Annotated in this window: 100 protein-coding genes and 1 tRNA gene (2 of these 101 only partly in view); 59 read left to right on the forward strand and 42 right to left on the reverse strand. The window is 64.9% G+C overall.

Annotated elements, in window-relative coordinates:
* From CAER_RS0114950 to CAER_RS0114975, 6 genes are all read left to right on the forward strand, one after another.
* Positions 1 to 2,469: the 3' portion of an error-prone DNA polymerase gene (locus CAER_RS0114950; RefSeq protein WP_027236125.1), read on the forward strand. Its footprint begins 459 nt before the window's first position; the window shows 2,469 of its 2,928 coding nt (coding positions 460–2,928); its start codon lies beyond the left edge, outside the window; the stop codon is at positions 2,467 to 2,469.
* Between the two features lie 149 nt (positions 2,470 to 2,618).
* Positions 2,619 to 4,136, forward strand: a complete 1,518-nt coding sequence (gene gpmI, locus CAER_RS0114955; RefSeq protein ID WP_027236126.1) for a 2,3-bisphosphoglycerate-independent phosphoglycerate mutase — start codon at positions 2,619 to 2,621, stop codon at positions 4,134 to 4,136.
* Positions 4,133 to 5,266, forward strand: a complete 1,134-nt coding sequence (locus CAER_RS0114960; protein ID WP_027236127.1) for a murein hydrolase activator EnvC family protein — start codon at positions 4,133 to 4,135, stop codon at positions 5,264 to 5,266. The genes gpmI and CAER_RS0114960 overlap by 4 nt, the downstream gene beginning before the upstream one ends.
* A 7-nt stretch (positions 5,267 to 5,273) precedes the next feature.
* Positions 5,274 to 6,605 carry a S41 family peptidase gene (locus tag CAER_RS0114965; protein WP_027236128.1) on the forward strand — a complete coding sequence of 444 codons (1,332 nt, stop codon included), beginning with the start codon at positions 5,274 to 5,276 and terminating at the stop codon, positions 6,603 to 6,605.
* A gap of 532 nt (positions 6,606 to 7,137) precedes the next feature.
* Entirely contained in the window at positions 7,138 to 8,202 is a 1,065-nt protein-coding gene (locus CAER_RS0114970; protein WP_027236129.1) for a bifunctional transcriptional activator/DNA repair enzyme AdaA, read from the forward strand.
* A complete protein-coding gene (locus tag CAER_RS0114975; RefSeq protein ID WP_027236130.1) occupies positions 8,199 to 8,942 on the forward strand; it encodes an isocitrate lyase/PEP mutase family protein in 744 nt (247 codons plus the stop codon). Before CAER_RS0114970 ends, CAER_RS0114975 begins: the two co-directional genes overlap by 4 nt.
* Before the next feature lie 141 nt (positions 8,943 to 9,083).
* On the opposite strand, the gene CAER_RS0114980 is transcribed toward CAER_RS0114975, so the two are convergent.
* The 3 genes from CAER_RS0114980 to CAER_RS0114990 form a co-directional block, all read right to left on the reverse strand.
* Positions 9,084 to 9,461, reverse strand: a complete 378-nt coding sequence (locus CAER_RS0114980; RefSeq protein WP_027236131.1) for a hypothetical protein — start codon at positions 9,459 to 9,461, stop codon at positions 9,084 to 9,086.
* Between the two features lie 27 nt (positions 9,462 to 9,488).
* Positions 9,489 to 10,250 (reverse strand): DUF6478 family protein, encoded by a 762-nt coding sequence (locus tag CAER_RS0114985; RefSeq protein WP_027236132.1) that lies wholly within the window; start codon positions 10,248 to 10,250, stop codon positions 9,489 to 9,491.
* Positions 10,251 to 10,338: 88 nt separating this feature from the next.
* The gene (locus CAER_RS0114990) at positions 10,339 to 11,085 is read right to left on the reverse strand and encodes a hypothetical protein (protein ID WP_245597369.1); all 747 of its coding nucleotides are present in this window, start codon (positions 11,083 to 11,085) and stop codon (positions 10,339 to 10,341) included.
* A gap of 227 nt (positions 11,086 to 11,312) precedes the next feature.
* Here CAER_RS0114990 and CAER_RS0114995 point away from each other — a divergent pair, with 227 nt between their 5' ends.
* The 3 genes from CAER_RS0114995 to CAER_RS0115005 all read left to right on the forward strand — a co-directional run bounded on the left by CAER_RS0114995 (position 11,313) and on the right by CAER_RS0115005 (position 14,598).
* Positions 11,313 to 12,203, forward strand: coding sequence for a CPBP family intramembrane glutamic endopeptidase (locus tag CAER_RS0114995; protein WP_027236134.1), 891 nt, complete (start codon positions 11,313 to 11,315; stop codon positions 12,201 to 12,203).
* Positions 12,204 to 12,266: 63 nt separating this feature from the next.
* Positions 12,267 to 13,217 (forward strand): acetyl-CoA carboxylase, carboxyltransferase subunit beta, encoded by a 951-nt coding sequence (accD, locus tag CAER_RS0115000; RefSeq protein WP_027236135.1) that lies wholly within the window; start codon positions 12,267 to 12,269, stop codon positions 13,215 to 13,217.
* A 112-nt stretch (positions 13,218 to 13,329) separates the two neighbouring features.
* Positions 13,330 to 14,598 carry a bifunctional folylpolyglutamate synthase/dihydrofolate synthase gene (locus tag CAER_RS0115005; protein ID WP_027236136.1) on the forward strand — a complete coding sequence of 423 codons (1,269 nt, stop codon included), beginning with the start codon at positions 13,330 to 13,332 and terminating at the stop codon, positions 14,596 to 14,598.
* A 170-nt stretch (positions 14,599 to 14,768) separates the two neighbouring features.
* Here the strand turns inward: CAER_RS0115005 and CAER_RS0115010 are convergent, their stop codons facing one another.
* Together CAER_RS0115010 and zapE are read right to left on the reverse strand one after the other, a co-directional pair.
* Positions 14,769 to 15,674, reverse strand: a complete 906-nt coding sequence (locus CAER_RS0115010) for a bestrophin family protein (protein ID WP_027236137.1) — start codon at positions 15,672 to 15,674, stop codon at positions 14,769 to 14,771.
* Positions 15,671 to 16,744 carry a cell division protein ZapE gene (gene zapE, locus CAER_RS0115015; protein WP_027236138.1) on the reverse strand — a complete coding sequence of 358 codons (1,074 nt, stop codon included), beginning with the start codon at positions 16,742 to 16,744 and terminating at the stop codon, positions 15,671 to 15,673. The genes CAER_RS0115010 and zapE overlap by 4 nt, the downstream gene beginning before the upstream one ends.
* Before the next feature lie 182 nt (positions 16,745 to 16,926).
* Between zapE and CAER_RS0115020 the strand changes: the two genes are divergently transcribed.
* The gene (locus tag CAER_RS0115020) at positions 16,927 to 18,177 is read left to right on the forward strand and encodes an MFS transporter (RefSeq protein ID WP_027236139.1); all 1,251 of its coding nucleotides are present in this window, start codon (positions 16,927 to 16,929) and stop codon (positions 18,175 to 18,177) included.
* Between the two features lie 137 nt (positions 18,178 to 18,314).
* Here the strand turns inward: CAER_RS0115020 and CAER_RS0115025 are convergent, their stop codons facing one another.
* From CAER_RS0115025 to mbfA, 9 genes are all read right to left on the reverse strand, one after another.
* A complete protein-coding gene (locus CAER_RS0115025; protein ID WP_027236140.1) occupies positions 18,315 to 19,250 on the reverse strand; it encodes an alpha/beta fold hydrolase in 936 nt (311 codons plus the stop codon).
* Positions 19,247 to 20,164 (reverse strand): ornithine cyclodeaminase family protein, encoded by a 918-nt coding sequence (locus tag CAER_RS0115030; RefSeq protein WP_027236141.1) that lies wholly within the window; start codon positions 20,162 to 20,164, stop codon positions 19,247 to 19,249. The genes CAER_RS0115025 and CAER_RS0115030 overlap by 4 nt, the downstream gene beginning before the upstream one ends.
* A gap of 30 nt (positions 20,165 to 20,194) precedes the next feature.
* Entirely contained in the window at positions 20,195 to 20,815 is a 621-nt protein-coding gene (locus CAER_RS0115035; RefSeq protein WP_027236142.1) for an HAD-IA family hydrolase, read from the reverse strand.
* Between the two features lie 5 nt (positions 20,816 to 20,820).
* Positions 20,821 to 21,783 carry a DMT family transporter gene (locus CAER_RS0115040; RefSeq protein WP_027236143.1) on the reverse strand — a complete coding sequence of 321 codons (963 nt, stop codon included), beginning with the start codon at positions 21,781 to 21,783 and terminating at the stop codon, positions 20,821 to 20,823.
* A 288-nt stretch (positions 21,784 to 22,071) separates the two neighbouring features.
* Entirely contained in the window at positions 22,072 to 22,527 is a 456-nt protein-coding gene (locus tag CAER_RS0115045; protein WP_027236144.1) for a YaiI/YqxD family protein, read from the reverse strand.
* Positions 22,524 to 24,014 (reverse strand): Si-specific NAD(P)(+) transhydrogenase, encoded by a 1,491-nt coding sequence (gene sthA / locus CAER_RS0115050; protein ID WP_027236145.1) that lies wholly within the window; start codon positions 24,012 to 24,014, stop codon positions 22,524 to 22,526. The genes CAER_RS0115045 and sthA overlap by 4 nt, the downstream gene beginning before the upstream one ends.
* 18 nt (positions 24,015 to 24,032) lie before the next feature.
* On the reverse strand, positions 24,033 to 24,866 hold the full coding sequence (gene fghA / locus CAER_RS0115055) for an S-formylglutathione hydrolase (protein WP_027236146.1): 834 nt from the start codon (positions 24,864 to 24,866) through the stop codon (positions 24,033 to 24,035).
* A gap of 308 nt (positions 24,867 to 25,174) precedes the next feature.
* Positions 25,175 to 26,098 (reverse strand): AEC family transporter, encoded by a 924-nt coding sequence (locus tag CAER_RS0115060; protein WP_027236147.1) that lies wholly within the window; start codon positions 26,096 to 26,098, stop codon positions 25,175 to 25,177.
* Positions 26,099 to 26,468: 370 nt separating this feature from the next.
* Positions 26,469 to 27,443 carry an iron exporter MbfA gene (mbfA, locus tag CAER_RS0115065; protein WP_027236148.1) on the reverse strand — a complete coding sequence of 325 codons (975 nt, stop codon included), beginning with the start codon at positions 27,441 to 27,443 and terminating at the stop codon, positions 26,469 to 26,471.
* A gap of 146 nt (positions 27,444 to 27,589) precedes the next feature.
* Between mbfA and CAER_RS0115070 the strand changes: the two genes are divergently transcribed.
* Positions 27,590 to 28,207 carry a TetR/AcrR family transcriptional regulator gene (locus CAER_RS0115070; protein ID WP_027236149.1) on the forward strand — a complete coding sequence of 206 codons (618 nt, stop codon included), beginning with the start codon at positions 27,590 to 27,592 and terminating at the stop codon, positions 28,205 to 28,207.
* Positions 28,208 to 28,236: 29 nt separating this feature from the next.
* Here the strand turns inward: CAER_RS0115070 and CAER_RS0115075 are convergent, their stop codons facing one another.
* Positions 28,237 to 28,719 (reverse strand): c-type cytochrome, encoded by a 483-nt coding sequence (locus CAER_RS0115075; protein WP_027236150.1) that lies wholly within the window; start codon positions 28,717 to 28,719, stop codon positions 28,237 to 28,239.
* A gap of 146 nt (positions 28,720 to 28,865) precedes the next feature.
* Between CAER_RS0115075 and CAER_RS0115080 the strand changes: the two genes are divergently transcribed.
* The 3 genes from CAER_RS0115080 (at position 28,866) to CAER_RS0115090 (ending at position 31,775) form a co-directional block, all read left to right on the forward strand.
* Positions 28,866 to 30,548 (forward strand): Y-family DNA polymerase, encoded by a 1,683-nt coding sequence (locus tag CAER_RS0115080; RefSeq protein ID WP_027236151.1) that lies wholly within the window; start codon positions 28,866 to 28,868, stop codon positions 30,546 to 30,548.
* Positions 30,549 to 30,625: 77 nt separating this feature from the next.
* Positions 30,626 to 31,315, forward strand: a complete 690-nt coding sequence (locus CAER_RS0115085; RefSeq protein ID WP_027236152.1) for an ArsR/SmtB family transcription factor — start codon at positions 30,626 to 30,628, stop codon at positions 31,313 to 31,315.
* A gap of 115 nt (positions 31,316 to 31,430) precedes the next feature.
* Positions 31,431 to 31,775, forward strand: a complete 345-nt coding sequence (locus CAER_RS0115090; protein ID WP_051357782.1) for a DUF2794 domain-containing protein — start codon at positions 31,431 to 31,433, stop codon at positions 31,773 to 31,775.
* Between the two features lie 95 nt (positions 31,776 to 31,870).
* Here the strand turns inward: CAER_RS0115090 and CAER_RS0115095 are convergent, their stop codons facing one another.
* The 3 genes from CAER_RS0115095 to CAER_RS0115105 form a co-directional block, all read right to left on the reverse strand.
* On the reverse strand, positions 31,871 to 32,695 hold the full coding sequence (locus CAER_RS0115095) for a C40 family peptidase (RefSeq protein WP_027236154.1): 825 nt from the start codon (positions 32,693 to 32,695) through the stop codon (positions 31,871 to 31,873).
* Between the two features lie 5 nt (positions 32,696 to 32,700).
* Positions 32,701 to 34,083 carry a leucyl aminopeptidase family protein gene (locus CAER_RS0115100; protein WP_027236155.1) on the reverse strand — a complete coding sequence of 461 codons (1,383 nt, stop codon included), beginning with the start codon at positions 34,081 to 34,083 and terminating at the stop codon, positions 32,701 to 32,703.
* Positions 34,084 to 34,167: 84 nt separating this feature from the next.
* Entirely contained in the window at positions 34,168 to 34,527 is a 360-nt protein-coding gene (locus CAER_RS0115105; protein WP_051357783.1) for a hypothetical protein, read from the reverse strand.
* Between the two features lie 177 nt (positions 34,528 to 34,704).
* Here CAER_RS0115105 and CAER_RS0115110 point away from each other — a divergent pair, with 177 nt between their 5' ends.
* On the forward strand, positions 34,705 to 35,355 hold the full coding sequence (locus CAER_RS0115110) for a carbonic anhydrase (protein WP_027236157.1): 651 nt from the start codon (positions 34,705 to 34,707) through the stop codon (positions 35,353 to 35,355).
* 2 nt (positions 35,356 to 35,357) lie between these two features.
* Here the strand turns inward: CAER_RS0115110 and CAER_RS0115115 are convergent, their stop codons facing one another.
* Complete coding sequence (locus CAER_RS0115115) at positions 35,358 to 36,521, reverse strand: DUF3095 domain-containing protein (protein ID WP_027236158.1); 1,164 nt, start codon at positions 36,519 to 36,521, stop codon at positions 35,358 to 35,360.
* Positions 36,522 to 36,660: 139 nt separating this feature from the next.
* On the opposite strand from CAER_RS0115115, the gene CAER_RS0115120 reads away from it, so the two are divergent.
* The 4 genes from CAER_RS0115120 to CAER_RS0115135 all read left to right on the forward strand — a co-directional run bounded on the left by CAER_RS0115120 (position 36,661) and on the right by CAER_RS0115135 (position 41,217).
* On the forward strand, positions 36,661 to 37,833 hold the full coding sequence (locus tag CAER_RS0115120) for an MFS transporter (protein WP_027236159.1): 1,173 nt from the start codon (positions 36,661 to 36,663) through the stop codon (positions 37,831 to 37,833).
* A gap of 82 nt (positions 37,834 to 37,915) precedes the next feature.
* Positions 37,916 to 38,938: an aspartate-semialdehyde dehydrogenase gene (locus CAER_RS0115125; protein WP_027236160.1), complete on the forward strand. Its 1,023-nt coding sequence runs from the start codon at positions 37,916 to 37,918 to the stop codon at positions 38,936 to 38,938.
* Positions 38,939 to 39,073: 135 nt separating this feature from the next.
* Complete coding sequence (locus tag CAER_RS0115130) at positions 39,074 to 39,457, forward strand: hypothetical protein (RefSeq protein ID WP_027236161.1); 384 nt, start codon at positions 39,074 to 39,076, stop codon at positions 39,455 to 39,457.
* Between the two features lie 89 nt (positions 39,458 to 39,546).
* Positions 39,547 to 41,217 carry a DUF4139 domain-containing protein gene (locus CAER_RS0115135; RefSeq protein ID WP_036797329.1) on the forward strand — a complete coding sequence of 557 codons (1,671 nt, stop codon included), beginning with the start codon at positions 39,547 to 39,549 and terminating at the stop codon, positions 41,215 to 41,217.
* Between the two features lie 191 nt (positions 41,218 to 41,408).
* Here the strand turns inward: CAER_RS0115135 and CAER_RS0115140 are convergent, their stop codons facing one another.
* The 7 genes from CAER_RS0115140 to CAER_RS0115170 all read right to left on the reverse strand — a co-directional run bounded on the left by CAER_RS0115140 (position 41,409) and on the right by CAER_RS0115170 (position 48,378).
* Positions 41,409 to 42,179, reverse strand: a complete 771-nt coding sequence (locus CAER_RS0115140) for an aldolase/citrate lyase family protein (protein ID WP_027236163.1) — start codon at positions 42,177 to 42,179, stop codon at positions 41,409 to 41,411.
* A gap of 15 nt (positions 42,180 to 42,194) precedes the next feature.
* Positions 42,195 to 42,995: a 2-oxo-hept-4-ene-1,7-dioate hydratase gene (gene hpaH / locus CAER_RS0115145; protein WP_027236164.1), complete on the reverse strand. Its 801-nt coding sequence runs from the start codon at positions 42,993 to 42,995 to the stop codon at positions 42,195 to 42,197.
* Positions 42,992 to 43,843 carry a fumarylacetoacetate hydrolase family protein gene (locus tag CAER_RS0115150; protein WP_027236165.1) on the reverse strand — a complete coding sequence of 284 codons (852 nt, stop codon included), beginning with the start codon at positions 43,841 to 43,843 and terminating at the stop codon, positions 42,992 to 42,994. The genes hpaH and CAER_RS0115150 overlap by 4 nt, the downstream gene beginning before the upstream one ends.
* Positions 43,843 to 45,255 carry a pyridoxal phosphate-dependent decarboxylase family protein gene (locus CAER_RS0115155; RefSeq protein WP_027236166.1) on the reverse strand — a complete coding sequence of 471 codons (1,413 nt, stop codon included), beginning with the start codon at positions 45,253 to 45,255 and terminating at the stop codon, positions 43,843 to 43,845. Before CAER_RS0115155 ends, CAER_RS0115150 begins: the two co-directional genes overlap by 1 nt.
* 149 nt (positions 45,256 to 45,404) lie before the next feature.
* Positions 45,405 to 46,385, reverse strand: a complete 981-nt coding sequence (hpaD, locus tag CAER_RS0115160; protein ID WP_027236167.1) for a 3,4-dihydroxyphenylacetate 2,3-dioxygenase — start codon at positions 46,383 to 46,385, stop codon at positions 45,405 to 45,407.
* Positions 46,386 to 46,474: 89 nt separating this feature from the next.
* Positions 46,475 to 47,986, reverse strand: a complete 1,512-nt coding sequence (gene hpaE / locus CAER_RS0115165; protein WP_027236168.1) for a 5-carboxymethyl-2-hydroxymuconate semialdehyde dehydrogenase — start codon at positions 47,984 to 47,986, stop codon at positions 46,475 to 46,477.
* Positions 47,983 to 48,378, reverse strand: coding sequence for a 5-carboxymethyl-2-hydroxymuconate Delta-isomerase (locus CAER_RS0115170; RefSeq protein ID WP_027236169.1), 396 nt, complete (start codon positions 48,376 to 48,378; stop codon positions 47,983 to 47,985). The genes hpaE and CAER_RS0115170 overlap by 4 nt, the downstream gene beginning before the upstream one ends.
* Before the next feature lie 113 nt (positions 48,379 to 48,491).
* On the opposite strand from CAER_RS0115170, the gene hpaR reads away from it, so the two are divergent.
* The 5 genes from hpaR to CAER_RS0115195 all read left to right on the forward strand — a co-directional run bounded on the left by hpaR (position 48,492) and on the right by CAER_RS0115195 (position 54,356).
* Positions 48,492 to 48,932 carry a homoprotocatechuate degradation operon regulator HpaR gene (gene hpaR / locus CAER_RS0115175; protein WP_027236170.1) on the forward strand — a complete coding sequence of 147 codons (441 nt, stop codon included), beginning with the start codon at positions 48,492 to 48,494 and terminating at the stop codon, positions 48,930 to 48,932.
* A 273-nt stretch (positions 48,933 to 49,205) separates the two neighbouring features.
* Complete coding sequence (locus CAER_RS0115180; protein WP_027236171.1) at positions 49,206 to 50,456, forward strand: sarcosine oxidase subunit beta family protein; 1,251 nt, start codon at positions 49,206 to 49,208, stop codon at positions 50,454 to 50,456.
* A gap of 15 nt (positions 50,457 to 50,471) precedes the next feature.
* Positions 50,472 to 50,759, forward strand: coding sequence for a sarcosine oxidase subunit delta (locus CAER_RS0115185; RefSeq protein ID WP_027236172.1), 288 nt, complete (start codon positions 50,472 to 50,474; stop codon positions 50,757 to 50,759).
* 26 nt (positions 50,760 to 50,785) lie between these two features.
* Entirely contained in the window at positions 50,786 to 53,782 is a 2,997-nt protein-coding gene (locus CAER_RS0115190; protein ID WP_051357861.1) for a sarcosine oxidase subunit alpha family protein, read from the forward strand.
* Positions 53,775 to 54,356 carry a sarcosine oxidase subunit gamma gene (locus CAER_RS0115195; RefSeq protein WP_027236174.1) on the forward strand — a complete coding sequence of 194 codons (582 nt, stop codon included), beginning with the start codon at positions 53,775 to 53,777 and terminating at the stop codon, positions 54,354 to 54,356. Before CAER_RS0115190 ends, CAER_RS0115195 begins: the two co-directional genes overlap by 8 nt.
* A 47-nt stretch (positions 54,357 to 54,403) precedes the next feature.
* Here CAER_RS0115195 and CAER_RS0115200 read toward each other — a convergent pair whose 3' ends face one another.
* The 3 genes from CAER_RS0115200 to CAER_RS0115210 all read right to left on the reverse strand — a co-directional run bounded on the left by CAER_RS0115200 (position 54,404) and on the right by CAER_RS0115210 (position 57,475).
* Positions 54,404 to 54,934 carry a carboxymuconolactone decarboxylase family protein gene (locus CAER_RS0115200; protein WP_027236175.1) on the reverse strand — a complete coding sequence of 177 codons (531 nt, stop codon included), beginning with the start codon at positions 54,932 to 54,934 and terminating at the stop codon, positions 54,404 to 54,406.
* A gap of 98 nt (positions 54,935 to 55,032) precedes the next feature.
* Positions 55,033 to 56,037: a GlxA family transcriptional regulator gene (locus CAER_RS0115205; RefSeq protein WP_027236176.1), complete on the reverse strand. Its 1,005-nt coding sequence runs from the start codon at positions 56,035 to 56,037 to the stop codon at positions 55,033 to 55,035.
* Positions 56,038 to 56,128: 91 nt separating this feature from the next.
* Entirely contained in the window at positions 56,129 to 57,475 is a 1,347-nt protein-coding gene (locus CAER_RS0115210; protein WP_027236177.1) for an NAD(P)-binding domain-containing protein, read from the reverse strand.
* A gap of 163 nt (positions 57,476 to 57,638) precedes the next feature.
* Here CAER_RS0115210 and CAER_RS0115215 point away from each other — a divergent pair, with 163 nt between their 5' ends.
* A complete protein-coding gene (locus tag CAER_RS0115215; RefSeq protein ID WP_027236178.1) occupies positions 57,639 to 58,940 on the forward strand; it encodes an ABC transporter substrate-binding protein in 1,302 nt (433 codons plus the stop codon).
* A 49-nt stretch (positions 58,941 to 58,989) separates the two neighbouring features.
* On the opposite strand, the gene CAER_RS0115220 is transcribed toward CAER_RS0115215, so the two are convergent.
* Positions 58,990 to 59,715: a FadR/GntR family transcriptional regulator gene (locus CAER_RS0115220; RefSeq protein ID WP_027236179.1), complete on the reverse strand. Its 726-nt coding sequence runs from the start codon at positions 59,713 to 59,715 to the stop codon at positions 58,990 to 58,992.
* 470 nt (positions 59,716 to 60,185) lie between these two features.
* Here CAER_RS0115220 and CAER_RS0115225 point away from each other — a divergent pair, with 470 nt between their 5' ends.
* From CAER_RS0115225 to CAER_RS0115255, 7 genes are all read left to right on the forward strand, one after another.
* On the forward strand, positions 60,186 to 61,475 hold the full coding sequence (locus CAER_RS0115225) for an ABC transporter substrate-binding protein (RefSeq protein ID WP_027236180.1): 1,290 nt from the start codon (positions 60,186 to 60,188) through the stop codon (positions 61,473 to 61,475).
* A 75-nt stretch (positions 61,476 to 61,550) separates the two neighbouring features.
* Entirely contained in the window at positions 61,551 to 62,420 is an 870-nt protein-coding gene (locus tag CAER_RS0115230; RefSeq protein WP_027236181.1) for a branched-chain amino acid ABC transporter permease, read from the forward strand.
* Entirely contained in the window at positions 62,413 to 63,393 is a 981-nt protein-coding gene (locus CAER_RS0115235) for a branched-chain amino acid ABC transporter permease (protein ID WP_154667779.1), read from the forward strand. The genes CAER_RS0115230 and CAER_RS0115235 overlap by 8 nt, the downstream gene beginning before the upstream one ends.
* Positions 63,390 to 64,157: an ABC transporter ATP-binding protein gene (locus CAER_RS0115240; protein WP_027236183.1), complete on the forward strand. Its 768-nt coding sequence runs from the start codon at positions 63,390 to 63,392 to the stop codon at positions 64,155 to 64,157. Before CAER_RS0115235 ends, CAER_RS0115240 begins: the two co-directional genes overlap by 4 nt.
* A complete protein-coding gene (locus CAER_RS0115245; RefSeq protein WP_027236184.1) occupies positions 64,147 to 64,854 on the forward strand; it encodes an ABC transporter ATP-binding protein in 708 nt (235 codons plus the stop codon). The genes CAER_RS0115240 and CAER_RS0115245 overlap by 11 nt, the downstream gene beginning before the upstream one ends.
* The gene (locus CAER_RS0115250; protein ID WP_036797332.1) at positions 64,805 to 65,413 is read left to right on the forward strand and encodes a hypothetical protein; all 609 of its coding nucleotides are present in this window, start codon (positions 64,805 to 64,807) and stop codon (positions 65,411 to 65,413) included. Before CAER_RS0115245 ends, CAER_RS0115250 begins: the two co-directional genes overlap by 50 nt.
* A gap of 241 nt (positions 65,414 to 65,654) precedes the next feature.
* The gene (locus CAER_RS0115255; protein WP_051357862.1) at positions 65,655 to 66,311 is read left to right on the forward strand and encodes a helix-turn-helix domain-containing protein; all 657 of its coding nucleotides are present in this window, start codon (positions 65,655 to 65,657) and stop codon (positions 66,309 to 66,311) included.
* A 317-nt stretch (positions 66,312 to 66,628) separates the two neighbouring features.
* Here the strand turns inward: CAER_RS0115255 and CAER_RS0115260 are convergent, their stop codons facing one another.
* The 4 genes from CAER_RS0115260 to CAER_RS0115275 form a co-directional block, all read right to left on the reverse strand.
* Complete coding sequence (locus CAER_RS0115260) at positions 66,629 to 67,675, reverse strand: heme-dependent oxidative N-demethylase family protein (RefSeq protein WP_027236187.1); 1,047 nt, start codon at positions 67,673 to 67,675, stop codon at positions 66,629 to 66,631.
* Positions 67,676 to 67,684: 9 nt separating this feature from the next.
* Complete coding sequence (locus CAER_RS0115265) at positions 67,685 to 68,650, reverse strand: PDR/VanB family oxidoreductase (protein ID WP_027236188.1); 966 nt, start codon at positions 68,648 to 68,650, stop codon at positions 67,685 to 67,687.
* The gene (locus CAER_RS0115270) at positions 68,647 to 69,270 is read right to left on the reverse strand and encodes a dimethylamine monooxygenase subunit DmmA family protein (RefSeq protein WP_027236189.1); all 624 of its coding nucleotides are present in this window, start codon (positions 69,268 to 69,270) and stop codon (positions 68,647 to 68,649) included. The genes CAER_RS0115265 and CAER_RS0115270 overlap by 4 nt, the downstream gene beginning before the upstream one ends.
* A 72-nt stretch (positions 69,271 to 69,342) precedes the next feature.
* A complete protein-coding gene (locus tag CAER_RS0115275; protein ID WP_027236190.1) occupies positions 69,343 to 70,488 on the reverse strand; it encodes an aminomethyltransferase family protein in 1,146 nt (381 codons plus the stop codon).
* A gap of 553 nt (positions 70,489 to 71,041) precedes the next feature.
* Between CAER_RS0115275 and CAER_RS0115280 the strand changes: the two genes are divergently transcribed.
* The 8 genes from CAER_RS0115280 (at position 71,042) to folD (ending at position 80,087) form a co-directional block, all read left to right on the forward strand.
* Positions 71,042 to 72,415 (forward strand): ammonium transporter, encoded by a 1,374-nt coding sequence (locus CAER_RS0115280; RefSeq protein WP_027236191.1) that lies wholly within the window; start codon positions 71,042 to 71,044, stop codon positions 72,413 to 72,415.
* Positions 72,416 to 72,426: 11 nt separating this feature from the next.
* Positions 72,427 to 72,642 (forward strand): hypothetical protein, encoded by a 216-nt coding sequence (locus tag CAER_RS0115285; protein WP_027236192.1) that lies wholly within the window; start codon positions 72,427 to 72,429, stop codon positions 72,640 to 72,642.
* Between the two features lie 132 nt (positions 72,643 to 72,774).
* A complete protein-coding gene (locus CAER_RS0115290; RefSeq protein ID WP_027236193.1) occupies positions 72,775 to 73,671 on the forward strand; it encodes a class II glutamine amidotransferase in 897 nt (298 codons plus the stop codon).
* A 1-nt stretch (position 73,672) separates the two neighbouring features.
* The gene (locus CAER_RS0115295; RefSeq protein WP_027236194.1) at positions 73,673 to 74,356 is read left to right on the forward strand and encodes a GltB/FmdC/FwdC-like GXGXG domain-containing protein; all 684 of its coding nucleotides are present in this window, start codon (positions 73,673 to 73,675) and stop codon (positions 74,354 to 74,356) included.
* Between the two features lie 18 nt (positions 74,357 to 74,374).
* A complete protein-coding gene (locus CAER_RS0115300; RefSeq protein ID WP_027236195.1) occupies positions 74,375 to 75,706 on the forward strand; it encodes an FMN-binding glutamate synthase family protein in 1,332 nt (443 codons plus the stop codon).
* Positions 75,707 to 75,782: 76 nt separating this feature from the next.
* Positions 75,783 to 77,114, forward strand: coding sequence for a type III glutamate--ammonia ligase (gene glnT / locus CAER_RS0115305; protein WP_027236196.1), 1,332 nt, complete (start codon positions 75,783 to 75,785; stop codon positions 77,112 to 77,114).
* 287 nt (positions 77,115 to 77,401) lie between these two features.
* Positions 77,402 to 79,078 (forward strand): formate--tetrahydrofolate ligase, encoded by a 1,677-nt coding sequence (locus tag CAER_RS0115310; RefSeq protein ID WP_027236197.1) that lies wholly within the window; start codon positions 77,402 to 77,404, stop codon positions 79,076 to 79,078.
* Positions 79,079 to 79,184: 106 nt separating this feature from the next.
* Positions 79,185 to 80,087, forward strand: a complete 903-nt coding sequence (folD, locus tag CAER_RS0115315) for a bifunctional methylenetetrahydrofolate dehydrogenase/methenyltetrahydrofolate cyclohydrolase FolD (protein WP_027236198.1) — start codon at positions 79,185 to 79,187, stop codon at positions 80,085 to 80,087.
* An 84-nt stretch (positions 80,088 to 80,171) separates the two neighbouring features.
* Here folD and CAER_RS0115320 read toward each other — a convergent pair whose 3' ends face one another.
* Positions 80,172 to 81,014, reverse strand: a complete 843-nt coding sequence (locus CAER_RS0115320; protein ID WP_027236199.1) for a DMT family transporter — start codon at positions 81,012 to 81,014, stop codon at positions 80,172 to 80,174.
* Between the two features lie 181 nt (positions 81,015 to 81,195).
* Between CAER_RS0115320 and tdm the strand changes: the two genes are divergently transcribed.
* Both tdm and CAER_RS0115330 read left to right on the forward strand, forming a co-directional pair.
* Positions 81,196 to 83,565: a trimethylamine-oxide aldolase Tdm gene (gene tdm, locus CAER_RS0115325; protein WP_027236200.1), complete on the forward strand. Its 2,370-nt coding sequence runs from the start codon at positions 81,196 to 81,198 to the stop codon at positions 83,563 to 83,565.
* A 29-nt stretch (positions 83,566 to 83,594) separates the two neighbouring features.
* Entirely contained in the window at positions 83,595 to 84,011 is a 417-nt protein-coding gene (locus CAER_RS0115330; protein WP_027236201.1) for a group II truncated hemoglobin, read from the forward strand.
* Between the two features lie 77 nt (positions 84,012 to 84,088).
* Here CAER_RS0115330 and CAER_RS0115335 read toward each other — a convergent pair whose 3' ends face one another.
* From CAER_RS0115335 to CAER_RS0115345, 3 genes are all read right to left on the reverse strand, one after another.
* A complete protein-coding gene (locus tag CAER_RS0115335) occupies positions 84,089 to 85,351 on the reverse strand; it encodes a glycerate kinase type-2 family protein (RefSeq protein ID WP_027236202.1) in 1,263 nt (420 codons plus the stop codon).
* 80 nt (positions 85,352 to 85,431) lie between these two features.
* The gene (locus tag CAER_RS0115340) at positions 85,432 to 86,409 is read right to left on the reverse strand and encodes an HpcH/HpaI aldolase/citrate lyase family protein (protein ID WP_027236203.1); all 978 of its coding nucleotides are present in this window, start codon (positions 86,407 to 86,409) and stop codon (positions 85,432 to 85,434) included.
* 187 nt (positions 86,410 to 86,596) lie between these two features.
* Positions 86,597 to 87,211: a response regulator transcription factor gene (locus CAER_RS0115345; protein WP_036797335.1), complete on the reverse strand. Its 615-nt coding sequence runs from the start codon at positions 87,209 to 87,211 to the stop codon at positions 86,597 to 86,599.
* Between the two features lie 296 nt (positions 87,212 to 87,507).
* Here CAER_RS0115345 and CAER_RS0115350 point away from each other — a divergent pair, with 296 nt between their 5' ends.
* The 9 genes from CAER_RS0115350 (at position 87,508) to CAER_RS0115390 (ending at position 99,705) form a co-directional block, all read left to right on the forward strand.
* The gene (locus tag CAER_RS0115350; protein WP_027236205.1) at positions 87,508 to 88,758 is read left to right on the forward strand and encodes an aminotransferase class V-fold PLP-dependent enzyme; all 1,251 of its coding nucleotides are present in this window, start codon (positions 87,508 to 87,510) and stop codon (positions 88,756 to 88,758) included.
* A 32-nt stretch (positions 88,759 to 88,790) separates the two neighbouring features.
* Complete coding sequence (locus CAER_RS0115355; RefSeq protein ID WP_027236206.1) at positions 88,791 to 89,990, forward strand: malate--CoA ligase subunit beta; 1,200 nt, start codon at positions 88,791 to 88,793, stop codon at positions 89,988 to 89,990.
* A complete protein-coding gene (sucD, locus tag CAER_RS0115360) occupies positions 89,987 to 90,880 on the forward strand; it encodes a succinate--CoA ligase subunit alpha (protein WP_027236207.1) in 894 nt (297 codons plus the stop codon). Before CAER_RS0115355 ends, sucD begins: the two co-directional genes overlap by 4 nt.
* Before the next feature lie 99 nt (positions 90,881 to 90,979).
* Positions 90,980 to 91,951, forward strand: a complete 972-nt coding sequence (locus tag CAER_RS0115365) for a 2-hydroxyacid dehydrogenase (protein WP_027236208.1) — start codon at positions 90,980 to 90,982, stop codon at positions 91,949 to 91,951.
* Complete coding sequence (locus CAER_RS0115370) at positions 91,951 to 94,611, forward strand: phosphoenolpyruvate carboxylase (RefSeq protein ID WP_027236209.1); 2,661 nt, start codon at positions 91,951 to 91,953, stop codon at positions 94,609 to 94,611. The genes CAER_RS0115365 and CAER_RS0115370 overlap by 1 nt, the downstream gene beginning before the upstream one ends.
* 13 nt (positions 94,612 to 94,624) lie before the next feature.
* Complete coding sequence (gene glyA / locus CAER_RS0115375) at positions 94,625 to 95,908, forward strand: serine hydroxymethyltransferase (RefSeq protein ID WP_027236210.1); 1,284 nt, start codon at positions 94,625 to 94,627, stop codon at positions 95,906 to 95,908.
* A gap of 332 nt (positions 95,909 to 96,240) precedes the next feature.
* The gene (locus CAER_RS0115380; RefSeq protein ID WP_036797337.1) at positions 96,241 to 96,996 is read left to right on the forward strand and encodes a DeoR/GlpR family DNA-binding transcription regulator; all 756 of its coding nucleotides are present in this window, start codon (positions 96,241 to 96,243) and stop codon (positions 96,994 to 96,996) included.
* A 153-nt stretch (positions 96,997 to 97,149) separates the two neighbouring features.
* On the forward strand, positions 97,150 to 98,826 hold the full coding sequence (locus CAER_RS0115385) for a Na/Pi cotransporter family protein (RefSeq protein WP_027236212.1): 1,677 nt from the start codon (positions 97,150 to 97,152) through the stop codon (positions 98,824 to 98,826).
* A gap of 39 nt (positions 98,827 to 98,865) precedes the next feature.
* The gene (locus tag CAER_RS0115390; protein WP_027236213.1) at positions 98,866 to 99,705 is read left to right on the forward strand and encodes a DMT family transporter; all 840 of its coding nucleotides are present in this window, start codon (positions 98,866 to 98,868) and stop codon (positions 99,703 to 99,705) included.
* A 52-nt stretch (positions 99,706 to 99,757) separates the two neighbouring features.
* Here the strand turns inward: CAER_RS0115390 and CAER_RS0115395 are convergent, their stop codons facing one another.
* The 3 genes from CAER_RS0115395 to CAER_RS0115410 form a co-directional block, all read right to left on the reverse strand.
* The gene (locus CAER_RS0115395; RefSeq protein WP_027236214.1) at positions 99,758 to 102,715 is read right to left on the reverse strand and encodes a PAS domain S-box protein; all 2,958 of its coding nucleotides are present in this window, start codon (positions 102,713 to 102,715) and stop codon (positions 99,758 to 99,760) included.
* Between the two features lie 226 nt (positions 102,716 to 102,941).
* Positions 102,942 to 105,290 carry a methyl-accepting chemotaxis protein gene (locus tag CAER_RS0115400; protein WP_027236215.1) on the reverse strand — a complete coding sequence of 783 codons (2,349 nt, stop codon included), beginning with the start codon at positions 105,288 to 105,290 and terminating at the stop codon, positions 102,942 to 102,944.
* A gap of 472 nt (positions 105,291 to 105,762) precedes the next feature.
* Positions 105,763 to 105,837: transfer RNA gene (locus CAER_RS0115410), tRNA-Thr, on the reverse strand.
* A gap of 85 nt (positions 105,838 to 105,922) precedes the next feature.
* On the opposite strand from CAER_RS0115410, the gene CAER_RS30185 reads away from it, so the two are divergent.
* From CAER_RS30185 to hisD, 5 genes are all read left to right on the forward strand, one after another.
* Positions 105,923 to 106,078 carry a hypothetical protein gene (locus CAER_RS30185; RefSeq protein ID WP_167332323.1) on the forward strand — a complete coding sequence of 52 codons (156 nt, stop codon included), beginning with the start codon at positions 105,923 to 105,925 and terminating at the stop codon, positions 106,076 to 106,078.
* A gap of 6 nt (positions 106,079 to 106,084) precedes the next feature.
* A complete protein-coding gene (murA, locus tag CAER_RS0115420; RefSeq protein WP_027236216.1) occupies positions 106,085 to 107,353 on the forward strand; it encodes a UDP-N-acetylglucosamine 1-carboxyvinyltransferase in 1,269 nt (422 codons plus the stop codon).
* The gene (locus CAER_RS0115425) at positions 107,353 to 107,829 is read left to right on the forward strand and encodes a DUF2948 family protein (RefSeq protein WP_027236217.1); all 477 of its coding nucleotides are present in this window, start codon (positions 107,353 to 107,355) and stop codon (positions 107,827 to 107,829) included. Before murA ends, CAER_RS0115425 begins: the two co-directional genes overlap by 1 nt.
* Before the next feature lie 3 nt (positions 107,830 to 107,832).
* On the forward strand, positions 107,833 to 108,345 hold the full coding sequence (locus tag CAER_RS0115430; protein ID WP_027236218.1) for a GNAT family N-acetyltransferase: 513 nt from the start codon (positions 107,833 to 107,835) through the stop codon (positions 108,343 to 108,345).
* Positions 108,346 to 108,500: 155 nt separating this feature from the next.
* Positions 108,501 to 109,802 (forward strand): histidinol dehydrogenase, encoded by a 1,302-nt coding sequence (gene hisD, locus CAER_RS0115435; RefSeq protein ID WP_027236219.1) that lies wholly within the window; start codon positions 108,501 to 108,503, stop codon positions 109,800 to 109,802.
* A 245-nt stretch (positions 109,803 to 110,047) separates the two neighbouring features.
* Here the strand turns inward: hisD and CAER_RS0115440 are convergent, their stop codons facing one another.
* The gene (locus CAER_RS0115440) at positions 110,048 to 110,806 is read right to left on the reverse strand and encodes an SDR family oxidoreductase (protein WP_036797725.1); all 759 of its coding nucleotides are present in this window, start codon (positions 110,804 to 110,806) and stop codon (positions 110,048 to 110,050) included.
* A 159-nt stretch (positions 110,807 to 110,965) separates the two neighbouring features.
* Here CAER_RS0115440 and CAER_RS0115445 point away from each other — a divergent pair, with 159 nt between their 5' ends.
* The 3 genes in view from CAER_RS0115445 to CAER_RS0115455 are tightly spaced (at most 3 nt apart) and all read left to right on the forward strand, a layout consistent with a single transcriptional unit that may run on beyond the window.
* Positions 110,966 to 111,445 (forward strand): UPF0262 family protein, encoded by a 480-nt coding sequence (locus CAER_RS0115445; protein WP_027236221.1) that lies wholly within the window; start codon positions 110,966 to 110,968, stop codon positions 111,443 to 111,445.
* A gap of 3 nt (positions 111,446 to 111,448) precedes the next feature.
* Positions 111,449 to 111,907 carry an arsenate-mycothiol transferase ArsC gene (locus tag CAER_RS0115450; protein WP_027236222.1) on the forward strand — a complete coding sequence of 153 codons (459 nt, stop codon included), beginning with the start codon at positions 111,449 to 111,451 and terminating at the stop codon, positions 111,905 to 111,907.
* On the forward strand, positions 111,904 to 112,155 hold the 5' portion of the coding sequence (locus tag CAER_RS0115455; protein ID WP_027236223.1) for a ketosteroid isomerase-related protein. Its footprint extends 147 nt past the window's final position; the window shows 252 of its 399 coding nt (coding positions 1–252); its start codon is at positions 111,904 to 111,906; the stop codon falls past the right edge of the window. The genes CAER_RS0115450 and CAER_RS0115455 overlap by 4 nt, the downstream gene beginning before the upstream one ends.

Genomic DNA, 112,155 nt, shown 5'->3' on the forward strand with positions numbered 1-112,155 from the left:
CTGCTCTTGCTGCCGCAGGCGCAACATCTGCCCGGCGGCGCGGGCGGATGGGGGCCGCATATGGACGCGCTGACGCGCCGCTTTGAGGGCCGCATGCACCTGCTGATGGCGCCGGCCTATGACGGCGGCGACCGGGCGCGGTTTGCCGCGCTGGCGGAGCTGGCGGAACATCTCAACCTGCCGCCGCTCGCCAGCGCCGCGCCCAGGATGCACCACGGCCGCCGCCGCCGCCTGGGCGATGTGCTGAGTGCCATCCGCCTGCGCTGCAAGGTGGAGGAGCTGGGCCGCGCCGCCATGGCCAACGCGGAACAGCGCCTGCGCTCTGAGGCGGAGATGCGCCGCCTGTTCCGGGGGTATGAGACGGCGGTGGACAACGCCGCCCGGCTGGCGGACCGGCTCAGCTTTTCGCTGGATGAGCTGCGCTATGACTATCCGGATGAGGGCAGCGAACAGGAAACCCCGCCGCAAAGGCTGAGACGGCTGGCGGAAGAGGGGCTGCGCTGGCGCTACCCGGGCGGCGCGCCGGACAAGGTGCGCCGCCTGCTGGAGCATGAGCTGGCGCTGATCGCCAAGCTGAAATACGACCCCTATTTCCTGACCGTGCGCGACATCGTCGCTTTCGCCCGCTCCCGCGGGATCCTGTGCCAGGGCCGCGGCTCGGCGGCGAACTCGGTGGTCTGCTACTGCCTGGGCGTCACCTCGGTCAGCCCGGAACTGGGCACCATGGTGTTCGAGCGTTTCGTTTCCGAGGCCCGCGACGAGCCGCCCGACATTGATGTGGATTTTGAGCACGAGCGGCGCGAGGAGGTGATCCAGTGGATCTACGAACGCTACGGCCGCCACCGCGCAGGGCTTTGCGCCACGGTGATCCATTACCGCGGCAAGCGCGCCATCCGCGAGGTGGGCCGCGCCATGGGCCTGACCGAAGATACGATCTCCGCCATGTCCTCGCAGCTGTGGGGGTTTTTCAGCACCAAGGGCGTAGAGGCCGAGCGGATGCGCGAGATCGGGCTGGACCCGAACAGCCGCCGCCTGCAGCTGACGATGGAGCTGGTGGAGCAGATCATCGGCTTCCCGCGGCACCTGTCCCAGCATGTGGGCGGCTTTGTCATCACCCAGGGGCGGCTGGACGAATTGGTGCCCATTGAAAATGCCACAATGGAGGGCCGCACTGTCATCTGCTGGGACAAGGACGACATCGACACGCTGGGCATCCTCAAGGTCGATGTGCTGTCGCTCGGCATGCTCACCTGCATCCGCAAGGCGTTTGACCTGATGCAGCAGCACCACCAGCTGGACTACAGCCTCGCCACCCTGCCGCCGGAGGATCCGGCAGTCTACAACATGCTGTGCCGCGCTGACAGCATCGGCGTCTTTCAGGTCGAAAGCCGGGCGCAGATGAACTTCCTGCCGCGGATGCGGCCGCGCAATTTCTATGATCTGGTGATTGAGGTCGCCATCGTCCGTCCCGGCCCGATCCAGGGCGATATGGTGCACCCCTATATCCGCCGCAGGAACGGCGAGGAGCCGGTGCATTTCCCCTCCGACGCGCTGGGCGAGGTGCTGGGCAAGACCCTCGGCGTGCCGCTGTTTCAGGAGCAGGCGATGCAGATCGCCATCGTCGGCGCCGGTTTCACGCCGGAGCAGGCCGACCGGCTGCGGCGGTCCTTGGCGACCTTCAAGAAGCACGGCAACGTCAGCGAATTCCGCTCCCTGTTCCTGCGCGGCATGGCGAAGAACGGCTATGACGCCGAATTCTCCGAACGCTGTTTTTCCCAGATCGAGGGGTTCGGCTCCTACGGCTTTCCCGAAAGCCATGCGGCGAGTTTTGCGCTCTTGGTCTATGCCTCGGCCTGGATCAAATGCCATCACCCGGGGATCTTTGCCTGCGCGCTGCTGAACGCCCAGCCGATGGGGTTTTATGCGCCCGCCCAGATCGTGCGGGATGCCCGCGCGCACCGGGTGGAGGTGCGGCCGGTCTGCATCAACAACTCCTATTGGGACAACGTGATGGAGCCCGACGGCCACGGCGGCCTGGCGCTGCGGCTGGGGTTCCGGCAGGTGAAGGGCCTGCGGGATGAGGATGCCGCCTGGCTGACGGCCGCGCGCGGCAACGGTTACCACGAGGTCGAGGACGTCTGGCGCAAGGCAGGGCTGGCGCCGCCGGTGATCGAGCGGCTGGCAGAAGCGGATGCCTTTGCCGCGCTGGGGATGAACCGGCGGGAAGCCTTATGGGCGGCCAAGGCGATCTCCGCCCGCAAGCCGCTGCCGCTGTTTGCCCGCGAGCTGGACGGCGAGGCGATCCATGAGCCGGAGGCAAACCTGCCGCAGATGGGGCTGGGCGAGGAGGTGGTGGAGGATTACGTCGCCATGCGGCTGAGCTTGCGGGCGCATCCGGTGGCGCTGATCCGGCATCTGCTGACGCCGCAGAACCCGGGCGGCGGTGCGGAGGGCGGACCGGGGATTTGAGTATTTGGGGAAAGATGAAAGGCGCAGGGCGGGGCATTGCCGCCGCCACGCGGCCTGATAACGCCAACTGCGGCAGGAATGGCGGTTCACCCCGGCGCGGCGAGGCGTTAGAAGGCTTGCGAACCTTTCCTTGCCCCGGAGCCTGACCCATGACCGCACCCAAACCCGTTGTCCTGTGCATTCTCGATGGCTGGGGCAGTGCGGAGCCGGGCAAGGCGAACGCGCCTTATCTGGCGAAAACCCCAACATTTGACGCCATCATGGCCAAGGGGCCGAGCGCGAAGCTGATCACCCACGGGCCGGATGTGGGCTTGCCGACCGGGCAGATGGGCAACTCCGAGGTGGGCCACACCAACATCGGCGCGGGCCGGGTGGTGGCGATGGACCTGGGCCAGATCGACCTGGCGATCGAGGATGGCAGCTTCTTTGAAAACGAAGCGCTGCAGGCGTTTATTGCCAAGCTGAAGGATACCGGCGGAGCCGCGCATCTGATGGGGCTGGTCTCGGACGGCGGCGTGCACGGGCATATCAGCCACATCCTGGCAGCGGTGAAGGCGATCACAGATGCCGGCGTGCCGGTCTGGCTGCATGCCATCACCGACGGCCGCGACGTGGCGCCGAAATCGGCGTTCGGCTATTTCCGCGAGCTGGAGGAGAAGCTGCCCGAAGGCGCGCGGATCGCCACCGTCACCGGGCGCTATTTCGCGATGGACCGCGACAACCGCTGGGGCCGGGTCAGCGAAGCCTATGACGCGATGATCCATGCCAAGGGGCGGCCGGGGCTGAATGCTCATGGCGCGGTGGACCATGCCTACAACCAGTCGGAAACCGATGAATTCATCGCGGCCACCGTGCTGGCGGGCTATGAGGGCATGAAGGACGGCGACGGGTTTTTCTGCCTGAACTTCCGCGCCGACCGCGCCCGCGAAATCCTGCGCGCCATCGGCGAGCCGGGCTTTGCCGAGTTCGGCACCGGCACGCGGCCGAAGCTGGCGGGCCTGCTGGGGATGGTGGAATACTCCGATGGCCACAATGATTACATGACCACCTGCTATCCCAAGGCGGCCATCGTCAACACGCTGGGCGAATGGGTCGCCAAGCAGGGCAAACGCCAGTTCCGCCTGGCCGAGACCGAGAAATACCCGCATGTGACCTTCTTCCTGAACGGCGGCAAGGAAGAGCCGGAGGAGGGCGAGGACCGCTATATGCCGAAGTCGCCGAATGTGGCGACCTATGACCTGCAGCCGGAGATGAGTGCGCCGGAGGTGACGGAGAAATTCGTCGAGGCGATTGAGGCGGGGTATGATTTGATTGTCACCAACTATGCCAACCCCGACATGGTGGGCCACACCGGTGACCTGAAGGCGGCCATGCTGGCCTGCGAGGCGGTGGACCGCGGGCTGGCGCAGGTGGTTGAAGCGCTGGAGAAGGCGGGCGGCGCGATGATCGTCACCGCCGATCACGGCAACTGCGAGGTGATGGTGGATCCGGAAACCGGCGGCGCCCATACCGCCCATACGCTGAACCTGGTGCCGGTGGCGCTGGTGGGCGGGCCGGAAGGCGCACGCTTGCGCGACGGGCGGCTGGCCGATCTGGCGCCGACCATCCTGGAGCTGATGGGGCTGGAGAAGCCGGCGGAAATGACCGGGGAGAGCCTGCTGTCATGATCCGGCGGGCGGGCCTGTTGCTGCTGGCGCTGCTGGCGGCGCCGCTGCCGGCGGCGGCAAATCCGGCGTCCGCTGCGCGCGGCGCGGCGGAGCAGCTGGAGGCCGCCTCGGTGCAATTGCAGGAGGCCGCCAGTTCCCGCGACCGGGTGAAGGCGCTGACCTCGACCGTGCAGGCCTATGAGGCCGGGCTGGCGGCGATGCGCGACGGGTTGCGCCGGGTGGCGCGGCGCGAAGCGCAGCTGAGCGCCCAGCTGGCGGCGCGGCAGGAGGAGGTCTCGGGCCTCTTGGGGATTATCCAGACCATTGAAACCTCGCCACCGCCGGTGCTGATGGTGCATCCCTCGGGCCCCCTGGGCGCGGCGCGGTCCGCCATGATGCTGGCCGAGGTGACCCCGGCGCTGCACGCCAAGGCGCAGTCGCTGAAGACGGATCTGGACGAGGTGCAATCGCTGCGCCTGCTGCAGCAGCGCGCGGCCAGGACGCTGGAGGAGGGGCTGGCGGGCGTGCAGTCCGCGCGGGTGCAGCTGTCGACCGCGATTGCCGACCGCACCACCCTGCCCAAGCGGTTCACCGCCGACCCGGTGCGCACCGCGATCCTGATCTCCTCGACCGAGACGCTGTCGGGGTTTGCCGACGGGCTGGCCGAAATCGCCGATGGCGAAATCGCCGACTCCAGCGCCGACATCAGCGATCTGCGCGGCACCCTGCCGCTGCCGGTCGAAGGGCTGGTGCTGCGCGGATACGGCGAGCGCGATGCGGCAGGCATTGCCCGCCCGGGCCTGCTGGTTGCGGCCCGCCCCCGGGCGCTGGTGACCGCGCCTGCTGCCGCCACCATCCGCTACCGCGGGCCGCTGCTGGATCTGGGCAACGTGGTGATTCTGGAGCCGCAGCCGGAGACCCTGTTTGTGCTGTCCGGCCTGGCCGAAGTGTTCGGCGAGGCGGGGCAGGTGATCCCCGAAGGCACCCCTGTCGGCCTGATGAGCGGCGAAAACCCCGGGCCGGACGCAATTCTGTCAACAAGCGGTGAAGGGGGTGGAACTGACCGGACAGAAACGCTCTATATAGAAGTGAGAATGGACAACAGCCCGGTGGACCCGGAAACATGGTTCCGCACTGGAAAAGGTGGATGAAGGCTTGATGAAAAAATTTGCGATGGCTGCCGTTGGCGGCACGCTGGCAGGGATTGTCGCCACGACATATGTTGCAGGCCCCTTGCTGGCGCAGGAAGGCACGCGCGAGGCCAATGTCTATGAGCAGCTGGACCTGTTCGGCGACATCTTCGAGCGCATCCGCGCGCAATATGTCGAGGAGGTCGACGAGAAGGAGCTGATCGAGGCGGCGATCGGCGGCATGCTGACCTCGCTGGACCCGCATTCCAGCTATCTGTCGCCCGATGATGCGAGCCGGATGCGGGTGCAGACCCGCGGCGAGTTCGGCGGCCTGGGGATCGAAGTCACCCAGGAAGAGGGCTTTGTCAAAGTTGTCTCCCCCATCGACGGCACCCCGGCGGATGAGGCCGGCATGGAAGCCGGCGATTTCATCACCCATGTGGACGGCGAAAGCGTGCTGGGCCTGTCGCTGGATGAAGCGGTCAACCTGATGCGCGGGCCGGTCGGCTCGGAGATCGTGATCACCGTGGTGCGCGAAGGCGAGGCGGAGCCGTTCGACGTGTCGATCATCCGCGACACCATCAAGCTGACCGCGGTGCGCAGCCGTGTCGAAGGCAATACCGTGGTGATGCGGATCACCACCTTTAACGACCAGACCACGCCGAACCTGGAATCGGGCCTGAAGAAGCGGATCGAGGAAGCCGGCGGCCTGGACCAGGTGAACGGCATCGTTCTGGACCTGCGCAACAACCCGGGCGGCCTGCTGAACCAGGCGATCCAGGTGGCCGACAGCTTCCTGGAATCCGGTGAGATCGTCTCCACCCGCGGCCGCGACCCGGAGGACGGCGAGCGCTTTAATGCGACCCCGGGCGATCTGGCCGACGGCAAGCCGATTGTGGTGCTGATCAACGGCGGTTCGGCCTCGGCCTCGGAAATTGTGGCCGGTGCGCTGCAGGACCACCGCCGGGCGATTGTTGTGGGCACAAAATCCTTTGGCAAGGGGTCTGTGCAGACGGTGATGCCGCTGAAGGGCGACGGCGCCATGCGCCTGACCACCGCGCGCTATTACACCCCGTCGGGACGGTCGATCCAGGCGCTGGGCGTGTCGCCCGATATCGTTGTGGAACAGCCCCGCCGCACCGCCGAGGCAGAGGAGGAGGACAGCCCCGCCCGCCGCTCGCGTTCGGAAGCCGACCTGCGCGGCAGCCTGAACAATGATTCCCTGAGCGAGGATGAGATCCGCCAGATCGAGGAAGAGCGCGAGAAGGCCGAGAAAGCCGCCGAGCTGCGTGAGGAGGATTACCAGCTGGCCTATGCCATCGACATCCTCAAGGGGCTGGTGGCGCTGGGGCCGAAGTAAACCCACCGCAAAACCGCAGCACAAAGGGGCCGTCCGGATGGGCGGCCTTTTTTCTGTGCTGCTGTTGCCGCCGGGGGGACGGGGTCTGGCTGGTTTATTTGCCGTCTCGGGGGGCCGGTAGATAAAGAGTGGCGGCGCCGCCGGGTGGAGTTGGACAGACCCCGCGGGGCCTGCTCGGACAGGATTTCCTGAGCGACCCCCTTTTTATCAGGGCCGGTCTCCGGGTGTTACGCAGGCAGCCACACAGATGCCTGCGCCTTGTATCATGGCCCTTGCGCGGGGCCATGGCGGGTGATCTCGATCATCCGGCAGTCTGGCATGGGGGAATGAGGATCACGTGAAGGGGGCGTGCGGCGGGGGCGCAACACCTTGCCCGGGTGAAGGTGCGCAGCCCTCTGCGGAAAACGGGAAACCGGAAACAAGGGGGCTGTGTTTTCTTTTGAGGCGGCCTCGCCCGCGCCCTTGCGTCATTGCGAAAATAAACGCCCGATATCCGGCGTACTGGCCGGGCAGGCTGGGCTATGCTCCGGCCATGATGTTTGACCTGCCTGATTCCAAAACCCTGTATCAAGCCTTGCTGGACCGCGATGCCGCATATGAGGGGCGCGCCTATGTCGGGGTGACCTCCACCGGCATCTTCTGCCGGCTGACCTGCCCGGCGCGCAAGCCCAAGTTCGAGAACTGCCAATTCCACGCCACCCCCGGCGCCTGCATCGAGGCGGGCTTCCGCGCCTGCAAGCGCTGCAAGCCGCTGGCCGCGGCGGCGGCTGGTGATCCGATAGTGCAGGACCTGCTGGCGCGGCTGGAGGCGCGGCCCGCCTACCGCTGGGGCGAGGGCGATCTGGTGCGGCTGGGGCTGGATGCATCGACCGTGCGGCGCGCCTTCAAGCGGCATTTCGGCATGACCTTTCTGGAGATGGCGCGCCAGCGCCGTCTGCGCGAGGGGTTCACCGCGCTGAAGGCCGGCGAGCCGGTGATTGCGGCGCAGATTGATGCGGGGTTTGAAAGCGCCAGCGCCTTCCGCGCGGCTTTTGCGAAACTGGTGGGGATTGCGCCGGGGGCGTTCCGCAAGGATGCGCTTTTGCTGGCGGACTGGATCGACACGCCCTTGGGGGCGATGATTGCGATCAGCTGCGCCCATCAGCTGCACCTGCTGGAATTTGCCGACCGCAAGGCGCTGCCGCGGGAGGTGGCCAGGCTGCAAAAGGCGCAGCCCGGGGGCCTGGGCTTTGGCCGCCCCGCACCGACGGAGCAGATCGCAGAGGAGCTGCGCCGGTTTTTTGCCGGTGAGCGCGCGCATTTCCAAACCCCGCTGGCGCTGCATGGCACCGCGTTTGAACGCGAGGTCTGGCGCTGTCTGCTGACCATCCCGGCGGGGGAGACCCGCAGCTATTCGCAGATCGCGCGGGAGCTGGGCCGGCCGTCGGCCACGCGCGCAGTGGCGCGGGCCAATGGCGCAAATCAGCTGGTGCTGGTGGTGCCCTGCCATAGGGTGATTGCTGCCGACGGCGCGCTGACCGGCTATGGCGGCGGCTTGTGGCGCAAGCAGCGGCTGATAGAAATTGAGACAGGCTACAGACAGAGGATTTCAGCATGACATATTCCGACCGCGCGGGCGCCTTTGCGGCGCTGCACCAGCCGGGCAATCCGGTGGTGCTTTACAACATCTGGGACACCGGCAGCGCCAAGGCGGTTGCCGGGGCAGGGGCCAAGGCGCTGGCGACCGGCAGCTACCCGGTGGCGGCGGCTCAGGGGTTTCCGGATGGCGAACAGATCCCGCTGGAGTTTGTGCTGGGCAATGCAGAGCGTATCGTCGCGGCCACCGATCTGCCGGTGACGATTGATTTCGAGGGCGGCTATGCCAGCGAGCCGGAGCAGCTGACCGTCAATGTGACGCGGCTGGCGGGCACCGGCGCGGTGGGGCTGAATTTCGAGGACCAGGTGGTTGGCACGGATGATCTGTATGGGATCATCGAGCAGGCCCGCCGGGTGACCGCGGTGCGGGCGGCCCATGCGGATATGTTCGTCAATGCCCGCACCGACCTGTTTTTGAAGGAAAAGGATGCCTCCAAACACGGAGCGCTGCTGTCGGAGGCGCTGGAGCGCGGGGCGGCCTATGCCGAAGCGGGCGCCAATGGGTTCTTTGTTCCGGGGCTGAGCGATCCCGATCTGATTGCCCGGGTCTGCGAGGCGAGTGCGCTGCCGGTCAACACGATGATGCGCGGCATCACGCTGGAGACGGCGCGGCAGGCCGGTGTTGCGCGCTGCAGCTATGGCCCGATCCCGCACGCGAAACTGATGCAGGTGCTGGCGGAGCAGTTCCAGGCGCTGGAGTGAGCTGGCTGGAAGGCGAGGCGGCGGCTCTATCGCGGTGAGCGTCTGCCCGGGCGGGTGCGGAACGCGCCCGCCGTGGGGCGGGCGGACGCGTGCCCGCCGCTGCCGCGACGGGCGATCTGGCTTTGTCTGCGCGGGCTGCGCTCAGGACGTCTCCAGGCAGTGGCGGCGGAAGGCGCGCTTGAGCATGTCCAGCTCGGCGCGCAGCAGTTCCACCTCGGCGCGCAGATCGTCCGCCACGGCCTCGCCTGCGATCAGGGTGAAATCGCCCAGCCGGGTGCTGCTGGCGGCATCGAAGATCACAAAGGTCTGCACCCCGTCGGCCACGGCCTCAGCCGGGACCGGCACGGACACGGTCCATTCGCCGCCGGTCTCACCCTCGCTCAGCCGGACGTCCTGCACCGGCTGATCCTGGAACATCACGGTGATGTCAGGCCTGGCGCCGCTGGCCGGCGCATTGCCGATCCGGCCTTCCCAGACGCCGTTGCGGAAGCGGATTTTGGTCAGTGTCAGGTCGCTCATGTCAGGTCCCTCATGGGGCAGGGTTCCTCAGATCGCCGCGCGGCGGTGGCGCGAGAAGGTCAGGTCGCGCAGGATCACCTGGTTCAGATCCGGCGCCTCGAAGATCAGGTCGAGCCAGATTTTCCCGATCCGCCTTTCGTTCAGCCGGGAATAGGCCAGGTCGAATTCCACCACGATGTTTTTCTCCCCCATCGGCAGTTCGCGCACGATCTGTTCTGTGTTGGGGCCGTTCTGGATGTTGAGCCGGGCGAAGATCTCGATCGGTTTTTCGGATTCGATGATGCTGTCCACCCGCAACAGGTGCTGGCGGGTCAGGCCGGCGGCGGCTTCGGGCGGAAGGTCTATGACCAGCGACAGAAAGGAGCCGTCGAATTTGAACACGTCCATGCGCAGGCCGAAGGGGGCGAGGTCCTCCTCGCGGGTGTTGCGGAGCTGGCGCAGGGTCAGTTCTGAGAAGGCGCAGTCGTGAAACAGCTGCACTTCACCGCCCAGCCGGGCCTTGGGCGGCGCCGAGGCCAGGCCGCGTTCGGGCAGGGGGCCGCGCCACAGTTCCGGGCGCCAGGACCAGTCGGTGCCATGCGGGCGCGGAAAGAAGGAAGAGCCGATTTGCGGCAGCGCCAGGCGGCCGTCGGCGGTGTGGATCAGCCGGTCCAGATGGGTGCGCAGCTGGCGGGCCTGGTTGCGCTGGCGGCGCAGCTCGGCCAGCGGCGCGCGCGCCGATTCCTCTGCCGCTGCGCGCCAGCGGCGCAGGCTGCGCAGGTGCATCAGCCGGTCCATGATCCTGCCCATCGCGCTTCCTCTTGCCTTATGTGCCGTGTTGCTGCCCGTGCCGCGCGCGCCCGGCAGCGGGAACTGGCGGCAGTGTAACCGGGCGGGGCTATTGAAATAAACCGGCAATCCGCCGGCCCAGCCCGCGTATTTTGCGGGGGCCGGCAGATTGGGCGGCGGTTTCCGGCGCTGCAGGCCGGGGCCGGGGCCGCAGGGCTGGCGCGGCTGCGGCGGGCGGAGCCGCCTGCGCCTGTTCCAGGGGCGGCAGGGTGGAGGCCTCCAGCGTGCGGTGGGTCACCTCGTTCAGCAGGGCGGCGCCGTGGCTGCCCAGGGCGCGGCTGCCCTCTGGCGCATAAAGCGCCAGCGCGATCAGGTGGCGGTCGAGCACAAAGGCACCGCGCCAGTGCACCGGGCTGGCGCCCTTGGCCACGGCCTGGGGGAACTCCAGCCGCACCAGCGGCAGCAGCTGGTCCTCGCGGCTTTCCAGCAGCCTGGCACCGGGGAACATGGCGGCGATGTCGCTGGCCCGCGGCGCCAGGGCATTCTGGCTGGCGGGACCGATGGAGGCGGTCAGCACCGCTGCCTTGCGGGCGCCGAACCAGCCGCGGCCCTCCAGGCGGCTGCAATGGGCGATCAGGGCAAAGCCGCCGCCGTCCTCCGGTGCGCTGCTGCGGCGGTCGAAGCAATAGCTCTCCGGCGCGGCCAGCAGCACGCCGCCGTTGGCAAAGGACATCACCTGGCCGTCCTGCCGGGGAATAAGGCCCGCGTCCCGGGCGGCAAAGGAGAGGCCTTGGGGCGCGGGGCTGCAAGCCGTCAGCACCGCGGCGGCCAGCGCCGCCGCAATTGACCCGGCCAATCGCCCAAAGCGCGGCGCCTTTCCGCCGGCGGGCGGGAAAGCACCGGGATTTCCGCTGGTTGTTCTGTTCACTGCTGCCCCTGCCGGTCTTGTTTTTTACAAAATCCATAGCGGGCAGGCGCGCAGCCGGGCAAGAGTGAACGGCCCGCCTGGCACGATGCCTTGCCTTGGCGTTGCAGCAATGCATAACGTTGGCGCAATTTGCCGCCACCCGGCCCGGAGGACACATGCAGCACAGGCACGGCTACAGGGCGCATGAGGCCATGGTGCGGTTTGCGCGGGCGCAGCCGCAGCTGTGGCGGCTGCTGCTGGGGCTGATGCTGGTGGCGGCGGTTAGCTTTGCGATGACAGCGGCGCTGCAGGTGACGGTGGCGGGGCTGTTCCCGGGAGCCTGGCTGCAGGGGCTGGCCGATGGCAGCAATCCCGGCGCCATGCTGGTGCTGCTGGGCAGCTTTGCCTTTCTGTCGCTGGGGGTTGCGATGGCGGCCCGGCTGTTCCACCAGCGCAGCTTCGCCACCGTGACCGGGCATCTGCGGCCGCTGGTCTGGCAGTTCGGCCGCGTGAGCCTGTATCTGCTGGGGCTCAGCCTGTTGCTGATGGCGCTGCCGCCCTACAGCATGGGGCCGCCGATGACCCCGAACCTGCCGTTCTGGACCTGGCTGGGCATCCTGCCTCTGTCGGCGGCCGCGGTGCTGGTGCAGACCGGGTCGGAGGAGATCCTGTTCCGCGGCTATATCCAGCAGGCGCTGGCGGCGCGGTTCCGCAGCCCCGCGGTCTGGCTGCTGGTGCCCTCGGCGCTGTTTGCGCTGGGTCACTACCTGCCTGTTGATGCGGGGGAAAACGCGCTGCTGATCACCGCCTGGGCCGGGCTGTTCGGGCTGCTGATGGCGGACCTGACCGCACGGGCCGGCACCCTGGGCCCGGCGATGGCGGTGCATTTCTTCAACAACGCCGCGGCGCTGTTGCTGTTTGCCTCGCCCACCAGCCTCAATGGGCTGGCGCTGTACCTGATCCCCTTTGATATGGCCGACACCGGCAACCTGCGCCCGTGGATGGCTGTCGACTTTGCGCTGATGCTGGTCAGCTGGCTGACAGCGCGGCTTGCCATACGCCGCTGATTGCAATTGCGGCCAAGGCGCCTTATCTGGGGGGCAAACCGCGCCCCCGGAGAGGCAAGCAATATGAACTGGATCACCAACTACGTCCGGCCCAAGATCAACTCGATCTTTTCGCGCCGGGAAGTGCCCGAGAACCTGTGGCAGAAATGCGATGAATGCGGCACCATGCTGTTTCACCGCGAGCTGAGCGACAATCAGAACGTCTGCACCAGCTGCGGCCACCACATGAACATCACCCCGCGCGACCGTTTCACCGCGCTGTTCGACGGCGGTGTCTTCACCGAGGTCGCGGTGCCGGAGCCGCTGACCGACCCCTTGAAGTTCAAGGATCAGAAGAAATACCCCGAGCGTATCAAGGCGGCGCAGAAGAAGACCGGCGAAAAAGACGCGATGCTGGTGGCCGCGGGCGAGATCGGCCGCACGCCGATTATCGCTGCTGCGCAGGACTTCTCCTATATGGGCGGTTCGATGGGCATGTATGTGGGCAACGCCATCATTGCCGCCGCTGAGGAAGCGGTGAAGCTGGGCCGCCCGCTGGTGCTGTTTTCCGCTGCCGGCGGCGCGCGGATGCAGGAGGGGATCCTGTCGCTGATGCAGATGCCGCGCACCACTGTTGCGGTGGAGATGCTGAAAGAGGCGGGGCTGCCCTATATCGTGGTGCTGACCCATCCGACCACCGGCGGGGTGACGGCCTCGTATGCGATGCTGGGTGATGTGCATATCGCGGAGCCGAACGCACTCATTTGCTTTGCAGGTCCCCGGGTGATCGAGCAGACCATCCGCGAGAAGCTGCCCGAGGGCTTCCAGCGGGCCGAGTACCTGCTGGACCACGGCATGCTGGACCGGGTGACCCCGCGCACCGAGATACGCGAAGAGCTGATCACCATCACCCGGATGCTGATGGGGCTGCCGCCGCAGGTGGCGGGCGATCTGCCCGCACCGGCGGAGGAAGAGGCGCCCAAGGCCGCAAACGCGCCGGCGGATGGCGCAGTCAGCGAAGAAGCTGCCGAGTGATCCGGTTTAAATAGATACGCCTGGCCGAGAAGGCCGGTCAGCGCCCGTCCCTCCCAGGGCGGGCGCTGTTCTTTGCCACACACGACTTTCCGACCTGACAGGACCCAGGCTGATGACCCAGACCTCCGACGCGATCCTCGCCCGCATGATGGCGCTGCACCCCAAGATCATCGACCTGACGCTGGACCGGGTCTGGCGGCTGCTGGCGGCGCTGGACAACCCGCAGGACAAGCTGCCGCCGGTGATCCACCTGGCCGGCACCAACGGCAAGGGCTCGACCCAGGCGATGATCCGGGCGGGCCTTGAGGGGATGGGCAAGAGCGTTCACGCCTACACCTCGCCGCATCTGGCGCGCTTCCATGAGCGGATCCGGCTGGCGGGTGAGCTGATCTCGGAGGCACATCTGACGGAGGTGCTGGACGAGTGCTATGCCAAGAACGGCGGCGAGAACATCACCTATTTCGAGATCACCACGGTGGCGGGCCTCTTGGCGTTTTCCCGGACGCCCGCGGATTACACGCTGCTGGAGGTTGGGCTGGGCGGGCGCCTGGACGCCACCAATGTGATCACGCCGGAGGTCTCGGTGATCACCCCGATCTCCATCGACCATGAGCAGTTCCTGGGCAACACGCTGGCCAAGATTGCCTCGGAGAAGGCAGGCATTATCAAGCGCGGTGTGCCGGTTGTGGTCGGCCCGCAGCCTGACGAGGCGATGGAAGTGATCGAGGCCACCGCCGCCCGCCTCGGCGCGCCGCTGATTGCCTATGGCCAGCACTGGCACGTCTTTGAGGAGCGCGGGCGGCTGGTGTTCCAGGATGAAAACGGCCTGCTGGACCTGCCGCTGCCCGCCCTGCTGGGGGCGCATCAGATCCAGAACGCCGGTGCCGCACTGGCAGCGCTGCGCCATCTGGGCGCGGATGAGGCGGCTTGCGAGGCCGCCATGCTGAACGCCGAATGGCCTGCGCGGATGCAGAAGCTGAAAACCGGCCCGCTGATCGAGGCGGCGCCGGAGGCCGAGCTGTGGCTGGACGGCGGCCATAACGCAGCGGCTGGCGCGGCGCTGGCGGATGTGCTGGCGAAACTGCCGCACCGTCCCACGCATCTGATCTGCGGCATGCTCAACACCAAGGACGTGAGCGGCTATATGGCGCCGCTGGCGCCGCATGCGGCGAGCCTGACGGCGATTTCGATCCCCGACGAGATCAACACGCTGAGCGCCGAAGACACTGAGGCGGCGGCCAAATCGGTCGGCATCAAGGCGGGTACGGCGCAGAGCACCATGGCGGCTTTGAAAGCGATCACCGCCGAGGACCCGCAGGCGCGGGTGCTGATCTGCGGCTCGCTGTATCTGGCGGGCCACATCCTGCGCGAAAACGGCTGAGGCTTGCGGTTGCGGCGGGGGAGGCTCTCCCGCCCGGCTTCGACCTGCCGGTCTCATCCCGTTGGGCCGGGCGCCGCTGGCGCGGCGCCTCCCCTGTTCATCTGGCCGTAAATATCCCGGGGGTGAGGCCTAGGGCCGAGGGGGCAGCGCCCCCTTCCTGCTGTCTGGCCCTAGTCGAGGACGTGGTTTACCGGCTCCAGCCGGGGCGGCGCGTCGCGGCCCAGGGCGTTGCAGACCGAGATTTCCATCACCCGGCACATGGCGCTGAGCGGCACCGAATTGGCCTGCTTGCGGAACGGGTGCTCCAGCTCATGCGTGACCTCGGCCAGGCCGAAGAACACATAGGCCACGACCGCGGCCACCAGCGGCTCGAACCAGCCGGCGCTGTCCAAGAGGGCGAAGGGCAGCAGCAGGCAGTAAAGATACGTGGTGCGCCAGACCAGCAGCGAATAGACGAAGGGCAGCGGCGTGGTCAGCAGCCGCTCGTTCCCGGCCTGGGCGGCGGGGAAGGCGGCGAGGCGTTCGGCCAGGGCGCGCTGGCCGAAACCGTCGATGCGGCCGTCCTCTGCCATCTGCCGCAGGCGGGTGGCGATGTCCTGCAGCGCCGCGTTCGGGGCGTTGGCGTTCTGCATCAGCGCCTCCGCGTCCTCCGGCCCGACCCAATGGCGGACGGTCTCTGCCACCTCGTCGCCGCGCAGCTGGGCGCGGTGCAGATGGTGGAAGGCGAGGATGCGGGTCAGGATGAACTCCTCGTCCGGGCCCTTGCCTGCAAAGATCCGCAGCTCCTGCGCCAGGCTGCGCACGTCGGAGACCATGCGGCCCCAGATCTGCCGCGCCTCCCACCAGCGGTCGTATGCGGCGTTGTTGCGGAAGCTGAGGAACAGCGACAGCGACAGGCCGAAGACCCCCATCGCGGCGATGGAAATCTGCGGCATCGCAACCACATAGCGGTCCAGCACCAGAACCAGCAGCGCCCAGAGCGCGGCGCCGGTGATGTTGGGCAGGATGCGCGGCACCACCGATCCGTTCAGGATCAGGAAGATCTCCCAGCGGCTGGGCGTGTCGCGGACGATCATGGCGCCGCCGTGCCCCAGTCCTTGTCCTGCATCTCGCGCAGGCGGGAGGCGGTGCGTTCGAATTCAAAGGTGCCCTCGCCCTCGACATAGAGCATTTCGGGCTGCGCCGCGGCTGAGCAGATCAGCCGCACCCTGGCCTCATACAGCGCGTCGATCAGGGTCACAAACCGCTTGGCTTCATTGAAGTTGTTGCGCGACAGGCGGGGGATGTCCTCCATCACCAGCACCTTTACCTCTTCGGCAATGGCGAGGTAGTCGCCCGGTCCCAGCATCTTGCCGCAGAGGTCATAGAAAGTGGCCCGCGCCACGCCGTTGCGGAAGGCGGGCAGGGTGACTTCGCGGCCTTTCACCTCCAGCGTCAGCGGCTGCGCCGGGCCGCCCGACAGATCCTCCCAGATCGCGCGGATCTGGGCGCGGGCCTCTGCGTCGGCCGGCGCGAAATAGACTTGCGCGCCGGTCAGCCGGTCCTGGCGGTAATCGGTGGCGCTGGCCATCTCGTGCACCTCCATCTGCGCCTTGATCAGGTCGATGAAGGGCAGGAACAGCTGCCGGTTCAGGCCGTTCTTATAAAGGTCGTCCGGCACCCGGTTGGAGGTGGTGATCACGGTGACGCCGGCGCTGAACAGCGCCTCGAACAGGCGGCCGACGATCATCGCGTCGGTGATGTCGGTGATCTGCATCTCGTCAAAGGCCAGGAGCCGCACCGACTCCGCGACCTCGGCCGCCACCGGGGCCAGCGCGTCCTCCACCCCGTTCCGGCGGGCCTCATGCATCTTGGCGTGGATTTCCTGCATGAAGGCGTGGAAATGCACCCGGCGCGACGGGATGCCGTCCAGGCTGTCGACAAACAGGTCCATAAGCATCGACTTGCCGCGCCCGACGCCGCCCCAGAGGTAGAGGCCCTTGACCGGCTCATACTGCGCCTTGCGGAAGAAGCCGCGCTTGACCGGCGGCGCCTGTAGGCCCTCGGCGATGCGGTCGAAATGGGGGAGGACAGCTTCCTGCGCCGGGTCCGGCTTCAGGTCGCCTGCATCAATCTTCTGCCGGTAAAGCGTGCTCAAATGGGTCATGGGAAAGGGATAGCGCGGGGCGCGGAGGATGGGAAGCGCGGGCAGCCAAGATTGAAACAATGCAGGCCGCAGATGATCTTGGGAGGGTCACATCAAAAATTCTTAATGGTGTGCGCAAAATTCCTGATTTGACCGGTGGCGGGATTTCACCGAGGGTCGCCAGGCTTCTCAGGAGAGACCCGATGGACCGTTCTGCGCCGCTGTTTACCCCCGTTCTGATCGTGGGCTGCATCATTATCATGGTGAGCTTTGCGGTGCGCGCGTCCTTTGGCGTGTTCCAGATCCCGATTGCCGAGGAGTTCGGCTGGCTGCGGTCGGAATTTTCGCTGGCGATTGCCATCCAGAACCTGGCCTGGGGCATCGGGCAGCCCATCTTCGGCGCCATTGCCGAGAAGATCGGCGACCGCAAGGCGATTGTCATGGGCGCCATCGTCTATGCGGCGGGGCTGGTGCTGAGCGCCTGGTCGACGACGCCGTTTGAGATGCAGGCCTATGAATGGCTGGTCGGCTTTGGCATTGCGGGCACCGGGTTTGGCGTGGTGCTGGCGGTTGTCGGGCGGGCGAGTTCGGACGAGAACCGCTCAATGTCGCTGGCGATTGTCACGGCTGCCGGGTCCGCGGGGCAGATTTTCGGGGCGCCGGCGGCGGAGTGGATGCTGGGTTTCCTGAGCTGGCAGAGCGTGTTCCTGATCTTTGCCGGTGTGGTGCTGGCGCTTATCCTGACCTTGCCGCTGATGCGGGCGCCGGAGGCGGCCAGCAAGGCAGAGCTGGAAGAGAGCATGGGAACCATCCTGATGAAGGCGTTCAAGGATCCGTCCTATACGCTGATCTTTCTGGGTTTTTTCAGCTGCGGCTACCAGCTGGGCTTTATCACCGCGCATTTTCCGGCCTTCGTGACCGAGATGTGCGGGCCGATCCTGCCGGGCGGGGCGCTGCATGCGATCGGCATCACCACAACCTCGGCGCTGGGGGCGGCGGCGATTTCCCTGATCGGGGCGGCCAATGTGGGCGGTACGCTGCTGGCGGGCTACCTGGGCAAGCGCCATTCCAAGAAATACCTGCTGGCGGCGATCTATACCGGGCGGACCATTGCGGCGGCGGCGTTCATCCTGTTCCCGGTCACGCCGCTGAGCGTCATCATCTTTTCGGTTGCGATGGGATCCCTGTGGCTGGCGACGGTGCCGCTGACGTCAGGCCTGGTCGCGCATATCTACGGGCTGCGCTATATGGGCACGCTCTATGGCATCGTGTTCTTCAGCCACCAGCTGGGCAGCTTTCTGGGCGTCTGGCTGGGCGGGCGGATGTATGACGCCTATGGCGATTACACCATGGTCTGGTGGATCGGCGTTGGCGTCGGGGCGTTCAGCGCGATTGTGCACCTGCCGGTGAAGGAGCGGCCGCTGGCGGCGGCTCCGGTTGCGGTGGCGGCGTAACGCAGCACGCTGCGTTTGCGGCTGGCGGAGGAACCTGGGCGCTGCCCGCTGCCATCGGGCTTGAACCGATGGCGCACCGATGGCTGCCCCGTAGTATTTCTGCAAAGGTGAAGCGGAAACGCGGCCCGCCGCGGATGTCACGCCAGTCCGCGGCGGTGGTTTGCGGCGATGATCTCCAGCACCTCTTCGGTGTGGGTATAGGGCAGCCCGTGGCCTGCGCCGGGGATGTCCTCCTGCCGGACAGAGCGGGCGCGTTCGGCCAGCAGGCCGGCGGAGGCGGGCGGGATCACCGCATCCTCCTGGCCCCAGATGGCCAGCGCCGGCACGCCCTTGCTGTGGAGGCTGCGGAGCTCTTCGGTGAAATCCTCGTTCAGGATACCGCGCAGGGAGGCGAGCACGGCGGGGATGAAGCCCCGGTAGCGCAGTTCCTGCTGCTGCAGGTCGATGATGCCGGGCACCGAGCTGGGCAGCTGGCGTTCCCGTCCGGTCGAGCGGATGTGCAGGGCCGGGTAGATGGCGTGCATCAGCCAGTCTCCGAGCAGGGGAACGTGGCGGATGATCTGCGTCATGCGGCCCTCGCTGCGGCCGAAGCCGGCAGGCGCCAGCAGGATCAGCTCGCGCAGGCGTTCAGGATGGGCGGCGGCAAAGGCGGTGGCGATGGCGCCGCCCATGGAATAGCCGATCAGCGTGACATCATCCCCGGCCTCCTGGTCCTGCAGCAGCTCCTCCAGCTGGGTGAGGAAGAAGGCGCGGTCCTGCGGGCCTTGGGGCCGGTCCGAGTAGCCGCGCCCGTAGAGGTCGTAGGTCAGCACCCGGTAGCCCATGGCGCCCAGGCCCTTGGCAATGCCGTTCCAGACAAAGGAGGGCGTGGTGAGGCCGTGCACACAGACCGCGACGGGGCCGCGCAGGGGGCCGGTCCAGCGGTAATGGGTGAGCCCGCCGGAAAGCCGGGCAAAGGCGCCGGGCGCGGTTTGCCGGGCCTTGGCATCAACAGGCTTGCGCAGCCGTTCACGCAGCGGCGGGGTGATGATCAGGACCAGTAGGGCTGCACCAAGGAGCAGCAGCCATATCATGATTTTGCCTGCCACTTTTGCAGGATGTGGTGGCTGGTCATCAGGTCCAGGTGGGCGCCGCCGCCGTTCTTGAACAGGGTGATCCGGGCCGGATCATAGGCGGGGAAGCTGTCCAGGCCGTAGAAATCCGCCAGCACGTCGCTGCGCTGGAGGGTGCCTGCGGCCAGCGGGATCTTGAATTCGCCGATGTGGTCGAGGGTGGTGTCGAAGCTGTCGCAGTAGATCTGCGCGCGCTTCAGCGCCTCGTCGTCGGCCTCGCGCATGTCGGGGCGGTAGGCGCCGATCATGTTGAGGTGCTGGCCGGGGCGGAGCCATTCACCCTTGATCACCGGGGCGGAGGACATGGTGCAGGTGACGATGATGTCCGCGGCGCGCACCGCTGGTTCCAGATCGGGCGCGGGTTTGGTGCCGGGGTATTGGGCGCAGAGCTCTTCCGCCTTTGATCCGGTGCGGTTCCAGACCCGGATCTGAGCCTGCGGGAAACCGGCGCCGAAGGCCTCGATCAGGGAGGCGCCGACGGTGCCCGCGCCGACGATCAGAACCTCTTGCGCGTCCGGGTTGGCCAGCCGCAGGGCGCCCAGCAGGCTGTCGCCGGCGGTCTTCCACTTGGTCACCAGGTGGAAGTCCACCAGTGCCTCCAGCGTGCCGTCCGTGTCGGAGTAGAGGCAGACAGAGCCGTTGATCATCGGCTTGCCCGCATCCGGGTTGCGCGGGAAGATATTGGCGGTCTTCACCGCGATGCCCAGCCCGTCGATCCAGGCGGAGCGGCTGAGCACGGTGTCGGGATCGCGGTACAGGAAGGTGTCGCCGATCTCTGCCTTGGGCAGGCTGTGGCTGGCTGCCAGCGCGCCGGTGAAGCTGACCCAATCGAGCAGCGCTTCGCCTTCCTCAAAACCGATGAATGGGATGCTCATATGCTTGTCTTACCTCCTGTGCGGGCCGTCTCAGGCGGCCTCTTGTTCCGTCAGCAGGCCTGCCTGCACCAGCCGGGCCGCAAAGGGCGCGGGGCTGGTGAACAGGTGGGTCTGCCAGCCGCGCGCATCGGCGGCTTCGATGTTCTCCAGGCGGTCGTCGGTGAACAGCAGCCTGTCCGGCGCCACCCCGGTTTCGCGTTCGAGAATGGCATAGATTTCAGGCTCTGGCTTGACCGATTTCAGATGCGCGGAGACAAATGTGCGGTCAAAGCCACGCAAGGCCGGGTAGGTCCCGCAGGCCAGCTCAAACGTCTCCGCGCCGAAGTTGCTGAGGGCAAAGACCGGGATGTGTTTGGCCTGCAGCGCCTGCATCAGGCGGAGCGTGCGGGGGATGGCGCGCGGCACCATCTGCAGCCAGCAATCGTGCCACCAGCGGATTTCCTCAGCCCAGTCCGGGTGCTGCTTTGCCAGGGCATAGACGCTGCCGCGGAAGGGATGGCCGCGGTCGACGTTGAGGTTCATCTCGTGCAGGGGGACCTCGGCGAACAGTTGCTTGCGGCGGGCGGGGCCGATGCGGCTGTCATAGAAGCGTTCCGGCTCCCACTCGATCAGCACGCGGCCAATGTCGAAAACAACGGCGTCAACGGGCATCGCGGTTATCCTTCTGCGCGCGGGCGGGGCCGCGGGGCGGGGCGGCTGCGGCGGGTCTCGCGCCAGACGGAGACCAGGCCGGAGGCGATGATCAGGGCGCTGCCGAGCCAGACCGGCAGGCCGGGCCATTCGTTGAAGATCAGCACGCCCCAGAGGACCGACATCGGCATGGCGATGTATTCAAACGGCGCGGCCAGCGCCGCCTCGTTCATGCGGTAGGCCTGGCTGACCAGATAGCCGCCGATGGAACCGGCGAGGCCGGCGCCGATCAGGTAGGGCCAGTCCTGCGGGTTCGGCCAGATCCAGGCGCGCAGGAGGAAGTCGAAGGCGGGGCTGTCGCCGCTGGCGAAACGCCCGTCGCCGAAGGCCAGGCCGGCCAGGGCGCTGAGGATCAGGAAGCCCATCATCGGGTAAAAGGCGAGCGTGGCGCCGGCCTCTGTCCCGCCTGCGCGGCGTGTCAGCACGTGCAGGGTGGCATAGCCGCAGGCGCCAAGGAACGGCAGGAGGGCGGCGGGCTGGAAGGTGCCCGCGCCGGGGCGCATGATGATCAGCACGCCGAGGAAACCGGCCACCACCGCGCCCCAGCGCCAGGGGCCGGGGCGCTCGCCCAGGAACAGGGCCGACAGGGCGGTGACGATCAGCGGCGTCGCAAAGGCGATCGCGACCGCCTCGGCCAGCGGCAGGATGGCGACGCCGGTGAAGAAGAAGATATTGGCAAAGAACACCACCAGGCAGCGCGCAAGGTGCAGCTTGGGCTGGTGGGTGCGCAGGAGGTGGTAGCCGCCCTCCAGCGGCACGATGATGGCCAGCATGATGGCCACCGCGATGACGGAGCGGAACAGGACCACCTCGTACAGCGGGTAATCGCCGGACAGGAACTTGAAGATCATGTCGATGACGGAGAAGGCAATGCCCGCGCCGGCCGCGGCGAACAGGCCGGGGACGCTGATTTTAACCTCTGCGCTCATCTGTGCCGCCTCCTGCTCCCTGACCTTGATCAGTGGCGGATTTGGTGCAGCCGGGCAATGGGGCGGGGGGCGGAAAGATGCAATTTTTCCGGGCAGAATTCCGGGCCGGAATTGTGGGGCGCGGACCAGTGAGGGAGGGGGCTGGGGAAAGCTTGGGTTTCTTGCTGAGAAGCGGTTCAGGGGCAGGGCTGCCCCTGAACGCGCCTGCCCGAGTGTTTGTCGGCCTGTTCCCGCCTCAAGGCCAAGCCGTGCTGCGCACGGTCCGCTGCGCGGAGCCTTGACCCGGGATCAGGCCTGTTTGGCGGCGCGCAGCTCGCGCTCCAGCGCGTCCAGGAACCGCGAACGGTCGGCCTTGGTGAAGCCCTTGCCGCTGCCGCCTGCGCCCAGCGGGTTGGCGGCGCGCAGATCCGCCATCAGGTCGCGCATCGCCAGCTGCTGGCCGATGTTGGCTTCCGTGAAGCGCTCGCCGTTGTGGCGCAGCACGCGGGCGCCGGCCTCGATGCATTTGGCCGCCAGCGGGATGTCGCCCGTCACCACCACATCACCGGGGCCGCAGCGCTCTGCGATCCACATGTCGGCCACATCGGCGCCCTCGGACACGATCACATTTTCCACCAGCGGGTTCTGCGAGGGGCGCAACCCGCCGTTTGAGACCACGAACATGCGCAGCCCGTGGCGGGTGGCGACCCGCTCGGCCTCCTGCTTGACCGGGCAGGCGTCAGCGTCGATGTAGAGCGCGGTCACTCTGCCGCCTTTTTGTCTGCCGCGGGGGGGAGCTCCGCCTTGGCCTCTGCCTTGGCTTTGCGGGCGGGTTTCTTGACCTTGAACTCCTCCGGGATCGGCATCCGGTTGAAGGCGTCAAGGCCGGCGATCTTATACGCCTCGGCCAGGGTCGGGTAGTTGAAGGTGTTCTGCACGAAGTAGTCCACCGTGCCCTTGAGGTTCAGCACCGCCTGGGCGATGTGGATCAGCTCTGTCGCGCCTTCGCCGACGATCTGCACGCCCAGCACCCGGCGGGTTTTCAGCGAGAACAGCATTTTCAGCATGCCGTGCTCCAGCCCCATGATGTGCCCGCGGGAGGTTTCGCGGAAGCGGGCGACGCCGACCTCATAAGGGATGCCGCGCTCTTTCAGCTCTTCCTCGGACATGCCGCAGGTGGACATCTCCGGCACCGAGTAGATGCCGTAAGGGTACCAGGGGCTTTCCGGCAGGGTCGGGGTTTCCAGCGCGTGGCAGGCGGCGACGCGGCCCTGCTGCAGCGAGGTGGAGGCCAGCGACGGGTGGCCGATCACATCGCCCGCGGCATAGATATGCGGCACCGCGGTCTGGTAGGTCTTGCGGTCGACGCTGAGGCGGCTGCGGTGGTCAGTCTTGAGCCCGACGGCCTCAAGGTTCAGGGCGGAAGTGGCGCCCATGCGGCCGGCCGCGAACAGCAGCATTTCCGAGCGCACATGGCGGCCGTTTTCGAGGATGACTTCGACATGCTCGCCGCGGTCCTCGATGCTTTCGACGGCGGAGCCGAGCCGCAGGTCGACGCCGTTTTCGCGGATCTGGTGGGTGAAATCCTGGATCAGGGTCTTGTCGATGAAGTCGAGGAAGGTCTCGCGCGGTTCGATCAGGGTGACGCGCACATCCAGGGCAGAGAACATAGTGGCATATTCCACACCGATCACGCCCGCGCCGATCACGGTGAGGGAGCGCGGGATCTCGGCCATCTCCAGGAACTCGTCCCCGTCCACCACGGTCCTGCCGTTGAAGGGCACGTAATCCGGGCGGTAGGTCTTGGTGCCGGTGGAAATCAGGAACTTTTCCGCCGTCAGCCGGGTGGTTTCGCCGGCCTCGGTCGCGACCTCCACCTCATTCGGGCCGATGAATTTTGCCAGCCCGTTCAGCGTATCGACATGGTTGCGGTTGAACTGGTGCTCCAGCACGTCGACCTCGTAATCGAGGGTCATGTGCAGGCGCGCCTTCAGATCCTCGGCGCCGATCTGGTCCTTGACGCGGTAGGAGCGGCCGTAGAACGACCGCTCGCGCCAGCCGGAGAGGTTCAGCACGGTTTCGCGCAGGGTCTTTGACGGGATGGTGCCGGTGTGCACCGACACGCCCCCCAGCCGGTCCTTGCGGTCGATCACCAGCACCCGGCGGTGCAGCTTGCCCGCCTGGATGGCGGCGGCGCGGCCCGAGGGGCCGGAACCGATGATGATCAGGTCATAATCAAATTCGTCACTCATGGCCGCGTTCCTTGTCTTTTAGTTCTGGTACAGCGCGTCGGCGTGGAAGGAGACATGCTCCTCCATGAAGGTCGACACGAAGAAATAGCTGTGGTCATAGCCCGGCTGCATCCGCAGGGTGGCCTGCTGGCGGCGTTCGGCCACGGCGTGGGCCAGCGCCTCGGGCTTCAGGAGATCGATAAACTGGTCGGAGGTGCCGGTGTCGATCAGGATCGGGCCGTCGAAGCCTTTGTCGCGCATCAGGAGGGTGGCGTCGTGCTTGGCCCAGTTTGCCTCGTCATCGCCCAGGTAGGCGCTCAGCTGCTTGCGGCCCCAGTCGGACTGGGTCGGGTTGGAGATCGGTGCGAAGGCGGAGACCGATTTGTAGCGGCCCGGCAGGTTCATCGCCAGCGTCAGCGCGCCGTGGCCGCCCATGGAATGGCCGGTGATCGCCTGGCGGTCCAGGTCGATGGCGAAGTTTTCGCCCAGCAGCGCGGGCAGTTCCTCGGCCAAGTAGTCCCACATGCGGAAATGCGGCGCCCAGGGGTCCTGGGTGGCGTTCACGTAAAAGCCCGCGCCCTGGCCCAGGTCATAGGCCTCGTCATCGGCCACGCCCTCGCCGCGGGGCGAGGTGTCGGGGAAGACGATGGCGATGCCCTGCTCGGCGCACCAGGCCTGGGCGCCCGCCTTGGTCATGGCGTTTTCATGGGTGCAGGTGAGGCCCGACAGATGCCACAGCACCGGCACCGGGCCGTCCTTGGCCTCCTCCGGCAGGAACAGGCCGAATGTCATATCGCCGCCGGTGGCGGTGCTGGCGTGTTTGTAGACGCCCTGGGTGCCGCCAAAGGCACGGTTCTCGGAAACGGTTTCCATGGGTGAGGCTCCTCAAATCTGTTAGCCCTATCGCTATCCGCAGATTGCCGCAGCGTCCAGCGGGAGGGCGGCAGCAATGCCAGTTTTTGCGGCAGAAGGCTTGCGAATCCGCAAACATCCAGAGGGCAGGCAGGGCATGGCTCCCGCCCGTCGCCGGAGCATGGGGCCTGCTCCGCTCCCGTTGGGCCCGGCCCGGCGCTGTGCGCCGGGCCGGGCCCAAGGCCGCCAAGGGCGCGCTGACGCCAGTCAGGGTGTCCTGCGGGCGCGGGAGCTTTCCGGGGCAGCCGGGCGGCGGCCGGGCGGCGGCTTCAGGAGACCCAGGCGATCACTGCCGGCACGGTGACAATCGACAGCACGGTGGAGATGAAGATGGCGGCAGAGGCCCGGTGCGGGGCCACGCCGTAGTGCTGCGCCAGCATGTAGACATTGCCCGCCACCGGCAGCGATGCGGCGGCGATGGCGACGGCGGCGGAGAACGGCGCCGCCGGGATCAGCCACAGCACGGCGATGGCGACGCAGGCCGGATGCAGCACAAGCTTGGCAAAGCTGAGCCAGCCGGAGATCCGGATCCGTTCGGCCGATTTCGAAGCGAGCGAGGCGCCGATGGCAAACAGCGCACCGGGGGTGGCGGCGCCGCCGAGGATGGTGAGGAAATCATTTGCGGGTTCCGGGATCGGCAGCGCCGAGGCCGACCAGGCAAGACCGGCAACGATGGACAGGATCATCGGGTTTTTCAGCAGGCCCAACCCCACCAGTTTCAGCGTTGCCATCCCCAGCCCGTTGCCGCGGCCGGCGTTGATCAGAATGACGATCAGCGAGGAGAACACCACCAGATCGACGCTGAGCACCACCATCATCGGCGCAACTGAGGCCGGGCCGAACAGGATCGCCATCATCGGCAGGCCGAGAAAGCCGACATTGCCGATGGCGGCGCATTGCGCCTCCACCGCCGCGGTGGGCATGTCCAGCCCGCGGGCCATGGCGACAGCTGTCACCAGCAGGTAGACCGCCAGCGTGCCGGCCAGGTAGCCGAGGATCAGCGTGGGGTCGAAGACCTCGGCAAAGGACAGGTTGGCGGCGAAGCCGAAGATCATCGCTGACAGCGGAAAGTAGAAGACAAAGCGGGTGAGATACGCGGTGGCCTCTTCGGTGAAGAAACGGCTGCGCCCGGCCCAGTAGCCAAGGCCGATGATTGCAAAGAAGGGCAGGGTGCGGAAGAAGATCTCGGCCATGGGGATTGGTAACAAGACCTGACCAATTGGCAAAGGCTGTTTTTTGGGCGGTTTTTTTGAACCGGCGGGGGCGCTCCCGCCGGTTCATGGGCAGTCCGGGGACTGCCCTTCACAGTTGGGCGTGGCCCCGTGCTGCGCACGGGGCAGGGTTTTTGCTGAGAGCGTCTGGTCAACTGTGTGACCGGGCTTTCCTGCGTCAAGGGTGAACCGCGCCAAGGCGCGGCGGCGGCACCGCCCTTGACCCAAGAAAGCCCGGTGGGGGAATACGCCCCCGCAGCGCGTCAGCGCTGCCGGGCCCAACCGGGGAGGGGCAGCCTTTGGCTGCTCCGGAGCGGGCGGGAGTACCCCGCTGCCGTGTTCAGTGCCGTGTCTAGCCGCTGCCGATCAGGGCGCCTGCGCCCAGCACCAGGGCACCGCCCAGCACCACCTGCATGGTGGCGCGCCAGAACGGGGTTTGCATGAACTTGTTCTGGATCCAGGCGATGGCCCAAAGCTCCACAAAGACGATCAGCAGCGCCAGCGTGGTGGCGGTCCAGAATTCCGGGATCAGATAGGGCAGGGCGTGACCCAGGCCGCCCACGGTGGTCATGATGCCGGAGGCCAGGCCGCGTTTGATGGGAGAGCCGCGGCCCGAAAGCTCGCCGTCATCCGAGGCGGCCTCGGTGAAGCCCATCGAGATGCCGGCGCCGACCGAGGCCGCCATGCCGACCAGGAAGGTGGTCCAGGTGTCCTGGGTGGCAAAGGCGGTGGCGAAGATCGGCGCCAGGGTGGAGACAGAGCCGTCCATCAGCCCGGCCAGCCCCGGCTGCACCCAGGTCAGCACGAACTGGCGGTGGGCGGCACGGTCCTCATCGTCGCGGGTGCCGTCGTCCAGATGCGCCTCCTGCAACTCACCGGCGCGGGCCTGGTGGCCGGCCTCGGCGGCGGCCAGATCGCCCAAGAGCTTGCGGGTGGCGGCGTCCCGGGTGCGGGCGGCAGCGGCGGTGTAGAAACGCTCGGCGTCGCGCTCCATCGCGCGGGCCTCGTCGCGGATGCGGTCGAGGCTCAGGTTTTCCATCAGCCAGACCGGGCGGCGGGCATAATAGCCTGCCACATGCTCGCGCCGGATCAGCGGGATCGCCGGGCCGAACCGATCCTCGTGCAGGGCAATCAGCCGGGCGCGGTGCTCATCCTCTTCCGCGGCCATGCCGTCGAACATCGCTGCGGTCGCCGGGTAGTCCGCCCGCAGCCGCGCCGCATAGCTGCGGTAGATGCGCGCATCGTCCTCCTCGGAGGCAATTGCAAGGGCCAGGATCTCCTGCCCGGTGAGGTCGGAAAAGTGCTTGCGCTGAGTGAAAAACCGCATCGTCTGCCCCTAGTTTAGAATTATTCTAAATATAGCGGATCGCCATGCCGCCGCAAGATGGCGCGCCAGCCTTGTTGCAAAGCGGCGGCCCGGATTACATTAGGGGCAGGCCCTGCACCCTGCAGCCCGTATCCTGAGGAGCCCTCATGAACCAGCAAGCCAGCGTCCTGCGCACCGGCCGGAAATTCGACCAGGTCCTGGAGGGCGCGCGCGAGGTTTTCCTGGCGGATGGGTTCGAAGGCGCCAGCGTCGACAATATCGCCAGGGCGGCGGGGGTGTCCAAGGCGACGCTCTACAGCTATTTCCCCGACAAGCGGGTGCTGTTCATGGAGGTGGTGCGCTCTGCCTGTGTGCAGCAGGCGGACGCGTCGCTGGAGCTGGCGCCGGGCACCCGCGGGCCGCAGGAGGTGCTGCGGGCGGCGGCGGAGCGGGTGCACGGGGTGCTGCTGGGCGGCTTCAGCCTGCAGCTGTTCCGCATTTTCGTGGCCGAGGCCGACCGGTTCCCGGAGCTGGGGCCGATGTTCTACGAAAGCGGCCCGATGACGCTGCACGGGGAGATCCAGGCCTATATGGAGGCCGCTGCGGCGCGCGGCGAGCTGAAGATCGAGGATGCCGACCTGGCCGCCGCGCAGTTCATCGAGCTGTGCAAGGCGGATATCTTTCTGCGGTTCCTGTTCAAGATCGACACTGAATTCACCGAAGCCGAGCGCGAGCGGGTGATCAGCGGCGCCATCGACACCTTCATGGCCCGGTTCGGCGCCTGAGAGACCGGCCCGCGGGGGCCGGGATCCGGTCAGTGTGTTGTGAAGCTGTTGGGCGTGCTGCGATAGGTTTCGTGGCAGCTGAGACAGCTTTGCATCAGGCCGGGCAGGGTGCGGCGCAGGCCGCTGAGCGAGCGGGTGTTGAGGTCCTTGGCCGCGGCTTTGGCAGTTTCGGCGCGGGTCTTGAAATCCTTCCACGCGTGCCAGATCAGCGGCCGGGCGTTGGACCGCGGGTCCAGCTGCGGCTTGCGGAAGTGCTTGCGGATGCTGCCGGTGGACCGGATCAGCTGCTTGCGCGCCGCGCGCGCCTGGCTGCGGTCAAAGGTGCTGCGCCCGGCAGTCATGCCGGTCAGCACATCCATGGCGGCCTTTTGCGAGGTCATCAGCGCGATCCGCTTGGTCACATGCTTGCTGTGGCTGCTGTCCCGGGCGGTTACCGGGGCGGTGCTGCCGATGGCCAGCGCTATGATCACCACGAGCAGGGCCGCGGCTTTGTGCAGGCGGAAAGATGTCACGATGCCTCCGGGCGGATTGACCGAATCGAGAAATAAGAACAAAATAAGAACATGCCGTATGTGCCTCCTGTTATCTGGCGGCCTTCCGGCCCCTGCTGCCCCTTGCCTGCCCAATTGCCCTGACCCGTTGCCCTGTGCCTGCTGCCATGCCCCACCGCCGCATTCTTTCGCTTTGGTTTCCGCGCCTTGGGGCGGAGCGTATCCTGCGGGCAGAGCGCGGCGGCATTGACGGGCCGCTGGCCGTTGCCGAGGAAGTTTCCAACACGCAGGTTATTTCCGCGTTAAACGCCGCCGCTTTGGCAGAGGGGCTGCAGCCGGGCCAGCCGCTGCGCGATGCCCATGCGATGTGCGCCGGCCTGACGGTGCGGCCGCGCAACCCGGCGGCGGAGGCGGCATTCCTGGCCGCGCTGAGGCGCTGGGCGGGCAAGTTCAGCCCCTGGGTGGCGGAGGCGGAGCGCGACGGGCTGACCATCGACCTTACCGGCTGCGCGCATCTGTTCGGGAGCGAGGCGGCGCTGATGGAGGCGGCGGGGCGCGATTGCGCGGAAATGGGGCTGAGCGTGCAGATGGGGCTGGCCGATACCCTGGGCGCGGCCTGGGCGCTGGCGCGTTACGCGGGCGAGGAGGCGGCGCCGGACCGCAGCGGCGACGCCATCGACCAGGAGGCCCGCGCCACCCGCGCCCGGGCGCAGAAGCGCAGCCCGGGGCAAGGCGCCAAGCGCCGCCACTGGACCCGCGGCGGCGCCGCGCCGCAGCTGCAGGCGCCGCCGCCGCAGATGGGGCGGATTGCCGAACCCGGGCAGGCCTATTGCGCGCTGGCGCCGCTGCCGGTGGCGGCGCTGCGGCTGGACAGCGCCACGGTGGCGCAGCTGAACCGGCTGGGCCTCCGGCGGATCGGCGATCTGCTGGGGCAGCCGCGGGCCAGTCTGGCGCGCCGGTTCGGGCGCGGGCTGGTCTTGCGGCTGGATCAGGCGATGGGCAGCGCGCCGGAGCCGGTTTCGCCCGCGCGCAGCCCGGATCATTTCGCGGTGCGGCTGACCCTGCCTGAGCCGATCGGGCTGATGGAGGATCTGCTGGCGGGCATCGACCGGATGCTGCCGCGGCTGTGTGCCCGGCTGGAGGCGCGCGGCAAGGGCGCGCGCAGCCTGCGGCTGGAGGCGCACCGCTGCGATCAGGAAATGGAGGCGGTGGCCATCGGTCTGGCCCGTGCCAGCCGCGACCCCGCCCGCATCCGGCCCCTGCTGGAGATGAAGCTGGAGCAGATTGATGCGGGCTATGGCATCGACATGCTGCGGCTGGAGGTGCTGCAGGCAGAGGCCATCCACGCCCGCACGCCCGCGGGCCATGCCGAAGCGGGCGCCGCGGCGCGGGCGCGGCAGGAGGATGGCGCGGCGCTGGAGGATCTGATCGGCCGTATCGGCGCGCGGCTGGGGCTGGAGGCGGTCACCCGCTATCACCCGGCGGAGAGCCACATTCCGGAAAAGACCTTTACCGTGCAGGCCGCCGCCTGGTCGGAGCCCGCGGCTGGGGACTGGCCGTTGCCGCCGCGGCCGCGGCCGCTGCTGATCTGGCAGCCCGAGCTGGTCCATGCGCCGGACCGGCCTGAGGTGCCGGAGCGCTTCCGCTGGCGCGGCCGCGACTGGGAGCTGGCAGAGGCTGAAGGCCCGGAGCGGATTGCCCCGGAATGGTGGCTGGAAGACCCCAACTGGCGCAGCGGCGTGCGCGATTACTGGACCGTGGTCACCGCCTGCGGCGCGCGGCTGTGGCTGTTCTTTGCCCATGGCGGCGCGCTGTCGCCGGGCTGGTTCTGCCATGGCTCGTTTGCGTGACGGGGCGGCGCAACAGTTCGCTGCGCGGCGAAGGGTTTTGCTTGGGTCTGCTTGAAGGGCGCGCGTAGAGTGGGGGCATGATCACACCGCGTTTCGACATTCTGGGCCAGGCGATTGCCGACGCCAGCCGCACGCAGATGCTGTGCGAGCTGATGGAGGGCCGCGCCTATACCAACAAGGAGCTGGCGGCGGCTGCGGGCGTGACGCCGCAGACCGCCTCGGCGCATTTGCGGCTGCTGCAGGATGCAGGGCTGGTGGTGGCGGAAAAGCGCGGCCGCTGCGTTTATCACCGGCTGGCAGGCGCGGAAGTGGCCCATGCGCTGGAGCAGCTGGCCGCGATTGCGCCTGCGGACAGCCTGCACCGCGCCCAGCAGCGCAAGGCGGGCGGGCTGGCGCAGCTGCGCAGCTGTTATGACCATCTGGCAGGCCCGCTGGCGGTGGCGATGACCGGCGCGTTCCTGGACCGCGGCATGCTGGTGGAGCAACAGGGGGCTTTCTGCGCCGTGCCGACCGGGGAGTGGCTGAAACTGGGCGTGGTGCTGCCGGAGCGGCCGGGCCGCCAGCCTTTTGCCCGGCCCTGCCTGGACTGGACCGAACGCAAGCTGCATGTGGCCGGGCCGATGGGGCGGCAGATCCTGGATCACGCGCTGACGAGCGGCTGGGTCAAGCGGCACCGGCACAAGCGCGGACTGATGCTGACGGCACCGGGGCGGGTGGCGCTGGAGCAGATTCTGGGCCTGCACTGCGGCGCGCTGGCGGAGGCCTGAGCGGCGTGAAAGCCGGGTAAAACAGGCCCGCCGCGCCTGTGCGCCTGCTGCACCACACGAAAAATCGAATGTTAAAAACCTTGATTTGCCGGGGAAATGGCGCAACCTTTTAGGTATGAGCTTTGATCAGGTGCAGCCTTTTCCCGGATCTCCCATTCCTCAGCAAGTCGCGTTTGACCGGCGGGAACTGTCGGTTATCATGACGCTTTATGGCCGTATGGTCGCCGCCGGGGAATGGCGCGATTACGGGATTGCCTCCCTGCGTGATCTGGCGGTGTTCTCTGTCTTCCGGCGCACGGCGGAGCATCCGCTGTACCGCATCGAAAAGCGGCCCAAGCTGCGCAACCGGCAGGGCCAGTATGCGGTTGTCGGGATGGACGGTCATATCCTGAAGCGCGGGGCGGATCTGAAGACCGTGCTGAGGGTGCTGGAGCGCAAGCTGATCCGCTCCGTGGAGTAGCCGCAGGGGTGCGGCGGAGCGGGGACCGGAAAATTTGAATTTTCCGGCCAAAAATCTTCGAAAGATTTTGTACCGCCTGCGGCCGCGGGCGGAGGCTATCCCAGCCGTTTGTGCGCGGTGACCGGGCCGTCGCCCTGGGCTTCGATCCGTTCGATAGCCGCAGCAATGGGTTCGATGGCCACCGCCATGTCATGGGCATTGGCGTGGATCAGCGTTTCAGCATCCCGCACCAGCGCAACGTGGCCCTTCCAGAACAGCAGGTCGCCGCGCCGGTAGTCTCCAGCGGGAGCCGGGCCGCCCAGCTCGGCCTCTTGCATGTCGCTGTCGCCGGGGCAGGGGGTGCCGCAGGCTAGCAGCGCGGCCTGCACCAGGCCGGAGCAGTCGATGCCGAAGCGGCTGTTGCCGCCCCAGAGGTAGGGCGTGCCGAGGAACAGTTCCGCCACTGTCACCGGGTCGCCGGTGTGGGCGCCCAGCGGCGAGAGGTGGCGGGCGGGGATGAAGCCAAGTGTGGTTTCCAAAAACCGGCCGGTGCCGCCCAGAACCTGCACCCGGCTGCCGTGGCTGAGGGCATGGGTTTCCGGCGATTTGAAATCATCTGCCGTATAGGCGTGGGTGGCCGGGGCGCTGACCCAGTGGGTCGCTTCGAAAGGCGCGGTCAGGGAGGGGCCGGGCACGTAGCCCACATAGGAATCCTTGGCCGCCTGCAGAAAGGCCCAGCCGTCGCGGTCCTCATACACCGTGACCGGCTCGCCATAGACAAGCTGGCGGTCGCGGGTGCCGTCCGGTGCGCGGAGGAGATCCGCAACCGGCACGCCGATGCGGGCGGCGGTGCCGTCGGCGCGCAGCAGCCCGTCCGGCGCATCGCGCAGATGGGCTGCGGCAACGCGCTCGTTCACCGGTGTGCGGCGGCGGTCTGCCATCCCGGTCACAGCTCCAACAGGTCCGGCAGCGCGGCAAACAGCGCGCGTGCGCCTTGCAGGGCGCCGCCCTTGGGCCGGCCCGGTGCAGCGCTGGGGGTCCAGCCATAGATGTCGAAATGCATGTAGCGGGTCTCTCCGGCAAAGCGGCGCAGGAACAGGGCTGCGGTGATCGAGCCTGCAAAGCCGCCCGACGGTGCGTTGTCCAGATCGGCGATGCCGGGTTCGATCATCGTTTCATAGGGATCGTGGAAGGGCATCCGCCAGACCGGGTCGGCGGTGCGGGACGCAGTGGCGGACAGGGCGGCGGCATCGGCATGGTGGTCCGTGTAGAAGGGCGACAGGTCCGGGCCGACCGCAACCCGGGCGGCGCCGGTGAGGGTGGCCATGGAGATCAGCAGGTCCGGCGTTTCCTCTGCCGCCAGGGCCAGCGCATCGGCCAGCACCAGGCGGCCCTCGGCGTCGGTGTTGTTGACCTCCACCGTCAGCCCCTTGCGCGACGTCAGCACGTCGCCGGGGCGGAAGGCGGGGCCGGAGACGGAATTTTCCACCGCCGGAATCAGCACCCTGAGCTGCAGGTCCAGCCCGGCGGCCATGATCATGCGCGCCAGCCCCAGGACATTGGCGGCGCCGCCCATGTCCTTTTTCATCAGCGCCATGCTGCTGCCGGGTTTCAGGTTCAGCCCGCCGGTGTCGAAGCAGACGCCCTTGCCCACCAGGGTGAGCTTGGGGCCGCTGCCGCCCCAGCGCAGGTCGATCAGCCGCGGCGCGCGGTCCGAGGCGCGGCCCACGGTGTGGATCAGCGGCAAATTCTGCGCCAGCAGATCCTCGCCGAGAATCGTGGAGATGTCTGCGCCGAAGTCTTCCGCCAGGGATTCCGCCGCGGCCTGCAGCTCTGCCGGGCCCATGTCGGAGGCGGGGGTGTTGATCAGGTCACGGGTCAGGCATTCGGCGGCGGCCAGCGATTCGATGGCGGCGGCATCCACCCCGTCAGGAGCCGCCAGCGCGGCGGACTCATCCTTGCCTTCCTTGTAGCGGCCGAAGCGGTAGCCGGTCAGCAGCCAGCCCAGGGATTCGGTTGCGGCGGCCTCTGCCGGGAGGCCGGAGGCAATCCGGTACGTGCCCGCGGGCAGTTTCTGCGCCGCTTCGGCCAGTACAAAGCGGCGGCGCGCGCGCTGGGCGGCGCTGCCGTATCCGGCCAGGGCCATGTCAACGGCGCCATCGTCGCCCGGCACCGCCAGCGCCTGGCCGCAGGCGCCGGTGAATCCCTGCGCCTTGGCCCAGGCCTGAACGCGCTGCGGCTGGCTGGAGAGCCAGCTGTCGAAAGTGTCGCTTGCGATAACATGCACAGGGCAGGCGTCCGCGCCGGCTGCGGCAAAGACTGGCGGCATCGAAATACTCCGGTTGCAATCATTTCTGATGCGCCAGAGTAGCCGCCGCAGCGCGGCCTGCAAGCCCTGCGGGAAGCGGAGGTATCAGATCGTCATGTCCTGCTGGTCCCAGACCGCGGTCAGCGAGCGTTCGCCCACGCGCATCAGGCGGAACAGAATCGCCGCTACCGCCGGCGCATCCTCGGCGTCGATGGCTGCGGTCACGTCATTGGCAATCGACGCCAGCGCCGTCATGCCGATCTGATCGGCAATCGCGATCAGCGACCGGGCGCTTTTGCGCAGGTTCGCCATTTCATTCTGCCGCCACAGACGCTCGCAATGCGTCAGGCGGACAGCCATCTCTTCGATTGCACGGCAGACGACGTCCTCGGCGCCGGTTTCGCCGAGCTGCTCATACAGCGCGGTGAGTTTGTCAGGATCGAGGCGCACTGTTTCCGAGTGCATTACTGTTAGTATATTGGCCACCACTTTCACCCAAATTCTTTATGCCCCCACGGCACGTCTGCCAATCTGCGCCCGACAAGTTTTCAAAAGGTTTCCAGCAGGGTGTTCAAATCTCTCGAATTTGCGGACAATGCAGGGTATCAAGCCCGGCAACACGAATGTTGACAGGACATGACAATGGAATTTGCCAAACCCCTGCCCAGTTATCTGGTGACCCGCTACCATGGATGGAAGGCCACATCCTATGAGGAGAATCAGGGCTGGTACCGCCGCCTGGCAACCGAAGGCCAGCGGCCGCGGGCGATGGTAATCTCCTGCTGCGACAGCCGGGTGCATGTGACCTCGATCTTCGGGGCCGACCAGGGCGAGTTTTTCATTCACCGCAATATCGCCAACCTGGTGCCGCCCTATGCGCCGGACGGCGACCATCACGGCACCTCGGCGGCGGTGGAATATGCGGTGACCGCGCTGAAGGTGGCGCATCTGATCGTGCTGGGCCATTCGCAGTGCGGCGGCGTGCAGGGCTGCATCGACATGTGCAAGGGCCAGGCGCCGCAGCTGGAAGAGAAGACCAGCTTTGTCGGCCGCTGGATGGAGATCCTGAAGCCCAAATTCGAGGGTGTGGCGGATATCGAGGACCCGGTGGACCAGGCGCGCCAGTTTGAGCGCCAAGCCGTTGTCGCGTCTATGGAAAACCTGATGACTTTCCCGTTCATCGAATCGGCGGTCAAGGCCGGGGAGCTGAGCCTGCACGGGCTGTGGACCGATATCGGCGAGGGCGGGCTGGAATGCTACGACCCCAAGACGGGGGCTTTTCTGCCGGTCTGAGGTCAGACCTTTTCTTTGCCGTTTCCGAATGCAGCCGCCAGATTGGCGGCTGCTTGCGTATAGCCGCCCGCGGCCCCGTCGACAAAATGCACATGGGCGTCCTCAACCGGGGAGGGCACGATGCAGGTGACCAGCGCGGCGTCCTGTTCATGCAGGCCGAACTCAACCAGCCCGGCCTCTGCCGCCCGCTCCAGCTGGCGGCGGATCCGGTCGCGGATGCCGGCCGTGCAGTCCAGCGTCATCTTCAGGCCGTCGTCGAACTTGCGGAAATCCGAGTTGGCCTTGAGCACGGACAGGTAATGCACCGGGTCAAACCTGCCGGCCCGCCGTTTGCTGAGGAAGATCAGCCCGGCGAGGGCGCTGTGCGCCAAAAGATAAAGCTTCCGTAAAATCAGAGGGGTTTTGCCGCGCGAGGATTGCGCCTCCAGCGCCAGCCCGGCGGGCGGAAAGCCCAGTTTGGGCCCGGTTTCGGGGACCGGGTGGCCGTTGTCTTTCAGTTCGCCGGCCACAGCCAGCAGGCGGGAGGAGAACCGGGCAAATGCCTGCGGGTCCGCGCCGGGCGCGGGCTGTGCCACCACCGACAGGATGATGCCGTTGCGCGCGGGCGTGTTGCTCCAGCGGCAGGAGAGGCCGGAGAGATCGGGCGCTTCGGCCTGCGGGTCAGGCGGCACCTCGAAGGCGCCCGCCTTCATCTGCGCCTCGGCCCAGGCCAGGCCGCCGCCGCTGAACATGGCGAAATCGGCGTGGTCCGACACCGCATAACGGGCGATTCTCACGTCCTGCCCCTCTGTCCGGATCCAGCGGAGCGGCAGCATGGCGGCGCGCAGGCTGACGCCGAATTCCGTCTCGGTCCAGCTGCGCAAAGCGGCCAGAACGCGCCGGGCGGTCTCCTGGTGGCGCGGCGGCACCGCAAAGGCGGCGCCATCGCCGCCGAAGATGTACGGAAAGGCCTCGCCCGGCAGCGCGTTGCGCATGGCGGCGATCACCGCGGCACCGATCATGTTCACAGTCTTGTAGCGGCCGGCCGCGACCAGCGCGGTGGAGTTCACGATATCGGTGCAGCACAGGTGCCAGTCCGGCGGCAGCGGCGCAAAGGCTTCCGGAGCGGACAAGCTGTCAAAGCTGCGGACCTTGGGGAGGCTGTCGTAGAAGCTGTCCGTTGTCATGCGTTCCCGCTCCGGTCCTTGGCCCCGGTGATCCGTGCCAGAGGTCTGTTTTTGTGACCTGCGGTTTCTACCTAAACAATTTGTGCGCCGGGGCCAAACATGCAAGCTGTGCGGCGGAAACAAAAAACGGGGACGGAAGATGCAGGCCGGATTGATCTTGTTGTGCCTGGCCTATGTGCTGAGCCAGTTTTTCCGCGCTTTCCTGGCGGTGCTGTCGGGGGTGCTGGGGCAGGATATCGGCGCGGCGCCGGATGACCTGGCGTTTGCCTCGGGCATGTGGTTCCTGTCCTTTGCGGCGATGCAGCTGCCGGTCGGCTGGGCGCTGGACCATGCAGGCCCGCGCCGGACAGCGGCGGTGCTGCTGCTGCTGGGCGGCGGCGGCGGCGCGGCGCTGTTTGCCGCGGCCACGGCGCCCCTGCATGTGAGCATCGCGATGTTCCTGATCGGCATCGGCTGCTCGCCGGTGCTGATGGCGTCCTATTATATCTTTGCCCGCCAGTATCCGCCCGCCCGCTTTGCCACCCTGGCGGCGCTGATGCTGGGGGTGGGTTCGGCCGGCAATCTGGTCGCCTCGTATCCGACCGCGCTGGCGGTGGATCTGTTCGGCTGGCGCGGCACGCTGGCGGGGCTGGCGGCGGTGTCGGTCGCGGTGGCGGCGGGGATCTTTGTGACGGTCAGCGACCCGGACAAGCCGGATGGCGAGCATAAAGGGTCAGTGCTGGACCTGCTGAAGATGCCGGTGATGTGGGCGATCTTCCCGCTGATGCTGGTGGCCTATGCGCCTTCGGGCGCGCTGAGGGGGCTGTGGATCGGACCCTACCTGAGCGATCTCTACGGGCTCAGCACCCAGCAGGTGGGGCTGGCGACCCTGGTGATGGGCGCGGCTATGATTGCCGGGACCTTTGCCTATGGCCCGCTGGACCGGATGCTGGGCACCCGCAAATGGGTCATTCTGGGCGGCAACCTGCTGGGCTGCGCGGCGCTGGGCGGGCTGATCCTGGCGGGCGGGCTGCCGGTCTGGATGCCGGTGGTGCTGATGGCCGCCGTTGGGTTCTTTGGCGCGTCTTTCCCGGTGATCATGGCGCATGGCCGGGCCTTTGTGCCGCCGCACCTGGCGGGGCGCGGCGTGACGCTGCTGAACTTCTTTGGCATTGGCGGCGTGGGAATCATGCAATTCGCCACCGGCCGCATTCACGCAAATCTGGCTGGAGCAGACCCATCCTTGCCCTATACGGGCATTTTCGGCTTCTTTCTGGTGTGCCTGGCGGCGGGATGCGCAATTTATCTGCTCAGCCGCGACAGCATGGACTGATCCGCCCCTTTAAACTTTTGCCCGGAGGCATTATCACTCCCGCGCCGGCCATGGGGCCGGGCAATACTGGAGAAACAGACAAATGGGTTACCGCATCGTCGTCGTTGGCGCCACTGGCAACGTGGGCCGCGAAATGCTGAACATCCTGGCCGAGCGCCAGTTCCCTGTGGATGAGATTGCTGTGCTGGCAAGCCGCAAATCTCTCGGCACCGAAGTCAGCTTTGGCGATAAGACACTCACTACCCAGGATCTGGACACCTTTGATTTCACCGGCTGGGACATGGCGCTGTTTGCCGTGGGCTCCGCCGCGACCAAGGATTACGCGCCCAAGGCGGCGGCTGCCGGCTGCACCGTGATCGACAACTCGTCGCTGTACCGCTACGATCCGGACATCCCGCTGATCGTGCCGGAGGTGAACCCGCAGGCGATCCACGGCTATGCCAAGAAGAACATCATCGCCAACCCCAACTGCTCCACCGCGCAGATGGTTGTCGCGCTGAAGCCGCTGCATGACCGCGCCAGGATCAAGCGCGTTGTGGTGTCGACCTACCAGTCGGTGTCCGGCTCCGGCAAAGACGCGATCGACGAGCTGTGGGATCAGACCAAGGCGGTTTATAACCCGACCCAGGACGTGCCGCCGAAGGTCTATCCCAAGCAGATCGCCTTCAACGTCATTCCGCATATCGACGTCTTCATGGACGACGGTTCGACCAAGGAAGAGTGGAAGATGGTGGCCGAGACCAAGAAGATCGTCGATCCGGCGATCAAGGTCACCGCGACCTGCGTCCGGGTGCCGGTGTTTGTCGGCCACTCTGAATCCATCAACATCGAGTTCGAGGACTTCCTGGACGAGGACGAAGCCCGCGATATCCTGCGCGAGGCGCCGGGCATCATGGTGATCGACAAGCGCGAAGCCGGCGGCTACGTGACCCCGGTGGAATGCGTCGGCGATTTCGCCACCTTCATCAGCCGCATCCGCCAGGATTCGACCCTCGATAACGGCCTGAACCTGTGGTGCGTCAGCGACAACCTGCGCAAGGGCGCGGCGCTGAACGCGGTGCAGATTGCCGAACTGCTGGGCCGTGAGGTCCTGAAGAAGGGCTAAGCCTTATATCCTTTTGGTGAGGGGGCCGCTTCGGAAGAGGCGGCCCCTTTTCTTTTGCACGGCTGCCGGGGCGCGGGCGGGCCCGGTAATTTGAAGGGGAGAGCACAGCAACCGCCGCAGACAGAGGAAACCGCCATGATCGCCCTGCAGGATTTCAGCACCGCCACCCCCGCAACGCAGATGCTTCCGTCCTTTGCTCCGCTGCAGCTGCCGCAGCGATCCGCCGCCGCGGCACGCCCTGAGCCGCAGCGCCAGCCCCGGCTGAGCTGCGTTACGGCGGCTGAACTGAAGCAGCATGTCGCCAGCGAGTTCAGTTCTGCCGGGGACTGGTTCACCCTGTGCCGCGGGCTGCGCCGCAAGGGGCTGTGCCTGCGGATGCGCGGCGAGGATCTGTGGCTGTTCGATGCAACCAGCCTCACCGCGATCTCCTCCTGCGAGGATCTGGGGATCGACCCGGAGGAGCTGGAGCTGCGGTTTGGCCCGTCGCAGCCGCAGCGGCCCTCTGCCCAGGCGGCCTGAGCGTTCTGGCCACGCCGGGGGCGGAAGGGTAGGCTTGGCGTCAGGCGGGCGGGTTTTGCCCGCCCTGTTTTCCTGATTGAGAGATGCCAATGCGATTTTCCTTGATGGTTTTTGCCTTCTCCTGCTGTGCCTTGGCTGCCGCGCCGGCGGCGGCGGACGAAATTCCGGTCAGCAGCCGGGTGTCCCAGGTGACCCTGTACCCGGGGCTGGCCGAAGTGACGCGCAGCGCGGCGCTGACGCTTGCCGAAGGGCGGCACCGGCTGATCCTGCAGAATGTGCCGCACTCTGCGCGGCTGAGCAGCCTGCAAGTGGAGATCGCCGGGGCCCGCCGCCTTGCCACGCAGCTGCGCCAGGATTACGTGCCGCCGCGCGATGCGGATGATCCGCAGATCGACGCCGCCAAGGCGCGTGTCCGCGAGGCGGAGGCCCGCATCGCTGCGGTCCGCGATGAGGCGGAGCGGGCCCGGGCCGGTGTCAGGGCGGCGGAAGCCGCGATCGGCTTCCTGCAGCAGCTGGGCGGCAACGAGGGGCTGGCGCAGGCCGATGCTGCCGCGCTCAGCGCGATTGCCCGGATGATTTCGGAAGAGGCCGCGGATGCCAGCCAGGCGGCAGTGGCCGCCGGGGCTGAGGCGCGGCGGATTGAGCTGCAGCTGGAGAATCTGGAGGAAGACCTGGCAGAGGCCCGCGCGGCGCTGGCGGCGCTCATGCTGGAAGACCGCGACCGGCTGTTCATTGCGGTGGATATCGAGGCTGACCAGGCGGGCGAAGGCGCGGTGACGGTCCGCTATCTCACGCAAGGTGCCGGAAGCATCGGCTGGCAGCCGTCTTATGAAATGCACCTCAGCACCGGGGACGCTGCTGCGGATGCGGCTGAAGTCACCCTGAAGCGGGCGGTGCTGCTGGCTCAGGACACCGGCGAGAACTGGCAGGATGTGGCGCTGACGCTGTCGACGGCAACACCTTCGGGGCAGGGCAGCCCCTCTGCGCTGCATCCCTGGCTGCGCCGGCTTGAGGCGCCGGAGCTGCCGCGGGCGCAAAAGCGGCTGAATTCGTTTGAGTCTGACATGGGATCCCTGGCGGAGCCGGCGGCAGAGGCGGCCGCAGTTGCTGAGGAGGCGCTTGAGTGGAGCGCGGATCGCAGCGGTGCTGCTGTCACCTACCGGTTTGGCGCGCCGGTCACCGTGGCCTCCGGCGCCGATCTGCTGCGTCTGGAGATGGACAGCCTGACTTCGGCTGCCGAGGTGCGGGCGGTGGCGGTGCCGTCGCGGGATGAGACCGCCTATAGGGTGGCAGAATTCACCAACAGCTTTGGCGAGCAGCTGCTGGCCGCGGCTGACGTGCCGCGCTTTGCGGATGGCAAGCTGATTGCGGTTGAGGATTTTGCAGGGCTGGCGCCGGGGGCGGAGATGGAGGCCGGGTTCGGCCCTGTCGAGGGTCTGCGGCTCAGCCGCGATGTGCTGGATCAGAGCGAAGGCGGCCAGGGGCTGATCACGCGCAGCAGCCAGCAGGTGCAGGCGGTGGAGATCGAGGTGGAGAACCTGACCGGGCAGGACTGGCCGGTGCGGGTGCTGGACCGGGTGCCCTATTCGCAGCAGGACGATCTGGAGATCGGCTGGAGCGCCAAACCGCGGCCTGCGGAGACGGATGTGGAGAAGCAGCGCGGCATCCTGGCCTGGGACCTGGAGCTGGCAGCAGGTGAAAGCCGCACCATCCGGCTGGACACCACGCTGAACTGGCCCGAGGGTATGGTGCTGCGCTGAGGCTGGCGTTGCGCATGTCCGCAGCGGGAATGCTCCCGCCCGTCGTCAGGTATTGAAAATCCCTTCCTCCCGTTGGGCGTGGCACCGCGCAGAGCGCGGTGCCACGCCCAAGGCCGCTGCCGCTGCGCTGGCAAAGCCAGGGCTGCGGCCGGGCACGGGAGGGCTTCTTTTTTGCGGCTTGCGCTTGGTGGCTAGACTGCCTTCCACTTGGCAGCGAGATCGCGGGCGTTTCTGGCCAGCACCATCACGTCAATGCCCACCGCCAGGAACTGCGCGCCCATGTCGGCGTAGGCCTGGGTGGCCTCATCGGTGGTGCCGAGTATGCCGGGGGCGGTGCCTGCGGCCTTGATGCGGGTTATGGCATCGGCGATCACCGCACGGACCTCCGGGTGGGCGGAGTTGCCCTGGTGGCCCATGTCGGTGGACAGGTCCGCGGGCCCGATGAAGACGCCGTCGATGCCCTCGACCTGCAGGATCTCGTCCAACGCGGCCATCCCGGCGCGGTTTTCCACCTGCACCAGCAGGCAGACCTCCTGATCGGCGGTCTGGATGTACTCAGAGACCGAGCCGAACATGGTGGCGCGCGCCGCCGTGGCGCCGACCCCGCGCACGCCCTTGGGCGGGTAATGGCAGGCACGGACCAGCTCGCGGGCCTGATCAGCGCTTTCGACAATCGGCACCAGCACTGTCTGCGCGCCCGCATCCAGCACCTGCTTGATCATCCAGGTCTCGCCCACAGGCACCCGCACCACCGGATGGCTGGGAGAGGCCGCCAGCGCCATCAGCTGGTCGCGGATCGAGCGGATGTCGTTGGGCGCATGCTCGCCGTCGATCACCAGCCAGTCAAAGCCGCAGGTGCCCATGATCTCGGCGATCTGGCCTTCGGCAAAGCTCATCCAGCAGCCGATCTGGCGCTCACCCTTGGCAAGGGCCTGCTTGAAAGTGTTCTTGGGCGCGGGCATGGGCGAGGCCTCCTGTCAGGCAAAGTTGATGGATACGGAACCGAAGGGGCCGAAATCAGCGGTGATTTCCGTACCCGGCGGGCATTCTATGGGGCGGATGAAAGAGCCTGACAGCACGATATCCCCGGCCTCGATCTGTTGTCCATATTCCGCCATCCGGCGCGCCAGCCACAGGACCGAGGTGACGGGATCATTCAAGACGCCGGCGCCGAGGCCGGTTTCCTCCACCGTGCCGTTGCGCGCGGCGATGGCACCGGTCCAGCGCAGGTCGTGGGCGTTCGGGGCGTGGCGTTCGGCCCCCAGCACCAGGCCGGCGTTGGCTGCGTTGTCGCTGATGGTGTCGGTGATGATGCGGGGCTGGCCGGTATCCGGGTCAGCACGCAGGATACGGGTGTCGAGGATTTCCAGCGAGGGAGCCACATAGTCTGTTGCGGCCAGAACGTCCGCGCGGGTGCAGTCGGCGCCTGCGAGGGGGGACTTCATGACAAAGGCGATCTCCGCCTCCACCCGCGGCTGGATGAAGCGGCCTGCGGGGACGGTGGCGCCGTTTTCAAATGCCATGTCGTCCAGCAGCACGCCGCTGTCGGGCGTGGTGATGTTCAGCGCTTGCTGCATGGCGCGGCTGGTGAGGCCGATTTTCCAGCCGATTTTCTTGCGGCCGGAGGCCAGTTTTTGCCTGATTAGAGCCTGCTGGACCGCATAGGCATCGTCCAGCGTCATGCCGGGATATGCCAAGGAGAGCAGGCCGCATTGCTGGCCGGTTTGCTCGGCTTTGAACAGCCGGTCAGCGGCGTCTTGATGCTGCTCCGGGGTCATGTCTCATCCTCAACCGTGTTGCGCAGGATGCCGATGCCCTCCACCTCGACCTCGACTACGTCGCCGGGGACCAGGTATTTTGGCGGGTCGAAGCGGGCGCCGGCACCAGTGGGGGTGCCGGTGATGATCACGTCGCCGGGCTGCAGGGTTGTGAAGGTGGAGATATAGGCGATCTCCTCGCGAATCGGGAACATCATCCGGCTGAGGGTGTCATCCTGACGGACCTCTCCGTTCACGCGGGTGAGGATGCGCGCGTCATCCAGCTGGGCAGCATCGGTGAAGGGCACCAGCCAGGGGCCGATAGCGCCGGAGTTGTCCCAGTTCTTGCCTTGCGTGACGTTGAATTTGGCGTGGCGCACCCAGTCGCGGATGGTGCCCTCATTCGCCAGTGTTAGAGCCGCAATATGGTCGTAGGCATCCTCCGGTTTGATCCGGCGCCCAGCTTTGCCGATCACCACCGCAACCTCGCCTTCGTAATCCAGCGTGTGGTTTTCCGGCGGGCGGATCAGCGGGCGCTCTGCCCCGGTGAAGGAGCGCGGGAAGCGGGGGAACAGGGACATGTGCTTGGGCTGGGCGGAGCCATCCTTGTATTCCGCGTTGCGGTCCGGAAAGTTGACGCCGACGCAGATGATCTTTTCCGGGTTGGGGATCGGGATCTCATAGGTGAAATCGGTGTGGGTAACGGGTTTGCCCTCGGCGGCCTCTGCGAGTGCGGGCAGGCCGTCTGCCGCGATCACGTCGCGCAGGGTGGGCCAGTGCGGGAATTGCGGGGAGAGGGCGATCATGCCTGCGTCTGTTACTGCGCCATAGAAAGTCTCGCCGTCGGCAGTGTAGGTGGCAAAGCGCATCAGGTCAGGCTCCTTGCGATTTCGGTGATGACATCGAAGGCCATCATCACGTCGGCTTCGGTGGTCTCGAACTGGCCCGCCTGGAAGCGGATCACCAGCTGACCGTCGAGGCGGGTCTGGGTCAGGTAGATGCGGCCGTCGTCGTTGATGGCATTGACCAGCCGCAGATTCAGATCGTCCAGATCCGCAGCGCCTTCGGGCGCGTATCGGAAGGACCAGAGCGACCACATCGGCGGGGTGGTGATCTGGAAATCAGGCTCTGACTGGAGCTTTTCGTGGAGCTGGGTCGACCAGTTGATGTGGTTGCGCAGGCGCTGGCGCAGGCCCTCCAAACCGTAGGTGCGGATCAGGAACCAGATCTTGAGCGCGCGGAAGCGGCGGCCCAGCGGCACCGACCATTCGGAGTAGTTGATGATGCCGTCATGGCCGTGGGTTTTGAGGTATTCCGGGCTGATGGCGAGTGTCTGGACCAGATCATCCGGGTTCTTCAGGAAATGGGCGGAGCAGTCGAACTGCACGCCAAGCCATTTGTGCGGGTTGAAGACGATGCTGTCGGCGCGCTCCACTCCCGGCCAGTAGTGCCGGTATTCGGGGCAGATCATGGCGGAGCCGGCCCAGGCCGCGTCCACATGGGTATAGAGACCGTATTTTTCGGCCACATCCAGCACCTTGTCGACCGGGTCTGTGGCGCCAACGCCGGTGCCGCCGACGCAGAGAATCACGCCGGCGGGCTGACGGCCAGCGGCGAGGTCGGCCTGAATGGCCGCCTCCAGCGCGTCCGGGTCCATGCCGCGCCAGTCGCCCTTGATGGGGATGCGGATCAGGTTCTGCTGGCCGATGCCTGCAACCCAGATGGCGCGGTCGATGGAGGTGTGGACCTCCGACGAGCAGTAGATGCGGAGCGGCTTTTGGCCGAAAAGCCCCTGTTGGTTGCCCTGCCAATTCAATGCCTTTTCCCGCATTGTCAGGACGGCGGCGAGGGTGGCGGAAGAGGCGGAGTCCTGGATCACGCCCTGGAACTGGTCCGGCAGGTCCAGCGCCTGGCGCAGCCAGTCCATCATCCTGGTTTCCATCTCGGTCGCCGCGGGGGAGGTCTGCCACAACATGCATTGCGGCGCGATGGCGGCGGTCAGGAATTCGGCCAGCACAGAGGGTGCGGCGGCGTTGGAGGTGAAATAGGCAAAGAAGCGCGGGTGCTGCCAATGGGTGATGCCGGGCATCACGATGTCCTCGAAATCGCGGAAGATCGCCTCCATACCCTCGCCGTCCTCGGGCGGGGTCTGGGGCAGGGCATTCAGCACCTCGCCGGGCTCGGTCCTGGCGCGCACCGGGCGGTCGCCGACGGTCAGGTGGTAGTCCTGCGTCCAGTCCGCGACCTTGCGGCCCCATTCGGAGAATTCATCCCAATTCATCTTTTCATACTCTCAATGGACGCGGGGCGGTCCTCAATTTCCATATCTCCTGCCCGGCGGAACCGCCGGGCCGCGCCTGCCTGCCCCCCCGGCAGGCGCGTTCGCGTCCGCCCAAGCAGCCGCGCCTCTCAGCTATGATATTGCGAGGTTCAAGGTGCGATAATCGGCTGGGCGTTCAAAGCGCTGGGTTTCGCAGTGGCGCCTTCAAACACCGAGCCTTCCTCGAACCAGCTGCGCGGCGCCGGGGCGCCCCAGAGGGTCTGGCGCTGCGGGTCGGTGAGTGACCATTTGATCGGTTCCAGGTCCGGATCGACGGTCTGGTAATCGGAGCAATAGATCTCAATCCGGTGGCCATCAGGGTCGCGCACATAAAGGAAGAAGGCGTTGGAGATGCCGTGGCGGCCGGGGCCGCGCTCGATGTTGTCCACGTAGCCGGTGGTCGACATCAGGTCCAGGAGGTCGATGATGTTCAAGGGGTTCGGCACCCAGAAGGCGGTGTGGTGCAGGCGGGGGCCAAGGCCGTTGGTGAAGGCCACGTCATGCACGCCGCCCTTGCGGTGCATCCAGGCGGCCCAGATCTTGCCGCTGTCGTCATCCTCGGTGAACTCAGTCACGCGGAATCCCATCTCGTTGTAGAACGCGACGGAGGCATCCACGTCCGCCGAGAACATGTTGAAATGGTCGATGCGCAGCGGTTTCACCCCGTTGTAGAGCCTGTATTTCTGGTGGATCGGCTCCAGCCGGTCCATTTTCACATAGAACTCCAAGGGGATGCCCCAGGGGTCGCGGGTGCGCAACGTGCGGTCCATGTGGGGGCGGTCGACCCATTCCACCGGCAGGCCCTTGGAGGCGAAGAACTCCGCCGCCTTGTCCAGGTCCGGCTCGTCATAGAGCTTGAAGCCGAGGACACCGACCGAGGCGGTGTCTGCTTTCGCCAGCACGATGCAATGGTGGCCGCGTTCCTCCATCGCGCGCAAGTAGATGCGGCCTTCGTCCTCATGCGTCACTTGCAGGCCGAGGGTGTCCACGTAGAAGGCGCGGGAGGCGGCGAGGTCGGTGACGCGGTATTCCACATGGCTGAGCCGCACGATGTTGAAGGGCGGGTAGAGGTTCGGGGCGGGAACAGGCATGGTTTGAACCTTTCACTTGAGGCCGGGGCGGGAGCGAGGGGCCGGCCCCTCGCGCACCCCGGGATATTTTGAGCCGGATGAAGAGCGGATCAGGCGCCAAGGCGCGGGATTTTGTGGTGGCCCAGGGCAAAGCCGATGTGTTTCTGTTCCATATAGAACTCGAAGCTCCAGTCGCCGCCGTCGCGGCCGATGCCGCTGGACTTGACCCCGCCAAATGGTGTGGGCAGGTGGCGGACGTTTTCCGAATTCACCCAGATCATCCCGGCCTCGAGCGCGTTTGTGAAGCGCAGGGCGCGGGTGAGGTCGTTGGTCCAGACATAGCCGGTGAGGCCGTACTGCGTGCCGTTGGCCAGTGCCAGAGCCTCATCTTCGTCCTTGAAGCGGATGGATGTGAGGACCGGGCCGAAGATTTCCTCCTGCGCGATGGTCATATCGTTGGTGGCATTTGTGAACAGCGTTGGACGGACGAACCAGCCCTTGTCGCCCGCGCGGGTGCCGCCGGCGGCGATGGTGGCGCCATCCTGTTTGGCAGTCTCGAAGTAGGAGGTGACCTTGTCGAAATGCACCTTGTGGATCAGCGGGCCGACCTCGGTGGCCGGATCCAGCGGGTGGCCGACCTTGATGCTGTTGACGCGTTCGATCAGCTTGGCCTCGAATTCGTCAGCGATGCTGTCCTGCACCAGGAGGCGCGAGGAGGAGGTGCAGCGCTCGCCATTGAGCGAGTAGATCATGAAGATCGCCGCATCGAGCGCCCGGTCGAGGTCGGCGTCGTCAAAAACCACCACCGGATTCTTGCCCCCCAGTTCGAAATGCACACGCTTCAGGGTGTCTGCGCCCTGTTTCATGATCATTGAGCCGGTTTTGGACTCGCCGACAAAGGCGATGGCCTTGATGTCCTTGTGTTCGGTGAGAGCCTTGCCCGCGTCCTCGCCAAAGCCGTTGACCAGGTTCCAGACGCCCGGCGGCAGGCCTGCCTCATGGGCGATTTCGGCCAGGATGCGGGCGGTGAGGGGGGAGAATTCGGCAGGTTTGTGGACAACGGTGCAGCCGGCGGCCAGCGCGGGCGCGATCTTCCATGTGGACAGCATGAAGGGCGTGTTCCAGGGGGTGATCACGCCAACCGGGCCGATCGGGACGCGGGTGGTCACGTTCATCAGCGTTGGCGATTGCAGCTGCTGGCCGTCGCGGGCGGAGGCGGCCTTGTCGGCGAAGAAGCGGAAGTTCTCGGCGCCGCGCAGCGCCGCCTTGGACATGAAGCGCAGGGCCTGGCCGGTGTCCCAGCATTCGCAGAGCGCAATCTCTTCGGCGCGTTCGACGATCAGATCGGCAATGCGGTGCAGGACCTTTTTGCGCTCCAGCGCAGGCATGTCGCGCCAGGCGGGGAAGGCCTCCCTGGCGGCCTGGGCGGCAGCGTCGATGTCCTCGGCACTTCCCTTGGCAACCGAGCAGATCACGCTTTCATCCACCGGCGAGGACGTCTCAAACGTGGCGGCGGAGGCGGCGGGGCGGCTTTCGCCGTTGATCAGGTTCAGGATGCCGTCCGTGCGGAAGCGGGCCAAGTGGCGGTTCAGCGTTTCGGTGTTGGTGGCCAGATCGCTCATGACGGGTCCGCCTTTTGCATATGGTCGCGGATGGTGCCGCATTTCGGGGAAAGCTCCGGGTCGATGTCGCGCATCTCCAGCGAGAGCGCGATGGAGTGCTGCTGCAGGGCCGACTCCAGGAACGCCCGGGCCGCGTCGAACACCGCCTGGGCGGCGCGTTTGCGGGTGTCGAGATCGCGGCCGGCCCGCAGCCGCACTGAGATGTCGACATAGCCGTGCCGGTCATCGCCATCGGCAATCGAAACGTGATTGGCCGCAAAGGCCCGCACCCGGATGCCTGCCAGCGGGAACACGCCGGTGGCCGCTGCCGCCTGCCGCAAGTGGCGGCACAGCGCGGCAATATCAGTGCGGTCCTCCATGTTGGGGGAATAGTCCAGCGTGATGTGCGGCATATCCAGCGTCCTCCTGAATTGCTTAACATGTTTAGCAAATGGAAGGTCGCTGGTCAAGCAGAAGAAATTCAAGCAGCAATTGCGTTTAGCCTGAAGCGGGGTGATAATCGCCTATGACCAAGATGATGCCGGCCACCGACCGTTCGCTGCCAATAGCTCTGCTCCGGGCGCGGGAACGTGTGATGGGTCCGATCCGGGCGCTGCTGAGCGGGGCCGGTCTGACCGAGCAGCAGTGGCGGGTGCTGCGGGTGGTGCAGGAGGACGGGCCGATTGACCCGACCCAGATTGCCGACAAGGCCTGCCTGCTGCTGCCAAGCCTGACGCGGATCCTGCAGAAGCTGGAGGAGAAGCAACTGATCAGCCGCGCGCGCGACAAGGAGGACCGCCGCCGCCAGGTGGTGCGCATCGCGCCTGCGGGCGAGAAGGTCATCGCCGACAACATTGAGGCGAGTCTGGAGCTGATGAACCGCACCCGGGCCAAGATGGGAGCAGAGCGCTATGAGGCGCTTTTGGACCTGTTGAATGAACTGGACCAGATCGACCTGTCAGAGTGAGTCGTTTCTGCCGCATTTGGCGCGGATGCCGGATCGGGTGACGCAAACCGCGCGTCATGTGGGGTTTTGGCGGCTTCGCGGGGGAAGTGCGCTTTTTTCTTTTAAATCAGCGAATTGATGGGGTTTGCGCCTGACTGTAGTCCAAAATGGGTTGCCGGATCTGAATGGGCGAACTGACGCTGATGACGCAAATGGCGCGTCCGGTGTCCGAAATCCCCCTGTGAGGTGACGCATTTCTCACTCAATCTGCCGGGGACAGTTGATGAGGACATCATGCGGTACTCCGGCCTGAAAGTGATCAAGGAGGCCCTGACGGGCCACAAGGGATGGCGCCCGACCTGGCGCGATCCGGAACCCAAGAAGAGCTACGATGTGGTGATCATCGGCGGTGGCGGGCATGGGTTGGCGACGGCCTATTACCTGGCCAAGAACCATGGGCTAACCAATGTCGCGGTGATCGAGAAGGGCTGGATCGGCGGCGGCAACGTGGGCCGCAACACCACCATTATCCGCTCCAACTACCTGCTGGACGGCAATGAACCGTTTTATGAGCTGTCGCTGAAACTGTGGGAAGGGCTGGAGCAGGACTTCAACTACAACGCCATGGTCAGCCAGCGCGGCATTCTGAACCTGGTGCATACGGACGCGCAGCGTGATGCGGCGCGGCGGCGGGGCAATGCGATGATCCTGAACGGCTCGGATGCGGAGCTGCTGGACACCGATGGCGTCCGTGAGATGTATCCGTTCCTGAACTTCAACAACGCGCGCTTTCCGATCAAGGGCGGGCTGCTGCACCGCCGCGGCGGCACCGTGCGCCATGATGCGGTGGCCTGGGGCTATGCCCGCGGTGCCGACCTGCGCGGGGTGGACATCATCCAGAACTGCGAAGTCACCGGCTTCAAGATCGAGAACGGCAGATGCCTGGGTGTGGAAACCACCAAGGGCTTTATCGGCGCCAACAAGGTGGCGAGCTGCGTGGCCGGCTCCTCCAGCCGGGTGATGGAGAAGGCTGGGATGCGCCTGCCGATCGAAAGCCATGTGCTGCAGGCCTTTGTGTCCGAGGGGCTGAAGCCGGTGCTGGACGGGGTGATCACCTTTGGTGCGGGCCATTTCTACTGCAGCCAGTCGGACAAGGGCGGTCTGGTCTTTGGCGGCGATCTGGACATGTACAACTCCTATGCGCAGCGCGGCAATTTGCCGGTGGTCGAGGACGTGATGGAAGGCGGCATGGCCCTGATCCCGGCGCTGGGCCGAGTGCGGATGCTGCGCAGCTGGGGCGGCATCATGGACATGTCGATGGACGGTTCCCCCTTCATCGACAAGACCCATATCGACGGCCTCTATTTCAATGGCGGCTGGTGCTACGGCGGGTTCAAGGCGACCCCGGCCTCGGGCTGGTGCTATGCGCATCTGCTGGCGACCGACACGCCGCACAAGGTGGCCACGGCCTACCGGCTCGACCGGTTCCGCCGCGGCTGCATGATTGATGAAAAGGGCCAGGGCGCCCAGCCGAACCTGCACTGAGGAAAGGAGCACACGATGATTATCACCCATCCGATCCTCGGGCCGCGGGATTCACAGGAGTTCACCTATCTGGGCGACGCAAGCCTAATCGACCGGCCGGACTGGCAGGCCGCGGACGCAGCGGATCAGTTTCACGATTACCTGTACCTGCGCGACAACCCGGCGGGCGAGCACCGCGAGCTGTGGTTCCACGAGCAGGGCGACCGGTCCTGGCTGGTGGTGACCCGCAACACCGTGACCCATGAAATCCTGAATGTCGAACTGGCCCGTGATGTGGCCCGGGCAAGGGGGCGCAGCAAATGACTGACGCAGTGATCAATGCCGGTGCCATGGCGTTCCGCGCCGATGGCAGCAATGGCGCCCGAAAGGGTGTTCAAGCGAACCGTCTGGACGGGGGGCTGATCAACGGCGCCAAGAAGCTGGGCTTCACCTTTGATGGCAAGCGCTACCAGGGGTTTGAGGGCGACACGCTGGCCTCAGCGCTGCTGGCCAACGGCGTGCGGCTGATGGGCCGGTCGTTCAAGTACCACCGTCCGCGGGGCGTGCTGACCTCCGGCTCGGAAGAGCCGAACGCGCTGGTTGAGCTGCGCAGCGGCGGGCGGCAGGAGCCGAACACCCGCGCCACCGTGGCGGAGCTGTATGACGGGCTGGAAGCGAACTCGCAAAACCGCTGGCCGTCGCTGAAGCATGACTTCATGGCGATCAATGACCGGTTCTCAAACTTCCTGACCGCGGGATTTTATTACAAGACCTTCATGTGGCCTGCGGCGTTCTGGGAGAAGCTGTACGAGCCGATTATCCGCAAGGCGGCGGGTCTGGGCAGCATCAGTTTCGAGGCCGATCCGGATGCCTATGACAAGGGGTTCCTGCATTGCGACCTGCTGGTGATCGGGTCTGGCCCCACCGGTTTGATGGCGGCGCTGACCGCTGGCCGGGCCGGGGCGCAGGTGATCATTGCCGATGAGGACTTTCTGCTGGGCGGGCGCCTGAATGCCGAGAGTTTTGGTGTCGGGGATCTGACCGGTTCCGCCTGGGTGGCGCAGGTGCAGGCCGAGCTGGCCGCGATGCCGAACGTGCGGGTGATGCCGCGCACCACCATCATCGGCGCCTTTGATCACGGCATCTATGGCGCGGTGGAGCGGGTAGCGGATCACGTGCTGGCACCGGAAGCGGGCAAGCCGCGGCAGATCCTGTGGCGGATCTATTCCAAGCGGGCGATGCTGGCGGCGGGGGCCACCGAGCGTCCGATTGCGTTTGAGAACAACGACCGTCCGGGCGTGATGCTGGCGGGTGCGGTGCGCGCCTATGCCAACCGCTGGGCGGTGACGCCGGACCAGACGGTTGCGGTTTTCACCAACAACGACGACGGCCACCGCACCGCGGCGGACCTGATCGCTAAGGGCGTGAAGGTCACGGCGGTGATAGACACCCGCGCGGATGCGCCTAAGGTCGAAGGCGCGGAGCTGCTTGCCGGTGCCCAGGTGATCGACACCAAAGGCCGGCTGGGTCTGGAATGGGCGCAGGTGCGCCTGGCAAACGGCTCCACCCGCGACGTGCCTTGCGGGGCGCTGGCGGTGTCCGGCGGCTGGAACCCTAATGTGCATCTGACCTGCCACCAGCGCGGCCGCCCGGCCTGGCGCGAGGATATTGCCGCCTTTGTCCCCGCAGGCGAGCTGCCGCAGAATATGTCTGTGGCGGGTGCCGCCAATGGCGATTTCTCCACCGCTGCCGCGCTGCGGGCCGGTGCCGAGGGCGCTGTGGCCGCGCTGTCGGAGCTGGGGATCGAGGCGAAAGCCGCAGATCTGCCCGAGGCCGAGGATGCCCCGGTCAACGTGACACCCTTCTGGTATGTGAAGGAAGGCAAGGGCCGCGCTTGGCTGGATCAGCAGAACGATGTGACCGTCAAAGACGTGAAACTGGCGCATCAGGAGAACTTCCGCTCTGTCGAGCACCTGAAGCGCTACACCACCCTGGGCATGGCGACCGATCAGGGCAAGACCTCCAACATGGGCGGTTTGGCGATCATGGCCGAACTGGCGGGCAAGCAAATCCCCGAGGTCGGCACCACCATGTTCCGCCCGCCTTATACGCCAGTGTCCTTTGGGGTGATGGCAGGCCGGTCTGTGGGTGAGGAATTCCGCCCCACCCGCAAAACCCCGAGCCATAAATGGGCCGAGGAACAGGGCGCGGTGTTTGTCGAGGTGGGCCAGTGGCTGCGCGCGCAGTGGTTCCCCAAGGCGGGCGAAACCCATTGGCGCCAGTCGGTGGACCGCGAGGTGCTGCAGACCCGCAATTCTGTCGGCGTCTGCGACGTGACCACGCTGGGCAAGATCGACGTGCAGGGCAAGGATGCCGCCGCGTTTCTGAACAAGATGTACGCCAACGCCTTTGCCAAGCTGCCGGTGGGCAAGGTCCGCTATGGCCTTATGCTGCGCGAGGACGGCATTGCCTATGACGACGGCACCGCCGCGCGCTTTGCCGAGGATCATTTCGTGGTGACCACCACCACCGCCAACGCAGTTCTGGTCTACCGCAACATGGAATTTGCGCGCCAGTGCCTGTTCCCTGATATGGATGTGCAGCTGATCTCGACCACCGAGGCCTGGGCGCAGTTCGCGGTGGCGGGTCCGAATGCCCGCAAGCTGTTGCAAAAGGTCGTGGACCCTGAGTTCGACATCTCGAACGAGGCGTTCCCCTTCATGGGCTGCGGTGAAATCACTGTGGCGGGCGGCTGCCGGGCGCGGCTGTTCCGGATCTCCTTCTCGGGCGAGCTGGCCTATGAGATCGCGGTTCCGACCCGCTATGGCGATGCGATGATCCGCAAGCTGATGGAGGCGGGCGAGGAGTTCGGCGCGGTTCCCTATGGCACCGAGGCGCTGGGCGTCATGCGGATCGAAAAGGGCCATGCGGCCGGCAATGAGCTGAACGGGACAACTTCGGCGCTGAACCTTGGCATGGGCCGGATGGTCAGCAAGAAGAAGGACTGCATCGGCAACGTGTTGAGTGAGCGCGAAGGGATGAACCAGGAGGATGCACTGAAGCTGGTTGGGTTCAAGCCGGTGGATTCAAATGCCACTGTCTATGCCGGCGCGCATTTGATGAACTCTGATGGCGAGGTCAGTGCGGCCACCGATCAGGGTTATATCACTTCGGCGGCCTATTCGCCGGTGCTGAAATCCTCGATCGGGATCGGCTTCCTGAAGAACGGCGATGCCCGCAAAGGCGAGGTCATCCGTGCGGTCAATCCGCTGGAAGGGCACGAGACCCAGGTCGAAGTCGTCAGCGCGCATTTTGTGGATCCGGAAGGGGAGCGTCTCCGTGGGTAAGTTTGATAATCATGGTCTGAAAGCCATCTCTCCGCTGGGCGGGCATGAACCGCGGGCGGACACTTTCACCGGGCTGCTGATCCGTGAAGTCACCGACCGGGCGCTGGCCTCTTTGGCGATACGCCAGGGGCAGGCGGAAGCGGTGAACGCCGCGGCCGCCTCGTATCTGGGCGGTCCCCTGCCGGAGCCTGCCAGCTGGAGCGCGGCAGGGGAGTTTGCCGCCTGGTGGATGGGCCCGGATCTGTGGATGGTCTCTGCGCCGCATGACAGCCACGAACTGCTGGCGGCTGATCTGAAGCAGGCGGTGGGCGAGGCTGGATCGGTGGTGGAGCAGACCGATGGCTGGTGCTGTTTCGGCTTGGAAGGCGTGCGCTGTTTTGATGTGCTGGAACGGCTGTGCAACGCCAATGTCCGCGCGGGCAAAGCGGGCGATGCGACCCGCACCTCGATGGAGCATCTGGGTGTTTTCCTGCTGTGCCATGAACCGGGCCAGAGATATTCGATCATCGGCCCGCGGTCGTCGGCGGCATCGCTGCATCATGCGCTGGTGGCGGCGGCCAAGTCGGTGATCTGATCGCCGCGAGAAAGACGAAACGCCGCGCATAGTCTGCGCGGCGTTTTTTATCGGCTTGCAGTAAGGCGCCGCATCACCGACAGGTCGCAGGCTGTCGCATGGCCCATTGCGCGCTTGATGCCTGGCAGCATCGCAGCCCCGTTCATGGCAAAAGACAGCTCAATCAGACCGGCATCGCCGTAGGTGCCGGTTACTGCGCTGCGGGCTTCTGGGTCGTCCTCGCGCCGGGCGGTGACCGCGTCGGCCAGCCGGACAACTGGGGCAAGTTCCGGCGGCAGGGTCTGGAAATCTGCCCTGAGGACGTCGTTGATAAGTTCCTCATCCAACCCGCCGGCCCGCGCCAGATTGATCTCGACCTCAACGCAGGTGCCGCAGTCTGCGGCAAGTGCGCCGCGCAGGCGGGCAGCGTGGTAGGCGGCAGCCGGAACGTGGCGGTTGGGATCAAGAAACCCGAAAATCCTGTTGTAACGCGACAGCAGGGAAAAATTCGTCCGCGCGATGTGGCGGACATAATCCAGGCTTGCGCCAATCCGCTTTTCCGCGCGGCGGATAAAAAATGTGGCAACTGCGGTCAGCATCACCGTGTCCTCTCAAAACAGGTTGCACCTATAGGGAGAGTTTAGCGGCTGCCGAGGACCCTGGCCCGGGGAATTGCGCCGCAACTGCCCCGAATGCGTCAGGCAGAGGGGATCGGCCGGTTGTCCTGGACCCGGAACAGGTTCACCTTGCGGCGTTCCTCCTGCGGGGTGACGCCGAAGCTGTCGCGGTAGTGCTGCGACAGGGTGGAGGAGGTGGCGTAGCCAACCGCATTTGCAATCGAAGTGATCGAGTCGCGGGAGTACATCACCAGCTGCCGCGCCGCGTTCATCCGCAGGGTACGGTAATAGATCGCGGGGCTTTGGCCGGTGGCGGCCTTGAAGCTGCGTTCCAGCTGGCGCGGCGAGACGCCGATTTCGCTGGCCGCATCGCGGATCGACACCGGGTGCTCCAGGTTGTCGGCAAACAGTTCAACCGCTTTGGCGACCGGCGGCGGCAGGCTGTCGGCGGTGCTGTCGGTCTTGAAGGCAGGGATCTTCTGGCGCACGCCCTCGGCCCGGACCATCGGGTGCTGGAACCAGCAGGCGACTTCGGTCATCACCGCGTCGCCCAGGGCCTGTTCAATAAGTTTCAGAGACAGGTCGAACATCGCCGCGGCGCCGCTGGCGGTAAAGCGGCGGCGGTCGAGGACAATCACGTCGTCGACGGTGGCCAGCGACGGGAATTCGGCGGAAAACGCGGCCTTGTAGCACCAGTGCACCGAGCAGCTGTGGCCGTCCAGCAGGCCGGAGCGGGCCAGCGGGAACACGCCGCCGGAGACCGCGCCCATTTCGGTGCCATGGCGGGCGAGGTGGCGCAGCTTGCCGTTGGAGCCCTTGGGATCTTCGAATTTGCCTTGCGGGCTGGACAGCAGGAACAGGGTGTCGATGTCCTCAGTCTGGTCCAGGGAGCAGTCGGGCTGGAACGCCACATTGGCGGAGGCGTTCACGCTGGCACCGGTTTCGGAGATCAGCTTCCATCGGAAAGTTTCGGTGCCGGCAATTTCATTTGCCGCGCGCAGGGGTTCGATGGCCGACGTCAGGCAGGCCATTGGAAAGCCGGGAAAAATCAGAAAACCGAGGGTCATGGTGTTGTCGCGCTGCATGGGGTTGATCTTAGCTTGCGAAGAGGGATTCGCACAGCAGCGAAAGGGTGCCCGCACCGTACAGGAAGGGAAACGGCGCGGGCGCATCTGCTTAGTTCTGCAGATATGCTTCCAGCGAGTCGTCCAGGGCGTCCTTCCACGGGGTGTGGTGCACGGGCGCCATGGTGCCGGTGATGACCGATTTGTAGGAGTTATTGCGGAAGGCCATGATGTCCTTGGCCTTGTGGCCCTTCCACTCATAGAAGGCCTGGCAGGCGCCGGCCACGTCGAAGGTCGGGTAGTCGGTCTCCTCAATCAGCTCCAGCACATAGTCGCCCTGGTATTTGATCGCGTATTTGACGTCGTCCGAGGCTTCTTCGCGCTCTTCGCGTTCCTTGACGTCGGCCAGCAGGGTGTCCTTGTCGGCGGGGATTTCGATCTTGCCCATGATCGCGTCGCGGACCCACCAGGCCTGGGCGTCGAACATGTTGAAGGTGAACCACTGATCCTGCATGCCCAGATAGAACATCTTGGGGTTATGCACATAGACCACGCCCTTATACAGGTCGGCGGCGGCCAGGCGGTTGGCGGTCTTCAGGCGCAGATCGTCCGGCAGGAAGTTGAAATAGTGCTTGTAGCCGGTGCAGAGGATGATCGCGTCGACCTGCTTCTGGGTGCCGTCGACGAAGGTGGCGGTGTTGCCGCTGACCGATTCCAGCGCCGGTTTCTCTTCCCAGTTGTCCGGCCATTTGAAGCCCATCGGCGCCGAGCGGTAGGAGGAGGTGATGGACTTGCAGCCGTATTTCCAGCACTGGGAGCCGATGTCTTCGGCGGAGTAGGAGGCGCCGAGGATCAGGATGTCCTTGTCCTTGAACTCGCGTGCGTCGCGGAAGTCGTGGGCGTGCAGCACGCGGCCGTTGAAGGTGTCGAAACCGGGGTAGAACGGCACGTTCGGGGTCGAGAAATGGCCGGAGGCGCAGATCACGTGGTCGAAGTCTTCCTTGTAGGTGCTGTCCTTGGAGTGGTCGTGCACGGTGACGGTGAAGTTGCCCGCGTCCTCGTTGTATTCGACCCAGCGGATGGCGGAGTTGAAGCGGATCCACTTGCGCACGCCGGCCTTCTTCACGCGGCCTTCGATATAGTCGAACAGAACCGCGCGCGGCGGGTAGGAGGCGATCTGCTTGCCGAAATGCTCCTCAAACGAATAGTCGGCAAATTCGAGGCCTTCCTTGGGGCCGTTTGACCACAGGTAGCGGTACATCGAGCAGTGCACCGGCTCGCCGTTTTCATCCAGGCCGGTGCGCCAGGTGTAGTTCCACAGCCCGCCCCAGTCGTCCTGCTTTTCAAAGCAGACGATCTCCGGAATCTCTTCGCCCTTGTTGGCGGCGGATTGGAATGCGCGGAGCTGGGCCAGGCCGGAGGGGCCGGCGCCGATGATGGCGATTCTCTTCTTGGTCATGTGGCTCTCCCATTGGTATAGACCAATATGTCTGTTTGGTTCTTTTGGTCTGATCCAATAAGGTCCAAAATTGCACCGCCGAGTCAACATATTTTCACGGAGGGAATAGTATTTTTCCCGGATTGGACTGGCAGGGCGGAGAATTATCGTTAGGATTCAGAACATGAAGACGACGAGTTTTGCACACCAGCTGGCCGCCCGCGCGGCGCTGCCCCGGCTGTCGGTGGGAATGACAGAATCAGTGAATATCGGTTTTCTGGGACCGCTTTCGGGGCAGGCCGAGAGCTGGGGGCTGCCCGGGCTGAACGGCTGCCGGATCTGGGAGGACGGTCTGAACAAGGCCGGCGGGCTGCTGATCGGCGGCCGCCGCTACCCGATCCGCATCCACTCATATGACTGCGGCCATGACCCCGAACGCTCCCTGGAGGGCGCGGTGGAGCTGGTGCAGAAGCACAACGTCAAACTGATGCTGATGCTGGGCGGGGACACGTTTGCGGCGGTGCGCGACTTTCTGATGCGCAACAAGGTGCTGACATCGACCCTGCTGCCAACCGATCTGTCGCCGGACACGCCTTATCTGATTGCGCCCAGCGAGGCGCATCCGATCCAGAATGTGACGGGGGTGGCCTGGCTGGCGGAAAACCGGCCGGAGCTGAAGACGGTTGCGCTGTGCAGCCAGGCCGATCTGCTGGGGCTGCCTGCGCAGGCAGTCTACCGCGCGGCGTTCAAGGCGGCGGACAAGCAGATCCTGCGGGAAGTGCAGTATGATCCGGAAACCAGCGATCCGGGGCCGGTGGTGGATCCGATGCTGGAGAGCGGCGCCGATATCCTGTGCTGGTGCTCGTCTTATGCGCCGATGGTGCATGCGATGACGGAATATGCCTATGCCAAGGGGTTCACGGGGCAGATCATCAGCTGCACCATGGATGGCTATGACCAGCTGGTGGAGAAGACCTCAGCCGAATTCATGGAAGGGGTGGTGTTCCAGTTCCCGGACTTCGACGATCCGATGCTGCGGGAGAAGGCGTTTTTCTTCAACCGCCCGCATGTGTTTTTTGAGGAGTACAACCGCCGCTTCCCCGGCAGCTGGTCGGCGGTGAGCTGGGAGTATGTGGCGATCCTGGATATCTGGCACAGCGCGGTGGAGAAGGCGGGCTCGGTCGAGCCGCCGTCGGTGCTGGCGGCGATGAAGCAGCTGGGGCATGTCACCCACGCCTTTGGCCATGCGGACTGGTGGGGCGAGGATATTTTCGGCATTTCCAATGCCTTGGTTGGCGATTGGCCGGTGGTCACCATCCAGGACGGCAAGGCGCGGATTGCCGGGTTCAGATCAATCCCGGCCTGGCTGTCGCAGCATTCCAATCTGTTGAAGGCAGAGATGGAGGCGCTGGGGCAGCTATGGCACCAGCGTCTGGAAAGCGGCGCGCCGGGAAGCCGGGTTGGCTCGCGCGCAGTGCAAGGCTGACGGTGCAGGCCTGATAGCGGGGGTCCCGCGGGGCAGGTCCAGCGCGGGATCAGATCTCCTGCAGCAGCAGCTTCTGCTCGTCGATCAGGTGCAGCTTGATGAATTCCACCGCGGATTCCACATCGCGTGAGGCGATGGCGTTGAACAGCGTGTTATAGCGTTTCTGGTAGTCCTGAATCCGCTGCGGCGTCAGGTGGCGGCGGCGCAGGGCGGTGCGGTAGGACAGGCGGCAGGCCTCGATCGTCAGCTCGTAGCAGGAGTGCAGCAGCGGGTTTCCGGTGCCCTCGGCAATCTTGCGGTAGAGGTCTTCCTCCGCCTCGATAAAGTCGCCGGGATCGGTGCGCACGGCCTCAACACGCGACAGGATCTCGTCCAGCTCCTCGATCTGGCGGGGGGTCATATTGATGACAGCCAGGCGGATCAGCTCAGGCTCCAGGATGCCGCGCACCACCAGGTGGTCCAGCGGCGACACTTCCTTGGCCAGCGACGAGTAGGAGGCCTCGGGCTTGGGGTCGGAGCGGTATTTGACAAAGCTGCCGGAGCCGGGGCGGCGGTGGATCACGTTCTGGCCGGCCAGCACATCCAGTGCTTCGCGCACCGTGTTGCGGGCCACCCCCAGTTCCGAGGCCAGCGTCCGTTCGGACGGCAGCCGGGTGTCGACCGGGTAGGTGCCCGCCTTGATGCGGGCAAACAGGGTGTCGATCACCACCTGAACGGTGGCCCCCACGGAATGGGTGGTCAGGATTTGCGAGGTCGTCTCTTCCGCTGAGCTCATATCTGTTTTCCGGGCCGGACGAGCGGGAGAATCCCCTGCTCCTGATCTCTGTGCCAAGGTGCAAATACCGGTTTTGGCGGCCGGTGTGCAACCGTCTGGCACAACTGTAACTGGCACCGAGACTAGCGGCTCCTGCGCCGGACGGCAAGAAATCAGAGAAAATTGGTTCTTAAATTGGTTGTTCGGCGGGATTATTAAGATGAGCTGTAAGGTAATGTTTTGATGCCGTTTTTGACGCTGTATTTGCCGGAAATACATGCCTGTGGTTCTATTTTGGTGCCTTTTGTGCGCCGAAAGTGAAAGAAAATTTCTTGGAGGTGAACCATCTCGCTGCTAGCCTTGGTCCAGGATGGGTCCAATTTCGGGAAACTGGTTCAGTCCCGCCGGACCGGCATCAGGAGCCCCGCAGCGGCCCCATCCCGAAGAACACACCGCCGCAAAAACAGGCGGGTCCAACATGGGAGATGAAAATGATTTCCAAGATCGTGAAATCGGGGCTGACCCGGAGGACGTTCCTCAAGTCGACAGCGGTCACCGCGATGAGCGCCGGGCTGCCGGGCGCATCGCTGGCGGCGGGCAATACCATCAGGATCGGCTTTCTGGCGCCGCTGACCGGCGCGGTTGCGGCCTGGGGCAAGCCGGGGCTGGACGGCTGCCAGATCTGGGCTGAGCGGGTCAACGCCGCGGGCGGTATCAAGCTGAGTGACGGCAGTTACAGTGTCGAGTTCGTCTCCTACGACAATGAATACGACCCGGCCAAGGCGCGCACCGGGGCGACCAAGCTGATCCGCGAGGACGGGGTCAGCTTCATCATGATGCTGGGCGGCGACACCTGGCCCGGCGTGCAGCCGGTGGCGGACAAGACGGGGATGCTGTTTTCGACCCTGCTGCCGTCCGACCTGTCGCCGGACACCAATACGCTGATTGCGCCGGCCGAGGTGCATCCAATCTATAACGTGACCGGGGTCGAGTGGCTGGCAGAGAACAAGCCGGAGCTGAAAACCGCTGTGATGTGCGCCCAGGACGATGCGCTGGGGCTGCCCTCGGTCGCGACCTATCTGGCGGCTTTTGAGGCGGCGGGCATCGAGATGCTGGACGCGCCGCTGCTGTTTGACCCGGCCACCACCGATTTTGCGCCGGTGGTGACCCGGCTGATCAGCAAAGACCCGGATATCGTCTGCCTGGATACCTGCTACAGCGACTATGTGCATCCGATTGCCGAGCAGCTGTTCCAGCAGGGGTTCAAGGGGCAGATCATTTCCTGCACCGCGGATTTCTATGACCAGATGATCGCCAAGACCTCCGAGGAATTCATGGAAGGCTTTGTCTTCCAGTTCCCGGATTTCGACGATCCGGCGCTGAACGGCGACAACATCAACTTCACCGACCCGAACGGATTTTATGCCGAGTTCAACAGGCGGCATCCGGGCCAGTGGGGCGCGGTGAGCTGGGAATATGCCTCGATCATGGATCTGTGGAAGGCGGCCGCCGAGAAGGCCGGTTCGGCCAGTCCGGATGCGGTGGCAGCTGCCATGAAAGAGGGCAAGGGCAAGCATGCCTTTGGCGATGCGGACTGGTGGGGCACTGAGCTGTTTGGCATCGACAACGCGCTGGTGGGCGACTGGCCGGTGGTGGCCATTGAAGGCGGCAAGGCCCGGATCAAGGACTTCCGCTCCATCCCCGACTGGTACGCAAGACACGGCGATCTGCTGGTCAAGCATATGAAGGCCTACGACCAGATGTGGGATCAGCGCAGCTGACCTGCAGGCCAGGCCATCAGGCGGTGCGAGGCCTGTCCCCGCACTGCGAGAGCGACTGAATAAAGAGACAATCCGATGCTGGACCTTTTGGCGCAGACCGGCCTCAACGCCGTGTATGCTGCGAGCTATATTTCCCTTGTTGCTGTGGGGCTTGTGCTGATCTTTGGTGTCATGGGCGTGATCAATTTTGCCCATGGCGAACTGTTCATGGCGGGTGCCTATGCAATTGTGGCGCTCTATGCCGGCCTGAATGTGCCGTTCTTTCTGGCTGTGGCAGCGGGCCTTCTGTTTGTGGGCTGCCTGGGCCTTTTAATGGAAAGGGCCCTGTTCCGGCCCTTGAAAGACAACCCCTTGGGCGGGCTGGTCGCCTCGATCGGGTTTCTGATGATCCTGCAGGCGCTGGCGGTGATGGGGTTCGGCGTGCGGATGGTGCATATCCCGCCGGTCACGCAGGAGGTGATTGCGTTTTCCGACAAGGTGCGGCTGCCGGTGGCACGGCTGTATGTGATCATCGCTGCAATTGTGCTGCTGTCGGCGCTTTGGTACTTTTTGAAGCGGACCAAATTCGGCTGGGCCTTGCGCGCCTCGGCGCAGGATCCTGAGGCGGCGGCGCTGCAGGGGATTTCAATCACCCAGACTGCGCGCATCGCCATGTTCATCGGTGCAGGGCTGGCGGGGATTGCGGGCGCACTGACGGCGCCGCTGGTTTCGGTCAACCCGCATATGGGCCATTCGGTGATCGTCACTGCGTTCATTGTCATCATCGTCGGCGGGGTCGGTTCGCTGGAGGGGGCCATCGTCGCCTCGGTCGCCTATGCGCTGGTGCATACCTTTGTGACCACCTTCTGGGACGGCGTTCTGGCCGACATCGTGGGTCTGTCGCTGATGCTGGTTGTGCTGATCGTCAAGCCGACCGGATTGTTCGGGAGTGCGGACCGTGCCTAAGTTCCTGATCTGGATCGCGGTGCTGGCCGCGCTGGTTGCCCTGCCGCATGGTCTCAGCTTCTCGCAGCAGGAAATCCTGGTGTTCCTGACCATCAATGTGCTGCTGGTGGCCAGCTACCGGCTGCTGACGCTGACCGGTGAATGGTCGCTGGCCCATGTGGTGATCATGGGGGTGGGGGCCTATTCCTCGGCGCTTCTGACCAAGAAGCTGGGCGTGTATGTGCCGGTTTCGATGCTGCTGGGCGGTGTCATTGCGGCGCTGATTGCGGTGCTGCTGTCGTTCCCGCTGTTCCGGATGAAGGGGTTCTATTTCCTGATCGGATCGTTTGCGGCGGGCGAGATTATCCGCCTGCTGTGGAAGCGGTTCCGCGACCCCTTTGGCGGCGCCAAGGGCATCAAGGGGATCGACCCGATGCCGGACTTCTCAATCGGGTTCTATCAGTTCGATTTCTTCGAGCCGACGTCATACTATTATTTCGCCGGTGTCATTGTTGCTTTCTGCCTGTGGGTTCTGTGGCGGATCGAGAAATCGCCCGTCGGCCTCACCTTCCACGCGGTGCATTGGCAGGACAAGCTGGCGCAGGCATCTGGCGTGAACGTGCGGGCCTACCGGACGCTGGCCTTTGCCATTGCGTCGGGCTTTGCCGGCATCTCCGGCGCGCTGCTGGCGCATTATGTGGGCACCATCAATCCCAACGCGTTTGATATCGACCTGATGGTCTTTGTGCTGACCTGGGCGATTGTCGGCGGCACCGCTACTTTTTACGGGCCGATCCTGGGCTGCGTGGTGCTGACCGTGATCAACGAGGTTGTTCTGCGAGAGCTTGGGCTCGAACAGATGCGGCCGCTGATCTATGGCGCCATCATGATCCTGTCGATCCTGTTCCTGCCCAACGGGCTGGAAAGCATCGTGCAGAAATTCACGAAAAGACGCGCCGCTGAAGGCGCGCCGGAACGGAGCCCGGCAGAATGACCGATTTTCTCGAAGTCAAAGACCTGACCATGCGGTTTGGCGGCCTGACGGCGGTGGACGGCCTGTCGTTCAAGGTGGCCCATGGCTCCATCCACGGTCTGATCGGGCCCAACGGGGCTGGGAAGACCACGACGTTCAACATGATCTCGGGCTTCTACAAGCCAAGCGAGGGGCAGGTGCTGCTGCGGGGCGAGGATATCTCCGGACTGCAGATGCATGAGGTGGCCCGGCGCGGGGTGGTGCGGACCTTCCAGCACTCGACCCTGTTTGCGGAGCTGACCGTCCTGGAGAATGCGCTGGTCGGCACCCACATGCCGTTCCGGCCCAATATCTTTGCCGCGATCATCGGCTGGGACCGGGAGGACCGCAGCGGGGCCAAGGCGCGGGCGAAGGAGGCGCTGGAGTTCTTCGGCCTCGATCATGTGATGCAGGAACGGGCCGGCGATCTGAGCCATGGGCATCAGCGGGCGCTGGGGATGGCGGTGGCCTATGCCAGCCATCCGGATGTGATCCTGCTGGACGAGCCCTTTACCGGCATGAACCCGGAAGAGACCCGGCAGATGATGGACCTGATGGAGCGGCTTAAGGCGGACGGCATCACCATCCTGATCGTGGAGCATGACATGCAGGCGATCATGGGGCTGTGCGACACCATCACCTGCATGAGCTTTGGCAAATTCCTGGCCGAGGGCGGACCTCGGGAGATACGCAACCATCCGGCGGTGATCGAGGCCTATCTGGGAGGCGCGCGCCATGTTGCTTGAGATGAAGAACGTCGCCGTCAATTACGGCAAGATCAACGCGATCCGGAACATCTCGGTTGCGGTGCCGGAGGGCAAGATCGTCACCATCATCGGCGGCAACGGCGCGGGCAAGACCACCACGCTGCGGGCAATGTCCGGGATGCTGCCAATCACCGCGGGGGAGATCACGTTCGAAGGCAAGCGGATCGACCATCTGCCTGCGCATAAGGTGGTGGCAAACGGTATCGCCCATGTCCCGGAAGGGCGGCGGATCTTTCCGGATATGACGGTGGAGGAGAACCTGCGCACCGGGGCGTTCCTGCGCAAGGACAGGGAAGCAATTGAGGCGGATCTGGAGGATGTCTTTGAACGCTTCCCGCGCCTGCGAGAGCGGCGCACCCAGATGGCCAAAACCATGTCTGGCGGTGAGCAGCAGATGCTGGCCATAGGCCGCGCGCTGATGTCCAAGCCGCGGCTGCTGCTGATGGATGAGCCCTCGATGGGGCTGGCGCCGGTGATTGTCGAGGAGATCGCCCGGATCGTCGAAGAGATCAACGCCAACGGGCTGTCGGTGGTGCTGGTCGAGCAGAATGCCGAGCTGGCGCTGGAGCTGGCCGATTACGCCTATGTCCTGGAAACCGGAAATGCAGCAATGGAGGGTCCTGCAGATGAGCTTCACGGAAACGAACACGTCCGCGCCGCGTATCTGGGGCTTTAAGCCGGATGCGGAAATGCGGGCGGCGCGCGAGGCGGGCTGGTCGCGGGCCGATCTGGCCTGGGAACGGCTGATGGAGCGGGCGCTGGCAGCAGCCGCGCAGGGGCGTGTCCGTCCGGCGGTGCGCCTGTTCCGGCTGGCGGATCTGCTGGCGCGGATTGCCTTTCCTGCGGCGGATCTGCGCCGGGCCACGGCGCCTGCCAATCTGGCGGCGCTGCAATTCCGGCGCGGTGCGCTGGAGGAGGCAGAAGGGTTGCAGGCCCGCGCCCTGCGGATCTGGGCCGGAGCGGCAGAGCAGGTAGAGGCGATGCAGATCGCGCCGCGCAGCCGGTCGTCGCTGTTTCACCTGCGGATGGAGGCGCTGCACCGCGAGACCTTTCATGCCAATCTGAAAACCCGCGTGGGCCTGATTGCAGGGGAAGCCGGGGAAACGCTGCGCAACCTGACCTCGGGCCGGGCGGCATTGCACCGGCACGCCAGCCGCTGGCGCGGCGAGAAGCCCGCGGTGTTTGACGGCACCCGCAAGGTGCTGGGGGCCTGCCTGCTGCTGCTGGATGCGTGAGCGCAGGCTCAGTGCTGTCAAGGCGGGGGAGAGCCCGGGCTGACTGGCCCGGGTTTTTTGTTTGTCGCCCTGCGGGCCGGTGCTGCGGAGCAACTAGTTTCTTTCCCCAGCCGGTAAGGGGTTGGGAAAAAGTGGTAATGGCAGTAAAATAATTTTCGCGGGATTTCTTGCGCCTGGAAAAGTTTTTGCGTATCGCGCCGCTGCGCGCTTGTCAGAGGCCGTCAATAAGGAAGATAACACAGTGGCTAAACCTAAAGACGATACCGACGCAGTGGCAAATAACCTTTCTCAAGATCCGCATCGTGTCCGCGAGGGCTCGGAAAAAGTCCTGGAGGTGGCGATCGGCCGCGAAGTGCGGTCATTCCGGCGTCAGCAGGGCATCACAGTGGCGGATCTGGCCAATCTGACCGGACTGTCGATTGGCATGCTGTCGAAGATTGAGAACGGCAACACCTCGCCGTCGCTGACCACGCTGCAGCTGCTGGCCAATGCGCTGAGCGTGCCGATCACGTCGTTCTTCCGCCGCTTTGAGGAAACCCGCGAGGCGGTGCATACGAAGGCGGGGGAAGGTGCGGAAATGGAGCGCGCGGGCACCCGGGCCGGGCATCAGTATCAGCTGCTCGGCCACCTCGGCGCCAATGCCTCCGGCGTGATGGTTGAACCCTATATTATCACCCTGACTGAAGAGTCGGATGTCTTCCCGACCTTCCAGCATGACGGTATCGAGATGCTGTATATGCTGGAAGGCGAGGTGGATTACCGGCACGGCGACAAGGTGTTTGCGCTGAAGCCTGGCGATACGCTGTTTTTTGACGCCGACGCGCCGCATGGGCCGGAGGAGCTGGTCAAGCTGCCTGCGCGTTACCTGTCGATCATTTCCTACCCGCAGTCGAGCTGAGGCGCGGCGGGGCGCTCCCGCCTGCTGCGGAGCATCTGACGATGCCCCTGCAAAGTTGGGCCCGGCGCCGCGCGATGCGCGGCGCGGTTGCGTTTTGCGGAAAGCCTTGCGGATGCCGCCCGCAGCGCGCAACGCGCGCTGCCCGGCCCAACGCCGCGCAGGGGGCAGGCGCAGCCTGCCGTCTGAGGCGGGGGCGGGAGGGCTGCGTTCTCCCTCTGCAGAAAAAAGAAACTGCCGGAGCCAGAGGCAGCGGCAGTCAGTGAGGCGGGCCTTAGTGACAGGGGTGGTAGGGACGGCCCGCCAGGGTCCGCTCGGGATCACTCGTCGTCGGGCCAGATACCGTCCGAGGTGGGGCTTCCGTCGTCATACTGCGAGAGCCACTCTACCATCAGCGGGCGGTTGTCGATGAAGCCCTTATAGGTCGCCAGCTCCTCCGGCAGGTCGCGGATCACCCGGTGCAGGCGGCGGCCCCATTTCGGCACCGTCACCAGATCGTTGAAGCTGATCAGGTAGCAGCGGATCGGGAAGGCCAGCGCGTTGGAGCGGGGCAGGCGGAAGAAGGTCTGAAGCTCGACCCGCAGGTGCTGCTTTTCGCCGATGTTGTCCATCGTCAGCCCCTGCTTCATCACGCCCCATTTGTGGTAGTTCTCAGGACTGGTGTCCAACAGCGGGTTGACCGTCATCGTCCAGTTCAGGCGACGGGCCGGCTGGCCCTGCTGGATATTCAGCAGGAATTTCAGCGCTCGCACGAAGATGCCCATCTCATGCGCCTTTGGCACTGGCGCGTGCCATTCAAAGAAGTTCATCCCGATGTCGAAATCCAGCGACCAGTCAGCCTGGGTAGTGACCATGCCGGCATCCATCCACAGGTTGTCGTCGCGCTGGTCCAGCACCGCAAAGTCGCCCTGGGTCTGGCGGGTGATGTATTCCATCGGCCCGTAAGGCAGGGTGCTTTCGTCCAGGAAAGTGAAGGTGTCGTCGATGCCCAGCGGCTTGTTGATCCAGCGCCAGCGGTTGCCGTCCTTGTGCAGTTCGAACAGGTCCGGGTATTCGGACGCCTTGGCCTCCATGATCAGTTCCAGCAGGTCCCAGCCGGCCAGCGTCATGTGCGGCAGCGACTGGCAGCGCAGCGGATCGTTTGCCAGCACGCGGGCACGGTCCTTCATTTCCGAGACGTAATGCTCGTCCACGTCGAAGGTGCGCTCAAACACCGAACCGGGCCGGTAGGACTTATGCGGCTCCATGTTCACCGAGTACATGTAGCTGTCCTCGTGGAACGGGAACGGGAAGCGTTTGACTGCCCAGTCCGAGTTCTTGAAGGTGAAGTCGCCGTAGAAGGTTTCGTCGTTGAATTGGATTGTCATTTTCTTTCCTCAGCGATCCAGGACCAGGGTCTTGCCTTCAAAGCGCGAGACGCAGGGCATGATATGCTTGCCGCTGGCCTTTTGCTCATCGGTCAGCCAGTGATCGTAATGCAGGAACTTGCCGTCGTAGCCGATGACATTGGTCTCGCACTGGCCGCAGGCGCCGCCGCGGCAGAGGTAAGGGGCGTCGATGCCGGCTGCTTCCAGCGCTTCCAGCAGCGATTGATGCTCGCCGACCTGAACCACCTTGTTCGACACAGCGCATTTTACCTCGAACGGCTTGCCGGAAGCGGGGGCCAGGAACTCCTCGGAATGCACGGCTTCGCGCGGCCAGCCCATCTCCCCGGCGGTGGAATGCACCCAGTTGATCATGCCTTTGGGGCCGCAGACATAGACATGGGTGCCCAGCGGCTGGGTGGCGAGCAGAGTCTTGAGGTCGATCGCCTCCCCCTGGTCGTCGTGGTAGATGTGGACCTTGCCGGGGTATTTGGCCTTCAGCTCTTCCGCGTAGGTGCCGAGCGAAGCGGTGCGGACCGCGTAGTGCAGCTCAAAATGGCCGCCCATCATGGTCAGCTGATGCATTTGGGCCATGAACGGCGTGATGCCGATGCCGCCGGCCAGCATCAGATGCTTGCCTGCCCGCAAGTCCAGCGAAAACAGGTTCACCGGGTTGGAGATCACCATCTCCATGCCCTCTTTCACCTGGCTGTGCATGAACTTGGAGCCGCCGCGGCCTTCGTCGTCGCGGCGCACCGAGATCATGTAGGCGCCGCGGTCGGCCGGATCGGACATCAGCGAATAGGCGTTGAGCCTTGTGATATCGCCGTCCTGCATCTCCACCACGGTATGCGCGCCGCCCGAGAAGGTTGGCAGGCCGCCGCCGCCGGTGCGGACAAATTTGAAACGCGTGACCAAATCGTTGATTGGTTTCACCTCGGCCACGGTGACATTCAGTTTTGCGGTGCCAGCACTCATTTGAACAGCTCCACTTTCTCGGGGATGTTGCCCGGATCCTCGGCGTCCACCCGCACGCCCTGGAAGGCGGCGAGGCGGCGCGAGTAGTGATCGCGCACGAACAGGCTGAGGCCGCAGTGGCTGCATTCAAACGGGTCGGTGGTGACGTCCTCAGTGATGCCCTTGCAGTGCACGCATTGCATGCGCCGCGCGGTTGAACCGCGGTGTTCGGTCTGGATCGCGGTGTGCGGGATGCCCGCCGCGGTGGCCTCGGCCATGGCCTGGCCCATCAGGCTTTCGGTGCCGCTCAGATACACCTGCGTGCCCATGTGGCAATCCTGCAGGGCACGGCGGATGCGGCTTTGCGCGGCCTCGTAAGAGGGGCCGGCATAGAACTTGCCGGCGCCCAACTCTTCCAGCTGGCTGCTGTATTTGGTGCCAGTTGCCTTGGGGATGTAGATTATGTGGGACTTGGCCCAGAAATCCTTGGCCCCTGATTTTGCGAGGGATTTGGCCAGATCCAGGATCGCCTCGGCGCCTTCGGCGTCGGCAATCATCAGGTGGCCGCTGCCGGGCCGGGCTTCAAGCTCGCCGTAAACCGGGCGGCTTTTGATCGAAGGTGGGAATTGGGTCTTAGACATGTGGGTCGCTTTTCCTGCAGTCCGGGTGAACGAAAGCGGGCGCCCCCGGGATGGGGGCGCCCGGGATCCGGATCAGCCCTTTGCGGTGCGGATCGATTTGTCCTTGTCGTAGAAGGGCATCTCTGCGGCGGTGGCGGCAATTTCGGTGCCGTCGCCATTGCGGACCGTCAGCTCGGTGCCGGGCTTGGCGCAGTCGACCGGCATCCGCGCGATGCCCACGTTATGATTGTTGATCTCGGAATACATGCCATAGGTGACCACGCCGACCTTCTCGCCGTTCTGCAGGAGGTCCGCGCCTTCATCCGCGGGGATCTTGCCCTCCAGCATGACGCCGTAGATCTTGAACCGCTCCTTGCCTTCGGCGGCATAGTGGTTCTCGGCGCCGATGAAGCCGGTTTTGCCGGGGGAGACGGTGAACTCGAGGCCCAACTCCCACAGCGTGTCGCCGCAGGTCTCGTCGTCGAACGGGTAGGTTTCGGAGTTGTCGCCCGGGTAGAACAGCAGGTAGCTTTCGGTGCGCAGCAGGTCGAGGGTGGAGAACTGGACGGGCACGATGCCCAGACCCGCGCCCTTGTCCAGGATGCTGTCCCAGAGGTGCACCGCGTCCTTGGCCTGGCAAAAAATCTCATAACCGCGCTCGCCGGTGTAGCCGGTGCGCGAGATCATCACCGGGCAGCCGAACAGCTTGGTCTGGATGATGCCGAAGTAGGCCAGATCACGGATGCCGGGCACGTATTCGGCGAGGAAGTCGACTGCGACCGGGCCCTGAAGCGACATGTCGTGCAGGTTGTCGTCGAAGATCACGGAGCAGTTCTTGCCGGCTGCGACCGTGTTCAGCTGCTCCATGCCGGTGCCGGTGCCGTGCACCACCATCCAGCTGTTCACCGACAGGCGGTAGATGATGCAGTCATCCACGAACTTGCCCTGGTCGTTCAGGATCGAGGCATAGGTGGAGCGGCCCGGCATGATCTTTTCGACGTTGCGGGTGGTGACCCGGTCGATGACCTGGGCCGCGTGCTCACCCACTACGTGTACCTTCTTGAGGCCGGATACGTCCATGAGGCCCGCCTTGGTGCGGACCGCCTCGTAATCTGCTTTGGCGCGTTCAGGGGTGTGGTCATAGAACCATGCGGTTCCCATGCCGTTCCAATCTTCCAGCTCGCCGCCGATTTCCTTGTGGCGCTGCGCCAGTGCTGAAGTCCGCCAGATGATGGCCATTTTGCGTTTCTCCCTATTGGTGCGGACCAAAATTGTTGATTTGGTTCCATTGGTCTGGTCCAGTTAGCCAAGAGAGGGGGTGTTGTGTCAATGAATATTCCTATCAGGAAAAAGATTTCGCCTAAAATGCCGATTCCGCATGGCTTTGCGGCATGGATTGGCCTGAAATGGTCTTTTGGGTTGCCGGTTTGAGGTTGCGGATGCTGCCGGATGACCCGCCCAGAGTGAGAATCGGGAGGTTGCAGCGCCGCGGATTCGCGTGATTCCGCCGCAAACGGGCCGGTCCCCAGTGCGATTTGCCCGCGTTTCCCAGGGGCGTCGGAGTGCGGCAGCCAAGCGATGGCGGGGTTCCCTAAGCTGTTGGGGTGCGAGGGCTAACAGGTGCGGTAGGAGAACCAGGAAAGGGTGCCTGGGAGCCAGCAGAATTCCCTGCCAGTGAATAAACTTTCACATGATTATTGACAGATTTGCACACCGAGACCCACAATAAAGGAAAATAATATTCCCAAGAGGCAAAAATGCCCGGGAGAACTGCCAACAGGAGGGCAAAACATTGGATGGAAATCTGAACGCGCTAACAACCGTGTTCACCGAGTTCTATTACTGGGTGACGGTTGTCTTCATGTTCCTCATTCACGTGGGGTTCTGCATGTATGAGGTCGGCGCCAGCCGCCACCGCAACCACATGCACACATTGATGAAGAACATCATGATCATTCCGCTGGTCACGGTGACATTCTTCTTTTTCGGCTGGTGGATCTACTGGGCCTTCCCCAGTTTCCCGTTCTTCGGCGGGCTGAACCATGAAGCGGGCGCGGCAAACCTGCCATGGTCGCAGAACATGGCTGCCAACCTGTCCGACCGGATCACCGGCGTGTTCTGGGCGGCGTTCCTGCTGTTCTCCTGGACCGCAGCCTCGATCGTGTCGGGGGCTGTCATCGAGCGGATCCGCTCCTCCGCCTTGTGGGTGCATGCGGTGATGATCGGTTCGGTGTTCTGGATCATCGACGCCGCCTGGGGCTGGCATGCCGAAGGCTGGATGGTCAAATACCTCGGCTATCATGATGCCTATGCGTCTGGCGTGATCCACGCGATTGCCGGCGGTTACGCGCTGGGTGTGATCATGGTGCTGGGGCCGCGGCTGGGCAAGTTTGCCGCCGATGGCACCCCGCGCGATATCCCGCCGCATAATCCCTGGATGCTGACCATCGGGATCTTCCTGATCTACTCCGGTTTCTGGGGCTTCTATGCCGCCTGCAACATCCCGGTGATCTCGCCCGAAGGTATTGGCGGGCTGCTGACTGGCGACACCTGGACGGCCACCAACATCTATCTGGCGCCGACCTCGCTGTCTGCGATCACCTTCAACTTCCTGATGTCGCTGTCCGGCGGTCTGATGGCGGCCTATGTGGTGTCCAAGGGCGATGCGTTCTGGACCTTCTCCGGCGGTCTGGCTGGCATTATCACCGCTTCCGCGGGCAACGATCTGTATCACCCGATCCAGGCGATGCTGGTCGGTGCGGTTGGTGTCGTGATCGTGTACAAGCTGCACTACTGGGTGGAGCGCACGTTCAAGCTGGATGATGCGGTGGGCGCCGTTGCGGTGCATGGGTATTCCGGCGTTGTCGGCCTGATCATCGCGGGCTTCCTGCTGTGGGGCGCGCCGAGCTCGCCCTATGAAGGCTTCGCCACCGTGAACCCGGTGGGTCAGACCGTTGGCGCCGTGATCATGTTCGGGGTGCTGGGCTGGCTGCCCGGTTACCTGATCGCCAAGATGCAAGCCGCCGCGGGCGTTCTGCGGATCCCGGTAGAGGTCGAGCTGCAGGGTCTCGATTACGCCGAACACCATGCCTACGAAGACGCCAAGGCCGAAATCATTGCCGCCGACAAGGCTGCGCTGAATGGCGGCGGTGTTCCAGCTGAATAAGGAGAATTGAAATGTCTACGATCGGTTACGACAGCTGGGCGGTGGATCTGGCAGAGGTTGGGGCGGTCTATCCGTTCCAGGGGTCAGAGGGGCTGATGGTGGTCCTTGGGGTGGTCTTCTGGATCGCCTGGCACCGGATCCAGTTTGTCCGGGAGGGCGAACATCTGGAGAAGGCCAAGCGGATGGGAGACACGGAGAAAATCCACAATCTGCTTGAGAAGTACTGAGCTTCCCAGATCAGGGGCGCGCCATCTGGCGCGCCTTTTCTTTCCTTCATAGGAAAATAAGTTTCATAAGAGTTGAACGGCAGATCGCAAACTGCTAGCCTTGATTCGAGATGAAAAGCAGGAGGCACACCCATGTGCGGGATTGTCGGTCTTTTTCTGAAAGACAAATCACTTGAGCCGAAACTGGGCGATATGCTCACCGATATGCTCATCACCATGACGGACCGCGGTCCGGACAGCGCGGGCATTGCGATCTATGGCGCGGATGCGGATGGCCGGGCCAAGCTCACCGTTCAGTCCGACACGCCGGAGGAGGCCTTTGACGGCCTGGATGGCGCGCTGGCCGAAGCGCTGAGCGCCGATGTGTCGATCCGTGTGATCGACACTCATGCGGTTCTCGAATTGCCCGCGGGCAAGGAAGAGGAGGCCCGCAGCGCGCTGGCCGAGCTGCGCCCCGGCATGCGTGTCATGAGCGCAGGCGACACCATCGAGATCTACAAGGAGGTGGGTCTGCCTGAGAAGGTTGCCGAGCGTTTCGACGTGCGCGGCATGAGCGGCAGCCACGGCATCGGCCACACCCGCATGGCCACTGAATCCGCCGTGACGACTGAGGGTGCGCACCCGTTCTCCACTGGCTCCGACCAGTGCCTGGTGCACAACGGCTCGCTGTCCAACCACAACGCGCTGCGCCGTAAGTTGCGCCGCGAAGGCGTGCGGATCGAAAGCCAGAACGATACCGAAGTGGGCGCGGCCTATCTGACCTGGAAGATGCAGAACGGCGCATCCCTGGGCGAGGCGCTGGAAGGCAGCCTGGAGGATCTGGACGGTTTCTTCACCTTTGTGGTCGGCACCAAGGACGGCTTTGGCGTGGTCCGCGACCCGATCGCCTGCAAGCCGGCCGTGATGGCGGAGACCGACCAGTATGTGGCGTTCGGGTCCGAATACCGCGCGCTGGTGAACCTGCCGGGCATCGAAGACGCCCGCGTTTGGGAGCCCGAACCCGCAACCGTTTACTTCTGGAACCACTAAGATGCAGACATATGATCTTGAAGCAAATGGCCTGCGCGGTCTGAATTCGGCCCTGCAGGAACTCAATGGCAGCTCCAACAAGACTGCTTGGGAAATCGTTAACCCCAAGGGCAGCCATGCGATTGCCGTGGGCCTGAACTCGCCCATTGAAGTCACCGTCAAGGGCTCCACCGGGTACTATTGCGCCGGCATGAACCAGCAGGCGACCGTCAAGGTGGAGGGCTCTGTAGGCCCCGGTGTGGCGGAAAACATGATGTCCGGCACCGTGATCGTCGAAGGCGACGCCAGCCAGTATGCCGGCGCCACCGGTCATGGCGGCCTCTTGGTGATCAAGGGCAATGCGTCGTCGCGCTGCGGCATCTCGATGAAGGGCATCGACATCGTCGTGCACGGCAACATCGGCCACATGTGCGCCTTTATGGCGCAGGCGGGCAACCTGGTGGTGCTGGGCGACGCCGGCGATGCGCTGGGCGACAGCTGCTATGAGGCGCGGTTCTTTGTGCGCGGCAAAGTCAAGAGCCTTGGCGCCGACTGTGTCGAGAAGGAAATGCGCCCGGAACATATTGAGATCCTCAAGGATCTGCTGGCCCGCGCCGGTGCGGATGCCAAGCCGGAGGAGTTCAAGCGCTACGGCTCCGCCCGGCAGCTCTACAACTTCGACGTCGACAACGCGCAAGCGTACTAAGGACAGGGATCAAAAAACATGGATAGCAATAACATCCCCCGTACGGTCCCGATCCAGTCGGCGACTTTCTCCAACCCGATCAACGCGGAGATCCGCCGCGCGGCGGCCACCGGGATCTATGACATCCGCGGCGGCGGCGCCAAGCGCAAGGTGCCGCATTTCGATGACCTGCTGTTCCTTGGCGCTTCGATCTCGCGCTATCCGCTGGAGGGCTACCGGGAGAAATGCGAAACAAAGGTGACGCTGGGCACCCGCTTTGCCAAGAAGCCGATTGAGCTGGATATCCCGATCACCATCGCCGGCATGAGCTTTGGCGCGCTGTCCGGGCCCGCCAAGGAGGCCCTGGGCCGCGGCGCATCCGCTGCGGGCACGTCGACAACCACCGGCGACGGCGGCATGACCCCTGAGGAGCGCGGTCATTCCTCCAAGCTGGTCTATCAGTATCTGCCGTCCCGTTACGGCATGAACCCGGACGATCTGCGCAAGGCGGACGCGATTGAGGTCGTGGTCGGCCAGGGCGCCAAGCCCGGCGGCGGCGGCATGCTGCTGGGGCAGAAGATCTCCGACCGGGTTGCGGAAATGCGCACCCTTCCCAAGGGCATCGACCAGCGTTCCGCCTGCCGCCACCCGGACTGGACCGGCCCGGATGATTTGGAAATCAAGATCCTGGAGCTGCGCGAAATCACTGATTGGCAGGTGCCGATCTACATCAAGGTCGGCGGCACACGCCCCTATTATGACACCGCGCTGGCGGTGAAGGCGGGCGCTGACGTTGTGGTGCTGGACGGCATGCAGGGCGGCACAGCCGCCACCCAGGACGTGTTCATCGAACACGTCGGCCTGCCGACGCTGGCCTGCATCCGCCCTGCCGTGCAGGCGCTGCAGGATCTGGGCGTGCACCGCGAGGTGCAGCTGGTGGTTTCCGGCGGCATTCGCACCGGCGCGGACGTGGCCAAGGCGATGGCTCTGGGCGCGGACGCGGTGGCCATCGGCACCGCGGCGCTGGTCGCGCTGGGCGACAACGACCCGAAGTGGGAGAATGAGTACCAGAAGCTGGGCACCACCACCGGCGCCTATGACGACTGGCACGAGGGCCGCGACCCGGCCGGCATAACCACCCAGGACCCGGAGCTGATGAAACGCCTGGATCCGGTCGATGCGGGCCGCCGCCTGCGCAACTACCTCAAGGTGATGACGCTGGAAGCCCAGACCATCGCCCGCGCCTGCGGCCACAACCATCTGCACAACCTCGAGCCCGAGGATCTGTGCGCCCTGACCATGGAGGCGGCCGCGATGGCGCGGGTGCCGCTGGCGGGCACCGACTGGTACCCGGGCAAAGCAGGGTTCTGATGATTGGCGGGGCGCGGCTGGCAATAGTCCGCGCCCCATTTCTGAAATACGTTCAACAGGGAAAGGAAGTAGGACCATGACGACAGATCTGGCTGCTTTCGCACAAGAAAAAGGCGTCAAATACTTCATGATCTCCTTCACCGACTTGTTCGGTGGCCAGCGCGCCAAACTGGTGCCGGCGCAGGCGATCGCGGACATGCAGGAAGACGGGGCCGGCTTTGCCGGTTTTGCCACCTGGCTTGACCTGACGCCCGCACATCCGGACATGCTGGCGGTGCCGGATCCGTCCTCGGTAATCCAGCTGCCGTGGAAGCCGGAGGTCGCCTGGGTGGCGGCGGACTGCGTGATGGAAGGCGAAGACGTGGCCCAGGCGCCGCGCAACGTGCTGCGCCGCCTGATCAAAGAGGCCGCGGACGAGGGTCTGCACGTGAAGACCGGCATCGAGGCCGAATTCTTTCTGCTGACGCCGGACGGGGAGGAGATCTCCGACCCCTTCGATACAGCTGAAAAACCCTGCTACGACCAGCAGGCGGTGATGCGCCGCTATGACGTGGTGCGCGAGATTTGCGACTACATGCTGGAATTGGGCTGGGGCCCCTACCAGAACGACCATGAGGACGCCAACGGACAGTTCGAGATGAACTGGGAGTTCGACGACGCACTGTCGACCGCCGACAAGCACAGCTTTTTCAAGTTCATGACTAAGTCGGTGGCAGAGAGGCACGGCTACCGCGCGACCTTCATGCCGAAACCGGTCGAGGGTCTTACCGGCAACGGCTGCCATGCCCATATCTCGGTCTGGGATGCGCCGGGCAAGGATGCCCGCACCAATGTCTTTGCCGCCGAAAAGGGAGAGGGCCAGATTGCCGAACTGGGCCTGTCGGAACAGGGCGGCTGGTTCCTGGGCGGCATCATGAAACACGCCTCGGCGCTGGCGGCGATCACCAACCCGACGGTGAATTCCTACAAGCGGATCAACGCGCCGCGCACCATGTCCGGGGCCACCTGGGCGCCGAACACGGTCACCTGGACCGGCAACAATCGCACCCACATGGTGCGCGTGCCCGGCCCCGGCCGGTTCGAGCTGCGTCTGCCGGACGGGGCCGTGAACCCCTACCTGCTGCAGGCGGTGATTATCGCCGCCGGGCTTTCCGGCATCCGCTCCAAGGCCGACCCCGGCCCGCGCCACGACATCGACATGTACGCCGAAGGCCACACCATCACCGACGCGCCGAAGCTGCCGCTCAACATGCTGGATGCGCTGCGCTTCTACGACAAGGACGACGGCCTGAAGGCGATGATGGGCGAGGAGTTCTCAGCCGCTTACCTGAAGATGAAAGAGCAGGAGTGGAACTCCTTCGTCAATCACTTCTCCCGCTGGGAGAAAGACAACACGCTCGACATCTGATTCCCCGGTCCGGCCTTCGGGCCGGACCTCTGCGGCCCGGGCATTGCCCGGGCCCTTTTTATTTGCGGCAGCGCCTGCCGCATATGCGCCGCCTTCACCCTGGGTGAAATTCCGCCTGTTTCCGATGGGCGGCAGATCCGCCGGAAACCTCCTGTTTTTCAGGGGAAACGGTTCAGGAAGGTGTTGACGCCCAGGAAAATAAATTGAGTAATAGGAATATATCTTGCCTCGCAATCAACTTCTGCCGCGGGGCGTGAACCGGAACGGATGGCAGCAGGGAGATGGCCATGAGCTACAAGAGTGACATTGAGATCGCGCGGGAAGCGCAGAAGAAGCCGATCCAGGAGATTGGTGCGAAGATCGGGATTTCCAATGACGATCTTCTGCCCTACGGCCACGACAAGGCGAAAGTGTCGCAGTCCTTCATCAACTCGGTGCAGGACAAGGAAGACGGCAAGCTGATCCTGGTGACCGCGATCAACCCGACACCGGCGGGCGAAGGCAAGACCACCACCACCGTGGGCCTGGGCGACGGGCTGAACCGGATCGGCAAGAACGCGATGATCTGCATCCGCGAAGCCTCGCTCGGCCCGAACTTCGGCATGAAGGGCGGCGCTGCAGGCGGCGGTTACGCGCAAGTGGTGCCGATGGAGGAGATGAACCTCCACTTCACCGGCGACTTCCACGCCATCACCTCGGCGCATTCGCTGCTCAGCGCGATGATCGACAACCACATCTACTGGGGCAACGAGTGCGAGATCGACGTGCGCCGCGTCGCATGGCGCCGGGTGGTCGACATGAACGACCGCGCCCTGCGCCAGATCACCGCCTCCCTCGGCGGCGTCTCCAACGGCTTCCCGCGCGAAGCGGGCTTTGACATCACCGTGGCGTCGGAAGTGATGGCGATCCTGTGCCTGGCCAACGATCTGAAGGACCTGGAGAAGCGCCTGGGCGACATCATCGTGGCCTACCGCCGCGACAAGACCCCGGTCTACTGCCGCGACATCAAGGCCGAAGGCGCGATGACCGTGCTGCTGAAAGACGCGATGCAGCCGAACCTGGTGCAGACCCTGGAAAACAACCCGGCGTTTGTGCACGGCGGCCCGTTTGCCAACATCGCGCACGGCTGCAACTCGGTCATTGCCACCAAGACCGCGCTGAAAGTGGCTGACTATGTGGTGACCGAGGCGGGCTTCGGCGCGGACCTGGGCGCCGAGAAGTTCATGAACATCAAGTGCCGCAAGGCAGGCATCGCGCCGTCGGCGGTGGTGCTGGTGGCCACCGTGCGCGCGATGAAGATGAACGGCGGCGTTGCCAAGGCGGATCTGGGCGCCGAGAACGTCGATGCGGTCAACAAGGGCTGCGCCAACCTCGGCCGCCACATCGAGAACGTCAAATCCTTCGGCGTGCCGGTGGTGGTTGCGATCAACCACTTCGTGACCGACACCGATGCCGAAGTTGACGCCGTCAAAGCCTACTGCGCCACCCACGGCGTCGAGGCGGTGCTGTCGCGCCACTGGGAGCTGGGCTCCGAGGGCTCTGCGCCGCTGGCGGAGAAAGTGGTTGAGATCGTCGATGCAGGCTCTGCCAACTTCTCGCCGATCTACCCCGACGAGATGCCGCTGTTCGAGAAGATCGAGACCATCGCCAAGCGCATCTACCGCGCCGACGAGGTGCTGGCGGACAACAAGATCCGCAACCAGCTGAAGGAATGGGAAGAAGCGGGCTACGGCAACCTGCCGGTCTGCATGGCCAAGACCCAGTACTCCTTCTCGACCGACCCGAGCTTGCGCGGGGCGCCGGTGGGCCACTCGGTGCCGGTGCGCGAAGTGCGCCTGTCGGCCGGTGCCGGCTTCATCGTTGCGGTCTGCGGCGAGATCATGACAATGCCGGGGCTGCCGCGCAAACCGGCGGCGGAAACCATCTGCCTGAACGATGACGGCCAGATCGAAGGCCTGTTCTAAGGCACCGCAAACGGAATGCAGCGGCCCGGGGACACCCGGGCCGCTGAAGCTTTGAGATGACGGGACCGGATCCGGGGCGGCGCCCCCGGCGGAAAGGAAGAGAGCAATGGCAGCAACAGTGATTGACGGCAAGGCCTTTGCGGCCAAGGTGCGCGGCCAGGTGGCGGAGCATGTGGCGCGGCTGAAAGAGGAGCATGGCATCACCCCCGGGCTGGCGGTGGTGCTGGTGGGCGAGGACCCGGCCTCTCAGGTCTATGTCCGCTCCAAGGGCAAGAGCACCGTTGAGGTGGGCATGAACTCGTTCGAGCACAAGCTGGACGCGGGCACCTCCGAGGCCGATCTGCTGGCGCTGATCGATCAGCTGAACAGCGACCCGAAGGTGCATGGCATCCTGGTGCAGCTGCCGCTGCCGGGGCATCTGGACGAGGATCTGGTGATCAACTCGATCGCGCCGGAGAAGGATGTGGACGGCTTCCACATCTCCAACGTCGGCCTGCTGGGCACCGGCCAGAAGTCGATGGTGCCCTGCACGCCCTTGGGCTGCCTGATGATGCTGCGCGAGCACCACGGCTCGCTGTCGGGCCTGGACGCGGTGGTGATCGGCCGCTCCAACATTGTCGGCAAGCCGATGGCGCAATTGCTGCTGGGCGACAGCTGCACCGTGACGATTGCGCACAGCCGCACCAAGGATCTGCCGGATGTGGTGCGCCGCGCCGACATCGTGGTGGCGGCCGTGGGCCGTCCGGAGATGGTGCCGGGCGACTGGATCAAGGAAGGCGCCACCGTGATCGACGTTGGCATCAACCGCATTGACGCGCCGGAGAAGGGCGAGGGTAAGACCCGCCTGGTGGGCGATGTGGACTATGCCTCTGCGGCTGAGCGCGCGGGCGCCATCACCCCGGTGCCGGGCGGTGTCGGCCCGATGACCATCGCCTGCCTGCTGGCCAACACGGTGACCGCCGCCTGCCGCGCCAACAACCTGGCCGAGCCGGAAGGCCTGACCGCGTAAGCGCAGAACGCTGAGGTTCAAGCAAATACTCCCGCCGGACGCCTCCGGCGGGAGTATTTGTTTGGAAAGATGAAAAGTCGGGGGTTAGAAGCCCAGGTAAGCAATGCCGCCAAAAGTGACGGCAACGCTGATCCACTGTGCGCGGTTCATACTTTCGCGCAGCACAAGCCAGGCCAGAACCACGGTAACCAGGCCGAACAGAGACGCGCTGATCGAGGCGAACTCCGGGCGGGGCAGGGTGCCGGAGTAGATCACCAAGCCAAGGGCAACAGCATCCAGCGCGCCCATCAGGCACAAAAGCGGCAGAACCTGGCGGCCTGGCAGCTGGACCACCCGCGCCAGAAGCGCGAGGCCGAGCAGGATCAGGATCGCCGCCAGGCGGGTGACGATCAGCACTGGCAGCTCGGCCCCGGCTTGGGTCGCGGCCTGGCCCGCTGCAAATGTCAGGGCAAAGCCGATGGCCCCTGCCAGCCCCCAGGCCGCCGCCTGCAGGGTCGCCGGGCTGCCGTCCTCCTGGGTGGAGAAGACCGCGATGCACCCGATGCCGCCAGCCACCACGGCCACCGCCAGCCAGTGGCCAGGCCCAACCGGCTGTCCTTGCAGCATCGCCATGCCCAGCGACAGCACCGGGTAGGCGCCAATCAGCGGCGCCACCAGCTTGACCGGTCCCAGCGCAAAGGCCCGGTAAAGCGCGTAGGAGGCCAGGGCAAAGATCGCTCCCGACAGCCCTGCCAGCCGGGCCGCCGGCAAGCTCATCGCTTGCCAGTCGCCAAAGGCAAACGCGGCGGCGGCCACCAGAATCGCCCCGCTGGCAAAGACCGTCAGCATGGCCGGAAGAATGCCGGTCCGCTGCGACACAAACCGCACGCAAAGGTCGTGGATCCCCCAGGCAAGGGCCGCCGCGAGGCCAAGGAGCAGCGAGTGCATGGCGGTTATCCTTTCGTTTGCGGCATTCACCCCCAGGAAAATGCCGCATCCCGGGCATTTGCCGTTTTTCCGCAGAAAATCAACATGTTTGTTGATTAGAGTGGCGGAAGGCAATATTCTTTTCAATAAATAAATATTCCGGAAGTGCAATTTTTGGCCGGAGTTCGACAGGAGATGCGCGATGAATGACATGAGCTTCCCTGAGGTTGTCAAAGGGCCGCCGAAGCCCTCTGGACTGTACCAGCCGTCGGTGTTTACGCTGCCGAAAGGAGTGGAGCGATACGTGGTCGAGGGCTGCGGTGCGATCCTGATCCGCCTGGAAACAGGCGACCGGGTGACTGTGACCAATGATGAGGGCGGGCAGCCTTGCGAGGTTGTTGCGGCGGAGGACAATGGCCGCATTGACGCCGGGATTATTGGTGCGGCGCCCAATAGCGATGCCAGCGGGCTGAAGGCACTGCTCACCTCCTCCGATCAGTCCTTGCGCGGTTTGCGCATGGGGATGGAGGCGCGCGGCATCGACCTGGCACAGGGCGGCGCGCTCAGGTTCTTTGACAGCACAACGCCAGCCAAGACGGAAGATAGCTTTACCGCGCAGCGTGACGGGGTGGTGATCATCGCGGCCCCTGGCGGGATCATGGATTTTGAGCGCCAGGACACGGCGACGCCGCTGACCGTCATGGTCAAGCGCGCGGTGATCAAGCAGGTGGCGCGGTTTGAATTGCCCGACCCGCTGGCGGAGCCGGTGAATGAGGTGCGGGTGCACAGCGCCACCGCGGAGAGCTATTTCGTGAAAGCCGGCGACTATATCCAGATCATCGACGTGGACGGCCGTCAGTGCACCGACTTTCAGTGTTTTGCCGCCCGCAAGCTGGACAAGGGGATTGAACACGCGCTGGACGTGACCACGACCCGGACGCTGATGGGCCATGCCTATCCGATGCCGGGGCTGCATGCGAAATACTATGATCAGGATATGCTGCCGCTGGTCGAGGTGGTGCAGGACACCGTCGGGCGGCATGACGCCTTTGCCCTGGCCTGCGCGGCGAAGTACTACGACGATATCGGCTATCCCGGCCATGTGAATTGCTCGGATAACTTCAACGCGACGCTGGCCCAGCACGGTGTGACGCCACGCGCTGGCTGGATGGCGATCAACTTCTTCTTCAACACCGGGCTGGACGAGCATGGCGTGATGTATGCCGATGAGCCCTGGACGCGGCCCGGCGACTATGTGCTGCTGCGGGCGCTGACCGATCTGGTCTGTGTCAGCTCTGCCTGCCCGGATGACACCAGCGCTGCCAACGGCTGGAACCCCACCGACATTCACGTCCGCACCTACAGCGGCCAAGAGAGTTTCAAGCGGGCGATTGCGTTCCGCGCGACCCCTGAATCGGAGCCCAAGATGACCAAGGAAACCGGTTTTCACGACCGCCTCAGCAAGATGACCCGCAATTTCGTGGAGTACAACGGCTACTGGCTGGCCAACTGCTATGCCGAATCCGGGCCGCTGGAGGAATATTGGGCCTGCCGCGAGAAATGCGTGCTGCTGGACCTGACGCCCCTGCGCAAGTTCGAGATCACCGGACCTGACGCCGAGGCGCTGTGCCAGTATATCTTTACCCGCAACATCAAGAAGCTGGCGGTTGGGCAGGTGGTCTATACCGCAATGTGCTATCCGCATGGCGGCATGATCGACGACGGCACCGTGTTCCGCTTGGGCAAGGACAACTTCCGCTGGATCGGCGGCTCGGACTACGGCGGGGAATGGATCCGCGAGCAGGCGGAAAAGCTGGGGCTGAACGTGCTGATCCGGTCCTCGACCGACATGCAGCACAATATCGCGGTGCAGGGGCCGGAGAGCCGGGATCTGCTGAAGAAGATCATCTGGACCATGCCGCATAATCCCGAACTGGAGGAGCTGGGCTGGTTCCGCTTTACGCCTGCGCGGATCGGCGGTGAGCATGGTGTGCCGGTGGTTGTGTCCCGGACCGGTTATACCGGCGAACTGGGGTATGAGATCTTCTGCCATCCGAAACATGCCAGCGAGGTTTTCGACGCAGTCTGGGAGGCCGGGCAGGACCATGGCATCCGTCCGATGGGGCTGGAGGCGCTGGATATGGTGCGGATCGAGGCCGGGCTGATCTTTGCGGGCTATGATTTCAGCGATCAGACCGACCCGTTTGAGGCGGGCATCGGCTTCACCGTTCCGCTGAAGTCGAAGGAAGATGATTTCATCGGCCGCGACGCGCTGATCCGGCGCAAGACGACGCCAGCGCGCAAGCTGGTGGGACTGGATATCGACTCGGCAATTGATGTTGGCCATGGCGACTGCGTCCACATCGGCCGGGCGCAGATCGGCGAGGTAACGTCTTCGATGCGCTCGCCGCTCTTGGGCAAGAACATCGCCCTGGCGCGGGTGGATGTGTCCTGTTCCGAGGTCGGGACCGAAGTCGAAATCGGAAAGCTTGACGGGCATCAAAAACGCCTGCCTGCCAAGATCGTACCCTTTGCGCATTACGACCCCAAAAAGACCCGGCCTCAATCCTGAGGCCGGCCGCTCTGGGGCTGGGAGGTTCAATGGTTCAAAAGCTGATAGAGCAGATCGGCGGCGAAGACGTGCTGCGCGCACTGGTTGAACGGTTCTACGACATCGTCGAGGAATCCGAGGCTGGCGCGCAGATCGTCAAGCTGCACAAGCGGGGGCATGGCATGGATCATGCCCGGATTGAGCAGTTCAACTTCCTGTCCGGTTTCATGGGCGGGCGGCGTTACTACGAAGAAAAGCACGGGCATATGGACGTGAAGCTGATGCACGCCCATGTTCCGATCACCGCGGAAGACGCCGAGAACTGGCTGAAATGCATGGATCAGGCGCTGGCGGAGCTGAAGCTGGAAGGGCCGCATGTGGAGCGGCTGCGCCAGGTGTTCCGGCGGGTGGCGTTGATGCTGGTGAACGATCTGGCCGAGTGGGGCGAGAAGCGCGCTTCAGCTTAACCGCTGCGCCTGACGCAGCGGCGGGAGCCTCCGGCGGGAGTATTTGGTGGAAGATGAAAAGCGGGAGGAGGCCGGGCTCAGCCGGGCCTTCTGAGGAAGACCTGCACATCTGCCACGTTGGTGCCGGTGCCGCCGGTCATCAGAAGCGCATCTGCGGATTTCAGGGCGGCGTAGCTGTCATTGTTGGCGAGTAATGCGTCCGGGTCCTGGCCGGAAGCCTTGATGGCCTCCCAGGTGGCAGGGGTGGCAATGCCGCCTGCTGCATCCGTGGGGCCATCGCGCCCGTCTGTGCCGCCGGAGAGGAACAGCCAGTCGCCGCTGAGGCGCCCGGCCCCCAGTTTGGCGACACGCAGGGCCAATTCCTGATTGCGGCCGCCAAGGCCGGTGCCAGTAAGCTGGACCGTGGTCTCGCCGCCGAAGATCAGCGCAACGGGTTTGTCCTTGGGAGCGGTTTCCGCAGCGGCCACAATGGTTTCCGCGGCCTCGGCCACTTTGCCGACCAGGCGGTGTGAGACCAGCTTGCAGGTCCAGTCCTCTGCCGCTGCGGCCATCATCGCCTTGAGGCTGTGGCGGTTGGAGCCGATCAGGGTGTTGGTCGCTGAGGGCGGAGTGTCCTGAGGTTCTTCAGCGGCGCTGAGATGGGATTTGACGGCCTCAGGCATGCTGCCCCAAATGCCCGCGCGCTGCAGGATTTCCCGCGCCTGAGCACGGGTGCCGATGGGCGCCACAGTCGGGCCGGAGGCAATGGCGCGCAGGTCGTCGCCGATCACGTCCGACAGGATGAAGGCCTGCACCCGGGCCGGGGCGGCATGGCGCAGCAATCCGCCGCCTTTGATGTCCGACAGCTGCTGGCGGATCAGGTTCATCTCGTTGATTTCGAGGCCCGAGGCGAGCAGCAGCTTGTTCACCGAAGACTTGTCCGCCAGGGTCAGGCCGGAGGCGGGGGCCACCATCAGGGCGGAGCCGCCGCCTGAAATCAGGGCTATCAGCCGGTCATTGGGACCGAGAGAGACCGCCAGTTCAATGGCCGCCCGGCCGGCGGCGGCGCTGGTCTCATCCGGTACCGGATGGGCGCCGCAGAGCACCGTGGCGCCGGGAATCTCCGAATAGTTTTCAGAGTTTGTGATGACCAGCGCCTGGGAAGCGTCCGGGATCAGCGTTAGCGCCTCGCGCATCATCGGGATGGCTGCTTTGCCGACGGCCAGCAGCACATTCCTGCCGCCTTCGGGCAGGGGGGAGAGCGGCGAGAACGCCAACTGGGTGCGCAGGGCTTTGGCCGGGTCTGCCCGGTCGACAGCGGCCTGAAACAGGGCCTTGGCGGTGGTCAGCAATCCGGTCATACGCATCTCCCTGGCATAGCGGCGCTTAGCCGCCCCGGCCGAAGCCGGGACGGCGTAAGGTGTTGAAACCGAACGGCGGCTTAGTTGCCGGCGATCTGCTTGGCCTTTTCCACCAGCACTTCTGCCTGGCGGATCGAGGCATAGTCAATCAGGCGGCCATCCAGCGATACCGCGCCTTTGCCGGCGGCTTCAGCTTCGGCCATGGCTTCCAGGATGCGGTGCGCCTTGGTGATTTCGGCGTCCGACGGTGACATCACTTCGTTGGCCAGTTCGATCTGGCTGGGGTGGATCGCCCATTTGCCTTCGCAGCCCAGAACCGCGGCACGTTTGGCGGCGGCCTTGTAGCCTTCCTTGTCCTGGAAATCACCGAACGGGCCGTCAATCGGGCGCAGGCCGTTGGCGCGCGCGGCCACCACCATGCGGGCCAGTGCATAGTGCCACATGTCGCCCCAGTGCACATCGCGCGAGCCGTCTCCGGCCGGGTCGGTCAGCACCGAGTAATCGGGGTTCACGCCGCCGATGATGGTGGTGCGGGCGCGGGTCGATGCGGCATAGTCGGCAACCCCGAAATGCAGCGATTCATTGCGCTTGGAGGCTGCGGCAATTTCACTCACATTCTGCATGCCAAGCGCGGTCTCGATGATGTGCTCAAAGCCGATCCGCTTCTTCAGGCCCTTGGCGTCTTCGATCTGGGTGACCAGCATGTCGACGGCGTAAACATCGGCCGCGGTGCCCACCTTGGGGACCATGATCAGGTCGAGCCGTTCGCCTGCCTGTTCAACCACATCGACCACGTCGCGGTACATGTAGTGGGTGTCGAGCCCGTTGATTCGCACAGACATGGATTTGTTGCCCCAGTCGATGTCGTTCAGGGCTTCGATGATATTCTTGCGGGCCTGGTCCTTCTCGTCCGGCGCAACCGCGTCTTCGAGATCCAGGAAGATCACGTCGACATCTGATTTTGCTGCTTTTTCAAACATTTGCGGCTGCGAGCCAGGGATTGCCAGCTCGCTGCGGTTCAGGCGGCCAGGGGCCTGTTCGATGGTATGAAACGACATGGGTGCGCTCCTCATTCGCAATGGGGTTTCGTCCTCTCCACTCTAGGCATTCCCCATGAGAAGGTTTCCTGTCAAGAAAAAAGTTTTCATTTAAATACATTCGCGCGGATGCGCGCCCGCGCGTCGCGCCCCCGCGGGCGCACGCGTATGCGCACACGCGTGCGAGGCGCGAAGCGGCAGGGCGGGGTTATTCCTCCAGGCTGAAATCGCCCTTGGCAGCGCGGTTGGCGTAGTAGAACGCAATCGCCTGGGCGCGGTTCTTGACCGAGAGTTTTTCGTAGAGGTTCGACAGGTGGAACTTCACCGTGTTGGTCGAAATCTCCAGCTCCTTGCTGAGCTCTTTGTTGGTGAGCCCCTTGGACAGCGCCTCAAGCATCGTGCGCTCGCGGCGCGACAACTGCTCAATCGGATCGGTCTGCAGGCCGCGGACGTCGAGGAAGGGGAAAACCATCTTGCCCGAAGCCACGGCCAGGCAGGTGTCCAGAAGCCCGTCGACAGCGCTGGAACGCGGCGCAAAGCCAGCCGCGCCGGCGCTCATCGCCTTGCGCGGCACGTCGCCGCTGTCGTCGGCATAGACCACCAGCCGCGGCGCATTGGTCTGGTCGCGCAGCACCTCGATCAGCTTGGCGCCGCCGAGCGCGGGCAGGTTCCAGTCGATAATCCCGACCTGAACCGGCACCCGCATCACAGTTCCGAGGAAGCCTTCGGCGGTGGCGGAGGTGGCGACCAGCGAGAATCGCGGGTCCTTATCGAAGATCTCGGACATCGCCGACAGCACCAGCGGATTTGCGTCAGCAAGCATGACCGATATCGGGGAAACTTTGTCGCTTATAGGTGCCATTTGGTGCCCTTTTGTGAAAAACTACCCGGATGGGTAGGGAGATTTTCGGTATGCAACGGTATTTTTACCGCTTTGGGTAGGATTTTCCCCATCCATTTAGATACCCAAAAGCAGGATATAGGAATGTTGCGGGTTTTGTCGACCTAGGGTTTCCTAGCGTTAACAGATGTTGACCGTCAGGAAACAAACCTTCCCAAAGTGAAGAAGGCCCGTGACCTCCGGCGCATCGGCAACGGACACCAAAGAGGTTTGACCCGATGACAGAACCCACGATCTTCCCCAGCCTGGAAATCCCGGAAACTCTGGCCGCAGGCCCTGGCCCGGGCAATACCGATCCCCGCGTGCTGCAGGCGTTTGCCAACACCGGCCTGGCCGACCACATGCAGGCGGACGTGCTGCGCGGCATGATCGAGTGCAAGCAGATGCTGCGTGACCTGTGGGGCACTGCCAACACCTACACCTACGGCGTCGGCGGCACCGGCTTCTCGGGGCTGGATTGCATGCTGAACGCAATTCTGCCGGGCGACACCGTGGTTGCGTTCCAGAACGGCACCTTCTCCGGCATCGACGCAATGACCATCCGGATGAAGGCCGCCACCCGCGAGGAACTGGCCGCCGATGCGATGAACCCGCAGCCTGCCTCCGTCACCGTGATTGACGTGCCGCACGGCGAGTCGGTCTCCGGCAAACTGGTGGAGCAGGTGCTGGCTGAGAAGAAACCCAAGTGGGCCTTCATGGCGCATTGGGAAACCGGCTCGGGCCGCATCAACGACCTCAAGAGCTTCTCGGACGCTTGTGTGAAGCATGGCGTGATGGGCCTCATTGACGCGGTATCCTCGCTGGGCATCGAAGACTTTTCGATCGACGATTACCCGGGCGTTGCCGGCTGGGCCTCCTGCCCGCAGAAAGGCGTGCTGTGCCTGCCGCTGACCTATGCGCCGGTGTCCTTCACCGACAAGTATATTCAGACCGTGCGTGAGAACGGCTGCCATTCCTATGTCCACAACCCGATCCTGGAAGCCCGCCACTGGGGCATCGTGGACGGTCAGGACGTTGCCGCCGGCACCTACCACCGCACTCATTCCGGCTATGCGGTTGCCGCCTTCCACGAGGCGCTGCGCATCACCCTGCAGCACGGCCGTGCCCAGAAGGCCCGCGACTATGCCTTCCACGAGAAAGCGCTGCGCGATGCCGTGACCGCGATGGGCTGCGACGTGACCAGCAACATGACCAGCCTGGTGGTTCTGAACCTGCCCGGCGATCTGGCCGGGCGCGAAAAAGAACTGGTTGGCAACTGCCGCGCCGTCGGTTTCGGCATCTGGCCGACCCTGTCGGAGCCGGTCCAGGTCCGCATCGGCATCCTGAACCAGATCACCCCTGCCGCCATCACCGACATCGTCAACCGCTTCGGCAAGGCGATGAATGATATGGGCGCAAACGTCGACATGGACGCGATCAACGCCCTGCTCGACCGGCACTACTCCGCAGCCCTCGAGGCCGCTGAGTAACTTATTCCGACATCCATGAGGAGGAGAGGACCATGGATATCCACGAGTATCAGGCCAAGGAAGTTCTGAGCAACTTCGGCGTGACCGTTCCGCCGGGCGCGCTGGCCTACAGCCCCGAGCAGGCGGCCTACCGCGCACGGGAACTGGGCGGCGACAAATGGATCGTCAAGGCCCAGGTCCATGCCGGCGGCCGCGGCAAGGCGGGCGGCGTCAAGCTGTGCAACTCCGAAGCTGAGATCTATGAGGCGACCGAAAACCTGTTCGGCAAAAAGCTGGTGACCCACCAGACCGGCCCCGAAGGCAAAGGCATCTACCGTGTCTATGTCGAAGGTGCGGTACCGATCGCCCGCGAGATCTATCTGGGCTTTGTGCTGGACCGGTCCAGCCAGCGGGTGATGATCGTTGCCTCGTCCGAAGGCGGTATGGAGATTGAGGAGATCTCTGCCGAGCGGCCCGAGTCCATCGTGCGCTCGACCGTTGAACCGGCAGTCGGCCTGCAGGATTTCCAGGCGCGCGAGATTGCTTTTGCCCTGGGCATCGAGCCGGCGATGACGCAGCAGATGGTGCGCACGCTCAAAGGCTGCTATCAGGCGTTTTCGGAACTGGATGCCACCATGGTTGAGATCAACCCGCTGGTGGTCACCTCGGACAACCGGGTCATCGCGCTGGATGCCAAGATGACCTTTGACGACAACGCCCTTTTCCGCCACCCGCAGATCGCTGAGCTGCGCGACAAGAGCCAGGAAGACCCGCGCGAAAGCCGCGCCGCCGACCGCGGCCTGTCTTATGTCGGCCTGGAAGGCAACATCGGCTGCATCGTGAACGGCGCAGGCCTGGCGATGGCAACTATGGACACCATCAAGCTGGCCGGCGGTGAGCCTGCCAACTTCCTGGACATCGGCGGCGGTGCCACGCCCGAGCGGGTCGCCAAGGCGTTCCGCCTGGTGATGTCCGACAGCAACGTGCAGGCGGTTCTGGTCAATATCTTCGCCGGTATCAACCGCTGCGACTGGGTGGCGGAGGGCGTCGTGCAGGCGCTGCGCGAAGTGCAGGTCGACGTGCCCGTGGTGGTCCGCCTTGCCGGCACAAACGTGGAGGAAGGCCAGAAGATCCTGGCCCAGTCCGGCCTGCCGCTGATCCGCGCAACCTCGCTGATGGAAGCCGCTGAGCGGGCCGTTGGTGCGTGGAAAAACGACCTCGACCAGAACACTCGTGTGAGGGCAGTTAAATGAGCATCCTTCTTGATCGCGAAAGCAAAGTCATCGTTCAGGGCATCACCGGCAAGATTGCCCGGTTCCACACCAAGGATATGATCGAATACGGAACCAACGTCGTAGGCGGCGTTGTACCGGGCAAGGGCGGCGAGACCGTCGAGGGCGTGCCTGTCTTCAACACCGTGAAGGAAGCGGTGGAGGCCACCGGCGCCAATGCCTCCTTGGTGTTCGTGCCGCCGCCGTTTGCAGCCGACTCCATCATGGAAGCGGCGGATGCGGGCATCAACTATTGCGTCTGCATCACCGACGGCATCCCGGCGCAGGACATGATCCGGGTGAAACGCTACATGTACCGCTATCCGAAGGATAAGCGGATGATCCTGACCGGACCGAACTGCGCGGGCACCATCTCGCCGGGCAAGGCGCTGCTGGGCATCATGCCGGGCCACATCTACCTGCCGGGCACCGTGGGCATCATCGGCCGGTCCGGCACCCTGGGGTATGAAGCCGCGGCGCAGTTGAAAGAGCTGGGCCTGGGGGTTTCCACCTCCGTCGGCATCGGTGGCGATCCGATCAACGGCTCCTCCTTCAAGGATATCCTGGAATGGTTCGAGAAGGATCCGGAAACCGAGGTCATCGCGATGATCGGTGAAATCGGCGGCCCGCAAGAAGCAGAAGCGGCGGATTACATCAAGAACCACGTGACCAAGCCGGTTGTGGCCTATGTCGCGGGTCTGACCGCACCCAAGGGCCGCACCATGGGCCACGCGGGCGCGATCATCTCGGCCTTCGGCGAGAGCGCCTCCGAGAAGGTGGAGATCCTGTCGGCGGCCGGCGTGACCGTTGCCGAAAACCCCGCAGTGATCGGCGAAACCATCGCAAGCGTGATGAAAAAGAACGCCGCCTGATCCGGCTTTGGGTCAGGCGCGACGCTCCACCCCTGGCCTGGGGCAATGGCGGGGGTGGAGCGCATTAATAAAGCATAAGCACGACAGGGAGATGACATCATGGCAAAGCCCAAGGTTCTTGTGACCCGCCGCTGGCCCGCCGCAGTCGAGGCGCAGCTTTCTGAAGCCTTTGATGCTGTGCTGAATACCGGTGACACGCCGCTGAGCGAAGGCGAGCTGCGCGATGCGATGAGATCCTATGACGCGGTGCTGCCGACCGTGACCGACAGGATTTCCGCCAAGGCGTTCGACATCGCCAAGCCGCAAGCCCGGATCATTGCCAACTACGGTGTTGGCTACTCTCACATTGATATGCACGGCGCAGCAGGTCACAGCATGACGGTGACCAACACGCCGGATGTGCTCAGCGAATGCACTGCTGATATCGCCATGACGCTGCTTTTGATGGTGGCCCGTCGCGCGAGCGAGGGCGAGCGCGAGCTGCGCGCCGGTCAGTGGACCGGCTGGCGCCCGACACATCTGGTCGGCACCAAGGTCTCCGGCAAGACGCTGGGCATCGTCGGTTTCGGCCGCATCGGCCAGGAAATGGCCCGGCGTGCCCACCACGGGTTCGGCATGAAGATCGTGGTGCAGAACCGCTCCCGCGTGTCACCTGATGTGCTGGCCCGCTACAACGCGACCCAGACAGACAGCCTGGAAGAGCTGATGCCGCAGTGCGACTTTGTCTCGCTGCACTGCCCCGGCGGGGCTGCAAACCGGCATCTGATCAACACCCGGATGCTGAACCTGATGAAGCCGGACGCCTTCCTTATTAATACGGCCCGCGGCGAAGTGATCGACGAACTGGCCCTGTCCCGCGCCCTGTGGTTCGAAACCATCGGCGGCGCCGGGCTGGATGTGTTCGACGGCGAGCCGTGCATCAACCCGGACCTGATGGATTGCGACAACCTGGTGATGCTGCCGCACCTGGGCAGTGCCACCCGGGAGGCGCGCGAGGCGATGGGCTTTCGCGTGATTGATAACCTGACCGATTTCTTTGCAGGGCGCGAGCCGCGCGACCGGGTGATGTGATGGGAGATCCTGCCGAAACAACTCATGCCGGGGTCGAAGACACCGGCTATGCTGCCGGGCTTCGCAATGAACTCCACGGCTTGTGGCTGGATGTTCTGCGCCAGCGCGCGCCCGAAGTGGCCCAGAAGGCCATTGGCGAGTCCGCCTGGGACCTGTCCGGCGATCAGCCGGCGACCCCTTATCTGCAGGCCTTCAACATCTGGTTCCAGCTGCTGAAGATCGTCGAGGAGAACGCCGCCATGCGCGACCGCCGCATGGCCGAGACCCAGGATGGCCCGGAAGTGGTCGAAGGCAGCTTTGCCCGCGCCCTCGACCTGGCCGGGGAGCTGGCCACGCCGGAACGGCTCCAGGAGGTGGCAAGCCAATTCTCCATCGGCCCGACCCTGACCGCGCACCCGACCGAGGCCAAGCGCGTCACCATCCTGGAAATCCACCGCCGTATCTACCGCGGGCTGGTGTCGCTGGAGGCCAAGCGCTGGACCCCGCGCGAGCGGGTTGAGCTGCTGGAGGACCTGCGCTCCGAGATCGACCTCTTGTGGATGACGGGCGAGCTGCGCCGCGACCGCCCCAGCCTGCAGGACGAAATCCAATGGGGCCTGCAGTTCTTCCGCGACAGCCTGTACGAGGCGGTGCCGCAACTGTTTGATCGCTACATTGCCGCTGCCGAGCCGCGCCTGGGCGCCACCGCCGATGCGCCCTGCCTCAAGTTCCACTCCTGGATCGGCGGCGACCGCGACGGCAACCCGAATGTTACGGTGGAGGCGACCGCGGCAGCGCTGACAGCGAACCGGGCAGCGATCCTGAAACGCTACCAGAAAGCGCTGACCACCGCAGCCGAGCGGATTTCCATCTCCGCGGCTGTGTTTGCTTTGCCTGGCAGTGCCACCGCACGGCTGGCAAAGATCATCGAAGCTGCACCAGGTGCTGCCGGTTTCGAAGCCCGCAATCCCGGGGAAGTCTTCCGTCAGGCTTTGACAGCAATCCTGGCCCGCATCCGGGCAACCGCAGCCGAAGAACCCGGCGCCTACGCCCACCTTGGCGACTTCATCAGCGACCTCACCCAAGTCGAGGAAGCGCTGGAAGAAATCGGTGCACACCGGCTGGCGGCCCGCTATGTCCGCCCGATCCGTTGGCAGGCCGATGTCTTTGGCTTCCGCACGGTGACGCTGGACGTCCGCCAGAACTCCACCGTGACCACCAAAACGCTGACCGAAATCTGGGCGCGCTCTGGTGATGTGCCCGAATTCGGCAGCCCCGGGTGGTCCGAACGGCTGCGCCGCGAACTGGGCAGCGCCTCGCTGCCTTACATGATGCCGGATGAGCTCAGCCCGCAAAGCGGCGAGCTGCTGAAGCTGCTGCGGCTGATGCGCGATGCCGGGGCTGGCGAAGATCCCCAGGCAATGGGTCCTTTCATCCTGTCGATGACCCGCTCTACCGACGATCTGCTGGGGGTCTACCTGCTGGCGCGCTACGCCGGGTTCGGAGCCGAAAAGGCAGCGCTGAAAGTTGTGCCGCTGTTTGAAACCATCGGCGACCTTCGGGCGGCCCCTGGCATTCTCAGCGGCCTCTTGGACGTCCCCTTCGCCCGCCGTTCGCTGAAATCCGGCGACAACCGGATCGAGGTGATGCTGGGCTATTCCGACAGCAACAAGGACGGCGGCTTCCTATGTTCCACTTGGGAGCTTGAAAAAGCGCAGCGCCTGATCACCCGCACCCTGGCGGCGCACCGGATGCAGCCGGTCTTCTTCCATGGCCGCGGCGGCTCGGTCTCGCGCGGGGGCGCCCCGGCTGAGCGCGCCATTGCCGCCCAGCCCGCGGGCACCATTGCAGGCCGGATGCGGATCACTGAGCAGGGCGAGGTGGTCAGCTCCAAATACGCCAACCGCGGCACCGCGCTGCACCAGCTGGAGCTTATGGCCTCTTCCGTGCTGCGCCATTCGCTGCAGGAAGGCACACCGCCGGTGAACCCGGAGCACGATGATGCGTTCGAGGCGCTGGCGGGCATGTCCCAGGCGGCGTATTCCAACCTGCTGAACGGGCCTGGTTTCCTGGACTATTTCCAGCAGGCCAGCCCTGTGGAAGAACTGGCGATGCTCAAGATCGGCTCGCGCCCCGCCCGCCGCTTCGGGGCCGGGTCGCTGGAGGATTTGCGGGCGATCCCCTGGGTCTTTGCCTGGTCGCAGAACCGCCACATGATCACCGGCTGGTATGGCTTCGGCTCTGCAGTTGCCAGTTTCCGCAAGTTCCGCAGCGCGCGCGGCGAGGCGGTGCTGCAGGACATGTTCAGCAATTCGCCGCTGTTCCGGCTGGTTGTGGATGAGGTCGAAAAGACCCTGCTGCAAAGCGACATGGACATCGCCGCCGATTACGCGAGCTTGGTGCAGGACGCGGAAATCCGTGAGCGGACCTTTGGCTCTATCCGCAAGGAGTATCAGCTGGCCCGCGAAGCCATCCTGTTCCTGACCGGAGACTGCAGCCTGGCCGCCCGTTTCCCGCGCCTGCGCGCCCGCTTCGGCCGGGTCGAGACCATGCTGCGCGAAATCCATAAAACCCAGGTGCGCCTCCTGCGGGAAGAACGCGCCCGGAAATCTTCTACAGTGCCGGTCCCGCTGATGCAGTCGATGAACTGTGTGGCCGCGGGCCTTGGCTGGACTGGATAGACAGGAGCCCCGAATGTCCAAAGACCTCTTTTTCACCCAATCCCTCGCCGAGCGCGATCCTGAGCTTTATGCCTCGATCACCGCGGAACTGGGCCGCCAGCGCGACGAGATCGAGCTGATTGCCTCCGAGAACATCGTCTCCGCCGCGGTGATGGAAGCGCAGGGCTCTGTGCTGACCAACAAATACGCCGAAGGCTACCCGGGGCGCCGCTACTACGGCGGCTGCCAGTATGTCGATGTCGCCGAAAACCTGGCGATCGACCGCGCCAAGCAGCTCTTTGGCTGCGAATTCGCCAACGTGCAGCCGAACTCCGGCTCCCAGGCGAACCAGGGCGTGTTCCAGGCGCTGATCCAGCCCGGCGACACCATCCTCGGCATGGATCTGGCCTCCGGCGGCCACCTGACCCACGGCGCGGCGCCGAACCAGTCGGGCAAGTGGTTCAACGCGGTGCACTACGGCGTGCGCAAAAGCGACAACCTGATCGACTACGACCAGATCCAGGCACTGGCCACCGAGCACCAGCCCAAGCTGATCATCGCCGGCGGCTCCGCCATCCCGCGCCAGATCGACTTTGCCAAGTTCCGTGAAATCGCGGACAGCGTCGGCGCCTACTTCATGGTCGACATGGCCCATATCGCGGGCCTGATCGCCGCCGGTGAGCACCCCTCGCCGTTCCCGCATGCGCATGTCGCCACCACAACCACCCACAAGACCCTGCGCGGCCCCCGCGGCGGCATGATCGTGACCAACGACGAGGCGATCGCCAAGAAAGTGAACTCGGCGATCTTCCCTGGCATCCAGGGCGGCCCGCTGATGCATGTGATCGCAGGCAAGGCGGCGGCCTTCGGCGAGGCGCTGAAGCCGGAGTTCAAGGAATATCAGAAGCAGGTGCGGGCAAACGCGGCGGCGCTGGCGGACCAGCTGATCCAGGGCGGCCTGGACATCGTGACCGGCGGCACCGACACCCATGTGATGCTGGTCGACCTGCGGCCCAAGGGCGTGACCGGCAACATCGCCGACAAGGCGCTGGGCCGCGCCCACATCACCACCAACAAGAACGGCATCCCGTTCGACCCGGAAAAGCCGACCGTGACCTCCGGCTTGCGCCTGGGCACGCCTGCCGGCACCACCCGCGGCTTCGGCGAGGCCGAGTTCCGCCAGATCGCCGACCTGATCATCGAGGTGATCGACGGGCTGGCGGCCAACGGTGAGGACGGCAACGCGGATGTGGAAGCCTCGGTGCGCGCCAAGGTCGCGGACCTCTGCGCCAAATTCCCGCTGTACCCGAACCTGTAAGCCCTTTCGCAGGTCTAAAGAAATTGAACCGCCGCGGCCCGTCAGCCGCGGCGGTTTTGCTTTGCCGCACAGGCAGCCCTCCCGCGCCCCGCCCAACGCCTTTGGGGCGGCCGCAGGCGGGCCTGAAAGGGGCGGGAGCGTTTGGCGGCGGGACGGGAGGGCAGGGATGTTTTGCAAGGGGATTCCGCAAATCTGCCGGGAAAGTCCAAAAATTTGTGGGAAACTGTGGGGTGTTGCTGTAATACGGCGGCAAGCGATGCCTAATCGCATGAAGTCTGCAGTTGCTTACAGGTTGCCTCTTGCCGGAGTCTCTTTCCCTTTCCCACCGCGAAATGGAGCTTGTTGACGCCTTGCGCCGTCTGGGCGGTTCGGCCCGCAGTGCGGAGCTTGCCAGGATGCTTGATGTCTCCGAGGAAACGGTGCGCCGCACCATCAAGGCCCTGGACAAGGCGGGTGCTGTGCAGCGCGTGCACGGCGGTGCCTTTCTGGCCGGGCCGCAAAGTGCCACCAGCTTTGCCCGGCGCATATCCGAGAACCAGAAGGAGAAGGCGCAGATTGCCGCCCGGGTTGCCGCGCATGTCCGCGATGGCATGGCGCTGTTTCTGGATGTGGGCTCCACCACCGCGTTTGCCGCCGAGGAGCTGCGGCAGAAATCCGGCCTGGTCGTGGTGACCAACTCCATAGGCGCCGCACAGACGCTGGCAAACCATAACGGCAACCGGGTGCATTTCCTGGGCGGCGAATTGCAAAGCAATGAGCGCGGCACATTCGGCTTTGTCACCGAACAGCAGGTGCGCCGCTTTGCGCTGGACCTGGCCATCCTGTCGGCGGACGGGTTTTCCGCCAAGCAGGGGATCCTGTACCACAGCGCAGCTGAGGCGCAGCTCGCGCGCGTTGTTGCGGAGTGCACCGACCAGCTTGCTGTCGCAATCGCCCATCCCAAGTTTGACGAAACCGCACCGCATTGCGGCCCGTCACCGCGCAGAATCGATCTTTTGTTCACGGATCAGGCTCCTGGCAAAAAACTGGCTGCTGCGCTGGATGGCTGGGGCGTAAGGACAGACATCGCGCCTGGAAAACAAGGGTGAGTAAACTGGCTGCAATTCAGGCCGCGGCTCAAGGCTGGAATGCCGGGGCTTTGCGCTTGCACCCGTTGCACCTGTGCCCTGGCTGCGCTGGTACGGCTATCATCCTCCTTGGGACAGATGTTTCCTTGCCGGGAGAGGCGACTGGAACCTGATATGGCGATACTGACATTTCTGATCAGCCTCGCGGGCGCGACGATGCTGCTGCTGTATGCGGTGCGGATGGTGCGCACCGGTATCGAGCGCAGCTATGGCGCCTCGTTCCAGCGGCTGCTGACCGGGCGGCAGAGCCATCTGCAGGCGGGCCTGATGGGGCTGATCCTCGCCATCGTGCTGCAAAGCTCGGCCGCGGTGGCGCTGCTCACATCCGGCTTCGCCGCCAGCGGCTATCTCGCCTTTCCAACCGGGCTGGCGATCGTGCTGGGCGGCGATCTCGGCTCGGCGCTGATCATCCAGATCCTGTCGTTCAAGCTCGACTGGCTGGTGCCGGTGCTGCTGGCGGCGGGCGGCTACCTGTTTGTGAAGACCGAGGCCAAAAAGGCGCGGCAGCTGGGGCGGATCCTGATGGGAGTCGCCTTCATATTGATATCGCTCAGGTTTCTGCGCGAGGCGATGGATCCGATCCGCGGCAGCGCCTTCCTGCCCGCCATCGCGGGCTACCTCGCGCGCGACTATGTCACCGCCTTTCTGGCGGGCGGCGCGCTGGCCTTTGTGATGCATTCCTCCGTCGCGGCGATCCTGATGTGCGTCACCCTGGTGCAGATCGGCGCCCTTCCCTTTGCCGCCGGGCTGTCGCTGGTTCTGGGGGCGAATTTCGGCTCCGCCTTCATTCCGGTCTGGCTCAGCCGCGGCATGGACCTGCGGGCGCGGCGCATTCCCTATGCCAACCTGGCCCTGCGCGGCACCTGGGCGGTGCTGTGCCTGTTCGGCGCCAATCTGGCGCTGCGGGTGGGCTGGCTCGGCGATCCGCAGGGCGGCCAGATGCTGGTCAGCGCGCATCTCGCCTTCAACGCCGCGCTTTTGCTGCTGGCGCTGCCGCTCTGCACCCCGCTTGGCGGTGTCTTCGCGCGGCTGTTCCCGGACCCGGCGGCGCCCAGGGCGCAGCCGCCGGGGCGGCCGGTCAGCGCGCTGGAGCAGGGCAGCTACGGCTCGCCCGCGCAGGCCGTGGCCAACCTCAAGCGCGAGCTGCTGCGGATGGCCGACCAGGTGGGCGCCATGTTCCGCCCGGTGCTGGAGCTGTACGAGGGCGGCAGCAAGGAGCAGATCCGTGCTGTGCAGCAGATGGACGAAGAGGTCAACGCCTGCCTGTCGGGCATCCGCCAGTATGTGGCGGCGGTTCCGGAGGAGGCGTTCAGCGAGGAGCAGCTGAAGACCGCCCGCAGCCTGATGGAATACGCCATCCGGCTGGAGACCGCGGGCGATGTGGTGGCCCGCCGCCTGACGGTGCTGGCCGGCGAGATGCGCAAGAAGGAGCTGCGGTTTTCCCGCGACGGCTGGCTGGAGATCACCCGCATGCATGAGGCGATCCTGGCCAATATGCAGCTGGCCTCCAACGTGCTGATTTCCGATGACCTGGAGAGCGCGCGGCTGTTGAGCCTGGAGAAGACCGAGCTGAAGCGGATGGAGCGCGACAGCCGCAAGCGCCACCTGCGGCGGCTGCAGCACGGCGCCCGCGACAGTTTCGACACCTCGGACATCCACCTCGAGACGCTGCGCGCCTTGCGCGAATTCAACAGCCACATCGCCGCGGTGGCCTATCCGGTGCTCTACCGCAACGGCCAGCTGCTGGAGACCCGCCTGATCGAGGAGATGCGGCCGGAAGGAACCGATTAATGCACGTCCCGGCCTTCTATTAAAAGATTTATCACCATCATGACCCCCTTTATCATTGCCATCATTCTGTCAGCGGCGCTGTTGCATGCGGTGTGGAACGCCATTGTCAAAACTGCGGCCGACCGCACCACCACACTGGGGCTGGTTGCCTTTGGCCACGTCATCCCTGCTTCCGTGATGATCGCGGTGCTGCCGCTGCCTTCGGCGGAGAGCTTTGTCTACATCCTGCTCTCCACGGCCGTGCACTTTGGCTATTTTTACATGCTGGGGCGCGCCTATCAGCATGGCGACCTGAGCGTCGTCTATCCGATTGCCCGGGGCATCGTGCCGGCGCTGGTGGGCATCTGGGCGATGATCTTCGCCGGGGAGGTGCTGCCGCTGCAGGCCTGGATCGGGATTGGGGTGATCGCGCTCGGCATCCAGCTTAGCAGCTGGAAAGCGCTGCGCTCCGGCGTGGGGCATGCAGCGCTGGGTTTTGCCGCCGGGACGGGTTTTTGCATTTCTGTTTATTCGCTGGTCGACGGCATGGGGGTGCGCCTGTCCGGCAACACGCTGAGCTATTGGGCCTGGGGGGCGTTCCTGCACATCTTCATCGCGGGCTTCATTGCCGTGCGCAAGCGCAAGACCCTGGCGGGGCTGCCAAAAAGCACCTGGGCTTTGGGCATCGCCGGCGGGCTGGTGTCGATGACAGCCTACGGTCTGGTGCTGTACGCGAAAAACTTTGCCCCGCTGGGGGCGGTGTCTGCGCTGCGGGAAACTTCGGTGATATTTGCGGCGCTGATCGGTTTTGTCGTTCTGAGGGAAGGCTACTGGATGCGGCGCCTGGGGGCGGCGGTGCTGATGGCTGCCGGCGTGTCGCTGATCGGGATGGCGGTCTAGCGCCGGCGCCCGCTTGGCCGTTCATTGCCTGACAGGGCCGCACACTGCGCCGTCACGCACTGGCACGGGGCCGCTGCTGGGCCTCTGCCGCTTCAGCCAGAACTGCGGCAAGAGTGTGCAGCAGCACAGCCTTTTTCACTGGTTTGGCCAGAAAGTGGTCCATGCCGGCGTCCAAACAAGCCTGCCGGTCGCTGGAGAAGGCATTGGCCGTCAAGGCCACGATCACCGGCTGGGGAATCGGCAGGCTGCGGATTTCCCGGGTGGCGCCAATGCCATCAAGTTCCGGCATGGACATGTCCATCAGGATGATGTCCGGCTGCAGCTCCTTGCACATCTCCACAGCCGCGCGGCCGTTCCCGGCCTCTTCCAGATCAACCGGCTGGCCGCGCAGGAATTTACGGATCAGCAGCCTGTTGGTCTGATTGTCTTCGGCCAGCAGAACCCGGCAGGGCCCAAGCTGCGGCGGTGCATCCGCAAGCGCCGGTGCCACTTTGCTCATCGCCTCGCCGGCCGGCGCCATCTGCAGTTCCAGCCGGAAACAGGAGCCTTGGCCCTGCTGCGATTGCACCGAAATACCGCCCCCCATCCGCTTGGCCAGCATGCTGGAAATCGTCAGCCCCAGCCCGGTGCCGCCGAAGGCCTTGGTGGTTGCGGCGTCGGCCTGGGTGAAGCGGTCGAAGATGTGGCTGGCCTGGGCTTCGGAAATACCGATGCCGCTGTCCTGAACCTCGACCACGAGGCGGCAGGAATCCGCGCCGACCTGCGAGACCCGCACTGCAATTTTGCCTTCGGGCGTGAATTTCACCGCATTGCCGATCAGGTTGACCAGGATCTGACGCAGCCGCCCGTCATCACCGTGCAGCCGTACGGGCAGGCCGGCTGCATAGCTGACCTGCATTGACAGGCCCTTTTCCAGAGCCTTCGGGCGGAACAGATCGGCGGCGCTGTCGATGCAGTCCCGAAGGTTGAAATCCTCCCGGGTGATGGCGAATTTGCCCGCCTCCAGCCGCGACAGGTCGAGGATGTCATTGATGATTTTCAGCAGCGCCTGCGCCGAGCTGCGGATCGTCTCCACATTCTGCTGGTCGTCGGCAGTCAGGTCTGCCTCCGCCAGCAGATCGGCCATGCCGATGATACCGTTCATCGGAGTGCGGATTTCGTGGCTCATGTTGGCCAGGAATTCCGATTTGGCACGGTCTGCGTGTTCGGCTGCCAGCTTGGCCTCGGCCAGTTCACGCTCGCGCTGCTTGCTGCGGGTGATGTCGCGCTCGATGCCGATGATCAGGTCGACCTCGCCGTCGGCACCAGTCACCGGCACGATGTTGGTGTCAAACCAGACCTCTTCTCCCGACTTGGTGTAGTTGAGCACCTCGTTGTGGTAACGGACCCCGCGTTCCTTGTGGCGGTTCATTTCCCGGATGACACTGAGGTCGGTGTCGGGCCCGTCCAGAAGGTCCGAGGGGGTGCTGCCGATTGCTTCTTCAGCGGAGTAGCCGGTGGCCCGCGTAAAGGCGTCGTTGACCCAAAGGATATTGCGCCTGGCATCCGTCAGGATGATGCTGTCGGAGGCATGTTTGGCCACCAGTGACAGGCGGTACAATTCCGCCTGCTGTTTCTGGAGCTCCGCATGGGCTTCCTCCAGTGCCCGCTTCCCCTCTTTCAGCTCGGTATTCCGTTCCGACAAGGCCTGGTTGGCGTGGATCAGCTCCTCGCGCAGGCGGACGTCTTCGGACACATTCCAGTTGACGCCGATCATCCAGTCGCGGCCCTGCGCGTCGGTAAACGGGCTGGCCAGGGCCCGGATATGCTTGATCGTGCCATCATCCAGCACGATCCGGAACTCAGAGGCAAAATTCGTCTTGGCACGTTCTGCCGCGTCCAGGGATTCGGCAACCCGGTCCCGGTCCTGCGGGTGCAGCCTGGCGTTCCAGGCGGTGCCCGACAGCGGGCCCTCTTCCCGGGGCACGCCGTACAGCTCATGCATCCGGCTGTCCCAAGTGACGCGCCTGTTTTCCGCATCGCATTCCCAGATGCCGACTCTGGAGGTCTTGACCGCAATCTCCAGCCGCCGCGAAACAGCTTCCAGTTCCGCTTCCCGGCGCCGCAGCTGGCCGATCACGGTCTGCCGTGCGGCAGACAGCCTGCCGGCCAGGAAAGTCGGAAAAACAATCAGGGTGCCGGCCGCCAGCAGCACCAGACGCAACTGCCACAGATTGCCCGGACGGCTTTGCCAGCCGCCGGCAGGCCGGGCCGCCAGCTGCCAGGATCCAACCGGCAGGTTAATTTCCATCAGCACCGGGTCGCCGGCGGGAATATCCGCTGACCCAAGAAACTGCTGGCCGGCCGCACCGGTGCCGTCCTTGCCAGTGAGGGCAATTTCCAGCCCGCTATCTGCGCCGGCCACGCCGGTTTCTGCATAAAGTGTTCCGGTTTCGACAACGGCGGACAGAATGCCCCAGAACTTTCGCTCCTCTTCCGGCCCGGTGAAGATCGGCAGCCGGTAGATGAAGCCGGTGCCGCCCTGCACCAGGTTCACTGGTCCGGCCAGCACCATTTCACCGCTGTCGCGCACCCTGTGCGCCGCCGCCCGCTGGGCAGCATTCCTGGTGTAATCCAGCCCGAGCGCCGGTTCGTTGCCTTTCATCGGGTAAATCAAAGAGACGACCAGTTGCGGGGCAGCAGCAATATGCCGGATCGCGGTCTGCCCTTTCAAAACCTGTTCCGCAATCTGGCTGAACCGGGATTGCGGCATGTCCGGTTCTGTGGCCAGCATCGCAGCAAGCCCGCGCAGCCTCTGGTAATCGCCGTTCAGCTGGCCTTCCAGCCGGGACTTGATCAGCCCGGCCTGCTGCTGGATCCGGGCGCGTTCGGATTGGTGGTGGATGGTGTCGTTCTGCCTTTCGGCATAATACCCGGCGGCGCAGACAACTGCCAAAGCAAGCAAAGCGGGCAGGTAGGTCCGGTTGCTGAGCCTGCGCAGCCAGCCTGCGGAAGTCTTATTCAGGGCCATCTAGCCACCTTTTGAATTTACGCCAAACTCCTCTGACAGCCGCCGGGCTTTGCGGGTCAGGAGTCCGGTTCTGCTCCAAGATCTCCTTAAAGTCTGAAAAACTGGTTTTCACAACACCACCTCTTTCAGCGGCGGGCAGGTCATGCCGCGAGGCTGCCGCCGGCCAGGCCGCCGAAACCTGGCACCGCGTCCGGACCCGAGCCGGTACAGGTGTCTTGGCGCGAAATCAGAAATCCTGCCATTTCGCCAGAGCCGCGGAGCCATGCGCGGCCGGGGCTGCCGCCGGGGCCTCCGGCAGATCACTCCAGCCCGTGCCATGAGCCGATGGCAGTTCCGGTTCGGAAGGCTGGCGCGGCGGCGGCATCTCCAGCCCGACATTGAACCGCGCCACCAGCCCGGCCAGCTTGGACGCGTCGCCGTTGAGCAGCTGGCCGGCCGCGGTCATCTGCTCGACCATGGCCGCATTCTGCTGGGTCACCTGATCCAGCTGCATCACGCCGGTGTTGATCTCGCCAATGCCTGTCGACTGCTCAGCAGCACCTTCGGCAATGCCCGACACCAGCCCCGAAATGTGGGTGACCTGCGAGACGATGCTGTTCAGTGCCTCGCCGGCCTTGCCGACCAGGTCCACGCCCTTGGCCACCTGTTCACCGGAGTTGGAAATCAGCGCCTTGATCTCCATCGCCGCATCCGAGGACCGTTGCGCCAGCGCCCGCACTTCGGAGGCAACAACCGCGAAGCCGCGTCCGGCGTCACCGGCACGCGCGGCCTCGACCCCGGCATTCAGCGCCAGCAGGTTGGTCTGGAAGGCGATATCGTCGATCACAGTGATAATCTGCGAGATGTGGGCCGAGGATTGCTCAATCTCGGTCATTGCAGAGACCGCGTTCTGAACCACCTGGCCGCTGGATTCGGCCTCATCCCGGGCTTCGTTCATCGAGGTTTCCACCCGGCGCGCACCATCGGCGGCCGCTTTGACGCTGGCGGTCATCTGGTCCAGCGCCGCCGCGGTCTGTTCAAGTGTGGCTGCCTGGCTTTCGGTGCGCTGCGACAGGTCGTCTGATGCCTGGCTGATCTCCGAGGTGCCGTTGCGGATGCTGGTGGTGGCTTCGACAACTTCGCGCACCGTAGCGTTCAGCGTGTTGACCGTCTGATTGAAGTCGAGGCGCAGGCTTTTGTAGGCCTCGGGGAAAGGCTCATCAATCGTGCTGGAGAAGTCCCCGCTTGCCAGATGCTTCAGACCGTTGCGCAGCTCGCTGACGACATGGTCCTGCTGGCGCTGCAGCTCGGACCGTTCCTCTTCGGCGATCTGGGCATTCTGAAGATCGGTTTTGAACCCTTCTAATATCCCGGCGATATTGCCGAATTCGTCCCCGTTGCCCTTGCCCGCGACCGGATGCTCGTAATCCTTGGCCGCGATATGTTCGACGCTCTCGGACAGGGCGGAAACCTTGAGGGCGATGCCGCGGGCCGCCACCCAGGACAGCAGCGCCACCGCAAGCGCAACGCCAACGGCCTGCAGCATGGCGGCATTGACCAGGCTTTTCTGTGCGGCCAGGGCCTCGGCGCTGTCGACCTCCAGCACAATTCCCCAGGTCCGGTCGTCCAGGCCGACACGTCCGGCCATCGCCTCAACCGGCTGGCCGGACAGGCCCGGCGTGCCGGAGAACGTGCTTTCCTCGCCATCGATTGCAGCATTGATCTGCTGCAGCTGGGGCAGCTGCGACAGGATCTGGTGGCCGCCCGCGCGGCTGGAAGCGGTCAGGGCAACGCCATCGCCGCGCACCAGATAAGCCTGGCCGGTCTCCCCCAGCAGCTCGGAATGTGACAGAATCCCGGCGATTTCGCCTACGGGCACGCGCAGGACCAGGGCCCCCATAATCGCGCCCCTTTTGAAGACCGGCGAGGAAATGAACATGGCCGAGGCGCCGCCGCCCGGCTCATAAGCGGCCATCTTCGAAAGGAACACATCGCCCTGTTCCAGCTCCAGCGCAGTCCGGAAGGCCTGGCCCAGCCCGCTGTCCTTGTACGCGCCGTCTAAGTAATTCAGCGCGAAATCGGCGTTTTTATGGACTGAATAGACCATGTTTCCCTGCACATCCAAAAGGTAGGCGTCAAGGAAACCCTGCTCCTCCAGAAAGGTGACAAAGCCGGTGTGGTTCATCTTGTGGCGGATAGACCAGGCGGATTTGTCCTTGGCGTCCAGCAGTTTGTAACGTTCGCCAGCGGGGTTGGGGTTGCCGTCGGCGTAGGTGGCGCGCAGGTATCCGCCGGGATCCTCGCCCAGCGAATAGAAGCCGTTGGAAAAGTCGCGCAGCGCTGTTTCGACGGCTTTGCTGGCGACCAGCGTCCGGGTCTGGGAGCGCAGATCTGCCACCCAGGATTCGAGTGCTTCCTTCCGTTCCTCCAGCAGCGTTGCATACGCGGCTTCACGGTTGGCTTTCAGCGCTTGCCCGGCTTCCCAGGCAAAGAAAAAGCCCGAGGCAAGGGTCAGCAGGATTGTCGGCGCGGCGATGGACAGCGGCAGCTTGCGGCCCAGCCGCATATTGCCCCAGAATTTGGACAGTCGGGTCATTAGAGAGCAGTTCCCATCAACATTTCGGTCTGCCCGGCAGCCTGAGTGGGGCGGCGGGCGGTGCCAGCTGGGTGGCGCTTGATAGAGAAACACTCAGAGGGATTCGTTTCCGCTGCGTTAATTTCAGCGGCGGAGCCCCCGATTTGCGGCACCCCGCAGGGGGCCGGGGCGCAAAATAGCCGTTTCAATTCTGTTTGCGGCCTTCGCAAATGCGGCGAATCGCTGAGGCTCGGCCAAATCCCGCCGTCAGGCGTTCCGGCCGCTGCGAATCTGCGGTGCCGGTTGCGGCGGCGGCGCTGCCAGGCCGGTCACGGCTGGAAACCGCCCGGAAGGCAGCCGGTGCCGCAAGAAGCGCATAAACCCCCGACTTTCAGGATGCCAAGACTGCCCGCAGCGGCGTGTCATCCCAGAAGTTGCCGCAACGTCGCGAACTGGGGCGGTAAGCTTGTGAAAGTATTGATGTTTTGGAAGATGGTGCTGCTGGAGAGAATTGAACTCTCGACCTCTCCCTTACCAAGGGAGTGCTCTACCTCTGAGCTACAGCAGCGCCGGTGAGGGGGCTTTTAGGCATAAACGCGGAGGGGTGCAAGAGCATTCTGGACGGTTTTTTCGCACTAAGTTACAGAAGTTCTATGGCAGAGAAGAAAACACCGAAAAACGACGGATCTGCGGCCTCTCGCGAAGACCGGCTGAAGGCCGCGCTCAAGGCCAACATGGCCCGGCGCAAGGCGCAGGCCAAGGCGCGGGCTGAAAAGCAGGACCAGGATACAGGTAAGAGCGGAGAGTAAGAGCGGATGGATTCGATTTTGGTAACGGGCAATGGCCCGCTGAACGGGCAGATCCCGATCGCCGGCGCCAAGAACGCCTGCTTAACCCTCATGCCGGCGACCCTGCTCAGCGAAGAGCCGCTGACGCTGACCAATGCGCCCCGGCTCAGCGACATCAAGACGATGACGCTGCTGCTGCAATCTTTGGGCGCCGAGGTGTCCAGCCTGCAGGACGGACAGGTGCTGGCAATGTCGAGCCACGATCTGACAAGCCATGTCGCCGATTATGAGATCGTGCGGAAAATGCGCGCTTCCAACCTGGTGCTGGGCCCGATGCTGGCCCGGCTGGGCCAGGCGGTGGTGTCGCTGCCGGGCGGCTGCGCCATCGGCGCGCGGCCGATGGATCTGCACATCCACGGGTTGGAGGCTCTGGGCGCCGAGATTGAGCTGAAAGACGGCTACTTGCACGCCAAGGCGCCGGGCGGCCTCAAGGGCGCGGTGGTAGAGCTGAGCTTTGCCTCCGTTGGCGCTACCGAAAACATCATGATGGCCGCAACCCTTGCCAAGGGCACCACAGTCATCAAGAACGCTGCGCGCGAGCCGGAAATCACCGACCTGGCGGACTGCCTGCGGAAAATGGGCGCGCAGATCGAGGGCGACGGCTCCCCCGACATCACCATCCAGGGGGTCGACCGGCTGCACGGCGCGACTCACCAGGTGGTCACCGACCGGATTGAGCTTGGCACCTATATGCTGGCCCCGGCGATCTGCGGCGGCGAGGTGGAGCTTCTGGGCGGCCGTATCTCTCTGCTCGGGGCGTTCTGCGAAAAACTGGATGCTGCGGGTATTCAAGTGACGGAGACGGAAAAGGGCCTTAAGGTCAGCCGCAAGAACGGCCGGGTAAAGGCGGTTGACGTTGTGACCGAACCCTTCCCCGGCTTCCCGACCGACCTGCAGGCGCAGATGATGGCGTTGATGTGCACCGCCGAAGGCACATCGGTGCTGGAAGAGAAGATTTTTGAGAACCGCTTTATGCATGCGCCGGAACTGGTGCGCATGGGCGCGCAGATCGAGGTGCATGGCGGCCATGCCACGGTGACCGGCGTCGAAAAGCTGAAAGGTGCGCCCGTCATGGCCACCGACCTGCGCGCTTCGGTCTCGCTGATTCTTGCTGGTCTGGCGGCAGAAGGTGAAACCAGGGTGAGCCGTGTCTACCACCTGGACCGCGGCTATGAGCATGTGGTGCGCAAGCTGTCCGGTGTCGGTGCCAAAATCGAGCGGATCAAGGAGCAGTGATGGCGGATGCAAGTTTCGAGGACGGCCGCGAAGTCCCGCTGAATCTGGGCGCATTGGAGGAGGAGGATCTCAAAGTCATCTCCTCGCTGGTTCAGGATGCTGTTTTCCCGGCGACCGAAATGAGCTGGCGCGCATCAGAGCGCCGCTTTGCCCTGCTGCTGAACCGCTTCCGCTGGGAGGACCGGGATGCCGCCGAACGCCGCGGCCGCGCCTATGAGCGGGTGCAGTCGCTGCTGGTGGTGGACAATGTTCTGCGGGTCGCCTCTCAAGGAGTGGACCGCAAGGACAAGGACTTGGTGCTGTCCCTGCTTGCCGTCAGTTTTGAGCCCGGTGAAGACGGCACCGGCCACGTGCTGCTCACCCTGGCGGGCGACGGGGCCATCCGCCTGTCGGTCGAAGCGCTGGAGGTGTCCTTGCGCGATGTGACCCGGCCTTACCGGGCGCCGTCGGGGAAGGCGCCGGACCACAAAGCCTGACCTATGCAGAACAAACGCGGCATCTCTCAGGCGTTCGCCCGCCCGCTGAGCGGCCTGGAGATCCGTCCCGCGTCTGTTTTCGACGTCTTCGCCATGAGTCAGGTCCTTACCGCTTCGGTCCGAGGTTTGTGCCAGGCCGGCCATGGCTGCGATCCGCAGCGGATTGACGCGTGGACCGCCGCCGTGGCCCCCGGGCAAATCCGCGCCTGGTTAGGCGGGGCCGGGCGGTGCTGGCTGGCCGAACGCAACGGCCAAGCCGCGGCAGTGGGTGGGCTGGATCCGGATGGCACGGTGACATTGCTCTATGTTGCCCCCAGCGCCGCAAGGCAGGGCACAGGCTCGGCACTGCTGGCGCATCTTGAGGCGGAGCTGCACAGCGCTGGCCATAGCGAAGGGCGTTTGAGCGCAACCCGTGCCGCGCTGGGCTTTTGCCGGAAGCATGGCTGGCGGCAGGCAGAGGCTCCTGCTGCTTCCTGCTGCTTGCCTTGCATTCCGATGCGCAAGCCGCTGGGCTGATGCAGGCGGCTCTGACTGGTTAAAGCAAACGCCGGGGCAATTGGAAACCGGCCCAAGCGCAGCATGCCCGCTGTTGCGTCCAATTGCTCCGCCTGCTGCCATACATCTTGAGACTGCCCGGGCATGCAGCTATGCGAAGGCCAAAGGAGATCCCGATGCCGCAGTTTCTGAACACCCGTGACACCGATTTCGAAGAATCCTTCACGGCGCTGCTGGGCGCCAAGCGCGAGGACAGCCCGGATGTGGATTCCATCGTTGCCGGGATCATCGCGGACGTGCGCGGCCGCGGCGATGCCGCGCTGGTGGAGCTGACGGCGAAATTCGACCGGCTGGAGCTGGCGCCCGCGCAGCTGCGCATTACCGATGCAGAGGCGGATGCGGCGATTGCGGATGTGCCTGCAGAAGAACGCGCTGCACTGGAACTGGCAGCAGAACGGATCCGCGCCTATCATGCCCGCCAGATGCCGGAGGATGCGCAGTGGACGGACGAGACCGGCGCAACGCTGGGCTGGCGCTGGTCGGCGGTGTCGGCTGCGGGGCTTTATGTGCCGGGCGGGCTGGCGTCCTATCCGTCATCCGTGCTTATGAATGCCATTCCGGCCAAGGTCGCAGGGGTGGAGCGGCTGGCGGTCACCGTGCCCACGCCGGACGGCCAGATCAACCCGCTTGTGCTGCTGGCGGCCCGGATTGCCGGGGTGGATGAAATCTACCGGGTCGGCGGCGCGCAGGCCGTGGCGGCGCTGGCTTATGGCACTGAGACCATTGCGCCGGTGGACAAGATCACCGGCCCCGGCAATGCCTTTGTCGCGGCGGCCAAGCGGCGGGTGTTCGGCAAGGTCGGCATCGACATGATCGCCGGCCCGTCTGAAATCCTGGTGATTGCCGACAAGGACAACAATCCGGACTGGATTGCGCTGGACCTGATGAGCCAGGCCGAGCACGACGAAAGCGCCCAGTCGATCCTGATCACCGATGACGAGGGCTTTGGCCGCGCGGCGGCCGCGGCGGTGGATAAACGGCTGGAAACGCTGGAACGCCGTTCGATTGCCGGTGTCTCCTGGCGCGATTTCGGCGCGGTGATCACCGTGCAGGATCTGGACGAGGCCGCGGCGCTGTCGAACCGCATCGCGCCGGAGCACCTGGAACTTTGCGTCGCTGACCCTGCGGCGCTAAGCGAGAAGACAGTGCATGCGGGTGCAATTTTTCTGGGCCAGTACACGCCCGAAGCCATTGGCGACTATGTTGGCGGCCCGAACCACGTGCTGCCGACCGCGCGCTCGGCGCGGTTCTCTTCCGGCCTTTCGGTGATGGATTTCCTCAAGCGCACAACTTTCAGCCAGATGACCCCGGACTCGCTGCGCGCCATCGGCCCGGCGGCAGAGGTGCTGGCGAAAAGCGAAAGCCTGGAGGCGCACGGGCTGTCCGTCACTGCACGGCTGGATGCGCTGAACGAGTAAGCGGCGCAGGGGCTCTGCCCCTCTGCGCGTGCCGCGCATGCACCCCGGGATGTTTTCAGCCAGATGAAAAGGGATCCGCGCCCCGGAGCCCGCCGGGGCGCTTCACCTGGCGCGGTCATCGGCGTCCCCGCCTGTACCGCAGGATCAGGGTTGCGGAACCGGGTTAACGATCCGTAACTTCATCTGGCCAGAAATATCCCCGCCGGAGGCCTCAAGTCATTTTTCCCGGAAAAATGACGCAGACCTCAGTAATGCGTGGTATAGCCGCCGTCCACCGCCAGCACCTGGCCGGTTATGTAGGACGCGGCTGGGGAGGCGAGAAAGAGGACGGCCGGTGCAAGCTCCTCAGGCTCCCCCCAGCGGCCGAGGGAGGTGGCGGCCTTGAGCTTTTCCGCAATTGCCGGATCCGCTGCTGCGGCCATGTTGGGGGCGGTCTTGAAAAACCCCGGGGCAATTGCGTTCACGGTGATGCCTTTGGGGCCAAGCTCTGCCGCCAGCGCCTTGGTCATGCCGTTGATGCCGGCCTTGGCAGTGGTATAGGCGGCGTCGCCCGCCTGCGCGATAAGGCCCGCAATCGAGGAGATATTGATGATGCGGCCATAGCCCTTGGCGGCCATTTGCACCGCCGCCAGCTGGCTCAGGCGGAAGGGGGAGACCAGGTCGACCTCCCACAGCGCCAGCAGATCAGCGCGGGAGAATTCCGGCAGGCTGCGGCGGTCGCGCTGGCCGACGTTGTTGACCAGGATGTCCAGACCGCCTGCTGCCGCGATTTCCTCCATTGCCGCAACGCAAGCGTCTTCGTCTGCCACATCCAGAACCAGGGGGCGGGCGGTTCCGGGCATCCGGGCCACGGCCGCTGCCACCCGGGCCTGGCTGCGCCCGTTGATCCAAACCTCGGCCCCGGACTCAGCCAGCAGCCGGGCGGCGGCCAAGCCCAGCCCGCCGGTGGATCCGGTCACCAGCGCGCGCTGGCCTGTGAGGGAAAACTGTTCGAGCGCTGTCATCATCCTGTCTCCTGCCCGGGACAGGCTGGGCAGGCGGGCTCTGCCTGTCAAGCGCTGCCGCATACCGGCCGTGGGGTGACGCCTGCTGCTGCATTGCCCCAGGCGCGCCGGTGCGATACTCATGGCCGGACGCCTCAGCGCATTTAGAGACAAAGACCCATGAGCCGCATCAGCCACATTGAACTGGACGACCGCAACCTGCCGCCTCCGACCCCTGAGATCGAGCAGGAGCGCAAGGTGGCGATCTATGACCTGATCGAACAGAACAGCTTTACCCTGCCGTCCCGCGAGGACCGCGGGCTGCCCGACGGTCCCTACCACCTGGGCCTGGCGATCCGCGACAAGCGGCTGGTCTTTGATATCAACACCGAATCCGGTGAGAAGGCCGCGGAATTCCACCTGTCGCTGTCTCCGTTCCGGCAGGTGGTGAAGGACTATTACCAGATCTGCGAAAGCTACTTCACCGCGGTAAAGACAATGCCGCCGAGCCAGATCGAGACCATCGACATGGCCCGGCGCGGCATCCACAACGAGGGCAGCCGGGTGCTGCAGGAGCGGCTGGAAGGCAAGGCGGAGGTCGACACCGATACCGCCCGCCGCCTGTTTACCCTGATCTGTGTCCTGCATTTCGGAGGCTGACGGGTGGAGGAGCTGCCGCAGTCCGTTCTGTTCTGTTGCGACCACAATTCGGTCCGCTCTCCGATGGCGGAGGGCATCATGAAAAAATTCTATGGCACCGGCACCTATGTGCAATCCGCCGGCGTCAAGAACGATATGGAAATCGACGGTTTCTCCATCGCCGTCTGCCAGGAAATCGACGTCGAGCTGTCCCGCCACCGCTCGCGCTCCTTCGACGAGATGGAACGCTGGGGCGACGACCTGTCGTCCTTCGACCTGGTGGTGGCGCTGTCGCCCGCCAGCCAGCGCCGGGCGCTCGAGCTCACCCGGTTTTTCCACCTCGATGTCGAATATTGGCCGATTATGGACCCTACCGGGCTCGGCGAGACGCGCGAAGCCAAGCTAGACGTCTACCGGCAAACACGGGACCAAATCATCCAGCACCTGAAAAACCGCTGGGGCGAACCGACGGAGAGAACATGACCGACACCATTGCGCGCTATTTTGCAGCCTTCAATGCAGGCGACACTGATGCCATGCTGGACTGCCTGGACGAGCAGATTGCTCATCACGTGAATGAAGGGCAGATCCGCGTGGGCAAGGAGAAATTCGCAGAATTTTGCGCCCATATGAGCCACTGCTACAAGGAAGAGCTGACCGATTTGGTGATCTTCGCCAGCGAGGACGTGACCCGTGCGGCGGCGGAGTTCATTGTCAACGGCACCTACCTG

Origin of the sequence: Leisingera caerulea DSM 24564 (assembly GCF_000473325.1) — a bacterium.
In the GTDB taxonomy this organism is placed as follows: Bacteria; Pseudomonadota; Alphaproteobacteria; order Rhodobacterales; family Rhodobacteraceae; genus Leisingera; species Leisingera caerulea.

Excerpts from the sequence above, each read along its gene's own strand:
- CAER_RS0115285 (WP_027236192.1), top strand. The coding sequence starts at position 72,427 with ATGTCTACGATCGGTTACGACAGCTGGGCGGTGGATCTGGCAGAGGTT.
- CAER_RS0115320 (WP_027236199.1), bottom strand. The coding sequence starts at position 81,014 with ATGCACTCGCTGCTCCTTGGCCTCGCGGCGGCCCTTGCCTGGGGGATC.
- CAER_RS0115150 (WP_027236165.1), bottom strand. The coding sequence starts at position 43,843 with ATGCGCTTTGCCACCTACACTGCCGACGGCGAGACTTTCTATGGCGCA.
- glnT (WP_027236196.1), top strand. The coding sequence starts at position 75,783 with ATGACGACAGATCTGGCTGCTTTCGCACAAGAAAAAGGCGTCAAATAC.
- CAER_RS0115085 (WP_027236152.1), top strand. The coding sequence starts at position 30,626 with ATGATCACACCGCGTTTCGACATTCTGGGCCAGGCGATTGCCGACGCC.
- CAER_RS0115100 (WP_027236155.1), bottom strand. The coding sequence starts at position 34,083 with ATGCCGCCAGTCTTTGCCGCAGCCGGCGCGGACGCCTGCCCTGTGCAT.
- CAER_RS0115080 (WP_027236151.1), top strand. The coding sequence starts at position 28,866 with ATGCCCCACCGCCGCATTCTTTCGCTTTGGTTTCCGCGCCTTGGGGCG.
- CAER_RS0115200 (WP_027236175.1), bottom strand. The coding sequence starts at position 54,934 with ATGCTGACCGCAGTTGCCACATTTTTTATCCGCCGCGCGGAAAAGCGG.
- CAER_RS0115070 (WP_027236149.1), top strand. The coding sequence starts at position 27,590 with ATGAACCAGCAAGCCAGCGTCCTGCGCACCGGCCGGAAATTCGACCAG.
- accD (WP_027236135.1), top strand. The coding sequence starts at position 12,267 with ATGAACTGGATCACCAACTACGTCCGGCCCAAGATCAACTCGATCTTT.
- CAER_RS0115330 (WP_027236201.1), top strand. The coding sequence starts at position 83,595 with ATGGTTCAAAAGCTGATAGAGCAGATCGGCGGCGAAGACGTGCTGCGC.
- sthA (WP_027236145.1), bottom strand. The coding sequence starts at position 24,014 with ATGAGTGACGAATTTGATTATGACCTGATCATCATCGGTTCCGGCCCC.
- CAER_RS0115290 (WP_027236193.1), top strand. The coding sequence starts at position 72,775 with ATGTGCGGGATTGTCGGTCTTTTTCTGAAAGACAAATCACTTGAGCCG.
- CAER_RS0115370 (WP_027236209.1), top strand. The coding sequence starts at position 91,951 with ATGGGAGATCCTGCCGAAACAACTCATGCCGGGGTCGAAGACACCGGC.
- CAER_RS0115385 (WP_027236212.1), top strand. The coding sequence starts at position 97,150 with ATGGCGATACTGACATTTCTGATCAGCCTCGCGGGCGCGACGATGCTG.
- CAER_RS0115240 (WP_027236183.1), top strand. The coding sequence starts at position 63,390 with ATGACCGATTTTCTCGAAGTCAAAGACCTGACCATGCGGTTTGGCGGC.
- CAER_RS0114980 (WP_027236131.1), bottom strand. The coding sequence starts at position 9,461 with ATGAGCGACCTGACACTGACCAAAATCCGCTTCCGCAACGGCGTCTGG.
- hpaR (WP_027236170.1), top strand. The coding sequence starts at position 48,492 with ATGACCAAGATGATGCCGGCCACCGACCGTTCGCTGCCAATAGCTCTG.
- CAER_RS0115220 (WP_027236179.1), bottom strand. The coding sequence starts at position 59,715 with ATGAGCTCAGCGGAAGAGACGACCTCGCAAATCCTGACCACCCATTCC.
- CAER_RS0114995 (WP_027236134.1), top strand. The coding sequence starts at position 11,313 with ATGCAGCACAGGCACGGCTACAGGGCGCATGAGGCCATGGTGCGGTTT.
- hpaH (WP_027236164.1), bottom strand. The coding sequence starts at position 42,995 with ATGACCCCGGAGCAGCATCAAGACGCCGCTGACCGGCTGTTCAAAGCC.
- CAER_RS0115380 (WP_036797337.1), top strand. The coding sequence starts at position 96,241 with ATGGAGCTTGTTGACGCCTTGCGCCGTCTGGGCGGTTCGGCCCGCAGT.
- CAER_RS0115365 (WP_027236208.1), top strand. The coding sequence starts at position 90,980 with ATGGCAAAGCCCAAGGTTCTTGTGACCCGCCGCTGGCCCGCCGCAGTC.
- CAER_RS0115030 (WP_027236141.1), bottom strand. The coding sequence starts at position 20,164 with ATGAGCATCCCATTCATCGGTTTTGAGGAAGGCGAAGCGCTGCTCGAT.
- CAER_RS0115035 (WP_027236142.1), bottom strand. The coding sequence starts at position 20,815 with ATGCCCGTTGACGCCGTTGTTTTCGACATTGGCCGCGTGCTGATCGAG.
- CAER_RS0115300 (WP_027236195.1), top strand. The coding sequence starts at position 74,375 with ATGGATAGCAATAACATCCCCCGTACGGTCCCGATCCAGTCGGCGACT.
- CAER_RS0115440 (WP_036797725.1), bottom strand. The coding sequence starts at position 110,806 with ATGACAGCGCTCGAACAGTTTTCCCTCACAGGCCAGCGCGCGCTGGTG.
- CAER_RS0115230 (WP_027236181.1), top strand. The coding sequence starts at position 61,551 with ATGCTGGACCTTTTGGCGCAGACCGGCCTCAACGCCGTGTATGCTGCG.
- CAER_RS0115125 (WP_027236160.1), top strand. The coding sequence starts at position 37,916 with ATGGGTTACCGCATCGTCGTCGTTGGCGCCACTGGCAACGTGGGCCGC.
- CAER_RS0115260 (WP_027236187.1), bottom strand. The coding sequence starts at position 67,675 with ATGACAATCCAATTCAACGACGAAACCTTCTACGGCGACTTCACCTTC.
- fghA (WP_027236146.1), bottom strand. The coding sequence starts at position 24,866 with ATGGAAACCGTTTCCGAGAACCGTGCCTTTGGCGGCACCCAGGGCGTC.
- CAER_RS0115215 (WP_027236178.1), top strand. The coding sequence starts at position 57,639 with ATGAAGACGACGAGTTTTGCACACCAGCTGGCCGCCCGCGCGGCGCTG.
- CAER_RS0115295 (WP_027236194.1), top strand. The coding sequence starts at position 73,673 with ATGCAGACATATGATCTTGAAGCAAATGGCCTGCGCGGTCTGAATTCG.
- CAER_RS0114975 (WP_027236130.1), top strand. The coding sequence starts at position 8,199 with ATGACATATTCCGACCGCGCGGGCGCCTTTGCGGCGCTGCACCAGCCG.
- CAER_RS0115205 (WP_027236176.1), bottom strand. The coding sequence starts at position 56,037 with ATGCAGCGCGACAACACCATGACCCTCGGTTTTCTGATTTTTCCCGGC.
- CAER_RS0115190 (WP_051357861.1), top strand. The coding sequence starts at position 50,786 with ATGGCGTTCCGCGCCGATGGCAGCAATGGCGCCCGAAAGGGTGTTCAA.
- CAER_RS0115210 (WP_027236177.1), bottom strand. The coding sequence starts at position 57,475 with ATGACCAAGAAGAGAATCGCCATCATCGGCGCCGGCCCCTCCGGCCTG.
- sucD (WP_027236207.1), top strand. The coding sequence starts at position 89,987 with ATGAGCATCCTTCTTGATCGCGAAAGCAAAGTCATCGTTCAGGGCATC.
- CAER_RS0115390 (WP_027236213.1), top strand. The coding sequence starts at position 98,866 with ATGACCCCCTTTATCATTGCCATCATTCTGTCAGCGGCGCTGTTGCAT.
- CAER_RS0114960 (WP_027236127.1), top strand. The coding sequence starts at position 4,133 with ATGATCCGGCGGGCGGGCCTGTTGCTGCTGGCGCTGCTGGCGGCGCCG.
- CAER_RS0115130 (WP_027236161.1), top strand. The coding sequence starts at position 39,074 with ATGATCGCCCTGCAGGATTTCAGCACCGCCACCCCCGCAACGCAGATG.
- CAER_RS0115010 (WP_027236137.1), bottom strand. The coding sequence starts at position 15,674 with ATGATCGTCCGCGACACGCCCAGCCGCTGGGAGATCTTCCTGATCCTG.
- CAER_RS0115090 (WP_051357782.1), top strand. The coding sequence starts at position 31,431 with ATGAGCTTTGATCAGGTGCAGCCTTTTCCCGGATCTCCCATTCCTCAG.
- CAER_RS0115345 (WP_036797335.1), bottom strand. The coding sequence starts at position 87,211 with ATGCTTGCTGACGCAAATCCGCTGGTGCTGTCGGCGATGTCCGAGATC.
- mbfA (WP_027236148.1), bottom strand. The coding sequence starts at position 27,443 with ATGCGGTTTTTCACTCAGCGCAAGCACTTTTCCGACCTCACCGGGCAG.
- CAER_RS0115115 (WP_027236158.1), bottom strand. The coding sequence starts at position 36,521 with ATGACAACGGACAGCTTCTACGACAGCCTCCCCAAGGTCCGCAGCTTT.
- CAER_RS0115105 (WP_051357783.1), bottom strand. The coding sequence starts at position 34,527 with ATGCACTCGGAAACAGTGCGCCTCGATCCTGACAAACTCACCGCGCTG.
- CAER_RS0115120 (WP_027236159.1), top strand. The coding sequence starts at position 36,661 with ATGCAGGCCGGATTGATCTTGTTGTGCCTGGCCTATGTGCTGAGCCAG.
- CAER_RS0115155 (WP_027236166.1), bottom strand. The coding sequence starts at position 45,255 with ATGAATTGGGATGAATTCTCCGAATGGGGCCGCAAGGTCGCGGACTGG.
- CAER_RS0115225 (WP_027236180.1), top strand. The coding sequence starts at position 60,186 with ATGATTTCCAAGATCGTGAAATCGGGGCTGACCCGGAGGACGTTCCTC.
- CAER_RS0115265 (WP_027236188.1), bottom strand. The coding sequence starts at position 68,650 with ATGAGTGCTGGCACCGCAAAACTGAATGTCACCGTGGCCGAGGTGAAA.
- gpmI (WP_027236126.1), top strand. The coding sequence starts at position 2,619 with ATGACCGCACCCAAACCCGTTGTCCTGTGCATTCTCGATGGCTGGGGC.
- CAER_RS0115025 (WP_027236140.1), bottom strand. The coding sequence starts at position 19,250 with ATGATATGGCTGCTGCTCCTTGGTGCAGCCCTACTGGTCCTGATCATC.
- CAER_RS0114985 (WP_027236132.1), bottom strand. The coding sequence starts at position 10,250 with ATGGGCAGGATCATGGACCGGCTGATGCACCTGCGCAGCCTGCGCCGC.
- murA (WP_027236216.1), top strand. The coding sequence starts at position 106,085 with ATGGATTCGATTTTGGTAACGGGCAATGGCCCGCTGAACGGGCAGATC.
- CAER_RS0114970 (WP_027236129.1), top strand. The coding sequence starts at position 7,138 with ATGATGTTTGACCTGCCTGATTCCAAAACCCTGTATCAAGCCTTGCTG.
- CAER_RS0115185 (WP_027236172.1), top strand. The coding sequence starts at position 50,472 with ATGATTATCACCCATCCGATCCTCGGGCCGCGGGATTCACAGGAGTTC.
- CAER_RS0115060 (WP_027236147.1), bottom strand. The coding sequence starts at position 26,098 with ATGGCCGAGATCTTCTTCCGCACCCTGCCCTTCTTTGCAATCATCGGC.
- CAER_RS0115270 (WP_027236189.1), bottom strand. The coding sequence starts at position 69,270 with ATGTCTAAGACCCAATTCCCACCTTCGATCAAAAGCCGCCCGGTTTAC.
- CAER_RS0115335 (WP_027236202.1), bottom strand. The coding sequence starts at position 85,351 with ATGACCGGATTGCTGACCACCGCCAAGGCCCTGTTTCAGGCCGCTGTC.
- CAER_RS0115180 (WP_027236171.1), top strand. The coding sequence starts at position 49,206 with ATGCGGTACTCCGGCCTGAAAGTGATCAAGGAGGCCCTGACGGGCCAC.
- CAER_RS0115395 (WP_027236214.1), bottom strand. The coding sequence starts at position 102,715 with ATGGCCCTGAATAAGACTTCCGCAGGCTGGCTGCGCAGGCTCAGCAAC.
- CAER_RS0115095 (WP_027236154.1), bottom strand. The coding sequence starts at position 32,695 with ATGGCAGACCGCCGCCGCACACCGGTGAACGAGCGCGTTGCCGCAGCC.
- CAER_RS0115425 (WP_027236217.1), top strand. The coding sequence starts at position 107,353 with ATGGCGGATGCAAGTTTCGAGGACGGCCGCGAAGTCCCGCTGAATCTG.
- CAER_RS0115400 (WP_027236215.1), bottom strand. The coding sequence starts at position 105,290 with ATGACCCGACTGTCCAAATTCTGGGGCAATATGCGGCTGGGCCGCAAG.
- CAER_RS0115110 (WP_027236157.1), top strand. The coding sequence starts at position 34,705 with ATGGAATTTGCCAAACCCCTGCCCAGTTATCTGGTGACCCGCTACCAT.
- tdm (WP_027236200.1), top strand. The coding sequence starts at position 81,196 with ATGAATGACATGAGCTTCCCTGAGGTTGTCAAAGGGCCGCCGAAGCCC.
- CAER_RS30185 (WP_167332323.1), top strand. The coding sequence starts at position 105,923 with ATGGCAGAGAAGAAAACACCGAAAAACGACGGATCTGCGGCCTCTCGC.
- CAER_RS0115170 (WP_027236169.1), bottom strand. The coding sequence starts at position 48,378 with ATGCCGCACATCACGCTGGACTATTCCCCCAACATGGAGGACCGCACT.
- CAER_RS0115430 (WP_027236218.1), top strand. The coding sequence starts at position 107,833 with ATGCAGAACAAACGCGGCATCTCTCAGGCGTTCGCCCGCCCGCTGAGC.
- CAER_RS0115140 (WP_027236163.1), bottom strand. The coding sequence starts at position 42,179 with ATGCCCGCGCCCAAGAACACTTTCAAGCAGGCCCTTGCCAAGGGTGAG.
- CAER_RS0115135 (WP_036797329.1), top strand. The coding sequence starts at position 39,547 with ATGCGATTTTCCTTGATGGTTTTTGCCTTCTCCTGCTGTGCCTTGGCT.
- hpaE (WP_027236168.1), bottom strand. The coding sequence starts at position 47,986 with ATGAGCGATCTGGCCACCAACACCGAAACGCTGAACCGCCACTTGGCC.
- CAER_RS0115310 (WP_027236197.1), top strand. The coding sequence starts at position 77,402 with ATGAGCTACAAGAGTGACATTGAGATCGCGCGGGAAGCGCAGAAGAAG.
- CAER_RS0115275 (WP_027236190.1), bottom strand. The coding sequence starts at position 70,488 with ATGGCCATCATCTGGCGGACTTCAGCACTGGCGCAGCGCCACAAGGAA.
- zapE (WP_027236138.1), bottom strand. The coding sequence starts at position 16,744 with ATGACCCATTTGAGCACGCTTTACCGGCAGAAGATTGATGCAGGCGAC.
- CAER_RS0115350 (WP_027236205.1), top strand. The coding sequence starts at position 87,508 with ATGACAGAACCCACGATCTTCCCCAGCCTGGAAATCCCGGAAACTCTG.
- CAER_RS0114965 (WP_027236128.1), top strand. The coding sequence starts at position 5,274 with ATGAAAAAATTTGCGATGGCTGCCGTTGGCGGCACGCTGGCAGGGATT.
- CAER_RS0115250 (WP_036797332.1), top strand. The coding sequence starts at position 64,805 with ATGAGCTTCACGGAAACGAACACGTCCGCGCCGCGTATCTGGGGCTTT.
- hpaD (WP_027236167.1), bottom strand. The coding sequence starts at position 46,385 with ATGCCTGTTCCCGCCCCGAACCTCTACCCGCCCTTCAACATCGTGCGG.
- CAER_RS0115340 (WP_027236203.1), bottom strand. The coding sequence starts at position 86,409 with ATGTCGTTTCATACCATCGAACAGGCCCCTGGCCGCCTGAACCGCAGC.
- CAER_RS0115445 (WP_027236221.1), top strand. The coding sequence starts at position 110,966 with ATGAGCCGCATCAGCCACATTGAACTGGACGACCGCAACCTGCCGCCT.
- hisD (WP_027236219.1), top strand. The coding sequence starts at position 108,501 with ATGCCGCAGTTTCTGAACACCCGTGACACCGATTTCGAAGAATCCTTC.
- CAER_RS0115040 (WP_027236143.1), bottom strand. The coding sequence starts at position 21,783 with ATGAGCGCAGAGGTTAAAATCAGCGTCCCCGGCCTGTTCGCCGCGGCC.
- CAER_RS0115245 (WP_027236184.1), top strand. The coding sequence starts at position 64,147 with ATGTTGCTTGAGATGAAGAACGTCGCCGTCAATTACGGCAAGATCAAC.
- CAER_RS0115020 (WP_027236139.1), top strand. The coding sequence starts at position 16,927 with ATGGACCGTTCTGCGCCGCTGTTTACCCCCGTTCTGATCGTGGGCTGC.
- folD (WP_027236198.1), top strand. The coding sequence starts at position 79,185 with ATGGCAGCAACAGTGATTGACGGCAAGGCCTTTGCGGCCAAGGTGCGC.
- CAER_RS0115355 (WP_027236206.1), top strand. The coding sequence starts at position 88,791 with ATGGATATCCACGAGTATCAGGCCAAGGAAGTTCTGAGCAACTTCGGC.
- glyA (WP_027236210.1), top strand. The coding sequence starts at position 94,625 with ATGTCCAAAGACCTCTTTTTCACCCAATCCCTCGCCGAGCGCGATCCT.
- CAER_RS0115005 (WP_027236136.1), top strand. The coding sequence starts at position 13,330 with ATGACCCAGACCTCCGACGCGATCCTCGCCCGCATGATGGCGCTGCAC.